The sequence below is a fragment of the Actinomadura sp. NPDC048955 genome (genome assembly GCF_040649435.1).
GTDB lineage: Bacteria > Actinomycetota > Actinomycetes > Streptosporangiales > Streptosporangiaceae > Spirillospora > Spirillospora luteofluorescens.
The window spans coordinates 56,625-171,967 of record NZ_JBEZJI010000009.1 but is presented as its reverse complement, the minus strand read 5'-3'; the positions used below and the strand labels follow the sequence as shown (position 1 = coordinate 171,967).

Below are 115,343 nucleotides of genomic sequence, written 5' to 3'. Positions count from 1 at the left end.
CGTGTACCGGTTCCACGAGCGGGTCGCGGCGGCGTTCGCGTCCGGCCGCGCCTTCCTGGCCGGGGACGCCGCCCACGTCTACGCGCCGTTCGGTGCCCGCGGTCTGAACTCCGGCGTGCAGGACGCGGAGAACCTCGCATGGAAGCTCGCGTTCGTCCGGCACGGCTGGGCCCCGCCCACGCTGCTGCGCAGCTACGACGCCGAGCGCCGGGCGGCCGCCGAGGAGAACCTGCGGGTGACCACGCGGACGATGGAGTTCCTCGTCCCGCGGACCCCGCGGCAGCGGGCCCGGCGGCTGGAGTCGCTGGAGGCGGCCCGGACCCACCCGGACCCCCGCACGATCGTCGACTCGGGCAGGCTCGCCGAGCCGTTCTGGTACCTGGACTCGCCGCTGACGACCCCGGCCGGGCCGGTGGAGGACTTCCCGCGCGGTCCCGGGGCCGTCCGGCCGCCGCTGCCGGGCGTCCTCTGCCCGGACGGGCCGTGCGTCGTGGACGGGGAACCGACCCGCCTGCGCCGCCTGTTCGGCACACGGTTCGTGGTCCTCACCCAGGGCGGGCGAGCCGAGAGGCTGCCGACGGACGTCCCGCACGAGGTCCACGCGCTGGACGACATCGACACCGGCGGGGCACTGCGGGCGGCCCTGCACTCCGGCGCGGACACGGTCCACATCGTCCGCCCGGACGGTCACCTGGCCGCCGTGCTGCCGTCCTACGACCCCGAGGCCGCGGTCGCGGCCCTGCACCGCGCCTGCGGGCGCTAGCCGTGTTTTCTCAGTTCCGGCCCACTTCGCTCGCCTGGCGGCTCGCTACGTGACCGGGCCTGGGCGAACGCGGCATCGCTTCGCGATCTGCCCGGTGCAGCTCGCCTCCGGCTTCGCCGCACCGGGCAGTTCACGCGTTCGCGTGCTCGGCCGAGGCAGGTTCTAGCCGGCGTCCAGGACGGCGCGGGCCGCGTTGTGGCCTGGGATTCCGCTGACGCCTCCGCCCCGCCTGGCGCCCGCCCCGCACAGCAGCACGCGCGGATGCTCGGTCTCGACGCCCCACCGCCCGTGTTCCGCGGCCGCCTCCGCGAACGGCCACGACAGGTCGCGGTGGAAGATGTGTCCGCCAGGGAGGCCGACGCCGTTCTCCAGGTCGACGGGCGTCTTGGCCTCCAGGCACGGCGTGCCGTCGGGGGCGCGCAGGAGGCAGTCCTCGATCGGCTCGGCGAGTACCGCGTCGAAGGACGCCAGCGTCGCGCGCAGCGCCGCGGCGCGCGAGCCCTCGGGGTCGGACCGGAACAGACGCGCGGGCATGTGCAGGCCGAACAGCGTCAGCGTGTGCGCCCCGGCCTCCCGCAGTTCCGGTCCGAGAATGGACGGATCGGTCAGCGAATGGCAGTACACCTCGGCGGGCGGGACCGAGGGGACGCGGCCGTCGCGGGCCTCGCGGTAGGCCCTGTCGATCTGCTCCCGGCTCTCGTTGATGTGGAAGGTGCCCGCGAACGCCTCCTCCGGCCGGACGGACGGGTCGCGCAGCCGCGGCAGCCGCGACAGCACCATGTTCACCTTCAGCTGCGACCCCTCGGCCGTCCCCTCCCGCGGCATGTTGACCAGCACCCACCTGGCCGAGGCGGCGTGCTCGGCGCCGTCCGCGTCCCGGAACGTGACCTCTCCGGCCGGGTCGACGTGCAGGACCTCCATGCCCGAGCGCAGTTCGGCCCCGGCCGCGCGGGCGGCGTCGGCCAGGGCCCCGGTCACCGCGCCCATGCCGCCGACGGGCACGTTCCAGTCGCCGGTCCCGTTCCCGACGACGTGGTAGAGGAAGCACCGGTTGGCCAGCAGCGACGGATCGGAGGTGTCGGCGAACGTGCCGATCAGCGCGTCGGTGAGGACGACGCCGCGGACGGTGTCGTCGGTGAAGCGCTCGTCCACGACGTCTCCGATGGGCCGCTCGAACAGGTCGCGCCAGGCCTCCCCGTCGTCCACCACCTCCCGGAATCCCGCGCGGTCGCGCAGCGGTTCCAGCAGGGTCGGCGCGACGCGTTCGGCGACGTGACCGGCCATCGCGTAGAACCTCCGCCAGGCGTCGGCGTCGCCCTTGAGGGAGGCGGCCGTCCGCGCGGCGTCCCCGTTGTCGATCAGCAGGCCGCCGTCGCCGGCCGGCGTGTACGAGGCGAACCGCCGCCCGCGCAGCTCGATGCGCAGGCGCAGGTCCCGGACGATCCGTGACGGCAGCAGGCTCACCAGGTAGGAGTAGCGCGAGAGCCGCGCGTCCACGCCGGGGAAGACGCGCGCCGAGACCGCCAGCCCGCCGAAGTGCCCGAGCCGTTCCAGCACCAGCACGCGCCTGCCGGCGCCCGCCAGGTAGGCGGCCGCGACCAGGCCGTTGTGCCCGCCGCCCGCGATGATCACGTCGTACATGACCACAGGGAACCACACGGGTCGCCGGATGCGGGGAAATCCGTTGGCCCGTGCGGCCGCCGGGAGGAAGATGGGGCGGGTGAAGATCCGGCTTTCTGGGGGAGTGGTGGCGTCCGGGCGTCATGCCTGGATCGCCCGTCCCTCCGGACCGCACCGGCTGCCGGACGGGGCGGGCGCGCGTCCGGGGACGCCCGTCGCGCTGGGGCCCGAGGAGGCCCCGGCGCAGGACGTGGCCGACGCCGTCCGGGAGCTCTCGCTGCTCGTCGCCGACGGGGGCGCCGTCGCGGCCGGAGCGGGCGTCGACCTCGGCGGCGGGTTCCGTTCCGCGCGGCTGGACGGGGCGCGCGGGGACCAGCGGGACGCGGTCCTGGCCGCGCTCCGGGCGGTCGGCCTGAGCGGTGCGCACCGCCTCGGTGAGCGGGCCGGGGTCCTCGTCGCGCTCTTCGGGCCCTCGGTCACCAAGCGGGTCGGCGCGGCCGCCGGGCGGGCCGCCGAGGAGGGGCGCTGGGCGGCGCTGCATCTGGCGTCGGCCGCCAGCGACGTCCTCGGGCCCGAGCAGCTCGAACGGGTGCTCGCCTTGGAGGCTCCCGAGGGCGTCGACCTCACCCCGGGCGGGCAGCCGTCCGTGCTCGCGGGGTACCTGCGGCAGGTGTTCGGGCCGGTGCCCGCGCCCCGCAGGCTCGCGCTGATCCTGGATCTGTGGGAGCGGGTCGCCGAGCGCCGCGCCGGGCTCGCCCGCCGGGAGGCGCGGCTGGCGACGCAGAGCCGCCGCGACCGGCTCGAAGACCTGCGCGCGCGCCGCCGCCACGACGACGACGAGCACATCATGTGGCAGGTGCGCATCGACCTGGCGGACGAGCAGCCCTCGCTCGCCGACATCGCGCGCTGGACCCCCGGCCGCTGGTACTGGCACGAGCGCCTCCAGCGCGCCTTCGCGGACGCGATCGCCGCCACCGCGCTGGTCCGGACCGCCGCGGCCGTCGCCGACCACGGCCTGGAGGACGGCCTTGGGCGGTCGGCCCCGATGCTGCGGGCCGCCGCGTCCCTGATGCCCGACTGGGCCGCCGGGAAGGCGGTGCGGCGCGTGCCGGGGCTGACCGGCCTCCCCGTGCGTCCCGGCGCCTACGTCCGCGACCTCGCGCACAGGCTCGCCGCCGGCAGGCCGATGGACGCCAAGGCCGCCGGCTATGTCAGGCCGCGCCTGGCCTGCGCCCGCGACTTCGCGCTCGTCGTCGTCGAGGACATCGGGCGCCTGATGGACGACATGGTCGGGACGCACGACGACCTGCTGCGCGAATGGTCGCCCAGCCTGGAGAGCTGGCGCGAGGGGGCCGGGTACGGCCGCCCGCCCGCCGAGTGGGACGGCATCCTTCCGTGGTCCGGGCCGATGCTGGGAGACGCCGAGCCCCTGCGCCGCAGGCTCGCTCCGGGGCAGGACCCGGCGACCGCGGAGACCGCCGCCGACCTCCTCTGGTACGCCGACCTGATCGATGCCCTCGCCCGGCTGTACGGGCACGAGCGGGCGCAGCCCACTCCCGGGACCGGCCGGCCGTGGTTCGACCACGACCCGCCGCCGGCGGGCGAGCCGCTGACCCCGCGCCTCGACTCGCTCATGGGCGCCGTGTCCGGCGCGGCGCAGCTGGTCGCGCTCGGCGGCGTCCCGCCGCGGGCGCCCCGCACGTGGGCCGCCCTCACCGCGGGCCTGATGTCGGCCACCGCGATCGCCGAGGCCTTGACCGGCGACTTCGCCGTCCCGGCGCCGCTCGCCGCCCTGGACGGCGCGACCGTCCCCGGGACCCGCCTCCGGCTCAAGATCGCCCGCAGCGCCCGGGACGTCGCCGAATGGGCGGACCACATGGGCAACTGCATCGCCGGACCGGCCTATGTCGAGGAGGCCAGGGAGGGCCGGAGCGGGCTCGCGGGCCTTTACGACACCGACGGCCTGCTGGTCGTGAACGCCGAACTGATGCCGCTGCGGCCCGCGTCCCGCGGCTGGCGGGTCAGCGAGATCGCGGCGAGGTTCAACGACGCGCCGGACGAGACCCTCGAACAGCGGTTCCGCGACTGGATCGCCGGGATCCCCGGCACCGCCAAGGACGAGGCCGCGCCGGTGCCGGAGGAGCTCCCGCCGGTGCGTCCGGCCCGGCGGCGCGCCGCGCCGCGCCTCGTGGAGGAGGCCGGTCCCGCCCTCGGCGAGCTCGCGCTCGGGTCGTGGGAGCGGGTCGCTCCGGAGGCGCTCGGCGCCTTCGCCGCCGTGGCCGGGACGGGGCCGGACGCCGCGCTCGTCCGGCTGCGGCGCTTCGGCGGCCCGCAGCTCACCGGGGCCGTCGGGCGCGCCCTGGAGGAGGGCGCCGCTGATCTGGGCCGGCTCTGGACGGCCTCCGGCCACCGGCCACTGCGCGGCGCGCTCGACGCCCTCGACCCGGCGCTGCGCGACCGCTTCGACCAGCTCCCGCTCCTGCTCGGCGAGCCGCCGCTGCCGAAGACGCTGCGCAGGCTGGTCAAACTCCCCGCCATCGCCGACGCCTACTCCCTCGACCTCGTGGCGCGCCGCGTCCGCCGCGCGATCGGGGTCCTCGCCCTCCGGGACGATCCGGTCATCGCCCGTGCCTTCGCCAAGCCGACGGCCGAGCCCCTGCTGTGCGCGCTGGCCGTGACCGTTACCTGCGCTGCGCCGGACATCGGCCTCGTCCCCGTGATGCCGCCGCGTACCACCACCGTCCCCGGCTACCCCGCCACGGCGCTGGAGGACGAGGAAGGCCCCTGGCAGCGGGCCCTGCCCGCCGTCCGCGAGCTGGGCGCCGACACCGCCGTCTTCTGGGACGAGATCGCCGAGCGCGGGCTCCGCGTCCCGGCGTCCTGGCTGGCGCACGGCGGCTGGGCGGCCCTCTGGTCCCGCGCCCACTCCCACCGCCGCTGACCCGGCGGCCCGAGGAAGGCGCTACGGGCGCGGCGCGGGCCGGCGGAAGATGGTGACGGAGTACCCGACCTCGTCGATCGGCTCGCTGGTGCGGAGCAGCGGTGTCAGGCGCGGGTCGTTCTTGACGAGCCAGCTGTCGGAGACCACCAGCAGGCCGCGCACCTGGCCGGGCGGCGCGGTGAGCGGGTCGCGCGCGCGGATGCCGTAGGCGGACGGGACGCCGCTGCCCTTGAAGACCAGCCAGACCGGCTCGCCCGGATACCGCTCCCGGAGGCGATCGGCGAGCCGTCCGAGATCCTGGCCCCAGTCGACGTTGGAGTCGTGCAGGCGCAGGTGGGTCTTGGACGGGCCGCCGAACGCCTCGTTGGAGTACGGCAGGTAGTAGGGGAAGGCCCGCAGCGAGCTGACCGCGACGAGCAGCAGCAGCGCGACCGTCGCGCCCCTGGCCCACCGCCATCGGAGGAGGACCGTGCCGCCCGCCGCCACCGCCAGAAAGATCGGGACGAAGATGGCGTAACGGACGCCGAGGTCGCGCGACCCGGTCATCGCCACCGCCAGCAGCACGGCCGTCGGCGCGAGAAGGTACGGGGCGGCCGGACGCAGCCGGGGGAGCGCCACCGTCGCGGCGACTCCCGCCGCCCACAGGACGAGCATGCCCAGCGGCGTCTTCACCAGCAGCGCGGCGGGCAGGTAGTACCAGCGGGAGCCCCGGTAGACGTCGCCGAACAGGAAACCGGTCCACCGCATGTTCTCGAAACCGAACTGCGCGCGCATCCCGTCCTGGAAGGGCCGGGGGAACGGCAGCCAGCCGGCGGCGAGCCCGCGCAGACCGCCGACGGACGGCAGGCTCGCCGGAGCCGCCCAGCGCAGGCGCGGGTCGACGGCGAGATAGCTCGCCCACACCACCGCGACGGCCAGGACGCCGACGCCGGCCGCCGACAGCACGGCGGTCGTCACGGGACGGCGCGGTGGCCGCGACGTCCAGACCGACACCGCCGCCAGGACGAGGAGCACCGGCAGCGCCGGCAGCGCGCTCATCTTGGTCGCCAGGGCCGCGCCGAGCGCCGCCCCGGCGAGCGGCAGGTAGAGCCGCGGTCCGCGCCTCGCGCGCCAGAGCAGCCACACCGACGTCAGCAGGAGACCGGCCGTGGGGACGTCCAGCGTGGCCAGCGACCCGTGCGCGATGACGTCGGGGGAGAAGGAGTAGAGGGCCAGCGCCGTGAGGCCGCCGGCCGGGCCGGCGAGGTCGCGGGCGAACGCGAAGACCACCAGTCCGAACAGCAGGGTCAGCGCGATGACGGGCAGCCGCCCGGCGAGCAGCACCCGCTGCGCGTCGTTGCCCCACCGGTACAGGAACTGCCTTCCGAGCCGGTAGTCGCTGCCGGTGAAGGAGGCGCGCAGGTGCGGGCCGGCGAGCACCGCCCCGGCCCCGATGACCAGCTTGCCGAGCGGCGGGTGCTCGGCGTTGTGGCGCAGGTCGTGCTGGCGGAGGTACACCACGCCCGTGCTGATGTAGACGGGCTCGTCGACGGTCGGGCTCTGCTGCACGGCCGTGGTGACCATCGCGGCGGCCATCTGGGCCAGCAGCGCCGCCACGACCGCCGCGAGCAGCCAGCGCCGGTGCAGCGGGCCGAGCCGGCCCGCGGGCTCGGCCGAAGGCGCCGCGGGCCGGCCGGGCTCCGCAGACAAGGACGTCACGCCGCCACCCTTCCCGGAGACCGTCCCCCCGATCTCCGTTCAGCCTCCGAACGCGGTCAAGAATCGGTCGCGGAACGCGCTCATCGGCCACACCGGGGTGTCCCTGCCGGGCCGCAGGCCGTCCTGCCAGCCCCACCCGGAGATCCTGTCCAGGACGGCGCCGTCCTTCGCCACGACGGTGATCGGGACGTCCCGGCTCGCTCCCGGCCCGGTGATGAGCGGCGCGGGCTGGTGGTCGCCGAGGAAGACCAGCACGGTGTCCTCGCCGCCGTAGGTCTCCAGAAAGGAGACGAGCGTGTTCAGCGTGTACTCGATCGACGCGCGGTACTCGGCGCGGATGCGGCCGGGCGCGGGCCACGGCGCGTCGTAGCCCTTGCCCATCCCGTCGAAGACCGAGCCGTCGCCGACCCGCTCCCACGGGACCGGCCGCGGGATGGACGCCCACGGGGCGTGGCTGGACACCAGCGCCGTCTCCGCCATCACCGGCGCCCGGTCGTCCTTCGCCAGCTCGGTGCGCTGGAGCGTCGACAGGGTGTACTGGTCGGGCATCGTGGCGAAGCTGAAGCGCGGTCCGCGGTAGCCGAGGTTCCGGTCGTCGTAGACCTTGTCGTAGCCGTAGAAGGACGCCTCCGGCCAGGCCCGCGTGATCGCCGGCATGAGCGCGACCGTCCGGGAGTCCGCGCGGTGGAACGCCCCGTTCAGCGTCAGCCGGTCGCTGTTCACCAGCGCGCGGTACCGCTGCTGGTTGTTCACCCACAGGCCCGACAGCAGCGTGGCGTGCGCCAGCCAGCTGCCGCCGCCCGCCGTCGAGGAGGTGAGCCAGCCGCTGCGCGCGGCGAACCCCGCCTTGCGGAGCCGCCGCGTCCCCTGGTCGAGGACGGCGCCGACCTGCGGAGCGTACTGCGGGCTCTCCACGGCCGACCGCCCGTAGCTCTCCACGAACGCCAGGACGACGTCCTTGCCGCGAAGCCCGGTCAGCAGCTTGTCGGGCGGGGTGTCGCGGAACCTGTCCACCGCGGCGGCCTTGGCGAACTCCTTGCGGTCGTTCAGGCTCGTCCGCACCTGCCGCGCGTGGTCGTAGGCGAGGACCGCCGCGCTCCTGGACGCCACCGGCACACCGTGGACGAACTGCGCTCCGAGCACGGCGCAGGCGAGCCAGACAGTCCCCAGCACACCGGCGGCCCAGGACGCCGGTCTCCTGTGCCGGACCGCCACGCCGCTCAGGCGCAGCGTCGACAGCGCCGTCAGCACGACCACGCCGACCGCCAGCACCACCGCCACCACGACGGCCGCGACCGCCCCCGCCCGCCCGGACGACTCCTTGACGAACTCCACGGCCGGTCCCAGCAGCGGCCAGTCCAGGACCAGGTCGAACGGCCGGACGAGCACCGCGTCGAACCCGATGTCCAGCACTTTCAGCACGAGCAGCAGCCCGAGGACGCCCCCCGCGGCCCCCGCCGCCCACCGCCTCGCCCCGGCCGGGAGCACGAGGACCAGCGCGACGCCGACCACGCCCTCGATCGGGACGCGCACGAACGCGCCCGGGGCCAGGCGGGCGAACTCGGCTGGCGCGACCAGCGCGACCAGCACGAGCAGGAACGCCGCGCCGGTCACCGACCGCGCCGCGATCCGCCGCCGCCGTCTCGGCGGCTCACCCGCCTCCGGGGCGTCGGCCGGCACGTCCTCCTCTGTGATCCGCTCCAGGCGGCTGTCGGTCGTCAGGTCGTCCTCCCAGGTTCGGCCCCCCGCCGCGCACGCGACACCCCACAGCACGTCCGGCCCCCGCCCGCGGGTTCAAAGTTTTCCTCTTCGTGAGGTCCGGGATGTCGAGAATGCGAGCACGGCTCCGATCCACTGGTGAAAGGCGCCGCAGGGGCGCCGCCGAGGAGGCACCGCAATGGGCAAGATCACCTGTGACATCGGGGTTTCGGTCGACGGGTTCGCCGCGGGCCCGGACCAGCGCCTGGAGGAGCCGCTCGGGGACGGCGGCGAGCGGCTGCACCGGTGGATGTTCGAGGAGCAGGAGGCCAACGCCGAGGAGATCGCGAAGATCACCTCGGCGGGGGCCTACATCATGGGCCGCCACATGTTCGGCCCCGACCGCGGCCCGTCGTGGACCCCGGACTGGGCGGGCTGGTGGGGCGAGGAGCCGCCCTACCACGCGCCGGTGTTCGTGCTGACGCACCACCCGCGCGAGAGCATCGTGATGAAGGGCGGCACGACGTTCCACTTCGTCAGCGACGGGATCGAGCCGGCGCTGGCCCGGGCCCGGGCCGCAGCGGGGGAGAAGGACGTCGCGATCGCCGGGGGAGCGAGCACCGTGAACCAGTACCTCGCGGCGGGCCTCCTGGAGGAGCTCCGCCTGCACATCGCCCCCGTCGTCCTCGGGGCGGGGGAGCGCCTGTTCGAAGGCGTCGGCGACCTGGCGCTGGAGCCGGTCGAGGTGGCCCGGACTCCCATGGTCACCCACATCACCTACCGCGTCGGCGGCCCGCGCGGATGACGTGCAGCAGGCGGGCGACCTCGTCGGCGACCGCGTCGCGGCCGGCGGAGGCGTAGCGGCGCGGGTCGACGAGGCCGGGGTCGGCGGCCAGCCGGTCCCGGACGGCCGCGGTGAACACCTTGTTGAGCTGCGTCGCCACGTTGATCTTGGTCATGCCGTGCTCGACGGCGGCGGCGAGCCCGTCGTCGGGCACCCCGGAGGACCCGTGCAGGACCAGCGGGACGGGCACCGCCGCGCGCAGCCGGGCGATGAGCGCGAGATCGAGGACGGTGTCGCGGGTGAGCATCGCGTGGGACGTGCCGACCGCGACCGCCAGCGCGTCCACGCCCGTGGCGGCCACGTACCCGGCGGCCTCCTCCGGGTCGGTGCGGGCGTGCGGGGCGTGCACGCCGTCCTTCCCGCCGATCTCGCCGAGCTCCGCCTCGACCCACACGCCCTCGCCCCGGCAGCGGGCGGCGACCTCGGCGGTGCCCGCCACGTTCGCCTCGTGCGGGAGGGCGGACGCGTCGAACATCACCGACCCGAACCCGAGGGCGACCGCCTCGCGGACGAGGTCCGCCGAGGTGGCGTGGTCCAGATGGACGACGACCGGGACGGACGCGGCGCGGCCGAGCGCCAGCACCGCCCGCCCGATCGGGGCGAGCGCGCCGTGGTAGGCGACGCAGTTCTCACTGACCTGGAGCACCACGGGCGCGCCCGCGCGCTCCGCGCCGGCGACGATCGCCTCGGCGTGCTCCAGCTGGATCACGTTGAACGCCCCCAGACCGCGGCCCTGCGCGGCCGGTGCGGCGATGACGTCACTCATGGGGGCGAGCGGCATGGTTCTCCTCGGTCCGGAGGGTGACACGGGGCAGCAGCGCGGGGAGCCCGGCGGGGTCGATCTCGCCGGCGACGGGGGAGCCGACCGCGCAGGCGGCCAGCGCGACGGCGCGGCGGAGGCGTTCCGGCCAGGGCAGGCCGGCGGCCAGCCCCGCCGCCAGGCCCGCCACGAGCGCGTCCCCCGCGCCCGTCGGGTTGCCCGGGACGGGACGGTCGAGCGCGGCGCGCAGGACGCCGTCCGGGGTCTCGGCGAAGACGCCGCCCGCGCCGAGCGAGGCGACCACGGCCTCCGCGCCCGCCTCGCGGAGCGCGCGGGCACCGGCGGCCGCGTCGCCGGTGCCGGTCGCGCGGGCCAGCTCCTCGGCGTTCGGCTTCACGATGCCGGGGCCTCCGGCGAGCCCGAGGCGTAGCGCCTCCCCGTCGGCGTCCAGGATCACCGGGCCTGGCGCGAGGCGGGCGAGCCGCGCGTAGGCGTCCGGGGGGACGCCCGGCGGCAGGCTCCCGGACAGGACGACCACGGCGGCGTCCCGGGCCAGGGACTCGAAGCCGGCGCGGAACGCCGCCCACTCCGCGCCGGTCACCTCCGGACCCGGCTCGCAGAACATCGTCGCCTCGGCGCCGACGACGGTGACCGTCCGCCGCGACTCCGCGGCGACCGGCGTGAACGCGGCGGGCACGCCGAGGGAGGCGAGCCCCTCCTCGATGCGCCGTCCCGCGTGGCCGCCGGCCAGCCCGGCGGCCACGACCTCGTGCCCGAGGGCGTGCAGCACCCGCGCCACGTTGACGCCCTTGCCGCCGGGCCGCGAGTGCACCGCGGCCACCCGGTGGACCGCGCCGAGCCGCGCGTCCGGCACCTCGTAGGTGTCGTCGATCGCGGCGTTCAGGGTGACCGTGAGGATCATGCGGCCGGACCGCCGGGCCCGGCGTCCAGGACGACCGAGCGGGTGAGGTGGCGGGGACGCTCCGGGTCCAGGCCCGCCGCGCTCGCCCGCGCGACCGCGAGCCGCTGCACCCGGACCAGCTCGGCGAGCGGGTCGGCGTCCGCGGCGCGCAGCAGCCCGCCGGTCGCGGCGACCTCCTCGCCGAGGCCGTCCGGGAGGCCGCCGAACATCCACACCGCCCGGCCGGGACCGGTGATGCTGATCGGCCCGTGCCGGTACTCCATCGCCGGGTAGGCCTCGGTCCAGAAGCACGCGGCCTCGCGCATCTTCAGGGCGGCCTCATGCGCGAGGCCGACCGTCCAGCCGCGGCCGAGGAAGGTGATCTGCTCGACGTCCAGCAGCCCGGGCGGGACCGGGTCGGCCACCGCGGCCTCGGCGGCCGCGATCGCGGCCGTCAGGTCCTCTCCGAGGTGCGCGCGCAGCAGCGCCAGCTGCGTGGTGGCGAACCGGGTCTGCACGACCGACTCCTCGTCGGCGAAGTCGAGGACGATCAGCCGGCCGGCCTTGCCGGACACCGGCGTGTCCGGGTCGGCGGTGATCGCGGTCGTCGGGACCGAGCCGGCGAGCCGGTCCAGGACGGCGAGGACCTCGGTCGTCGTCCCGGACCTGGTGAGCGCCAGCACCCGGTCGTAGCGGCGGCCGGGCGGCATCTCCGAGGCGGCGAACGCGTCGGTCTCCCCGTGCCCGGCGCCCTCCCGCAGCGCCGCGTACGCCTGCGCCATGTACAGCGAGGTGCCGCATCCGACGACCGCCACCCGCTCCCCGCGGGCCGGCAGCGCGTCCCGCAGGCCGCCGGCCAGCCCGGCGGCCCGCCGCCAGCACTCCGGCTGCGCGGCGATCTCGGTCATGATGCGGTTTCCGGCCATGGCCCCTCCCGAAGGTCGATCCGTCCTGCGACTCTATGCTCATTCATGCTCGAAAAAGAAGAGTACAGAGCATGAAGAATCATCAACGCGCGGGGGGTCGCAGCCGCACCAGCCGGACGAAGCGCACGTCGAGGTCGTCGCCCGCGCCCGTCGCGATCCGGAAGTCGGTCCCGCCGGCGAGGCCGTTCGCGAACGCGGGCCGGGGGAGCCGGAACGTCGCGGTCTTCCACGCCCCCTTCCACGCCCCGCTGCCCGTGCGGCGCACCGCCGGGGAACGTCCGCCCCGGTACTCGATCCACCAGTCGCCCCCGCCCGCGTCGCGGTACGTCACCTTGATCTGCACCGGTTCGCGCCGCCCGCGCAGGAACCGGTCGTCGAGATCGAAGTACAGGGACGTCTGCCCCCGCGCGCGGTCGGTGCGCAGTCCTTCGTAGGCGGTGCCGTTCTCCGGCCCGAGGACGCCGCTGTGGACGTCGGCGGTGGAGCGGCGGGCCCTGCCGTCCGGGCCGACGTCCCGCTGCACGAGCCAGCGTTCGAGGTTGCGCACCCACGGGCGCCCGGGCCAGCGACGGGCACCGGTGAAGGGCCCCGCCGTGTTCTTCCAGTAGGTGTCCTCGGCGTCGCGCAGCGCGGCCCACGCGTCCGGCGAATCGGAGGCGGTCTTGCCGATGCTCAGCCGCACCCATCTCCAGTGCAGCGGAAACTGCCTCATGTAGGACGGGCCCGGGACCACGTAGAGCCAGTTCGTCCGCAGTTGCAGCGCCTTGAGGTTCGCCTGCCGGACGGCGTAGTAGGGCTCGCTCGTGTGGTAGTCGCAGTCGTTGAAGCACTCGTTCTCGGTGGCGGCGACATGCCGTCCGTCATGGACGGGCAGGGACTCGTCCACCGTCATGTGCCCGTCGGGCTCGATGCGGCTCCCGTAGGAGGGAGCCTCGCTCAGGTGGAAGTTGAACACCTCGGTGATGCCCGTCCGGATGCCGAGCCCCGCCTCGACGGCCTGCTTGGCGAACAGGTCCGTCCTCGAACCCCACGGCCCCCACGGATGGTCCTCGCCGGTGAACACGAGCTTGGAGCTGTAAGGCCCGAAAACGGCGGTCAGGTCCCGCCAGGCGTGCCGGTACCACGACCGGTACTTCTCGAAGGTCAGCCCCTGCTCCGCCGCCTTGCTGACCAGGTCGTAGTCGTACTCCGCCCACGTGAACGCGCCCGGGACGTACACCAGCCGCAGCCGCGGGTCCGCGCGCAGGCCCTCGTCGACGAAGAGCCTCCGGTAGAGCGCGAGCAGCCGCCCCCACACGCACTCGTCCCACAGGGGCAGGTGGTACTGCCCGTCGTAGTCGGGCCCGATCGGCTCCACGCCGCACTCGTCCGCCACCCACGCGGGCGCCCACCGCGACCCGCTGGCGAAGATGCGCGCCCAGAAGGGCCGCCGGTCCGCGAGCTGCCGGCTCAGCGGCGGGAAGCTCATGTCCTGGGCGAAGCCCACGCCGCGGGGGTCCAGCGTCCCGGGCCCGTCCGGTTGGAGCTGGCGCCAGCTCAGGTCGAGGCTGCGCGTGCCGACGCCGAACTCCGGGGCGGCCGTCTCGGAGAACAGGCCCGAGTTCGCCGACGGACGGACCCAGCCCGGCAGCGTCCAGTCGTCTCCCGGCCGCACCCGCACGCTGCCGGCCACGGTGCCCGTCGGCCCGGCGCCCGCCACGGTCGACAGGAGCACCAGCCCGGCGAGAACCGCCACCACCCGTTTCACGCCCGGCCTCCCCAGCCCTCGTTCTCCGCGCCCCCGCGTGCGCGTTTCCGTTCAGAAACCATGCTCATCCTTCGAGTGCGAGCATGAAAGGGCAATCCGTGCCCGGAAGCCACCCGGGCGTCGGCGCAAGCGAAGTCCCGACAGCCGCGGTCCGCCGGGCTGCCGCGCGGACCTGCGCTGCGCGGAGCAGTGGGTCCGGAGGCGCTGCCCGACCTCGTCCACCACCTCTGACATGCACGGTCAGCGGGGGCTCCCGATGCGCAACTCTCATTCCAAAACATAATTTAAGACGAAAATTATGTACCGGTCAGAGGTCCTTTTGCTGCTGGTTTGACCTTCCGTCCTGACAGCCCGCGCGCCCGGCCCGGGCGCTTCGCCCGCACCGCCTATGGAACGTTCCGTGCACTCGACAGCGCTCGCTGACTCCACCGCCGTCCTGACTGCGTCTCCGCACGTCAGAGAAGCGAATGACGGACTTCGAGCAGGTTTCCGCCAGGGTGATGACGGATGTCGAGCAGCGGTGTTACGTTCCACCGCGTGACATCGAGCATGCGACGGGCGCAGATCGTGTCGTCCCTTCGCGCCAAGGGCGCCGCCTCCGTCCGGGAGCTGGCCGAGACCCTCCAGGTCAGCGAGTCGACGATCCGGCGCGATCTCGACGTGCTCGACCGCAACGGCGAGCTGCTGCGCACCTACGGGGGAGCGGCGCTGTCCCCGCGGCCGGCGGCGCCGGAGATCTCCTTCGCGGCGTCGGCCGAGCACGACAGCGCCGAGAAGGCGGCGGTCGCCGAGCGCGCGGCGAAGCTGGTGGAGGACGACATGGTCGTGGTCCTCGACATCGGCACCAGCACGCGGCTCCTCGCCCGGCACCTGCGCGGCCGGCCCGTCACCGTCATCACCGCCAACCTGGCCGTGCTGGACGAGCTGCGCGACGACGAGGCCGTCCGCCTGTGCCTGCTCGGCGGCGTCGTGCGCCGCAACTACCTCTCGCTCGTCGGCTCGCTCACCGAGACCGCGCTCCGCCAGGTCCGCGCCGACCTGGTGTTCCTGAGCTGCACCGGGGTGCGGCCCGACGGCCATGTCATGGACGACATGGAGGTCGAGACGCCGATCAAGCAGGCGATGCTGGAGTCGGCGGACCGGGTGGTGCTGGTCGCCTCCGAGGCCAAGTTCCCCGGCACCGGCTCACTGCGCGTCTGCTCGCTCGACCGCGTCGACGCGCTGGTCACGACGGCCGGGGCCGACCCCCGGACTCTGGAGGTCTGCCGCGAGGCGGGCGGGAAGGTGTACATCGCATGAAGCTGGCCATTCTCGGCGGCGGCGGGTTCCGGGTGCCCTACGTGTACCAGGCTCTGCTGCGCGACCCCGGCTCCCCGCGCATCGAGGAGGTGTGGCTGCAGGACTCCGACGCCGGCCGGCTGGCGGGGATGGCGGAGGTCCTCGCGGCCCTCGCCGGCGGAGCCGAGGACGCGCCGCGCGTGTTCACCAGCACCGGGCTCGACGAGGCCCTGGAGGGCGCCGACTTCGTCTTCGCCGCCGTCCGGGTGGGCGGCCTGCGGGGACGGGTGTGCGACGAGCGCGTGGCGCTGGACCTGAACGTGCTCGGCCAGGAGACCACCGGCCCCGGCGGGATCGCCTACGGGCTGCGCACCATCCCCGTGATGCTCGACATCGCGCATCGCGTGAAGGCCCTCGCGCCGGACGCCTACGTCATCAACTTCACCAACCCCGCCGGAATGATCACCGAGGCGATGCAGGGCGTGCTCGGCGACCGGGTGCTCGGCATCTGCGACACCCCGTCCGGCCTCGGCATGCGGGTGGCGGCCGCGCTCGGCCTGGACCCGGACCGGATCCGGCTCGACTACGTCGGCCTCAACCACCTCGGCTGGATGCGCCGCATCCTGCACGACGGCGTGGACGTCCTGCCCGGGCTGCTCGCCGACGACGACCTGCTCGGGACGCTGGAGGAGGGCGTGGTCTTCGGCCGCGAGTGGCTGCGCGACCTCGGCCTCATCCCCAACGAGTACCTGTACTACTACTACTTCAACCGGGAGGCGGTCCGCGCCACCCTGGACGCGCCGCAGACGCGCGGCGAGTTCCTGCTCAAGCAGCAGGAGGCGTTCTACGAGCGGATCGCGGCGGCGTCCGGCGGCGCGGCCATGGAGATGTGGCGCGAGACGGTCGCCTCCCGCAGCGCGAGCTACATGGCCGAGATGAAGGGCGCGCGGACCGGCGAGGCGCTCGACGACCACTCCGGCGTCGACCCCGCCGAGGAGGGCTACGCCAGGGTCGCGCTGAACGTGATGGCCGCGATCAGCCGCGACGAGCCCGCCACCATGATCCTCAACGTGCGGAACGGGACGACCGTCACCGCGCTGCCCCCGGACGCGGTCGTCGAGGTGCCCGTCACCGTCGACGCCGGCGGCGTCCACCCGCTCCCCCTCGACCAGCCCGACCTGCACCAGGCCGGACTGATGCAGCAGGTCAAGGCCGTCGAACGGCTGACCGTCGGCGCGGCCGTGACCGGCTCGCGGACCGAGGCCGCCAAGGCCTTCGCGCTGCATCCCCTGGTCGACTCGGCGCGGATCGGCCGGCTGCTGCTCGACGGCTACATCGACCGGATCCCCGAGGTCGCCGCCGTCTTCTCCCGTGAGGAGTCGTCATGACAGTGGAAACCCTTGGCGGGAGCCCACCCGTCGACCACCCCGCGCCGGGAGCGGCCGCGGCGCCCGGGCAGCCGCCCGAACCCTCCCTGGCCGACCCGTGCACCGAGCGCGTCCCGGCCGGCGACCTGCTGCGCGGCGGGGACGCCCCCGGCCCGGCGCCCGAGCTGGACGTCTTCCTGAGCGGCCAGGTCTTCATGGACATGATCTTCACCGGGCTGCCGGGGCTGCCGCCGCCCGGGACCGAGATGTTCACCGAGGGGCTCGGCTCGGCGCCCGGCGGCGCCGCCAACATCGCGGTGGCGATGAGCCGGCTCGGCCTGCGGGTCGGGCTCGCGGCCCCGTTCGGCGACGACATGTTCGGCTCCTACCTGTGGCGGACGCTCGCCGAGCAGGAGGGCATCGACCTCGGGCACTCACGCCGGATCAAGGGCTGGCCCACCCCGGTCACGGTGTCGCTGGCCTACGACTCCGACCGCAGCATGGTCACCTACGCCAGGCCCCTGCCGGACCTCGACCCCGGCGAGACGGGCGACGCGGAGGCGGTGCTCGGCTCCCCGCCGCCGGCCGCGCGCGCCTGTTTCGTCGACATCGAGCATCCGGTGCCGGGCTGGGCTAGGGAGATGCGGCGGGCGGGCGCCTCCGTGTTCGCCGACATCGGCTGGGACGCCACCGAGACGTGGTCCAGCGAGGTCCTCGACCGGCTGGAGCACGTGGACGTGTTCCTGCCCAACGCCGTGGAGGCCATGGCCTACACCCGCACGACCACGCCGGAGGACGCGGCCCGCGCCCTGTCCGAGCGTGTCCCGGTCGTCGTCGTCAAGCGCGGCGGCGCGGGCGCCATCGCGATCGACTCGGTGACCGGGGAGGTCGCCGAGACCGACGCGCTGCCGGTGCGGCCGCTCGACGCGACCGGCGCCGGCGACGTCTTCGGCGCCGGGTTCCTGTTCGGGACGCTCGCCGGCCTGCCGCTCCTGGAGCGGCTGCGGTTCGCCAACCTGTGCGCGGGCCTGTCGGTCCGGCACCGCAGCGGCTCGCTCGGCGCACCCTGCTGGGGGGAGATCGCCGCGTTCGGCGAGTCCGGCGAGGTGCCCGAGTCCGTCCTCGAACCGTACGCCTTCGTCGTCGACTTCATCCCCGACTCGGCGACCGACACGGTCGTCCGGGCCGAACCCACCCTCCGGGCCGACCACTAGCGCGCCGTCCCCGACCGACGCGGACGCAGCAGGACAGAAAGCAATAGGGAGCCGTAGCTATGCCGACACTGACGAGGCGAGGAGCGGCCGCGGCGGCCGCGGCCCTCGCGACCCTGCTCGCGGCGGCGTGCGCCCCGGGCTCGTCCGGCGACAAGCCGGAGAGCAAGGCGCCCGCCGCGGTGAGCACCGACGTGGCCAAGGCCGGGAACGTCACGCTCACCGTCTGGGACCAGGAGGTCCAGGGCGGGCAGAAGAAGCAGATCGAGGAGCTGAACAAGCGCTTCGAGGCCAAGTACCCCAACGTGAAGATCAAGCGGGTGTCGCGGTCGTTCAGCGACCTGCAGAAGACGCTCCGGCTCGCGCTGTCGGGCGGCAGCCCGCCCGACGTCGTCGAGGCCAACCAGGGCTACGCGTCCATGGCGCAGTACGTCAAGGCCGGGATGCTCCTCCCGCTCGACTCCTACGACCAGGTCTACGGGTGGCGCAAGCGCTATCCCAAGGGCCTGACGGACCTGAACAGCGTCACCCAGGACGGCAAGCTCATCGGGTCCGGCAACCTGTACGGCGTCTCGCTGAACGGCGAGATCGTCGGGCTCTACTACAACAAGGAGAAGCTCGCCAAGCTCGGCGTCCAGCCGCCGAAGAGCTGGGCGGAATTCGACCAGGCGCTCGCCACGGCCAAGGGCAAGGGCGAGGTCCCGATCGCGTTCGGCAACCTGGAGAAGCTGCCCGCGATGCAGCTGTACGGCGTCCTCCAGGACGGCGCCGCCGACAAGGAGGCCGTCCGCAAGCTGGTGTTCGGCAGCGGCGGCTCCTGGACGGACGCCCCGAACGTCCAGGCGGCGCAGAAGCTCGCCGACTGGTCGAAGAAGGGCTACTTCACCAAGGACGCCAACGCCGTCAAGTGGGACGACACCCCCGTCAACTTCGCCAAGGGTGACGGCGTGTTCATGTTCGGCGGCACCTGGTGGGCGTCCGAGCTCAACGACAAGATGAAGGACAAGGTCGGCTTCATGGTGCCGCCCCCGACGCAGGCCGGGTCGCCTTCGGCGACGATGGGCGGCGAGAGCCTGCCCTGGTCGATCACGTCCAAGAGCAAGAACCCGGACGTCGCCGCCGCCTACATCAACTTCATCACCTCCCCGGAGGCGATGGACGTCTCGATCGAGACCGGCAACCTGCCGGCGCTCGCCGCGCCCTCCAAGCAGCCGACCGGACCGCTGCTGAAGGAGGTGTCGACGGCGTGGGCCGAGCTGAGCAAGAACGACGGCATCACCCCGTACCTCGACTACGCGACGCCGACCTTCGCCGACGCGTTCGGCGGGCCGCTGCAGGAGCTCGTCGCCGGGCGCAAGCCGGCCGACGCGGTCATGAAGGCGGCCCAGGACGACTACTCCGCCTTCCAGAAGAAGAAGTAGGGATCGGCCATGCCCGCCTCCGGCCGGCGCGTCGCCCGCGGCGCGGCCGGGGGCGGGTCGGCGCCGGACGCACGACCAAGGAGCCCGCACATGACGACCGTCGCGCGGCGAAAGACCCCCAAGTCCAGGCACGCGGCCTCGGCCCCGCGCACGGCACGGCGCCAGGGCCGCGCCCTCTCCGGGTCTCCCGGGGAACCCGGCCGGATCGGCTGGCTCTACACCCTGCCGGCCCTGCTGGTGTACGGGACGTTCCTGCTGTGGCCGCTGGCGCGGGGGGCGCAGTTCTCCCTCTACCACTGGGACGGCCTCGGCCAGGCGACGTGGGCGGGGTTCTCCAACTACACCGCCACCTGGTCGGACCCGTCGCTGCGCGGCGCGTTCGGGCACCTGCTCGTCCTCATCCTGTTCTACTCGGTGCTGCCGTGCTGCATCGCGTTCGTGCTGGTCGCCGCCATGTCGCGGACGAAGATCCGCGGCCTGACGTTCTTCCGGACCGTGCTGTTCCTGCCGCAGGTGGTCGCGATGGTCGCGGTGGCCGTGGCGTGGCAGTGGGTGTACTCCGCAGACGGGCCGGTCAACACCGTCTTCGGCTGGCTGCACGCCGTCGGCCTGCCCGACTGGCGCCACGGCTGGTTCGGCGACTTCACCTTCGCGCTTCCCGCGGTCGGGGCCGTCGGGACGTGGGTGGGGATCGGCCTGGCGATGGTGCTGTTCCTCGCCGGGGTGCAGAAGATCCCGCGGGAGCTGTACGAGGCCGCGCGGATCGACGGCGCGGGGCCCTTCCGCGAGTTCTTCGCCGTCACCCTGCCGGGGCTGCGGCGCGAACTGGCGGTGGCGCTCACGCTGACGACCATCATGGCGATCCGCAACTTCGACCTCATCTACATGGCCACCGCCGGCGGGCCGGGCGACGCGACGAAGGTCCCCGCCTACGAGGTCTACAACCGCACATTCAACACCGGTGAGGTCGGCCTCGGCTGCGCGATCGGCGTCACGCTGGCGGTGCTGGCGTTCGCCGTCACGGCCGGCGTCCGGCGGCTCGTGGAAGGGAAGGACGCATGAACGTCCGGGCGGAACGGTTCGTCAACCACGCGATCCTCGTCCTCTTCTCGGTCATCGCTGTGTTCCCGATGATCGGGGTCGTCGCGCAGGCGTTCCAGCTGCCGCACCTGGACCTGTCCACGTTCGGCACGGCCTGGCGCGAGGGCCACTTCGCCATCTACCTGCGCAACAGCGTCATCGTCACCACCGTCACCGTCGTCACCTCCGCGGTGCTGTCGATCATGGCGGGGTACGCGCTCGGCACCATGCGGTTCCGCGGCTCCGGCGCGCTGTTCCTGCTGTTCGTGGCCGGGCTGACGATCCCGACCGAGGCCATCGTCGTGCCGCTGTACTTCGACCTGAGGTCGGCCGGGCTCGACAACAGCTACGCCGGGCTCATCCTGCCGCAGGTGGCCATGTCGGTGGCGTTCGGCACGTTCTGGATGCGCGCCTACTTCCGCAGCATCCCCCGGTCGCTGCTGGAGGCGGCGCGCATCGACGGCGCGTCCGGCTGGACGACGCTGTGGCGCGTGCTCGTGCCGGTCGGCCGCCCGGCCATCCTCACCATGGTGCTGCTGACCACCATGTGGACCTGGAACGAGTTCCTGCTCCCACTGGTGATCGTCAACTCCGACGAGGGGCTGCGCACCGCGCCCCTCGGGCTGTCCTTCTTCCAGGGCACCCACAAGACCGACTACTCACTGCTCATGGCGGGCGCGCTGATCATCGCCGCGCCCATCGTGATCGTCTATGTCTTCCTGCAGCGACAGTTCATCGCAGGAATGCTCTCGGGGGCCGTCAAGGAGTAGGGAAAGAACAGGAGAGTTCATGCGAAGACTCGCCCTACCCGCAGTCCTGTCCGCCGCGCTCGCGGCCATGGCCGTCGCCTTCGCGGGCCCGCCCGCGCAGGCGGCCGGCCCGGCCGGCGCCGGATCCGCCGGCGGCCGGCTCGACGTCCTCTTCGTCGGGGCGCACCCCGACGACGAGGCCGGCGCCCTGTCGACCCTCGGCCAGTGGAACGAGTACGACAAGGCGAAGGTCGGCGTCCTCACCGTCACCCGCGGCGAGGGCGGCGGCAACGCCTCCGGAACCGAGGAGGGCCCGGCGCTCGGGCTGCTCCGCGAGAACGAGGAGCGGCGCGCCGTCGGCAAGGCGGGCGTCACCGACATCCACTACCTGGACAAGGTCGACTTCTACTACACGGTGAGCACGCCGCTCACCGCCGAGACCTGGGACCACGACAAGACCCTGGAGAAGGTCGTCCGCCTCGTCCGCGAGACGCGCCCGAAGGTGATCGTCACCATGGTCCCGGCGCCGCTTCCGGGCCAGCACGGCAACCACCAGATGGCCGCGCGGCTCGCGACCGAGGCCTACTTCGCCTCCGCGGACCCGAAGGCCTACCCCGCGCAACTCGGCGGCGAGGGGCTGAGCACCTGGGCGCCGGGACGCCTGTTCCAGACCGGCGGAGCTTCGGGGCCCGCCGGGTCCGGCTGCGCCGCCAAGGGGACGCCGTCCGCCGCGGCGTCGGTCACCTACGGCGTGTGGGGAGGCCGCGCGTCCGCCCGCAACGGCGGCAAGACGTGGGCGCAGGTGGAGCGCGAGGCCCAGCGCACCTATGTCAGCCAGGGCTGGGGCGGGTTCCCGGACGTCCCGTCCGACCCGGCCCAGATCGGCTGCGACTACTACCGGCAGATCCACAGCCGGGTCCCGTTCACTCTCGGGAACACGGACCCGTCCGCGATGCTCGAAGGCGCGGTGCTGCCGGCCAAGGGCGGCCTCCCGCTCGGGAGCCGGTTCTCGCTGACGGCGGACGCGTTCGGCGTCACCGCGGGCCGTCCCTTCAAGGTGACCGCGCGCGCGAGCTCGCCCGAGCGGCTTCGCGCGGCGAAGGCGACGCTCGCGGTCCCCACGGGTTGGAACGTGACAGGCTCCGGTGAGCTGGGGACGGTCGGCCGGTCCGAGCGCACCGCGACCTTCACCGTCACGCCCCCGGCGGGCGTCAAGGCCGGGCGCGCGCAGCTCTCGGCGACGCTCACGGCCGGCGCCGCCAAGGGCCAGACGGCCACGTCCGTGGAGGTCCGGCCCGCCGTCACCGGTGTCCTGGAGCCGCTGCCCCGCGTCTCGGACTTCGACACCTGGGCGGGCAAGACGGGCGTCCCCGAACTGACCGGGCAGGTGAAGCGGGTGCTCACGCTGGCGTCCGGCGCGTCCCGCCAGGTGCGCGTGGACCTGTCCAACACGACCGCCTCGGCGCAGTCCGGCACGGTCAAGCTGGGCCTGCCCGCGGGCTTCACCGCCGACGCCGCGTCCAAGCCCTACACGCTCGACGCGGGCAAGACCGGCTCGGCGACCTTCACCGTCACCAACACCGACACGTCGCTGCCCACCTCCAACCAGGGCGGGACCGACGGCGACTACGACCTGACCATCACCACGACCTCCTCCACGGGCGACACCGACCTGCAGAACGGCGCCCTGGAACTGGTCCCGGCGGCCGAACTGCCGAAGGCGTCGACCGCGCCCGCGGTCGACGGCAAGGAGTCGCCCGGCGAGTACCCCGGGCCCGAGCTGAACCTGTCCCGCCGCTGGGAGGGGTCGGCGTGCGAGTCCGCCGACGACTGCTCGGCCACCGGCAAGGTCACCTGGACCGGCAAGGCGCTGCACGTGCTGGTCAAGGTCCGCGACGACAAGCAGGGCACGGTGCTCGGCGCCGACGACTGCAAGCGGCACTGGCGCACCGACTCGGTCGAGATCGGCGTCGACCCGCGCGGCGACTCCGAGAACACCTCCACCACGTTCAAGACCGGGATCTTCCCCAAGATGTCGGACGGGAAGCCGTGCTTCGAACGCGACGCGGACGCGCGCCAGGGCCCGGGAGAGGAGACCGCCCCCGGCATGCGGGTCGCCTCGACGGTCGCCGACCCCTACGACGGGTACGTCATCGAGGCGGAGATCCCGTTCACGGCGCTGCCGACCGCGGTGGACCCGCGGCGCATGGGCCTGAACGTCTTCGTCTACGACTCCGACACCCAGGACAAGACCGGCCAGACCCGGATCGGCTGGTCGACCTGGGGCGGCGTGCAGGGCGACCCGTACCGGTGGGGCCTGGTGTCCCTGCCCGGCCACACCCCGCCGGCCGGCATGCCGACCACGCCCCCGCCGCCGGTCATGCCGACCGACGCGACGCGGTCGGTGAACGCGCCTGAGTCGATCATCCAGGCGGTGCGCACGGGCGTCCCGCTGGCCGCCGGACCCGCGGCGCCGCGCTCGGACACCGCGCGGATCGCCGGCCGGCCGTCGGTCTCCGGCGGCTCGGCCACCGTCCGGCTCCTCGCGACCGGACCGGGCACCGCGCACGTCCACGTGTGGGACGGCAAGCTGCTCGGCACCAGGCAGGTCGAGATCCGCAAGGCGGGCGTCACCACCGTGACCGTGCCGGGCGCGACCGGCACCCTCACCGTGGCCTTCGAGGCGGCGAAGGGAGGAACGGCGAGCAGCGCCGTCCGCCTGGGCGGCTGACACGACGCCGCCGGGCCGGGGGAGCGGACACGCCCCCGGCCCGGCGGCCGGCGCGGTGAACTTCGGGGCGCGTTGAACTCCGTCCCGCCGGGGCGCGTATCCCCACGCGTAGATCGACACCCCGGAACCTGGAGGGTTCATGAGGCGCCGGAAGAGCGTGAGGAACAGTCGGCTGCGCACGGCGGTCACGGCGACCGCGGTGGCCGCCGGATCCGCCGGGCTCCTGGCCGGCTCGCTGTACGTCGTGCACGCCGAGGGACGGCCCGGCGGCCAGGAGGCCAGGCTCGCGGGCGACGCCCGCGCCGGCAGGGCGGCCGCCGCGCCGCCGGAGGGGCGGGCCGCCGCGCGGGCCGCCAGGATCGCGGGCGGGCTCGGCGACCGCACGACCGGCGCCTACGTCGACCCGGCCGGACGCCCCGTCGTCACGGTCACCAACGCCGCGGACGCCGCCGCGGTGCGCGCCGCGGGAGCCGTCCCGAAGATGACGGAGCGCAGCCCGGCGACCCTCAGGAAGGTGACCGGCGCCCTGCGCAGCTCGTTCTCGGACATCCCCGGCACCGGATGGGCCGTGGACCCGGCGACGTCCAAGGTCACGGTGTGGACGGACGACACCGTCACCGGGACGCGGATGGCCGCCGTCCAGCGCACGACCCGCCGGATGGGGGCGGCGGTCCGGATGGTCCGCATCCGGGGCGCGCTGCACACCCTCGCCCTCGGCGGCGACGCGATCTTCGGGCAGGGCGCGCGCTGCTCGCTCGGCTTCAACGTCAAGCGCGGCGGGCAGGACTTCTTCGTCACCGCGGGCCACTGCGGCAACGAGGTGCGGAACTGGGCCGCCGACCAGCAGGGCGCCGAACCCCTCGGCACGACGGTGGACAGCGACTTCCCCGGCAACGACTTCGCGCTCGTCCAGACCGAGCAGGGCGGCGCCGGCCAGAGCGCGGTCAACCTCTACAACGGCCAGGCCCAGGAGATCACCGAGGCCGGCGAGGCCGTGGTCGGCCAGCGCGTGTTCCGCAGCGGCAGCACCACCGGCGTCCACGCCGGCAGCGTCACCGCCACCGGCGCCACCGTGAACTTCGCCGAGGGCACGGTCACCGGCATGATCCAGACGACGGTGTGCGCCGAGCCGGGCGACAGCGGCGGCCCCCTCTTCGCCGGGAGCACCGCCCTCGGCCTCACCTCCGGCGGCTCGGGCGACTGCCAGACCGGCGGCGTCACCTTCTTCCAGCCCGTCACCGAGGCCCTCCAAGCCTTCAACGCGGAAATCGGCTGACCCCGCGGAAAGGAAGCCCAGGCCACATCCGGCCTGGGCTTCCTATTGCCGGTGGTATCGCGTGCGACACCTGAGCCGTGAATCGGGTGACAAGGAGCGGATCGGCTGAAAGGCTGTGCGCGCACCGTGTTCGGGGTGCCTTCAGGGGACAGCGAGGAGGCGACGGTCGTGACCGTCTCAATGGTGAAGGGCCAGCGGATATCGCTGGAGAAGCCCGGCGGTGCGCTCAGCATGGTCCGGATGGGCCTCGGGTGGGACGCGGTGAAGAAGAAGGGCTTCTTCGGCTCCCGGGAGCGGGAGATCGACCTCGACGCGTCCTGCGTGCTGTTCGCCGACGGCAACCTCGCCGACGTCGTCTACTTCGGCAAGCTGGTCAGCGACGACGGCTCCGTCCGGCACACCGGCGACAACCTCACCGGGGCGGGCGACGGCGACGACGAGTCCGTCATCGTCGACCTGGGCCGGCTGCCCGTGCACGTCACCTCGCTGGTGTTCACCGTCAGCTCCTTCAACGGGCAGACGTTCAACGAGGTCGAGAACGCCTTCTGCCGCCTCGTCAACGAGATGGACGGCGGCGAGCTGGCCCGCTACACGCTGACCGGGGGCGGCGCCCACACCGCGATGGTGATGGCCCGCCTCTACCGGCACGGCGAGACCTGGAAGATGAACGCGATCGGCGAGCCCTGCCACGGCCGCACCTTCCAGGACATGCTGCCCACGATCGTCGGCCTCGCCTGACCGCCCATGGCCGAACTGTCGCCCGGCGCCAACGCACCGCTGCCCGCCCGGCGCGTGACCGCCACCGCGTCCTGCGCCGTCCCCGTCGACGTCAGCGCCCTGCTCGTGGGCCCCGGCCTGCGGGCGCGCTCCGACGCCGACCTGGTGTTCTACAACGCGCCCGAGGCGCCCGGCGTGCGCTGGTCCGGTGACGGCCGCCAGCGCGTCGAGGTCGACCTCGACGCCGTCCCGGCCGACGCCGCGGCGGTGCTGATCGCGGTCAGCCTGACCGGCGCGACGACGTTCGGCACGATGCCCCCGCCCCGGCTCGGCCTCACCTCCGGCGCCGGCGACCCGCTCGTCGAGTTCACCGTCCCGGGGCTGGGCCCCGAGCGCGCCATCATCGGGCTGGAGCTCTACCGCCGCGACGGCCGCTGGAAGGTGCGGGCCGTCGGCCAGGGCTACGCCGGCGGGCTGGCCGAACTGCTCGAAGCGCACGGCATCGAGGTGGACGACCCGGGCGAACCCGAGCCCGCCCCCGCCGTCGGCCCGCCCCTGGCAGCCCCCTCACCCGCCGTCCCGCAGCCCGCGGGTCCGCAGCCCACCGTCCCGCCGCCCGCGACCCCGCCGCCCGCGGAGTCGCGACCGCCGAGCCCGCCGCCGGCCTCGGAGGTCGGCTACGTCGAGCGGTGCTGGCTCGTCTGGGAGGACGCCAGCCGGTCCCTGGCGGCGTTCCACTCCTCCACCGAGCACGCGCTCGTCCTGCGCAACGAGGAGATCGCCGGGCGCAAGCCGGCCGGCGGCTTCCAGCGGCTCATGGAGGCGGCCGACCAGCGGCTCCGCGCCGACGCGGCGCAGCTCCGCGACGAACTCGCCCGGGTGGAGCCGCAGGTCACCCCGGAGGCCGCGCCCTTCGACGCGCCCGCCTGGCTCACCTGGCAGCCCCGCGCCGACCTGGCCGAGGGCATGCTGCTGGGCCGCCTGTCCACCGCCGAGCTGCCCGGCCTGCAGGTGCCGCTCATCCTCCGGCTCCCGCTGCGGCGCGCCGTGTGGATCTCGCGGGGGACCATGCCGGGCGACTCCGCCGCCTACGCGTGGTCGCTGGTGACCCGCTTCCTGGCGGCCGTCCCGCCCGGGCTCGTCGGCCTGGAGGTGATCGATGCCGCGGGGCTGTCGGGCGCCGGCTGGCTGCACGGGTTCGACCCGTCCACCACCGCCCGCCTGCTCGGCGGCGGCGTGGCGACCGGCCCGGCGGCTGCCGAGCGCCTCCGCCGCCTCCTCGACCTGGTCGACCTGCGCCGCATCGGCGGCGACGACGGGCCGGCCGCGGGGCCGCCGCTGCGCGTGGTCGTCGTCATGGACGCCGGCGCCGCGCTCGACGGCGAGGACTCGCACCACCTCCTGCGCCTGGTCGAGGACGGACCGCTGGTCGGCGTCCCGGTGCTCCTGGTGGAGACCGACACGCCCGCGGCCGATTCCGTGCGCACCATGCGCGTCCGGCAGGTCTGCAACGACCTCCCCTCCAGCGAGGGCTCCATCGGCGACTCGTGGGTGGGCGCGGAATGGACGCTGATCCCCGACGTGCTCCCGGACACGGTGGGCGGCTCCCGTGCCCCTGCCCTGTTCGCCCACGTCCTCGGCATCCACGCCCGCGCCGACACCGCGCCCTAGGCGTTCGGCGCGAGGTCCAGGATCTGCCGGGTGTGGCCCGGCAGTTCCGTCCCCGCGAGACCGCCGAGCAGGTCGCGCAGGGGCACGGGCTGGTCGACCAGAAGCTCGCCGTTGGACACCAGCCGGGTGGGCACCAGGACGTCGAGTTCGGCGTCGCTGAGCATCGACCCCCCGAGCGAGCACACGGCGTCCGCCTGGAGGGCGATGCGGTTCCGGAGCGCCGCGCCCCCGCCGGCCTGCGCGATGACGCGCTCGATGGTCCAGGGCTCCTGGGCCAGGCGGTTGTCGTAGGTCGCGATGGAGCCCGAGGCGACGGCGGAGACGGCGGTGATCGTGACGGCGTTGATGACGACGAGGTGCGCCAGGATCTGCTCGACGTTCCACTCGCCCGGCGGCGGGACGGTATCGGCGTCGGCCATGCTCGCGGCGGCGTCCAGCAGGGCGCGGTAGGCGTCTCGCAGTGGAGCGGTGTCCATGATGTTCTCCCTCCGTCCGAGCTCAGGCGTGCGTACCGGACATCTCCCACGGCACCTGCGGGAGGACGTCGCCGGTCTCCAGCAGCGACTTGAGGTTCGCCACGACGGCAGGCCACCCCTGGGAGATGCTGCTGAGCGCCTCCTCGTCGGGGAGGTTCTCGTGCGTCACGGTGAGGCGGACGATGTCGTGGTGCGGCTCGACGAGGAAGGTGACGACCGACGCCTCCCCGGGCGATCCGCTGCCGGAGGGGTCCTCGAAGGTGATGGCCAGGCGCGTCGGCGGCTCGGCCACCAGCACGCGCCCGACGCCGTCGACCACGCCTGATCCGTCGGATCGCCGGTGCTCCCAGGACGAGCCCGGCTGCCAGTCCGAGATGTTGGCGTGTCCCCAGAAGCGCGCCGTCAGATCCGCGTCGGTCAGCGCGCGCCACACCTGCTCCGCGGTGGCGCGGATGTAGGTGACGTAGACATAGGTCGGGACGGTCGTCGAATCGCTGGTCATGGCGTACTCCTCTGCCTGGGACTTGATGGCGCCGAGCGCTTGCAGGCGGGGCCTGTCGAACTCCGAGATCCAGCGCTGCTCGATCTCGTGGAGCGGCGCCGGGTTGAGGTAGTGGAGCCGTTCGCGTCCCCGCCTGACGACGGTCACGAGGCCGGCGCCCACCAGGACGTCGAGATGCTGCGTCGCCGACTGCCGTGCCATGTCCAGCCGCTCGCAGAGCTCACGCAGCGTCTGCCCGTTCTGCTCCCGCAGCCGGTCGAGCAGAAGTCGCCGCGTGGGATCGGCCAACGCCTTGAAGACCGGATCCATCCCGCCCGCTTCCAAGTTCACCCGCTCATTATGCAGGTAACTACCTGCCTATCGTCAAGCACGCGTCCGGTGGTCGAGCTGGGACGGGACCGTTCAGATGGCCGGGGCGTCTTCGTGGGCGACCGATTCCCCGCGTGGTCGCTGCGCCCATCGGACGGCCAGTGGCGCCGCCAGGCCCGTCAGGGCGAACAGGGCCCCCACGACATACCAGCCGGGACGCCCCCACGTGACGCACAGGAGGATGAGGAGGCCCGGGCCGATGGCCTCGGCGAGCCCGGCGCCCAGGCCGAACACGCCCAGGTACTGGCCCGTGGCGTGGTCCGGCGCGAGGGCGAACGACACTTCGAAGCCTCCGGCGGAATGCCACAGCTCGCCGAGCGTGTGGACCACGACCGCGGCCATGAGCAGCGTCACGGCGGCCCACGGCGGAGTCCCCGCGGCAAGCGAGACGAGCGAGCAGGACAGGAGGAAGGCCGCGCCCGCCCGGCGATAGGCGCCGCCGCCGCTGGTGGGGGAGTCGATGCTGCGGCTGGCCCGCACCTGGAAGACGATGACCATGACCGTGTTGAGGACCATCGTCCCCGAGACGAGCCAGCGGGGAGCGGTCGTCGCTCCGACCAGCCAGAGCGGCAGGGCGACGGTCAGCACCTTGAACTGCACGGCCATGATCCCGTCGATCGCGGTGAGAGCGAGGTAGGGCCGGTCGCGCAAGGCGACCCACCGGGGGCCTTCGGTGACGGGCCTGGGCGGTGCGTGCGGCAGGAGGCACACCACCGCCGCGGACACCGCGAAGGCTGCCGCGTTGCCGACGACCAGGAGCCGGTAGGCGGTGAGCGTGCCCGCCTGCACCGCCCAGCCGGCCAGCACCGCCCCGAGCGAGATGCCGACGTTGGTCACGGCGCGAAGGTAGGCGCGGAACTCCTGCGGCCGGTCCCCGCCGTAGCGGCGTATCAGGGGACTGCGTGCCGCGAGCCCCGCCGCCTTGGCCCCGGTGGCCGTGCACACGGCGACGAGGAACAGCCAGAACCGGTCCGCCAGCACGAATCCCGCCGTCGCCAGCGCTTGGACGACAAGGGTGACCGCGTAGACGCCGCGCGCTCCCCGGGTGTCCGCGAGATGCCCGGCGGCGATGCCCACGGCCAGCGAGACGAGCCCGGCGAGCCCGAGCCCGGCCCCGACCTGGCCCGCCGGAAGGCGCACCGCCTCGGTGAAGTACAGAACGCCGGCGGTCAGATAGAGCCCGCTCCCGACCGTGTAGACGAAGTTCGACGCCGCGATGACGCGCTGCGGCCCGGTAGGGGGCATCAGGTGGGGCATGGGTCGCCGCACTCCAGGAGCTGAGGCATTAATTGCGAATATCTTGCAACAACAACTCTCTTGCGGGAAGACCTGAAGGTCCGGGTTCATGCCGGATTGAGTGATCTTGGTAAGGCGTCGGGGGCGGTGTACTGCGCCCGCAACCACCTGAGCCCGGCCGGTGAGGGCGGGATCCATCAGGCGTACGGCGGGCTGCTGCGCGACCGTCCGGCGCTCCGCGCACCGATCGCCGGGGACTACCAGCTGGAGGGCATGAAGCGGGAGATCCGCGCGGCTGTCGCGGCGGGCCTGGGCGGCTTCACACGCAAGGCGATGAGGCAGACCCCAGCCGCCTAAAAGAGTGGCGTGTACCGAAGCCGCCACGGGCCTCAAGGCACAAACAAAACCCCAGCCCCGCACGCAGGGGGGACGGAGTCCCCGCATCGGGGGTCTGGGGTCGCCCCCCGGGAAAGCATTGCGGGCTGCCGGGGAGGGCGCGAAGCGCCGACCACGACAGCCCGACTCGGGGGTCTGGGGGTCGCCCCCAGGAAAGCATTGCGGGCTGCCGGGGAAGGCGCAAAGCGCCGACCACGACAGCCCGACTCGTGGGCGATACTGGGATTGAACCAGTGGCCTCTACCGTGTCAAGGTAGCGCTCTCCCACTGAGCTAATCGCCCGGGTCCGTCGCCTCCTGGGGGAGGTACGGGTTGAGGTGGAGACGGGATTTGAACCCGTGTACACGGCTTTGCAGGCCGTTGCCTCGCCTCTCGGCCACTCCACCAGAAGGAGACCTTCTGGTCATAGCCTGAGGCCCCTCAGAGCGGAAGACGGGATTTGAACCCGCGACCCTCACCTTGGCAAGGTGATGCTCTACCCCTGAGCCACTTCCGCTTGCGCCCTTCGGCGACGGGGAAAACATTAGCGCGTCCTGGGCGGTGACGCGAACCGGTTTGCGCGGTGGTGCGGGCCGGGGATGCTTCGGCGCTGGTCGAAGGGTGGGTCGCCTAGGCTCGGTGGCATGGGCTCGGAACAGGTCGTGAGTGTGGATTTCGCGCCGGTCGCGGCTCTGCTCGCGGACCGGGCGCGGGCCGCGATGCTGACGGCGCTGCTGGACGGGCGGCCGCTCGCGGCGGGGGAGCTGGCGAGGACGGCCGGGGTGAGCGCCCAGACGGCGAGCGCGCATCTGTCGCGGCTGCTGGACGGCGGGTTCGTGACGGTCGTCAAGCAGGGGCGGCACCGGTACTACCGGCTGCGGGGGAGCGAGGTCGCCCAGGTGATCGAGGCGTTGTCGCGGATCAGCCCGCCGGTGCGGGTGAACAGCCTGCGGCAGTCGCGGGACGCGCGGCGCCTGCACGAGGCGCGGACGTGCTACGACCACCTCGCGGGCATCGCCGGGGTGGCGCTGTTCGCGGCGCTGGTGGACGGCGGCCTGATCGAGGCGGCGGGCGGCGACGCCTACGAGGTGACGGAGAAGGGCGAGGAGCGTCTCGGGGCGCTGGGCCTGGATCTCGAGGCGTTGCGGAGCGCGCGGCGGAGGTTCGCGTGGCAGTGCCTCGACTGGACGGAGCGGCGGCCGCACCTGAACGGGGCTCTCGGGGAGGCGCTCACCAGCCGGATGATCGAGCTCGGCTGGTTCGAGCGCGGCAGTACGCGGCGGGCGCTGGTGGTGACCGAGGCGGGGCTGGCGGGCCTGTCCGATTCGTTCGGGTGCGTGCTGGGGTGAGCTTCGCCTATGCCGGGGGGCTGCTGGCCACCGGGCTCGCGGATGTGACGTCCGACCTGGGTGCGCTGGATTCGCGCGGCTGGTGGGCGGTCGTGGTGACCTACGAGGGGGAGGTCACGTGCGCCCGGTTCGAGACGGTGCGGCCCGCGCCGCATCCGGGGGGCGCGTGGGCCGGGCCGGGGGGTTGGACGAGTTCGCTCGACGAGGCCGCCTACGTCGCGGGGGTCGAGCGCATCCGCGGCGCGATCGCCGACGGTGTCGTCTACCAGGCCAATCTCTGCCGCGTGCTGTCCGCGGAGCTGCCGGTCGGCGCCGACATCGCCGGCCTGGGGGCGAGGCTCGCGGAGCGCCATCCGGCGCCCTACGCGATGACGCTCAAGGTGCCGGGCCTGGAGGTCGCCTCCGCCTCGCCCGAGCTGTACCTGCGGCGGGACGGCCGGGTGGTCGAGTCCCGTCCGATCAAGGGGACCGGGCGGACGGCGGACGACCTGCAGCCCAAGGACCGCGCCGAGAACGTGATGATCGTCGACCTGGTCCGCAACGATCTCGGACGGGTCGCGGAGACCGGTTCGGTGAGCGTGCCCGAGCTGTGCGCGCTGGAGGAGCATCCCGGGCTCGTCCATCTGGTGTCGTCGGTGCGGGCGCGGCTGGCGGGGGGAGGCTGGCCGGAGCTGATCGCCGCGACGTTTCCTCCGGGTTCGGTGACGGGCGCCCCGAAGTCGAGCGCGCTGAGCCTGCTGGAAGAGCTCGAACCCGTCCCCCGGGGGCCGTACTGTGGGGCCATCGGCTGGGTGGACGCGGACTCCCGGCGGGGCGCCCTCGCCGTGGGCATACGGACGTTCTGGGCGCTGGACGGCGTGCTGCGGTTCGGGACCGGCGCCGGCATCACCTGGGGGTCCGATCCACATCGCGAGTGGCGCGAGACCGAGCTGAAGGCGGCTCGGCTATTGGAGGTGGCTTCCGGTGACGGAGCAGGCCAGGATCTGGCTGAACGGGGAACTGCTCGACCCTGAGCGGGCGGTGGTGTCGGTCTTCGACCACGGCATGCTCGTCGGGGACGGGATCTTCGAGACCGTGAAGGCGGCGAACGGGGAGCCGTTCGCGCTGACCCGGCATCTGCGGCGGCTGGCCCGGTCGGCGGCCGGACTCGGGCTGCCCGAGCCCGACCACGACGCTCTCGCGCAGGGCACGCTGGAGGTGCTCGCGGCCGCTCCGAAGTGGCCGCTGGCCCGCATCCGCATCACCTACACGAGCGGCCCGGGGCCGCTCGGCTCCGCGCGCGGCGACGCGGGCCCGACCGTGTCGATCATCGCCGGCCCGCAGGCCCCGTTCCCGGCGACGGCGGACGTGACGGTCGTGCCGTGGCCGCGCAACGAGCGGGGCGCCCTGTCGGGCCTCAAGACCACGTCCTACGCGGAGAACGCGCTGGCGCTGGCCTACGCCGGCGAGCGCGGCGGCGGCGAGGCGATCTTCGCCAACACCGCCGGGAACCTGTGCGAGGGGACGGGGAGCAACATCTTCCTCGTGCTCGGCGGGCGGCTCGTCACGCCGCCGCTGGCGTCCGGCTGCCTGGCCGGGGTGACGCGCGCGCTGACGCTGGAGTGGTGCGGCGGCGAGGAGGAGGACGTCGCGCTGGACGACCTCTACCGGGCGGACGAGGCGTTCCTGACGTCGACGACCCGCGACGTCCAGCCGATCCGGGCCGTGGACGGGACGGTCCTCCCGGCGGCCCCCGGCCCGATCACGGCGAAGGCCATGGAGGCGTTCGCGGCCCGGTCCGCCGAGCTGATGGACCCCTGAACCAGAAAAACGATCTCCGAGTCTTTACGTGATCGAATTCTTCGTTCACGTTATGTGGTGACGCTTGTAGGAGGTCACCCATGGTCTTCTCCAGTAGGGACTTCTCCAGGAGGCGGATCGGCGCGGCGGCCGCGCTCGCACTGGCGGGCGCGGCGCTCGCCGGGTGCGGCGGCGGTTCTCCGGCGGACCCCGACCGGGGCAAGGACGCCAAGAGCTTCTCCCTGACGATCACCCGCAACGCCATCGCGGGCGGCAAGAACACCGAAGAGGCCGAGTGGATCACCAGGACGGTGATCCCGAGGTTCGTCGCCGCGCAGAAGGCCAAGGGCGTGACGGCGAAGGTGTCGTTCCGCGGCCAGGGCGTGGACGACGAGGTGTACAAGACGAAGCTGGCGCTCGACCTGAAGTCGCGCTCCGGTGCCGACATCATGGACATCGACGGCATCTGGGTCGGCGAGTTCGCCCAGGCCGGCTACATCCTGCCGCTCTCGAAGGCGGTCGGCGCCCCCGCCGGCGCCTGGGAGGGCTGGTCGCGGATCCCCGGCTCGGTCCAGCGGCTGGCGACGTTCGAGGGCGAGCGGTACGGCGTCCCGCCCGCGACCGACGGCCGCCTCATCTTCTTCAACCGGAAGCTGTTCGCGCGGGCCGGCCTGCCCGCCGGCTGGCAGCCGAAGAGCTGGCAGGAGATCATCGAGGCGGGCCGCGCCCTGAAGAAGCTCCCCGGCGTGACTCCGATCCAGCTGAACGCGGGCACCGCGATGGGCGAGGCCACCAGCATGCAGGGGGCGCTCCCGCTGCTGGCCGGGGCGGGCGCGGAGATCTGGGCGGACGGCAGGTGGACGGGCGGCGGCCAGGCGCTCAAGCAGGTCCTCGGCCTGTACGCGCAGGTCTACGGCCGTGAGGGCCTGGGCGATCCCAAGCTCCAGCAGGAGGCCAAGGGGCGCGACAAGTCGTTCGAGGAGTTCGCCGCCGGCAAGATCGGCATCCTGTTCGAGGGCGACTACTTCTGGCGGGACGTCCTCAACCCGAAGACGGGCGTCGCGAAGATGGCCACCCGCGACCAGGACGTCGGCTACGCGCTGATCCCCGCCGTCTCCCAGGGCCGGGGCCTGCGCGGGCAGTCTTTCGTGAGCATGTCGGGCGGCTCGGTGACCGTCCTCAACCCGAACACGAAGTTCCCGCAGCAGGCGTTCGAGCTGCTGGCCTTCATGAACTCCCCGGAGATGGTCAAGGCGCGGACGGCCGGCACCCCCGAGATCACGTCCCGGACGGACGTGAACAAGGAGATCCTCGCGAACGACCCGTTCCTGACGTTCGTGTCGGAGAAGGTGCTGCCCGTCACCTCGTACCGGCCGGGGCTCTCGGCCTACCCGCAGGTGTCGACGGCCTTGCAGGAGGCCACGGCTAGCGTGGTGTCGGGCAGGAGCCCGGACCAGGCCGCCGCCGAGTACGCGAAGAAGCTGGAAGGGATCGCCGGTGGCGCCGCCCACGTCGCCCCGCGCTGACGTCGCGCCCGCGGCCGCGCCGTCCTTCGGGGACGACGCGGCCGGGCTGGGCCGGGGGCGCGCCGCGGCGTTCGTCGCGCCGGCGCTGGTCCTGGTCGCGGTGTTCCTGGTGTTCCCCGCGCTCTGGACCCTCTACCTGGGCACGACCGACTACCGGCTCACCGGCGTCGCCGCGAGCCAGCCGCGGTTCGTCGGGACCGGCAACTACCGGGACGTGCTCGGCGACGGGGACTTCCACCGGTCGCTGTGGCTGACGCTCCAGTTCGTCCTGGGGTCGGCGGTGATCGGGCAGACCGTGCTCGGCTTCGCGATCGCGTGGGTGATGCGCGACCGGTCCGGCCCGGTCAGGCGTCTGGTCGAGGGGCTGGTGCTGCTGGCCTGGATCCTGCCGTCCTCGGTCATCGCGTTCCTGTGGATCGCGCTGCTCGACCGCGACGGCGGGACCCTCAACGCCGTGCTCGGCACCCCGGGCACGGCGTGGCTGCTCGACCATCCGATGGCGTGCGTCGTCGTGTTCAACGTCTGGCGCGGGACCGCGTTCTCGATGATGCTCTGCGGCGCGGCCCTCGGGAACGTTCCACCGTCCCATCTGGAGACGGCGCGGCTCGCGGGCGCCTCGACGTGGCAGACGCTCCGCGACGCGGTGTTCCCGCGCGTCAGGGGCCATCTGCTGACGAGCCTGCTGCTGGTCAGCCTGTGGACGTTCAACGACTTCACCCCCTTCCTGATCACCGCGGGCGGCCCGGACGGGCGCTCGGAGATCATGTCGGTGTACGTGTACCGGACGGCGCTCGGCGACGGCCGGCTCGGGTTCGGCGCCGCCATCTCACTGATCATGATCCTGATCAACCTGATGATCGCGCTGGTCTACCTGCGGGCCCTGCGCGACCGCGGCCGCGCCCGCTCGGCGCAGGCCGGTGCGGCGGAGGGGGCGGCCGCGTGAACGCCGCCGTGCGCGAGGCGCTGCGCCGGATCGGGCTGGCCACGTTCGTGTCGGCCGTCCTCGGGTTCTTCGCGCTGCCGCTGCTCTGGCTGGCGTTCGCGCCGTTCGACGCGAACCCGGGCATCGCGGCGTCGCTGCCCGAGTTCACCCTGCACAACTTCCGGGTCCTGCTGGACAACCCCTACGCGCTCGCGTCGCTGCGCAACTCGGTGCTGCTGGCCGCCGGGACGGCCGCGCTCGTGGTCGCGACCGCGTCGCTGGCCGCGTACGCGCTGAGCCGGGTCCGGGTGCCCGGCCGGGACCTGCTGCTCTACGTCCTGCTCCTGCTGTCGTCGATCATCACGGGGACGGCCGCGATGGTGCCGGTGTTCCTGCTGGCCTTCAACCTGCACCTGATCGACTCGCGGATCGGCGTGATCCTGGTGCTGACCGGCGGGCTGCTGCCCGCGGCGATCTTCCTGCTGAAGGACTTCACCGACGCCACGCCCACGTCCTACGAGGAGGCCGCGCGGGTGTTCGGCGCCTCGCCGCTGCAGGTCCTGCGGCACGTCGTCGTCCCGGTCATCCGGCCCGGCCTCGCCACCGTGGCGGTCTGGACGGTCGCGCAGGTGTGGGGCGACTTCCTCATGCCGTTCCTGCTCCTGCGCGACCCGGACAAGGCCCCCGCCTCGGTGATCATGTACACGTTCTACACCGAGGGCGGGCAGCCGGACCTGCCGCTGATCTCCACGTTCTCGCTGCTGTACTCCCTGCCGGTCGTGCTCATGTACCTGTTCGTCAGCCGCCGGTACGGGTTCCGCTTCCACGGAGGGATCAAGCGCTGATGGGGTCCATCACGATCCGGCGGCTGACGAAGGTCTATCCGGGCGGCGTCCGGGCCCTGGACGCGCTCGACCTGGACGTCACCATGGGCGAGTTCTTCGCGCTGCTCGGCCCGTCCGGCTGCGGCAAGACGACGCTGCTCCGCACGATCGCCGGCCTGGAGGCGGCCACGGGCGGGACGATCCGCCTCGGCGACGAGGACGTGACGCGGCTCCAGCCGGGGCGCCGCGACGTCGGCATGGTGTTCCAGGACTACGCGCTGTTCCCGCACATGACCGTCATGGACAACATCGCCTACCCGCTGCGCGTCAGGAGGCAGAGCCGCGCCGTCCGGTACGGGCGGGCCGCCGAGGCCGTCCGGGAGCTCGGCCTCGGGGGGCTGGAGCGGCGGCGCCCGGGGGAGCTGTCGGGCGGCCAGCAGCAGCGGGTCGCGCTGGCGCGCGCCGTGGTGGCCGATCCGCGGGTCCTCCTGCTGGACGAGCCGCTGTCCAACCTGGACGCGCGGCTCCGACTGGAGGCCCGCACGTTCCTGAAGAGGTTCCAGCACCGCCTCGCGTTCACCTCGGTGTTCGTCACGCACGACCAGGCGGAGGCGCTGGCGCTCGCCGACCGGATCGCGGTCATGGAGGCGGGACAGATCCGGCAGATCGGTACGCCCGCGGAGGTGTTCCGGCGTCCGGCGAACCTGTTCGTGGCCTCGTTCATCGGGTCGACGCCGATGAACCTGCTGCCCGGCACGGTCCGCGGTGGTGCCGTCGCGGCCTGCGGGACCGTGCTGCCCGTCCCGGAGGAGGCGCGCGGCCTCGTTCCGGACGGGCAGGAGGTCGTGTGCGGGGTACGTCCCGAGTACATGGAGTTCAGCACCGAACCGGTGGACGGGGCGTTCGGCGGGAGAGTGTCAGTGGTGGAGAACCTCGGCGCGTCCTCCCTGGTGACCCTGGACGTCGACGGCGAGACGGTGCGGGTCGTGGTGGGGGAGGGCGTCGAGGTCCAGCTCTCCGCGGAGGGGTGGGCGTCGCCGCGTCCGGGACGCGTCCTGCTCTACCGCGACGGCGAACTGGTGACCGGAGACGGCGACGAGGCCGGGAGGGCGGCGGCCTCCCTGACCAAGGACGGGAAGAGCGGATGACCGTGCACGGCGGACGGTGGAGCCTGGAGGACCGTCTGGAGCAGGGCCTGCGCGAACTCCCTTTCGAGGTGCCGCAGGGCACGGCGTCCATCACGGTCGAGCTCTCCTTCGACGGCGGTGTGATCGACCTGGGCTGCCACGGGCCGGACGGGTTCCGCGGCTGGTCCGGTGGGGCGCGCCGCCGGTTCACGATAGGCGCGGACTGGGCGACGCCCGGATATCTCCCCGGCGAGCTCGAACCGGGCCTGTGGCACGTCTGGCTCGGGCTGCACCGGATCCCACCGGACGGCGTCCCGTACGAGGTCACCGTCACGACCTCTGGGACGGCCCCAACGCGGCCAGACGAAACGCCGCCTCCACGGCCGGAACGACCGTCCCGCCCTGATCTCCCCGCCCCGGACGGGATGCGCTGGCTCGCCGGTGACCTGCACTCGCACACCGTCCACAGCGACGGCACGCTCACCGTCCACGAACTGGCGTGCCTCGCCGCCTCCCGGGGCCTCGACTACCTCGCGGTCACCGACCACAACACCGTCAGCCACCACCCCGAGCTGCCCGCCGCCGGGGCGCACGCCGGGATCCTTCTGCTGCCCGGCCAGGAGGTCACCACCGACCTCGGCCACGCGAACGTCTTCGGCGACACCGGCTGGATCGACTTCCGCGGCCCGAGCGCCGACTGGGCGGCCTCCGCCGCCGCGCGCGGCGGCCTCATGTCGATCAACCACCCGCTCAGCGGCGACTGCGCCTGGCGCCGCCCGCTGCCCGCCGACCACCGGCCGCGCCACGCCGAGATCTGGCATTCGTCCTGGTGGGACCGCCGCTGGGGCGCACCGCTCGCCTGGGCGCAGGTCTGGCGTCCGCAGGGCGTCGTCCCGCTCGGCGGCAGCGACTTCCACGACCCGGCGCAGGAGAAGAGCCTCGGCGAGCCCGTCACCTGGGTCCTCGCCGAAGGAGACGACGTCCTGGGCGGGCTCGCGGCGGGCCGGACGGCGGTGTCCGCCGGCCTGGACGCGCCGGTGCTGCTGCGCGTCGACGGCGAGCTCGTCGCCCTCGGCGCGGACGGCACCGTGCTGGCCCGGCCGGACGGGCGCCGCACCGCCGTCCGGGGCGACCGCGTCCGGATGCCGGCGGAGGCGGCGGGCATGCATCGACTGGAGACCCACGAGAACGAGGTGATCGCACTGTGCGGGTAGCAGGCCGGGCCGAGGACTCAGAGATCGTCGTCGTGCCGCACACCCACTGGGACCGCGAGTGGTACCTGCCGTTCCAGCGTTTCCGGCTCCGCCTGGTGTCGCTGCTGGACGGCGTCATCGACGGGATGGAGGCCGACCCGCGCTGGCACTTCACCCTGGACGGGCAGATGGCCGCCGTCGACGACTACCTGGAGATCCGCCCCGAGAAGCGCGAGCGGATGGCCGCGCTCGTCCGGGAGGGCCGGCTCGCCGTCGGGCCCTGGCAGATCCTGCACGACGAGTTCCTGTGCTCGGGGGAGAACATCGTCCGGAACCTGGAGCTCGGGCTGCGGCGCGCGGAGGAGCTGGGCGCCGCGATGATGGTCGGCTACCTTCCTGACCAGTTCGGGCACTGCGCGCAGACCCCGCAGATCCTCAGGCTCGCGGGGATCGAGCACGCCTGCGTGTGGCGCGGCGTCCCGGACCGGGTCCGCACCCGCGCGTTCGCCTGGGAGGCGCCCGACGGGACCGCGATCCGCACCCAGTACCTCCCCGAGGGCGGCTACGGCAACGCCGCGTCGATGTTCGAGGAGTTCGAGGACGGCGCGTCCCTGCTGCCCGGCCGCGTCGCCGGGTTCGCGGAGGCGATGGGCCGCTGGTACCCGGGCGGCGGCCCCCTGCTGGCCATGTACGGGGCCGACCACACCGCGCCCGCCGCCGACCTCGCCGACCGGGTCGCCTCCGCCGGGCCCGCGATGAGGCTGGACACGCTCGCCGGCTACTTCGCGGGCGAGACCCCGTCCGTGGACGGGCTGCCGCACGTCCGGGGCGAGCTGCGGTCCCACGCCCGCGCCAACATCCTTCCCGGCGTGCTGTCGGCCCGCGTCCGACTCAAGCAGCTCATGGGGCGCGCCGAGCGGCTCGTCGAACGGTACGCCGAGCCCCTGACGGCCCTCTGGTACACCGGCGACGCGCAGCGGTTCCTCGACCTGGCGTGGCGGCGCCTCATCGAGGTGAGCTGCCACGACTCGGTCACCGGATGCGGCAGCGACGAGACCGCCGAGCAGGTCGCGGCGCGCATGGCGGAGGCCGAGCAGCTCGGCCGCGCGGTCTGCGACCTGGTGACCGCCGAGCGCGCCGGGGCGGCGCCCCTCGGCTCGCACCTGGTGTTCAACCCGACCCCCGCCGCCCGGACCGGCCTCGTCACCCTGGACATTCCGTGCGAAGGGGACCCCGGTCTGGTGACGGGGGACGGACGGCCCGTCCCTGTGCAGACGCTCGACATCGCGCCCACCGTCCTGGACGACGCCGTCCACCCGGCCTCCGAGCTGCCGATACTTCTGGAGCGGGTGTACGGACGGGTGCTGTTCGGGCAGGAGATCCGCGACTGGGCGGTGTCCCAGGCGGATCGCACGCTCACCTTCCACGTCACGTCCCGCGCCGAGGTCCCGTTCGACATCGGCGAGGTGCGGGAGGCGCTCCGCGATGCGGACGGAGAGTGGCGGGTACGGATCGTGGCCGACCCGCGCCGCACGGTCGCCGCCCTGGTCGACGTGCCCGCGCTGGGGCTCACCGCCGTCCAGCCCGCCGCGCCGGCCGGTGCCGCCGAGGGGCCGGTGAAGGCCGAGGGCCACGTCCTGGACAACGGGCTGCTGCGCGCCGAGGTCCGGGAGGACGGCACCCTCCAGCTGCGCACCCCGTCCGGCCACATCGTCGAGGGGGTCGGACGCGTCGTGGACGGCGGCGACCTCGGCGACTCCTACAACTACGCCCCGCCCGCCGAGGACCGCATCGTCGGCGACCCCCTGACGGTCGACGTCCGTCCCGTGTGGGACGGGCCGCTCGTCGCCGCGCTCGACATCGTCCGGACCTACCGGTGGCCCGCCTCCGGGGACGCTTCGCGCGACGCCCGGTCCGAGGCCGAGGAGGACGTGACCGTCAGCACCCGCGCCGAACTGCGCGCCGGGGAGCCCTTCCTCCGGCTGCACGTCACGTTCGACAACCGCTGCGACGACCACCGTGTCCGGCTGCACATGTCGCTGCCGCGCCAGGCCGGCTCGTCCTTCGCCGAGGGGCAGTTCGCGATCGTCGAGCGGGGGCCCGCGGCGGAGGGCGGCTTCGGGGAGCGGCCGGTGCCGACGTTCCCCGCGTCCGGGTTCGTCGCCGCCGGCGGCCTCGCCGTCCTGCTGGAGCACGCCACCGAGTACGAGGTCCTCGGCGGACGGGAGATGGCGCTCACCCTGCTGCGCTCGATCGGCTACCTGTCACGCGACCGCAACGCCTACCGGGACCAGCCTGCCGGGCCGCAGCTGCCCACCCCGGGGGCCCAGTGCCGCGGCGAGCGCGCGGTCGGCCTCGCGATCATGCCGTACTCCGGTGAGGCGCCGGGAACCGACGTCCTGCAGGCCGCCGAGACCTACCGGCATGACCTGCTCACCGCCGTCGGATACGGGCGCGCCGCCCTGCCTCTCCCGGCCCCCCGGGCTGGCCTCTCGATCACCGGCGACGGCGTGGCGATGACCTCGCTCCGCCTCCGCGACGGCTGGACCGAGACCCGGATGGTCGCCCAGTGCGCCCACCCCACCACGGCCGTCCTGCGAGGCGACCTCACCGAGGCGACCCGCGTCGACCTGCGCGGACGCCCCGGCATCCCGCTCGACGTCCACGACGGGACGGCCACGCTGGCACTGCGGCCCTGGGAGATCGCGACCGTCCGCTTCCGGACGTCCTAGCGTGCGGCCCCCGCCGCTTGGCCGTGAGCGGCCTCGGCCGCCCCGTCATGAGCGGCCTCGGCCGCCATGGCCGCTCCCACGATGCCCGCGTTGTTCACCAGCCGCGCCGGGACGATCTCCGCCCGGACGCCCTCGATCAGCGGGAGGAAGTGCTCGGACTTCTTGCTCACCCCGCCGCCCACGATGATCAGCGAGGGGGAGATCAGCGCCTCCAGATGGCCCATGTAGACGCTGAGCCGCTTCGCCCACTTCTTCCAGCTGAGGTCGTGCTCCTCCCGCGCCTTCGCCGCCGCGCGGATCTCGGCGTCCTCACCGTCGATCTGGAGGTGCCCGAACTCGGTGTTCGGGACGAGGACGCCGTCGGTGAACAGCGCGCTGCCGATCCCCGTCCCCAGCGTGAGCACGACGACCGTGCCCCGCCGGCCGCGGCCCGCGCCGAGCCGCATCTCCGCGATCCCCGCGGCGTCCGCGTCGTTGAGCAGCGTGATCTCCCGGCCGGTCGCGTCCGCGATCAGCGACTCCGCCTCCAGCCCGATCCAGTGCCCGGACACGTTCGCCGCCGACATCGTCGTGCCGCCGATCACCACGCCGGGATAGGTGACCCCGACCGGTCCCTCCCACCCGAAGTGCTCCACGACCTGCGCGAGCACCTTCGCGACCGCCTTGGGCTTCGACGGCTGCGGCGTGTCCACCCGGAACCGCTCCCGGGTGAACGACCCGTCCGACAGGTCGACCGGCGCGCCCTTGATCCCCGACCCGCCGATGTCGATCCCCAGCATCTCCCTCGCCATGCCCCCACTCTGCCCGATCTTTACCCCGCTAAGAGCCCTCCAGCATCTGCAGGCCGACCACGCCGACGACGATCAGGCCGAGGAACGCCAACCGGGCCGGCGACGCGCTCTCACCGAACGCGACCATGCCGACCAGCGCGACGCCGAGCGCCCCCAGGCCGACGAAGACCGCGTACGCCGTCCCGACCGGCAGCGTCCGCAGCGACAGCGACAGCACCACCACGCTGAGCAGCGCGACCGACAGGCCGATGACGGTCGGCCAGAGCCGCGTCAGGCCGTCCGACTGCTTCAGCGCCGTCGCCCACACCAGCTCCGTCAACCCCGCGATCAGCAGAAAGATCCAGGCCATCAGGCTGCGTACCCTCCGTCCACGGCGATCGCCGCACCGGTGACATAGTCCCCGCCCGGACCCGCCAGATGCGCGACCATGGCGGCGATCTCCTCGGCGCGCGCGTACCGGCCGAGAGCCGTGAAGCCGCGCTCGAACTCGGCGTCGGGGGAGTCAGCGGGGTTCATCTCGGTGTCGGTGGAGCCCGGCTGCACCACGTTCGCGGTGATCCCGCGCGGCCCGAGATCGCGGGCCAGACCCCGGGTGAGCCCGGTGAGCGCCGACTTGCTCATGGCGTACAGCGTCCAGCCCGCGTAGGGGACGCGCTCGGCGAGGCTGCTGCCGATGTTGATGACGCGCCCGCCCGGCCCGAGATGGCGGGCCGCCGCCTGCGCCGCGACGAACGCCGCCCGGACGTGGATCGCCAGGGTCCGGTCGAGCTCGGCGGCCGTCACGTCCTCCAGAGGCCCGTAGGGCGCGATCCCCGCGTTGTTGACCAGGATGTCGAGCCGGCCCAGTTCGGCCGCCGTCCGGTCGACGGCCGCGACGACGGCCGCGGGGTCGGCGGCGTCGGCGGCGATCGCCAGCCCCCGCACGCCCGCCGCCTCGATCTCACCGACGACGCCGGCGGCCCGTTCCGGGGCCCGCACGTAGGTCACCGCGACGTCGGCGCCGTGCCGCGCCAGCCGCCGCGCGATCGCCGCCCCGATGCCGCGCCCGCCCCCCGTCACCAGCGCCACCCGTCCTGCCAGATCCGCCGTCATCTCAGCTCCCGCCACTAATCGGAGAAGTTTCCGCTTAGCGAGCATAACCGGAGAGTTTTCCGGATACAAACCCGTTACGCTGGGGTGCCGTGCCGAGAGGGGACTGGATGCGGGAGTTGCCCGTGGTCGGGCGGCCGCCCGCCGAGCGCGCGGACGCGGCGCACAACCGCCGCCGCATCCTGCGCGCGGCCGCGGAAGTGATCGCGACCCGCGGCCCCGAGGCCGTCACCATGGACGAGGTCGCGCGGGCCGCCGGGGTCGGGGTCGGCACCGTGTACCGCCGGTTCGGCGACCGGGCCCGCCTCGTCTACGCCGTGATCGACGACCGCGAGCGCGACTTCCAGGCCGCCTTCATCCAGGGCCCGCCGCCGCTCGGCCCGGGCGCCGCCCCCGCCGAGCGCGTCCGCGCCTTCCTGCACGCCCTGGCCGACCGCACCGAGGCCCAGGCGGATCTGCTGCTGATGGCCGAGTCCGACCCGCCCGAGGCCCGCTTCCGCGACGGCTCGTACAGGCTCTACCACCGGCATCTGACGCTGCTGCTCCGCGAGGTCCGCGCGGACGCCGACGCCGCCTACCTGGCCGACGCCCTCCTCGCCCCCCTCGCCGCGAACCTGTTCCTCCACCAGCGACGCGCGCGCGGCATGCCCCTGGACCGCATCAAGGCCGGCCTGGACACGCTCGCCGGCGCCCTCGTCGCACGGCCCGACGCCGCTCCTCAGGAGCGGCCGGGCTGATCGTCCACCGGGACGCGGGACGTCCCAAGGCGGACGCCACTCACAGGCTCGGCGCCAGCAGGGTGAACGCCTGGTCGATGAGGACGGCGCGGTCGGCGGTGCCGTCCGAGCGCAGCCACTCCCGGGCGGCCGCGTCCAGGGCGGCGCCGGCGGCGGCGGTGAGCAGGTCGGCTGTGAAGGCGTCGAGGGAGGCGCCGGGCCGTTCCCTCAGCGCGGCGCTGATCCGATCCCGCAACTCGTCGCGTTTCTGGTGCAGACGGGCTCGGAGCGCCGGGGTCGTCTCGATGAGGCGCATGCCGGTCAGGTCGCGCTGGGCGGCGTGGATGCGCGGCTCCCACTCGCGCAGGACGGCATGCAGACACTCCCAGGCAGTGCCGTCGCAGTGCCGCGAGCGGATGTCGTCGGCGATGCGTCCGGCGAGCTCGTCGACGTCGCCGAACAGCACGTCCTCCTTGGTCGGGAAGTAGCGGAAGAAGCTGCGCTTGGACAGGCCGGCCGCGGCGGCGATGTCCTCGACGGTGGTCCCGTCGTACCCGCGTTCGATGAACAGTCCCAGCGCGAGCTCGGCCAGGTCGGCGCGCACCGCGCGCCGTGTCCGCTCCCGCAGCCCCATCGTCTCCGCACGTTTCATGCACCGAGGATAGGTTATGGCACTCAACGCTAAACATGGCACTCGGTGACATATGCTGTGCCCGTCAGCGATGCGAGGAGAAGGCCATGCATGGCAAGACCGCCCTGGTGACCGGCAGTACTGCCGGGATCGGCCGGGAGACCGCTCGGAGGCTGGCCCTGATGGGCGCCGACGTGATCCTCGTCGGACGGAACCCCGAACGCGCGAGGGCCGCCGCCGGCGAACTGTCACGGGAGGCCGCCGGCAGAGTCGTGGCGCTGACCGCGGACCTGTCCGACATGGCCGGCCTGCGCCGCCTCGCCGAGCAGGTCACCGAGCGGTACGACCGCCTCGACGTGCTGGTCAACAACGCCGGGGGCATGAACGCCGAACGGCGGCTCACCCGTGACGGCGTCGAGGCCACGTTCGCCGTGAACGTCCTCGCGCCGTACGCCCTCACCTGCCTGCTGCTGCCGCTGCTGCGCGCGGCCGGCAAGGCGCGCGTGGTCAACCTGACGGGCGGCATGCCCGACGGGCCGATCGATCCCGGCAACCTCCAGGGCGAGAAGAAGTACCTCGGCTGGACGTTCGCGCACTACAACCAGGCCAAGACAGCGCTGATGGCGATGAGCCACCGGCTCGCCTCCCGGCTGGAGGACGGGGAGGTGACCGTGAACGTGGCCTACCCGGGCCACGCCTACACGCCCGGGAACCAGGCCACACCCATGCGAGCCTTCCCCTACCTCTACCGGCCCGCCGCCCCGCTGATCAGGCTGCTGGGGCCGCTCCTGCTGTCGGACATGGGCAAGGCCTCGCATTCCAGCGTCCACCTGGCGTCGAGCCCAGAGATGGAGGGCGTGACCGGTGTGTACGTCGACGCCCGAGCGCGCCGCGCCACCTGGCCGTCAGGAGCGCTTGACACGCAAGCGCAGCAGGCGGTGTGGTCGGAGTGCGAACGCCTCAGCGGCCTGAACCCAGAACGGGACCGGCCCGTCAGATCATGAATCGTCCCGGAAAGCCCTTATCGGATGGACGGCGGGCGGTCAGACTGGGGGAGTGAGCGACTTCGATCTCCTCGTCCTCGGCTCGGGGCCCGGCGGCCAGCGCGCGGCCATCGCCGCCGCCAAGCTCGGCCGCAGGGTCGGCATCGTCGACCGCCGCGACATGTTGGGCGGCGTCTGCATCAACACCGGCACGATCCCGTCCAAGACGCTCCGCGAGGCCGTCCTCTACCTGACCGGGCTCAACCAGCGCGAGCTGTACGGGCAGAGCTACCGGGTCAAGGAAGAGATCACCGTCGCCGACCTCGGGATGCGCACCCAGCACGTCATCGGCCGCGAGACCGACGTCGTCCGCAGCCAGCTCGCCCGCAACCGCGTCACCGTCCTGCCCGGCACCGGCCGCTTCCTGAAGCCCGACACGGTCGCCGTCAGCGGGACCGGCGACCGCGAGCAGAAGGTCACCGCCGACCGCATCGTGATCGCGACGGGCACCCGCCCCGCGCGGCCCGACACCGTCGACTTCGACGACCGCACGATCATCGATTCCGACGGCATCATCCACATGGACCGCATCCCCGAGACCATGGTCGTCGTCGGCGCCGGCGTGATCGGCATCGAGTACGCCTCGATGTTCGCCGCGCTCGGCACCAAGGTCACCGTCGTCGAGCGGCGCGACCGCATGCTCGACTTCTGCGACCTGGAGATCGTCGAGGCGCTCAAGTACCACCTGCGCGACCTGGCCGTGACCTTCCGGTTCCGCGAGAGCGTCGCGTCCGTCGAACGGATGGCGCACGGCGCGATCACCGTCCTGGAGAGCGGCAAGCGGATCCCCGCCGACACCGTCATGTACTCCGCCGGACGCCACGGCATGACCGGCGACCTGGGCCTGGAGGCCGCGGGCCTCACCGCCGACCACCGCGGCCGGATCAAGGTCGACGGGCACTACCGCACCGAGGTCCCGCACATCTACGCGGTCGGGGACGTGATCGGGTTCCCCTCGCTCGCGGCCACCTCGATGGAACAGGGCCGCCTCGCCGCCCACCACGCCTGCGACGAGCCGGTCTCGCAGATCCACGAGACCCAGCCCATCGGCATCTACACCATCCCCGAGATCAGCTTCGTCGGCCGCACCGAGGACGCCCTGACCGAGGCCAAGGTCCCCTTCGAGGTGGGCGTGTCCCGCTACCGCGAGCTCGCCCGCGGCCAGATCATCGGGGACTCCTACGGGATGCTGAAACTCCTCGTCTCACCCGAGGACCGCAGGCTCCTCGGCGTCCACGTCTTCGGCACCGGCGCCACCGAGCTCGTCCACATCGGCCAGACGGTCATGGGCTGCGGCGGCACCATCGACTACCTGGTCAACGCCGTCTTCAACTACCCCACCCTCGCCGAGTCCTACAAGGTCGCCGCCCTGGACGCGATGAACAAGATGCGCCACATCGCGCGCCTGTCCGGCTAGGACGGCCAGAGCAGGTTCTCCAGCTCGGCGTCGATGTCGATGAACTCGCTCTCCTCACCCGCGGGCACCGCCTGGTACGTCCGGTGGAGGAAGTCGGCGAGAGGCGAGAGCGGCACCTCGAACAGCGCGTCCCCGAACGGGGAGGACAGTGCGATGTTGAGCGTGCCGTCGTCCTCGCCCGGCCAGACCTCGACGTCCCCGTCCCCGACCTTGCGCACGATGCCGACGGTGAGCAGCTCCCGAGCGAAGATCCACTCGACCGGCTCGTCGTCGCCCACGTAGAAGGCCATCCGGATCGCGTACGGGTCGTCGGCCGCGTACTCCAGCCCGGCCAGCAGAGGGACGGTCGTGCGGTCGGGGACGACGAGACGAAGGCCCAGCTCTGCTGAGACGGTGGTACTGCTGTTCATGGCCATTCCCTCTTACGTCGGTCCCGCTGGCTCACGGGGTGCTCCGGTGGCGGTACTCCTTCTCACCGACATCCCCGCGATCTATGACGCCTAACTGCCTGAACTCGGCCGAACATTCCGGCGTCCCCGGCGTTTGTGATCCATCTCACCATAGCAAAACCCGCGTCTGACCTGGGCAAAAGCGGATCATTCGCAACTTTCCTTCGCCCCGCCCGCCCGGCCCCGCAGCCCGATCCGCACGCTCCCCCCGCCCCCCGAGGGCCCATCCGCTGCCTTAGGGTAAAACGGTGGCAATAAATCATGAAAAGGACGCTCCACCACCGGAGCCGCGCCTCTCGCACCGCTTCCGCGCCCGGATCCGGCGCAACCCCCTCCTCAACACCGCCTGGCGCGCCGGCGTCTTCCTCACCGGCGCCGCCGTCCTCACCGGCGGCCTGATCATGATGGTGACCCCCGGCCCCGGCCTCCTCGGCATCGTCATCGGCCTGGCCATCCTCGCCACCGAGTTCGCCTGGGCCCAGCGCGCCCTCCACCGGGCCAGAACCGCCGCCGACCGCGCCAAGGAAAAGGCCCTCGACCCCCGCACCCGCCGCCGCAACACCATCCTCGGCGCCCTCACGGCCGCCGCCCTCGCCGCAGCCCTGACCGCCTACCTGGTCGTCTACGGCACGACGCTGCCCTGGAACATCGAGGACCCCACCTTCTGGACCTGACCAGTCACCAAGCGTAACCAGTCAACTCCCGCCCGTCCCCCAACCCGCCGCGAGCCCGAAACCAGCGCGCGACCACCCCCCGACATGCGCTAAAGTTTCCGACGTCGGAACGCACGTTCCGCAGGGGCGATTAGCTCAGTGGGAGAGCGCTTCGTTCACACCGAAGAGGCCACTGGTTCGAACCCAGTATCGCCCACCCCAAGTTTCCGCAGGTCACAGCGTCTGCCGCGGCGCGATCTCGTGTGTCCCGATGAGCGCTTCGTAGTCTCGGGAGCCAGTTTCGGGAGCCACCGTACGCTTCGCAGATTCCCGAAGCGCTCACGCAGACGATATTTTCGGCAAGTGCAGGGTCAGTCCGTGTCGTGAACGTCGCCGGGGTCGAAGCCGATCTCTTTGCCGTCGTCGGGCGGAGCCTGGCCGAAACCCTGGGCTGGCGAGCCGAGTAACGCGTTGACCAGGCCGGCGAGTCCGCCCAGGCCGATGAAGCCGTAGATCATCCCGTTGAAAACGCGTTTGTAGATGTCGTCCCCGCCGGAGTCGGTGAGGATAAGGATCTCGGCCCAGATGGAGATCACCAAGGCGACGAGCGACACGATCGCGGGGATGGTCCCGTCGAGCAATGTCCCGCCGTTGCGCGGGTTCCGAGTCGCCATCGAACGACCTCGATGATGGTTGGTGACCGGTTCGGTCCAGTGTCCCAGGCCCCGGTGACCGCCTTCAAGGTTCGGCGGACACCCCGTCCGGCACGAAATGGCGGCGCGGGGGCCGGATCGCCCGGTCTGCGGCAACCGGGTGCCGCTACGGACGCGGTCGAGATGCCCTGACCCTTGGCCCGTCGGATCACCATCGGCGCCGAGGAAGCCGGCGGGGGTCCCAGACGCCAGGCTGTGAAATCGGAGGCTGATTGCGGGGTCAGCTGGTGGAACCCTGCAAGCTGATCGAGCGTTCGAGACGCTCGCCCTCGGCGACGTACTTGAGCGTACGCGCCTTGACTTCACCGAGATAGCCCGTCATATCGGCATATCCAAGGCGCGGTCTCGCAGGCCTTTGAAACGGCACTTGCGGAACTCCCGACGGGTCACCCGATGGCGGCCTCGGGCGTCTTCATCGGAGCCTCGGCGGGTGTCGCCCGGCGTTGTCTTCGTACTCGCGGGTTGGGGACGCGGGGCATATACAAAGAACACCAGGTGGGCCAACCGGCGGAACCCGCAGAGCCACCGCGGTACGGGTACAGCGAGCCTTACCCCGGAGCCGGGCTCAGTTGTCGGGCCGACCGGTTACGCCTGCCCGCTCCAGCAACTCGTGCATGACGTGGGCGGGAAGTGCCGGATGACACGCAGCCGCTGCTGCCGGCCGCCTCTCCTCCACCGATCCCAGTAGACGAGGAAGCGGCAGCCTGGGTGGCTGCCGCATCTCGGTGCAGGTTCGGGTTGTCCACTGCCCCCTGAAACCGGTGCCCACGTTTCGGGGGAAGCCCCGAAGACCTTCACCGAGTAGGTTCCCGGGCTGACCGTGCGCTATGGCTGTCATTCGGTGACGGCCGGTGACGGCCGGTGACGGCCGGTGAGGCGCCGCGAGCGGTGGCGCCGGTGGGTCGCCCGGGCGCCCGCCTGCGCGAACGACTGGTAGTGGCGGTGAGCGCGCCGGCCGCCCCGGGCAGGCTGCGCGGGCAAAAGGGGCTCGATCCGCTGCCACGCCGCATCGGTCAACTCATGCCGTCGCACCATGACACAGCATCGACCCACACCCAAAGATCACTCTCAGCCCACACCAAGATTCACCGGACACGGCCTAGCACCCGGCCCGTCACCGAACCGAAACAGAGATCAGCTTCCTACCGCTGATTCCTGCGCTCAGCCTCCTCGTGGGCCAACTTGATCGGCGCTGGCGCTCCTTCTCCGACACCCGAGAGCCGCCGCAGGCCCCACACCCATCCCAGAGTGCGGGTGATCCCCGCAGAGCAGTGATGACTTTCTGTCAATTAATGATTACTCTTAGTTGTGCAAGGGAGTGAAATGACTCCCACCCGTGAACGGAGATGATCATGCGACGCACCTCCACCACCCTTGCCGCTCTCGCCCTCGGCGCGGCAGTCGCTCTGGCCGGCGCCGCTCCCGCGCTGGCGGCCAGCGGCACCCTCACCGTCAGCGGCAAGCAGTACTCCAACCCGGCCAAGGGCTGCTACACCGGCAACTTCTGGCCGCTGATGGTCAACAACCAGACCGACACCCCCGTCTTCGTCTTCGACCAGGCCAACTGCACGGGCCGGGCCCTCGGCGTGGTCGAGGCGGGCCGCTCCGGCACCTTCGAGTTCGGCGACAGCGTCCTCGTCCCCCGGTGACCTGTCCCTGAGGCGTCCCTGCGGCCGGCGACGATGCCGGCCGCAGGGCCGACCGCAGGGCCACCCGGCAGCCGGTGCCGGGCGATTGTCACGAACGCTCGGGGCAGACACGGCCACTGGAATCCGACCCACTACGCGCGGGTGGGCGCCTGGCGGAAGCCACCCCCCTTGGCGGCCAGGCCCGAGAGGGGCCGCGGCGGGGAGACTCGCTGATGCCCTCGGCGCTCAGCAGGTGGCGAGTATGTCCTGCAGGGCGGTCTTCTCGGCGGGGTCGACGTGAGCTGGTAGCGGTGCTTCACGTCGGTCCAGGAGCGGGCGTAGGCGCAGTGGAAGGAGGCCAGCGGCGGCTTCCACAGGGCGGGGCCCTTGTCGCCCTTGGCCTGGTTGACGTTGTCGGTGACCGTCCACAGCTGCGAGCTCTGCAGGTCATTGGCGAACTGCGGCGGCGGGCGGTGGTCCAGGTGTCGGCGCCCGAGCGCCAGGCCTGGGCGAGCGGGGCCATGTGGTCAATGTCCAGGTCGTCGCGCCGGGTCCTGCTCGCCCCGTCATACGGGCTGGTCCAGGGTGCCGGAGACGGCCTGGCGCTGCGCGTCGACCTGGACGTTGTCGCCGTCGCGCTTGAGGGCGGTCTCGCGGGTGTTGCAGGTGCCGGAGATGTTGATCCAGTGCGGGAACTTCGTCCGGCTGTAGCCGTCCATGGACCCCTCCGGGGCCACCGTCAACTCGGCCAATGGGCGCGGGCTTGGTCGGCGCCAGGGATGGCGGTGGCACGACCGGTGTCATGGATGCGGCTAACGCCGCCGAAGCGGTCGCGGCGGCTGCCAGGGCCGCGCAGGTGGCGACTGCCAGGCAGCGGAGGCGGCGGCGAGACCGCCCACCAGCGCGATCGGAGGACGAACCTTCACAACAGTTACTTCTTTGTAGTTAAGTGAATGCGAAAGGCTATGTGTCGGTCGGGGGCGGGGCCGGCAGTCCGAGGGTCAGAGATTGCTCTCCCTTGAGCCGCCACTCCTCGCTATATAACTAAAAGTAGTTGAACTGGCTCAAGGAGTGAATATGGCGAAGTGCTGCACGCCGATCATTCTGGGCAGCCTCGCCGCCGCCCCCATTCTGGCGTTCACCACCACCACAGCCACCACCACTGCTGCCGCCACCCTCGAAGGCACAGGTGCGTGCACCACTGGCTATTTCTGCCTGTGGCCGCAGACCGACTACGACGGGCCGGTCGAGCGGATCCCTCCGGTCCAGGGCCCGGGGTACCGGTTGGTCAGGCTCGCGAGGTCGGGCTACAACGCCTCCACCCAGGGCCAGTACGTCTGGGCCGGCTTCTCAAGCCGCGGTTGCTTCGGCGACGTGTTCTACGTCCCGCCCCCGCCTGCTTTTCCGTGACATCCGGCGCCACCTGCCGGTGATCGTCTGTCTCACGCACTTGTAGCCCCTGACCGCTGAAAGCCGGGACGTGGAGATGTTGCGAGTGCGGCCGGACGTCAGCGCCGGTCCCCTCGACTTGAACACACGACCCTCGGCGGTGTCGCTTCCGGCTTCTGCGATCCTCCTCGCGGCGCCGCCCTTGACGCCCGCCGGCGCAGGTTGCCGCGCCACAGATGCTGTCACATCGTGCGATCCATCACATACAAGTCGTGTTCTCGGAGGCGTGCATGCTGAGCAAGAAGGTTCTGCTGCCCGTTGTCGTGGCGGGTGCCATGACCGTGTCGACCCCTGCCGCGCCCGTCGGCGCCACCACACAGGGCCCCTCGGATTGCCCGGTCGGGAGTGTGTGCTTCTGGCCGGGGCCCAACTACCAGGGCAGGATGTCGGCCTACCGCAACCCCTCGGTGCACCTCTGCGGCGCAATCCCGGGCGGCACGGCCCGATCGGTGACCAATCGAGACGACCAGGACTGGCTGCTCAACAACCGCGCCCGCTGCGCCGGTTCAGAGCTCGTGGTCAAACGCGGCACTTCGATCGCCAACACCGGCTTCATCGCCGTCGCCTGGCGCTGACCGTTTCCTTCGCCTCGCGAGCCAGACGGGTCAGACGACCGTGACCCGACGCGCCAGTCGGATCCAACGGCTGACCCGCCACTGATACCAAAGAGTCGGTCGGGCGCGGAGTGACCCAACCGACCTCACGAAAAATCGAGGCCAGCAGCAACCTGGAAGGGACCTCTGCAGATTATCGGCGAGAACTCTGAAACGCGCATGTACCGCGTCTCCGGCGGCGGCATGGCCTGGTGTCGGTACTCCTACGCGGCGTGGTTGGTCTTGAGGCGAAGGCAAGGTTCGAAGATCCACCCTGTGTAGGGGGAGCGGACCTGGATCCAGGTGTTAACCGGAACAGGGCCGACGCCGCAGGTCTCGCTGCCGGGCTCGGCCCGGGTGGGCCGACAGGAACCAATGATGGTCTGGTGCACGTCGTTGATCGTTTCGAATCCGCGTTCGGTGTCGAAGTTGGGCGTTGGGTGGACTCGGATGATCTCGCCCACGGGTTTGTAGGTGCATTCGACCAGTTCCGGCGAACTGGCGGGCGCCGGCCTGGGAGAGGAGCCGGACGTGGTGATGACGAAGACCGCCGTGGGGGCCGTGAGTGCGAGCGCTACCAGTAGGCCGCTCAACACGTATCCCCGCCGGAACCGGCGTTTCCGTGGCGGCTCGGGCTGTGGCGGCCCGGACTGTGAGGGGGGATCCGGGCTCTCGGTGCTCTGGGGTGGGGGGAGTGGGTTCGTCGCGCTGTCGTTGCCGGGCGGCGTCCGCCGGGCTTCGTCGAGCCGGTCCCATGCATCGCCCCAGAGTCGTAGCTTGGCCCGCTCCACGTCGAGAGCTTGAAGAATGGCGTCGTACACGGTCGGCGGAGGCAGTGTGCGGCCGCTGAGGTAGTTGTCCAGCGTGCTGCGAGGAATCTCGCTGCCATGATGCTGCCGTACCAGTGTGACCAGGTCCTGGAGTGAGAGTCGATGCTTTCCTCGGCGGTGGCCGGCGGTCCGGCGCAGCAGGTCGAACTCGCGTTTCAGATCACTTGGGGTGCCGATTCTGCGCGGATCAGCATCATCCGCCACATTCCTGCAATCACTCTCCGCGCCCATAGGGCTACAGGATAGTTCAGGGGTGTCCAGGAGCGTCCAGATCCGTCCAACTGCAGGCCGTCGCAGGCCGGAGCCGTTGTGGGCTTGGTGGCGTGAGGCACCTGTCCTCGCATCTCCGAACAGATCCATCTTCCGAAAGGACGACCATGACGGCTCGAATCAATCGGCTCGTTCTCTGCGGTTCGCTGGCGCTCGGCGCACTCGCCCCCGCGGTCCCGACCGCGATGAGCGCCTCCGCCCAGGAATCGACGCGGGCGTCGGCGGATGCGCACCGCGACGCGGCCGCCCGCGGTCCGGTACACCACTTCTCCTGCAATGGCGGGACTCTGCGCCTCTACCGCAAGCCTCTCCAGGCTCCGCCGGCCTGTGACACTCCGGCTCCCACCAACTACGGCATCTGCTTCAGCGTCAGCGCCGGCCAGCCCGGTTTCGAGTCCGTCGCCAACCGAAGCGACCGGAACCTGGTCTTCTTCCCATCCATCAACTGCTCGGGCCGCGGCAAGGTGGTCGAGAAGCATCACACCAATCCGGAGTTGCGCATCTTCTCCTTCGCTCGCAGCTAACCCGACGTCTTCGGCGCCGTGGCACTCCGCCGCCAAGGCAAAGCCGTCTCGACGGCAGCGCGGGCCGTGCGAATGAGCGTGCCTGGCGGGCCATGACCGGGAACGGGGCGGCGGCACGCAGCGTCAAGCGTGCCGCCGCCCAGCCCAGGCGACGGCATCGAAGAGGTCGCTTCGGTACCTCCGCGGCGTCCACGGCATGGCCGGCCGAGCACTGGCAGCATCGCGAATCCGCTGGCGCGGTCAGGGCGACCGCGCCTGGTTCCGGGCCATCCGGGCGCGGGCCTTCCACATCCGACAGACAGCCCCCACGACCTGGACGGCGGCCTGAGCGCACGGCCCGGCCAGTGCCAGCAGCAGCGGGTTGTTCATGGCGGATCGGCCCCCCAAGGTCCTGCGCGGCCTCGGGGGAGGCCACCTGCGCCTGTGCGGACGCCCATCGGTCGTGAAGATGACGAGACTTTCTCCGGCCATTTCTCAGGACTTCGACGACGCGGTCCCGGCCGGGCTGCCGGGACCGCGCTGTGCTGCTCGGGCGGGCGCTGTCGGGTGGCGATCGCCGCACGCGACCTGATGGGCGCCATCCCTCCAGCGGACGCGCGCGGCCGCCTGCCTGCTCCCCGGCGCTGCATCACGGCGCCTCGCAAAGCGGCGCTGTCGCGCCGGCCCGGTGGCCTGGCGCTGTTGTGGAGCGCGGACGACTCGATTTGGTGGTGCGGACCCAGCCCGCTTCGGCCACGACCACCTCGTCCATGGTCGATGATGTAGTCGACCGCGTCACCGGCGCTGAGCTCGCCGACGTGCGTGCGATGTGCGGCGCCGCCCCGGACGTGGTCGCGGCCCCGCCCTTGATCCACAACCGATCCGGGGCGCAGACGCCTATAAGGAGGCGACCGCGCAAGTCGGACCACGCGTGAGGAAGGCTCCTCCGTGAGCTTTGGAGACCACACAGAAACGATCGGCTGGATCACCCTCCTTCTCGGCGCGCTGGGGGTGATCGCGCGGCCGTGGCTGGCCCGTCGCGCTGCCACGAGGCAGGCACGACAGCGCCCGGTCGGCCCGCCTTGCGTCGTTGTGATCGTCGTGGTGCCGCCCCGCGATGGAGCTACAGCCGTCCCGCTCGCCGGAGCGCTGCCCGGGACCGGCCGATGATCCCTCCCCCCGGGATGGCCCTGCGATGGATGAGGCTGAGGCCTTCGTCCGGGCCAGTACCCGGTCTGCGCGCCTATCTCAGCGTGCGCGGCTGCCCGCCCGAGGCCGCCGACGAGGTGACCAACGACGCCTGCCTGATCGTCGTCGACCCTTGGGAGCAGCTGCGGTCGGATTTGCGCTACGACCAGGTCGAGCCGCGTTCCTACCTGTTCACGGTTGCGAGGCGGTTGTGGACGCGGCGGTCCGGGCGCGAAACGGCCTGGCGCTCCTTTCTGGAATCGGCCGATGACACCCTTGCGGAGATGGCCACGGCGTCGGCCGCCGACGCCGCCGATCTCGTTGTGGACCAGATCGTGGTCAAAGGGGTGAAGCCGCACCCTGTCGTGTCGGTTCTCACCGTCCGGGATGCTGGCGCCGCGCACCCAGGTTGGGGGCGTGCGGCATGTCGGGAAACGATCCGTTGCGGTCGGTCGGGCAGACCCGCACCCGCCCGTCCCGGTGGTGGTGCACGCGGATGATCCGTGCGACGTGGTCAAGGATGTCCTGAAGACATGCGGGACGCGCCTGGCACCCCCCAAGACGTCTCGAAGGTTTTCCCGGGCGTCCCCAAGCCGTCCTTGGTCGGCGCGTTGGAGACCGAACAGGCGCTGGCACCTTCGTCTGGGAGACGAACCACCGGCTGGTCAGCGGCGTCGGAGTGCTGTGGATTGGATGAGGCGTCTTCGCCGTCGGGGACAGTACGAACTCGCGCGGCCGGTCGTGCGCCGCGGCGGGACGGTACTAGTGGGCCTCGGTCTGGTCGTGCTGGCCGCCGTTTATGCGCTGGCGTTGTGGCGGATGCCTGACTGGATGCATCAGCACGATCCAAAGGACCGGCATAACGCACGGTTGCTCGTGGTGTCCGCCGGCGGCGCGGTGGTGGTGGCGGCGTCGCTTCTGTACACGGCACGCTCTTACCGGCTCAACCATCGCGGGCAGGTCACCGACCGCTTCGCCAAGGCGCTGGAGCGGCTCGGTTCCTCCGATCTCGACGCCCGTCTGGGCGGTCTTCATGCTCTGGGGCACGTAACCGCTGACTCGCGCCGACACCATGACGACGTCGTCGAGGTGCTGGAGGCCTTTATCCGAGGACGAGCCCCCAAGGCTGGCCTGGATCCTGGCGCCCCGACTCTCGGCAGACGCCCGCCACTGCCCGAGCGGCCTGAAGGCGACATCCAGGCCGCGGTGACGGTGCTGGGCCGCCGCCCTTACCGTCCCGAACGCCGCCAGGTCGACCTCAGCGGCCTGCACCTCAGGACCGCCCGCCTGGCCGATCTGAGTTTCAGCGACATCCTCCTGCAGCGCGCGGATCTGACCGGCGCGACCTTGCACGACACGGACCTGCGGCGCGCGGACCTGCGAGAGACGCGGCTGAAGCGAGCTCACCTCAAGCGTGCGGATCTGCGGGGCGCGGACCTGCGGGACGCCGACCTTCGGATCGCCTACATGCATGGTGCGAACCTGGAGAGGGCGGACTTGCGGGGCGCGAACCTGCGGGAGGCGGATCTGCGAAGTGCGGACCTGCGGGGCGCCGATTTGCGTGGCGCGGATCTGTGCGGCGCTGCTGTTAGGGGCGCCGACCTGCGGGCGGCGAACCTGCGGGGCGCCGACCTGGAAGGCGCCGACCTCACCGACACCGACCTGCGGAGCGCCGACCTGGCCGGCGCGAACCTGGAGAGCGCGGACCTGCGGGCCGCGGATCTGCGCGGAGCCACGGGCCAATCCGAGCAGCACCTTCGGTCCATGGCCAGGACGGACGAGCGAACCAGGATCGCAGGTACCCCAGTGAACGGTTGGCTGTGAGCGGCGCTGACATGAAGGCCCCCGTCGGCCGTTACGGGCGGCAGCTGCGTCACCGCGATCACCTGGCCCCGGCTCCTGTCCGCCCTCTCGCCTACACCACCACAGGACGAGCCGCAGAGACCACCCTCTGCGAATCGGTGAGTGCGCAACTTCCCAACGCGATCGGGTACGAGTGCAACACCAACGGATGGGGCCGATCTCAAGGCTCCGAATGCGGCTCACGGGGCGGCGGGTCTCGCCACACGTCCTCGCGCCTGCGCGCGGCCGAGATCCGTCAACACCGTTGCGTCGACGCGCAAAGGACTGGACCGGCAGTTCGTCCGTCGCGATTCTGAGCACGAATCAACAACGGAGAGTCAGCGCGCCGGTCCAGTTCGAGGACCTGCTGTTCGGAGGCGCCGCTGACGCCCGTCGGCGCAGGTTGCCGAACCATGACCGAATGCTGTTGCATAACGCGATCAATTAGCTACAAAGAGTACTCCTCGGAGGTGTGCATGTTGAGTAAGAGGGCTCTGCTGCCCGTTGTCGTGGCGGGTGCCATGACCGTGTCGACCCCTGCCGCGCCCGTCGGCGCCACCACACAGGGCCCCTCGGATTGCCCGGTCGGGAGTGTGTGCTTCTGGCCGGGGCCCAACTACCAGGGCAGGATGTCGGCCTACCGCAACCCCTCGGTGCACCTCTGCGGCGCAATCCCGGGCGGCACGGCCCGATCGGTGACCAATCGAGACGACCAGGACTGGCTGCTCAACAACCGCGCCCGCTGCGCCGGTTCAGAGCTCGTGGTCAAACGCGGCACTTCGATCGCCAACACCGGCTTCATCGCCGTCGCCTGGCGCTGACCGTTTCCTTCGCCTCGCGAGCCAGACGGGTCAGACGACCGTGAGACGAGCCCCCGAGCTCCACTGCCCCAAGCGGAGATTTCTCGATCCCCTCTTCCAGCACAACGCTGGTCGGCCGAGCAAAGCCAAAGGTTCGCACTGGCCTTCCCCGCAAGCGGGCAGGGGGAGCTCGGGTGGTGGTGTGTGGCGGCCTCGGGGGCGCGTCCAGCCGCGCCACGGTGACCAAGCCCGCTTGCCCCGGTAGGAGCGAGTGGGGCGGCGGCCGGCCGCGACGGTCATTCGGTGTCCAGGCCATCGGGTGCCTCTGCGCGGGCAGATTGCTCCGCACAAGGACGAAGCGGACGGCGCGCCGCATGTCTTGTACACATTCGACCGCGGTTGGTTAGGTCAACGCTGATCTCCACGACGACGTCGGGGGCCACATGGGTGTAGCGGATCGATCTCTGCGCACTGGCAGGCCCCCAGCCCAGCTCAGCCCGGCCCAGCCCGCTGGCAGCTCAGCAAGCCGGGGATGCCGCTGGCCCGCCGCGGCGACAGGCCCGCGACCCCGAGAACAGGGGGCCGTGTGGCCTTCCACTTCCAGAGCATGCGCGTGGGGCAGCCGTTGTGGCGGCATTTCTGAGAGCTCCGGGCGCCCTCGCCGCGCTCGTGCGTAGGGCCAGGCGTGCGACCGGCGCCGGTCGAGCCACAGCTCCAGTCGAAGTCGCCAACCTTCGGCGAGGGGCGGTGAGCCAGTGGCTGCCTTCGGCCGATCGAGTTGTTAACTCTCGGTTCAGGGGGCGGGTGGTCCCGGGTCCGGTGGCTGATTCTGGTCACATGGGCTACGCGGAGACCAATGTGAGAGTGGGGGAGACCGTCTCCATGGCCTTCCCAAGATGGGGTATGTCGCGGCGTCGAGCATCCTGGGCGGTATGCCGTACTACGGCAGATCTCGGGATGCCATGCTTCGCATCCAGCGCGCCCACCCGCAGGTGGAGCTCTATGCCGTCTGGAGCGGCCCCGGCGAGCCGATCCCGCCCGCACCTGGTTCGGACGCTGTCGGCGTACCGGGGCCGGAGTCTGGTCGAGGATGCGCTGATCGACGTCCTTGCCTTGGCCGACGCGCTTCACCTGCTGGTGCAACTGACCGTGGAAGCGATTGCTGGAGACACCGATGAGGACCGGCTCACTCTCTGGTACGCCGGCACGGGTTCAGTCTGCTCCGCGGCGGACCGAAGCTGATGCATCGCCCGGCGCGGTGACTCGGGGCTGCGTTCCGTCGAATACCGTCCGGCTCCATCATGCGGTGAGCATCTATCCTGTCCCGCCGATGAGGTCCGACGAGCAGAGAGGAGATGGCGTGACTAGCTTCTGAAGAATGGCAGGGAATGCCGTATCTCTTCGAGAAGCGTCCCGGGAGTGGTGTTGCCCTCCCGGACCTCAACCCGGGACGCCGCTCGGCGCGGGAACGATTAGACGTCGATCCCTCGGTGAATGAGTAGCCGCTCAATTAGAGCCCAGAGTGCTCTGGCGCTCATGGCAATACCCAATCGTTCGGCCAGTTCGCGAACGTGACTCTTGTTGTCACGAACTCGATCTTTCATCACCTCTGCCACCTCGTCTCATCTCGATGGGGCCAACCACGGAGGTGGTTGGGCGACCTGCGGGGAGGCTGGAGGTCGCCAGCTTCACGTGGCGCGCCGCGCCAGTTCGATGAGGCCAGGCAAGCTCAGCTTAGGTAGCGCCGGCTCGTAGTGAGGCGAGAACGGCGCTCTTCGCGGTGTTAGTACATTGTTTTGTCCGGGCAGGGCTACTGGTGAGCGGTATTGTCGGCGTGCGGCGCTGACCCTGCCGGTGGTGGTGATGGCAAGCGCGTCGTCCTGGGCGGCAACGAGCCACTGGTGTGGCGGGCCGGGCATGAGTGGCGCATCAGCACGGCCCGCCCAGTCTCCGGCAGCAGATGAGTCGACCTGGCCGCCTGTATACCAGGTGCCCTGGAATCGGAGCAGGAGTTGGCCGCGGTACGCGTCCAGGTCGACATCCTGGCCAGGGGAGACCGACGTTTATGACCTGGCCGAAACCCGTTAAACCCTCAATTGACAAGGACGCGGCGATCGGCGACCTCACCGGCACCTGGAGTGGGGCCAGCATGAGACCGAAGCGGTCCGCTCCCAGCGCTGCTTGGGGACACGCGAGCGGCCCGGGATGCCGCCGTGCAGGACGTCCGGCGCGCCGATGCGTAACGGCAGGGCGCCGCCGAGGCCGCTGAGCGGATGCGCGTGAACGCGACCAGGCCCGAATCGACCCGATCGCCGCGCAGGCTGCCCACCCGTGAAGAGTTGTAGTGAACGCGAGCGGGACGCAGTCCGGGCCGCGGAGACCGAGCAGCGCGAACGCGCCGTCCGGGCCGAGCAGGCTGCTCTGGTGGCCGAATGCCCCTGCCGGCGGCATCAGGCGTGGGCGGTGCCGGGGATATCAGCGGCTGGCTGGATGCGCCGTCCCGTGGATTTCGGCGTAGCGCCGGAAGGCGAACTGGGTGACCATGATCGGTACTGTGAAGATCAGCAGTGCAGCCATGCACATTGCGGTGGTCGCGAGGGCGATCAGTATGGCGTTGATGCAAGTCGCGGCCCACGGGGCCATGTTTGTGTTGATTTGGTGGTGTAGCGCGCTATAGAACGGCGCGCGCTCCGCTCTCATCTGGATCAGTACGGCGATCAGCATGTCGGCGAAGCAGGCCAGCACGGCGACGAGTCCCATCACGGTGAGCAGCAGTTGCCAGGGCAGGGCGAGCGACAGCATCGGGCGGAAGCACGATGCTGCGGCCGCGATGACGAGAAGCCAGCGCACCATCCCGGCCAGGTCGGGAATGCGACCAGCCACGATGTGCCGTAGCGAACCGACAAGCATCCCGGCTGCCGTGACCGCCACGACCTGGAATGCGGAGTGCTCGGCGGGGACGACGCCGAGCGGTGCGTCCAGCGGGGCACCCTGCGGGCCGATCCCGACCAGTAGCGCGTAGCCCATCGCGCTGGCAGTGGCGATCGGCGCGACCTGGTGGTTGCCCGGCATGACTATCCGGAGCAGCTCGCCGAGCGCGATCAATCCACCGAACGCGAGAGCGACCTTCGGCTGGGATGGACCGCCGGTGACCGTGCTGACTGTGCTTAGGATGACCAGCCCGGCGACCACGATCAGCAGCAGCTCCGACAGGTCAAAGGACCGCCAGAAAGCCGTTCGAAAGCCCCTTCCCGGCCACAGATCCCGAAGTCTGCGGATACAAGGGAACTAGGCGTAGCGATTTCCGTGCGACCCGTTACGCAAGGGATCTTTCCATGGCGGCGCCGACCGAAAGACGCGGATGCCCTCACCGTGGTTGGCAGAAGTCGACGGTGATCTAGATCACAAAAGGCCGAAGATGATCACTCTTCCGGTTCGGGGAACGTCGGTTTAGGTTTAGCGCGACTTTAGGCGGACTTTATCTTGCGAGGTCGTTTTGCGCGTCCGTGTTGGTAATGGTTCGCCGTTTCCGTCATGGGTTGTTGACAGACTGTGTCGGCGCCCCAGGGTTCTCTCCGGATTGATGGCGTCCGTCCTGGTGGCCTCGCTGGTATCCGTGCCACCCGCCCCGGTGCGGGCGGACGAGGCCGGCCCGACGCCGACTCCTATCGACGCCGCGCTGGCAAAAGCCAAGGAGACCGGCGATCCGGTAGAAATCGCAGGTCAGACGTCGGAAACGAGAAAACTTTCCGCGCTGCCTGACGGCCAGTTCTCGTTCGAGACGTCGCCGGTCCCGGTTCGTGTGAAACGAGATGGGGTCTTCCACGACGCTGATCTGACCCTGGAGCGGACCGCCGAGGGCGGGTATGCGTCGCGGATGTCGGTCAACGGGGTCACGTTCGGTGCCGGGGGAGACGACGAACTGGCGACGATGACCAAGGATGGGAAGAGTCTGACGCTCACCTGGCCGGGAGCCAGTCTTCCGGCTCCGGTCCTGGAGGGTGAGAGCGCCACGTACGTGGACGGCGGTGGCGCGGGGGTGGACCTGGTGGTCCGGTCGACGCCCACCGGCTGGTCCCACTACGTGGTCGTGAAGACGCCGGAGGCGGCGCGCGATCCCGAGTTGGAGAAGATCGAGTTCGGGGTGAGGGCCTCCGGAGTGCAGTTGAAGGAGCTTTCCGGCGGTCGGCTCGCGGCCGTGGACGAAGCCGGCAACGAGGTTTTCACCGCGCCAGAGCCGTTGATGTGGGAGGGAACCGAGAGCGGCGCCGTCACGCGGACGTCTCCTGAGGCCGTTGCCGCCGGCCCCTCGCCTGAGGCGTCCTCGCAGCCGCTGGGAATCGAGGTCAGTTCGGGGTCGCTGGCGCTGGTACCGCACCGGGAACTGCTGACCGCACCCGACGCCAAGTTTCCGATCGTCCTCGACCCGTCCTGGCAGACATGGAACGGCGGTCGAGAGTCCGACGATGCCCAGGGAACCAAGGGCGCCGGCTGGGCTTACGTCGATCGGACGTGGCCCGACTCCAAGTACTGGAAGCCCGACCGGCTGCCCACCGGGCGGGAAGTCGAGGACTACACCGACAAGCGCTCCTACATTCGGATGGACACCACCCCCATCCACACATGGTCTGGAAGTGTCCAGGTAAAAATCAACTCCGTCGACATCACCCTCGACACCTTGCATGCGTGGTCGTGCGTCACGCGGGACGTGCGCCTGTTCAACGTCGAGCACATCTACTCGACTACCACGTGGAATACGCGGCCGGGTGCTTACATTCCTGACGGCTCCGGTTGGAGTAACAACTTCTTGGCCAGTGCACCAGTGAATGTCGGTCGCCCTGAATGTGGTGACTCCGGAAGCTCCAACGACGTTCACTTCGCCGGGGGCAACCTGACGAGAGTGGTGCAGTGGGCCACCGACCACAAGTGGGACTTCTTCACCATGGGGTTGTTCCCGGACGCGGACTACGACGACACCCACACCTGGAAGGTCATGGATGTCGACCCGCGCATGGTCGTGAAGTTCTCCCGGTACCCCATGCCCACCAAGGACGTCCACATGAGGAACGGTGGGACGACGAAGTACGCGTGCGTGCGGGGGAGCGGCCGCCCTTGGATGGGGGTGTCCAAGGACCGGACGGCCAACGCGTTGATCACTGACTACGACGGCGACAACTCAGGCGGTTTCGATGGTCAGCTCCTGGCCGCGGAGTACGAGTTGGCGCCTCTGGGCAAGCCCGAAGAGAGCTGGAAGCGCTATGTGCCTCCCGGGGACAAGTTTCAGCATGCCGGCTCCGACGGCTACCTCCATGCCTCGTTGACGGTCGTCAAGGGTGACGATTTTCCTGCCACCCCCGATGGTGGAACGAGCTGGATGTGGCGTGTTCGGGGGATGGACGACACGAACCTGTACGGGCCGTGGTCGGAGTGGTGCGAGTACACGGTGGATGCCCGCAGGCCGAACACACCGGCGGTGTCGTCCCCGGAGTATCCAGCCGGAGTGACGTCGGGATATGACTCGGCCGCACGCAAGTACGTGCCAGGCACCTTCACCTTCACGCCCGCCGGTTCGGCCGACGTGGTGAAGTTCCAATACCGGTTCGCCGACGGGGTCGAAGGGACGAAGACGGTCGCGGCCGGGGCATTGTCCACGGTCACCTGGACGCCGACGCGCTTCGGGCCCCAGTGGGTGGAAGTGACCTCCTACGACCGGGCAGGCAACCCGAGCACGGCCAAGAAGTACGAGTTCGGTGTGGAGCAGCCGCCGCGGGACGCCGCCTGGTCGATGGACGAGCCCACCGGCAACGTGGCCGGCGCGGTGGGACCCAGCGGTGCTGCGAATCCGAACGCCGACCTCGTGTTCAGCGGAGGCGCGGCTTTCGGTGAGGCGGGCAACCTCGGCGCGGGCTCGCCGACCGACCGCGCGGTGCGCCTCAACGGTTCGACGCAGTTCGGTGAAGTGAAGCCCTGGACGGACCCCGGCGGCAATCCGGTCACGTTGGTGGACACCAGTCAGCGGTTCATGTTCTCGACGTGGTTGAAGCTCGCCTCCGTTCAGGTGGACCGGGTGGCGATAAGCCAGGCCGCCTCCGACGGGACCGTCTTCGAGCTCGGCTGGATTGTCGGGAAATGGACGTTCAGGCATCGCAAAGCGGACGGCACCGTTCTGACGGCTGCCACGCGGGATATGGCGCAAGCCGGAGATGGGCAGCCATGGACCGCGCACTGGGTTTCTCTGATGGGCGGCTACGACCCGCTCAAGCAAGAACTCTGGCTGCGCACCCAAGCTGAGGGGAGCCGCGAGGTCTGCGTCCCCGACGAGCCATGGAACTGCTCCACCACCCGGGTCATGGCGCCGGAGGTAAAGACGGCCGCCACGACCTGGACGCCGGCGGCCGGCTCCGGGCCCCTGCTGGTCGGCGCGACTCCGAACGGCGCTGCCAAGAGCGCATTCTGGAACGGCTGGATCGACGATTCCCAACTGTGGCCGCTGGCCCACCCCGATGAGTCGGTCCTGAACGTGATCTACACCGAGTCCGTCCAGGACCACGAATTCTCGGGAAAGACGTTGCGCCTGGTGAGCGTCAACTCCGGACACTGCCTGGACGTGGCGGGAGCCGGAACAGAGAACGGCACGAACGTGCAGCAGTGGAACTGCAACGCCCACCCCGCCCAGGACTGGCAGTTCATCGACGCGGGCGATGGCTACTACAAGCTCATCAGTGCCAACAGCGGCAAGTGCCTGGACGTGGACGGAACCGATGGCTCCGGAACCGCCGACGGGCGCAACGTCTGGCAGTACGAATGCAACGGTAGTACTGGCCAGCAGTGGAAGCCGGAGAAGAAGGCCGGCGGATACCTGATCAAGTCGCGGCGGAGCGACAAGTGCCTCGCCGTCGACTCGGCCTCACCGGCCCCCGGCGCGAACGTGCTGCAGTGGTCGTGCGCTGACCCGGTCACCGACGAGCAACTGTGGAACATCACCACATTGAAGCGCCACCACCTCGACGGGATAACGCACCGGCTGCGTGCCGCTAGCACTCAGAAGTGCATGGACGTCGCAAATGGCTCCACCGCCGACCAGGCCCCCGTGGTGCCTTGGGACTGCAATGGCGCAGATCGGCAGAAATGGAAGTTCTCTGATTACGGTGACGGCTACTACATGCTCGCCAACGTCAGCACTCTCAACGGCGACCCGTCGGCGGTCCGATGTCTCGAGGTGGCCGATGCGCAAACGCAGCCCGGTGCCGCCGTCCGGCAGGCCACCTGCGAACCGGGTGCTGAGCACCAACTCTGGAAGGTGGTCGGGGTCGCCGACGACGGCAACCTCGGGTACCGGCTGATCGCCAAGCACAGCGCCATGGTCGCCGACGCCCATGACGAGGGGGCACCCGAAGACGCACGGGTGCTCCAGGCCGCGCCGGGGGAACCGGTACCACCACACCAGATCTGGAAGTTGCAATACCAGTAGTCAGACCTATCGACGAGGCGCCTCCAGTAGGCGGCCGGGCAGCAAGCGCGCTCAACAATTCGCCACTCAGGCGACCGTGCAGGGAATCGATGGGATTGAGTTCGAGTATGAGGAACGCAGTGCCGGTAGTGATGTGCGGCGGGATGCTCGTGGTGGGGCTGGCCGCCCTTCCCGTGCAGGCCGCAGAGGCGGAGATTCCGCAGCGCATCGTGGTCGATCCGGTGGCGACACAGAACTGGGACGCCGATGTCACGGTGACCGGGCAGGTGCAGCAGAACCGGGGTGCGGGCTGGGTGGCGGCGCCGGCAGGCTTGGTGGTGCATTTCGACAGCCCGGATGGAGAACTTCAGGAAACGGCGACGGTGCAGTCCGGCGGCCGGTTCCGTGCGACCTTCTTCCCTGGGCCGGGCAACATCGTTGCGCGGGTGGCCGGCTATGGGCAGGTGACCGAGACATCGGCACGGGTGCTCGGCTGGATCAGCCGGCTGTACGTCGACACTGCTGGGCGACAGGGAGACCAACCCGGTCTACCCGATTCGCGGAAAGGCCTTCGAAGTCCGGCGGACGCTGAAGGCGGTGCGCGGCGAGGCGCTCTCCGCGCGAAAGGTGACGTTGTGGTGGGCGCCCAAGGGCACCTCCGGCTATCCGAAGACCGGCTGGAAGCAAGTCGGTTCCAGTACGACCGACGCCAAAGGCCGGGTGAAGATCAGGGCGACCGCGTGGACGGCCGGGTGGCTGCGCACGAGTTTCGCCGGGGATGCGACATACACCAAGGTCGAGTCGGGCTACCCGTTCCGGGTCTACTACAAGACCGGTTTCGCAGGGTTCAACGCCTCCCCGGAGCCGGCGCGCAAAGGCCAGTATCTGACGCTGAAGGGCCGGTTGATGCGGTGGTCCTCCTCGGCCGGCTGGCAGCCGGTCAAAGGCAAGTGGGTAGGCGCGAAGTACCGCCTCAAGGAACAGACGACCCTGCGGACGCCGTCCTGCACCAACGGCGGGGACGCGACCGACTCGGCCGGCTGGTTCCAGATGCGGTGCAAGACCCCAGCCGACGCCACCTGGATGGCCTACTACCTCAGCCCCTACGCCTCACCTGACACCGGCAAGACCGACCTTCCCACGCAGGCCACCGACTACGTGGACGTCCGGTAACCGTCCGAGCCCCAGTGTGACCGCCCGGCCGGTGACCGTGCCGTGGCAACCGTGGTGCCTTCCAGAGAAATGAGGCGTCAGTGAAGGGTGTGTTGCGTGCGCTGAGCCGGGCGCATGGGCTGATCGCCGCGGTAGCGGTCGCTCTGGCACTGGCGCTGGTGGCCGGGGTGGCCGGTGAGGCGGCGGCCGCAGTGCGGCCCAAATTGTCAGACGACGGCGCCGCACGCCGCCCCGGCACCCAGAAGACGCCCCGCATCAAGGGCAAGGCGCTCAAAGCCCGGACGGGCAAACCCCCCGGCTCGGCGGGAGCACCGATTTCGGCCAAGGCGCCCGCACCGGTATGGCCGGTGCCCGGCGAGGGCACGGCGGACCTGGCAGTCCTTCGCGCCGGCATCAAAGGCAAGGACGCTCAAACGTCCGGAGCCTGGGTGCGGGCAGGCAAGTTGCCGGTGTGGGCGGCAGCACCCACGGCCCGCAAAGGGGAGAGGGCGGTCGCCTCAGCTGTTCCTCCGCGCGTGCGGGTGCGGATGGCCGACCGCAAGACCGCGAAGGCCACGCGCACAGAAACGGTCATGGCGATGTCGGCGCCGCAGGCCGGAAACGTCAAAGTGGGGTTGAGCTACGCCCAGTTCAAGAACGCCCATGGAGGTGACTGGGCCTCCCGGCTGCGTTTGGTGAAGCTGCCGGCCTGCGCGCTCACGAGCCCAGAGCAGACGCGGTGCCAGCAGCGCACGGTGCTGCCCACCGTCAACGACACCAAGACGGCGACGCTGTCGGCCGACGTGGCCGTGGCCGCCGAGCCCGCGCAGGGGGCCGCGCCCACCGCAGGGACCACGACGGTGCTCGCTGCGGAGGCGGGCGCTTCCGGACCGTCCGGCGACTGGGGCGCCACCAGCCTGTCCCCGGCGTCCAACTGGAGCGCGGGCAGCAATACCGGGGAGTTCTCCTGGAACTATCCGATGCGGCTGCCGCCGGTTCCCGGCGAGCTGATGCCCGAGGTCACCATCGGCTACAGCTCGGGGGCCGTGGACGGCAAGACCGCCGCCGACAACTCCCAGGCGTCCTGGATCGGTGACGGTTTCGACTACTGGCCGGGATACATCGAACGCAAGTACAAGCCGTGCATCGATGCCGGCCACGCCTCCGGCGACCTGTGCTGGGGACGCCAGAACGCCGTCCTTTCCCTGAACGGCCGGTCCACCGAACTGCTGTACGACAGCGCCGCCCAGACCTGGCGCCCTCGCAACGATGACGGCTCCACCATCGAGCGGCTGACGGGTGCCACCAATGGCGACCACGATGGCGAGTACTGGAAGCTGACCGATCTGGACGGTGTGGAGTACTTCTTCGGGATCAATCGTCCTGACAACTGGACGAACGGAGAGAAGGAGACCAACTCGGCGTGGACCGTGCCGGTCTTCGGTGACAAATCCGGCGAACCGTGCTACGACAGCGATTTCAAGGACGCATGGTGTCAGAAGGCCTGGCGATGGAATCTCGATCACGTCGTCGACCCGCACAACAACACCATCACTTACTTCTACGGCAAAGAGACCAACAACTACACTCGCTACCAGCAGACGAGCGGTGGCACTAAATATGACTCCGGCGGCTATCTGAGCCGCATCGACTACGGCCAGCGCAAGGGCTCCACCTACGGCACCCCGGCCACCGGACGAGTCCGCTTTACCCTGTCCGACCGGACGGACCTGCCGGACGACCGCATCTGCGACGACGGCGACACCTGCGGATACGCCAAGACCTCGCCGACCTTCTTCAACCGCAAGCGCCTGACGAAGATCACCACCAAGCTCCGCGACAACCAGGTGGCCAGTACCGAAGACCCCGGGTACGCCACCGTTGACATCTGGGATCTAGGGCAGACCTATCAGAACGGCGCGCTCTGGCTGCACACCATCGACCAGACCGGTCATAACGGCGGCGAGACGAAGGCGCCCCGCATCACCCTGTTCGGTCAGCTCATGACCAACCGCGTGGTCACCGGCCGCTCCGGCACCGGCGTCGACGCCCTCCCCGGATACGACCGGCCCCGCCTGGTCGGCGTCGACAACGGCACCGGTGCGACCACCAGCGTCGGCTATTCCGACCCTTATGCCGACCCGACTCCGGCGGGGGACTGCGTCTATTCGGCCGGCAACATGCCCGATCCCAAGCACAACTCCAAACGGTGCTTTCCCGTGAAGTGGGAACAACCCGACGGCAAGCTGATCAACGACTGGTACCACAAGTACGTCGTCGACTACATCATCGAGGCCGACAACACCGGGCAGTCCAGGTCCCAGATCACCAGCTACGCCTATCTCGGCGACGCCGCGTGGCGGTACGCCGAGGACGACGGCATGACCAAGGACAAATGGCGCACCTGGTCGCAGTGGCGCGGCTACACCAAGCTCCGCACCGTCAGCGGTGACGGCCAGAATGGTGAACAGCAGTCCCGCACCGAGACCACCTACGCCCGCGGAATGGACGGCAACTACCAGGGCAAGGGCAACGCCCGGCAAAGCGTCACCGTCACCGACTCCAAGAACCTGCTCGGCGGAATCAGCGACCTCGACCCACTCGCAGGCGCCGTCCTGGAGACCCGTACCTTCAACGGTGCCTTCACCGACGCCGCCGAGACCGAGGCGAACGTGTCGCGGCCCAAATGGACCAAGACCCTCAGCCGCACTTTCCACGACACCAACTCCGACGACGACATTACCGTTGACGGTGGACGCGTCCAGCCGCAGTGGACCCGGGGGCGTTCTCGCAAGGCCGACGGCACCGACTTCAACACCCAGACCACCTACGACTATGACGGTCTCGGCCGCACAGTCGCCGTCGACAACGAAGGCGACATCACCACCTCCGCCGACGACACGTGCTCACGCACCGTCTTTCCCAGCGGCGCTGCGCCGGGCGGCGCGATTCAGTCCCTGCCGATCCGCACCCTCTCCGTCTCCGTCGACTGCGACAACGACGCCAGCCACGAGCCCAACCTGGTCCCCGCCGACATGATCTCCGACGCAAAGATCATTTATGACGGCAAGGGTTACGGCGCCTACCCAACGGTCGGCAACGCCACCAGCACGGAGAAGGTCACCGGCGTCTCGGGCGGTCGCTCCACCATGACGCCCGCCGGCACCACCACCTACGACGGATACGGCCGCGTCCTGCAGGCCACTCAGGTCGGAGACCCCGCCACCACAGGCGACGACCGCATCACCAAATCGACCTACACCGACTCCGCCGAGGGCTGGCTGAAATCCAGCACCCTCACCACGCCGCCCGTCAGCGTAGGAGGCGCGGCGCCCGCCGGATTCACCACGACCATCGAGTACAACCCCGCCCGCGGCATGCCCACCAAGATCACCGACCCCAACGGGCGCGTCGGCGAGGGCCAGTACGACGGGCTGGGACGCCTCATCCGGGCCTGGCTGCCCAACAACACCCGCAACAGCAACCCCGACCGGCCCTCGACCACCTACGCCTACGCCTTCCCCAGCGACGGCAACCCGGTCTCGGTCACCACCAAGACGCTCACCAAGACCAGCCCCCTCACCTACGAGACGTCCGTCGACCTGCTCGACGGCATGCTGCGCCCCCGCCAGTCGCAGAACGAAGCGGCCGGCGGCGGACGGACGATCACCGACACCAAGTACGACAGCCGCGGCCTGGTCGACAAGACCAACGCCGCCTACGTACTGACCGGCAACCCGTCAGGCGTCCTGACCACCGCCGACGACAACCAGGTCCCCAGCCAGACGCTCAGCACCTACGACGGCGCCGAACGAATCCTCACCACCACGCTCTACAGCTTCTCTACCAAGAAGTGGACGACCGCCAACCAGTACGACGGTGAGCGCACCACGGTCGTCCCACCCTCAGGGGCGATGCCCTCGGCCACACTCACCGATGCTCTGGGCCGGACGGTGGAGACGCGCCAGTACAAGACCACCGACCTGGCCGGCCCTTACCTGGCGTCCACTGTCACCTACGACGGGGCGGGGCGTCCGGCCGAGGCCCGCGACGCTGCGGGCAACCTCTGGAAGACCACCTACGACGTCCAGGGCCGCCCGGTCACCGGCAGCAGTCCTGACAAGGGCACCTCGACCGTCACCTACGACTTCTTCGACCAGGTCAGCACCGCCAAGGATGCTCGCGGCGCCACGCTCGGCTACAGCTACGACAACCTTGGCCGTCCACTGGAGGTCAGGAACGGCACGACGCCGCTGACCTCCATGACCTACGACACCGTCCCCTACGCCAAGGGCCTGCCCGCCACCTCGACCCGCCACATCGGCAGCGACAAGTACGTCACTGCGATCACCGGCTATGACGGGCTTTACAACGCCAAGGGGACGACCGTCACGATTCCGGCGTCCGAGGGCGCGCTCGCCGGGACCTACACCACCGCGCAGTCCTACAACTTCAACGGCTCCCCGCTCACCACGTCCTATCCGGCGGTCGGAGGCAGCACAGGACTGCCCGCCGAGGACGTCACCACCGAGTACAACGACGACGGTCTGCCCGAATGGACACACGGCCTGGCCACCTATGTCGCCGACACGGTCTACGACGGTCATGGCGACATCACCCAGCTGGCCATGGCAGCGGTGTCGGACAAGTTCCTCTGGCAGACGTTCGACCGGGACCCGGCCACCAACCGCCTGACTCGCTCCACCGTCAAGCGCCAGTCTTCGACCGCCACCTTCGACCTGGAAACCAAGTACGACTACACCGATGCCGGCTCGATCAGGTCGATCCTGACCAACGCCGCCGGCAAGGCGCCCGACCGCCAGTGCTACACCTACGACTACGCCCAGCGCCTCTCCGAGGCTTGGTCGACCACGAACTCCGACTGCAACGCCGCGCCGACCTCCACCACCATCGGCGGCCCGGCCCCCTACTGGACCAGTTACCAGTACGACGCCACCGGCAACTACGGCGACAAGGTCGGCAACCGCACCAAGGAAGTTCAGCACGCCTTCACCGGCGGACCCACCGCAGACAAGACCCGCACCTACACCTACCCCGCACCTCTCGGCGACGACGGCGCCAACAGCCCCCACGCGCTGAAGTCGCTCAACGAAACCGACGGGACCACCGAGACCACCGCCCTGTACACCTACGACAAGGTCGGCAACACCGTCACCCGCCCCGGCCAGAAACTGGTCTGGGACGTCGAAGGCAACCTGTCCAAGGTCACCGATGACGCGGGCAAGGAACTGGCCAGCTACATCTATGACGCTGCCGGCAACCGCCTGATCCGCAAGGACACCAACGGCAAGACCCTCTACCTGCCCAGCCAGGAAATGAAGGTGTCCCCGAGCGGAACCGTCACCGCGGTCCGCTATTACAGCCACGCCGGTCAGAACGTCGCCTACCGGACGGGCACCTCCAGCTCCACCGTCCAGTTCCTCGTTCCCGACTACCAGGGCAGCGCCGACACCACCGTCAACGCCGTCGACCAGGACAACTGGAGCGTCCGCCGATTCGCCCCGTTCGGCAACGAGCGCAGCAGTCCTATCGGTCTGTGGCCCACACTGATGGACAAGGGCTACGTCGGCGGCACCAAGGACACCACCACCGGCCTCACCCACCTAGGCGCGCGGGAGTACGACCCGGTCACCGGCCGCTTCCTCAGCGCCGACCCCGTCACCGGCGGCGGCGACCCCCTCACCGCCAACGGCTACTCCTACGCCGGCAACAACCCCATCGACCACTCCGACCCCACCGGCCAGTACCGCGACGGCGGCTTCCGGCCAGGGCCCAGCAGCTACGGCAACGACGGACCACGCGAACGCTGGGACAACGCCAACCAGCACCGCAACTCCTTCAGAAGAGGAGGAGGCGGCGGCGTCTACCTCGCGCCACCGCGCGCACCCAGCGGCGGCGGCTGCTGGGTCGGCTGCAACGGCACCGCGAGCCCTAACCCGGTACCGGTCAAGAAGCCCTGCGGCTGGAGCTGCAAGGTCGGCAAGGTCGGCGGCTTCCTGAAGAAACACCAGGCCACCATCGCCGGAATCGCAGCAGGCGGCCTATGCACCGCAATCAGCGGCGGCAGCGCAGTAGTCGGCTGCGCTGCCATCGGCGGATGGGTCTACGGCGTGGTCTCGTACCACCAGAACACCCCATCCGACCAACAAACCCTGCTAGGCGGCTTCAAAGCCGGCATCACCGGAGCAGCAATAGACGCCGGCCTCGCGGTAAGCGGCCTACTGGCCGCCAAAGCCGCGGCACCCGTCCTCAGAAGAGTCGCCCCAAAAATAGTCCAGAAGATCGCAGGCAAGGCGAAGGGCGGCGCCCCGGGCCGTGCGGGCAGCGCGGCAAAGGCGGTACCCGCCGCCGCAAAGAAGGCCGGAAAAGCAGCAGACGACGCTCCTGCCGGAGGCGGAGCAGGCTGCCCGCGCAACAGCTTCGTAGGGGGGACCGCTGTCCTCATGGCCAACGGATCCGCCAAGCCGATCGAAAAGATCAGGCTCGGAGACAAGGTAATGGCCACCGACCCGACTACCGGCAAGACGTCAGCCCGACCGGTCCTCGCCACGATCACCGGCAACGGGACCAAACACCTGGTCGAGCTCACCGTCGACACCGACGGCAAGCGCGGCCACAAGGCTGGCGTTCTGGTCGCCACCGACGGCCACCCCTTCTGGGTGCCCGCAGCCAGCAAATGGATCGTCGCTGGCAAGCTCAAGCCCGGCATGTGGCTCCGCACCAGCGTAGGCACTTATGTCCAACTCACCGCGATCAGAACCTGGACCCAACGCCAGCGGGTCCACAACCTCACCGTCGGCGCCGACCATACGTTCTACGCACTCGCAGGCGCGACAGCGGTCCTGGTTCACAACACCGACCCCTGCAAGATCTCTGGCCCTTACCACAGGGTGAAATCCAGGTCCCAGACAGTCGAGGGAATTCAGCAGATCGTCGACACCGGTCAAGTTTGGGGCAGGACCGCACGTGGTGGATCGCGTCCAGCGGTTCAGGCATACCCTGGCCCACTACCCGAAGGGGCGGTGGGAGTCGAGTTCTACACTGAAGCGGTTCCCTCGGAGTGGGCCTGGACGCGCGCAGGCAGACTGAAGCCTGGCCTAGCGTACGTTCAGTGGCATGTCGGCAACGAGGGGGTTGTCGAATCGATCGACGGTGAATTCGCCCAGATCGATGTCATCATCTCAAGGTTCGCCCTTGGGGAATGAAGTTTCGGGAATGATTAAATGGGCCTTACTGCAATTCCTAACCGAGAGCTTCCGCAGTACGACTGGAAAATGGTTGCTCTAGTTCCCATTCCTTGGCGCGACTTCTCAGCTCGTTGGGAGGTTGACTTCGAAGAAAATGTAGAGTGGGAGGCTCCGGGGCCAGTCGCGCATGCGAGTGCTCGTGGCGATGATTCAGGGGTATGGTACGCATTGGAGCACCACTATGATTACCCTCGCCCTGGCGTATATGTTTTCGTGCCTTCGGGGACCCATAATCCACTCAAGGTGCTAGCTGAAGACCTCGGCTTGCCTGTCGATTTCCTTGTATCGATGCGCGTATAGGTGATCGGGTTGGCTCGCTGGGCTGAAGCGTCGTGCGGGGCGCCCTCGGGCTGGTACTGCGGCCGCAGCACCGCCACGTGGTCCTGGGGAATCGCAAGGCGATCGCACCGCTAAAAGATCAGCGTGGTCGGAAGTACCTCATCGGCTTGCGGAAGGGACGCGTGTTCCTCTCTCGCAGTCGGGGAGCTGCGGGAGCCAGTTTTGGGAGCCACCGCAGTCAGACTCCGATCGACTCAGGTCGACTTGATCAGGGCGTTTGTGCAGGTGAGAGGCTCCCCGTTCGACTTGGATCGACCTAGATCGACTTGTCTGCTTTGCTTCACACCGAAGAGGCCACTGGTTCGAACCCAGTATCGCCACCCCAAGTTTCCGCAGGTCACAGCGTTGCCCGCGGCGCGATCTCGTGTGTCCCGATGACCGCTTCGTAGTCTCGGGAGCCGGCCGGGGAGCCAATGCGTACGCTTCGCAGATTCCCGAAGCGCTCACTTGAACGGTCGTCGGGGTCGGTCGAGAGACTGGCCGCGCGCGGGCTGGAGAGGTCAAGCCTGCGGCTGTCCCCGGCGGAGTCGTTGCCTACGCGCTTGCCTGAAAAACTCTGAGCGGTTCCGGTCGGCCATCCACGATGATGGACCACGTGTCCTTGGCTCAAACTCTGCTGCACAGCGCCCCTTCCCAGGTGACGATCGAATTAGGTCCGTCGCCTGGTAGCGATGGTTCGGCCCCGAGAGCCCCACGCTTGAGTACAAGGCCGACATGAGCACCAGCATCGCCAAGGCCGTGGCCGCGTGGGCCAACACCTATGGCGGTCTGGTTCTGGTCGGTGTCACCGATGACCGCCGCGTCACCCGGCGTCAAAGAGAAGACGCTCGAACGTGTGTCCGAGCACTGCCACGGCGCCATCGAGCCCCATGGGTGCCCGAGATCGTTCCGGTCCCGATGGACGACGACTCAGGCAAGTAAGTCCTGGTCATTCGCGTCGTCCCCGGCGTCGGGCCGCGGCCGTTGCTAGTCGATGGGGCGGCGCCCGTCCGGCACCACAACACCACTCACCCGGCCAGCTGGCAGCAACTCGCCGCGCTGTTCGCAGAAGGCGACACGCGAGTGCAGTCCGACCCGTGGGCCATCCATCGCCCCGACACACCACGTGATTCATTCGGCGGCGCCGACGAGCATGTGAACCTCATCATCTGCTCCGGTCTCAACATCGTCATCGACCCCCGGGCGGCCTGGCGGCCCCTACGCGAGCAAGACGTCGACCAGTTGGCCGACGCGCTGAACCGTTCGGACTGGTCGGCCAGCCACCGGCTTGATTTCAGATGGTGGCGGCTGCAGCATTCGCAAGTTCCACCGCCGCGGGCACAACCGGTCCCGCACGATCAGGCTGCCAGTGGCAGGGACTACCGCCGGGCTGGATCTCAACCCACCCGGTTCCCGTCGAAGCGCTGCTGTCGGCTGAGATGCCGGGCGGCTACGGGCAGACCGCCACCCACCTGCTGGTGCATCTGGACGTCATCATCCGCATTCCGCCGCTACGAGGAGGTCGGCCTCGCCCTGCCCACGGCGCGGTCCCAGGGCGGGTTCCGCCTCTACACGGATGACGACATCGCGCGCCTGCTGGTCATCAAGCGGATGAAGCCGCTCGACTTCACCCTCGAAGAGATGCGCGGCCTGCTGATCATCCCGGATCAGCTCCAATCCGCCGACACCGACGAGGCCACGCGCACCGATCTCACCAAACGCCTGACCGCCTACCGCTCGCTGGTAGAGGAACGCTGCCGGAAGATCCGCGCCCGGATCTCAGACGCCGAACAATTCACGGCGGAACTGGCAATCGAACTGCGCAGGCACCGTCACTAGTGCCGTGCCAGGCAACGCTCGCCCTGCCTGCCCTTGCGAGTAGTTGCAGGTATGAGCAGGGCTCCGGGCTCGGTAAAGCCACGGTCATGGTCTGCCGCGTACGAGGCCTCGGGCCGATCGGCGCTGCCAGAGACCGAGTGACCCTCGATGTCGTGAAACCACTTTCCCCGCATGATCGAGCTCAGGTCAGCACGATCAGTGAGTCCTCGAGCTGGCGGCGGCATCCCGCGTACAAACTCTCTGTATGTCATCGGCCACTTTCTGCGGCGGCGCAGGCGGTCACGTGGCGGAGATCTCGGCCTGTACGCACCGAGCCCGGTTTCCGTGCCGCCCGGTACCGCCACGTGCCGATTCCTTTCGAACCCGCCGAGCAGTCAGCGCGGAGCAGGCCGCGACCGCGGAGCGATCAGGTTAGGGTGCGAGCGGGCTCTGCAGCCAGGCGCCGAGCCCAGGGTGTGCCTGCGGCCGCGCCCAGCACGAGCCGTTCGTGAGGCGGTTCCGGTCCGACCGGGCGCCAGACGAGGTCCGGATCATCGGCCGAGCTGCTCCGGGTCCGGAGAGCGACCAGGGCGTTCTCGGCGATGAGCCGGTGGCGGAACAGCGTATGGCTGCCGTGATCGTCGGGAACCGTGTCCGGGGTCCAGCCGTGTTCGTGCAGCCGCGTGAGAACGGCGGCCGCGTACCCGGGGGCGCGTTTCGACGGGAACCACAGCAAACGCTGGCCGTACAGGTCGGGCCAGGTCAGTCTCGGCCTGTCGGCGAGGGGGTGGCGGCTGTGCAGGACGATGCCCAGCGGCTCGTCGCCGACCGTTCGCAGCCGGAGCCCCGAGGTGTCCGCGGGCATGCGCAGGATTCCGAAGGCCAGGGAACCCGCGAGGAGCAGGTCGCGTTGCAGGTGGGAGTCGACCCGCTGGTAGGCGGGTCGCAGCCGCCGGTCGGGCGAGATGGCGTGCTCCGCTGCGGCCAGCACGGACTGCGGCACGCCCCGGCACACGCCGACGGTCACCACCGGGGCCTCGGCGCGTGCTGCCGAGATTGACGAACTCAGCTCGCCCAGCGCCCGGTTGACGCCGTCCAGCAAAAGCCGTCCTGCCTCGGTCAGTTCCATCCCCTGGGGCAGGCGCCGGAAGAGTTGCGTGCCGATGCGTCGCTCCAGCCTCCGGATCTGCTGGCTGAGGCTGGGCTGAGCGATGCGCAGACGCCGGGCCGCCTCGGTGACGGTGCCTGCCTCGGCGACAACGACGAAGTAGCGCAGGTGCCGCAGCTCCAAGCCGGAAAGGTCGTCCGCACCCGGTTCACCCACTCTGATCAGTGCCCATAGGTTCCAGCCTATAGAGGGGGCGGCGAATCAGTCCTGGCTCTGCCGGAGCCGCCTGCCGTTGACTTGAGGCATGTACGTGATCGTGCTCAAGTACCACGCACCTCTGGCCGTCATCGACGCGCTCAAGGACGCCCACTACACCAACCCCGCTGGTCTGTTCGCCCTGGGGATGGTGCGTTTCGCGGGCCCGCTGGAGCCCCGCACCGGCGGTTTGATCATCGCGGACGGCGAACCGTCGGCGATCGAGGCGGCCGTCGCGTCCGATCCGTTCATCACCCAGGGCGCCGCCACCGCCGACATCCTCCGGTTCGAACCCACCTGGACGCCGGGAGAGGCCGCTGAGGCGCCAGGCGTCCCGTGACGAACGCGGGCGCGGGGTTCCCGTCGGCGAGGTTCCGGTAGCCGACGGGGGCTGCCGCATCCCGATCGTGCTGGGGCCTGCGTTCAGACCCGCGTCTGCGGAACCGCCGGCGCGGGTGGTCGTGGCCGTATCCCATGCCGGCGTGCAGCGTTGCTGGTGGTCGTCGGTGCGGGCCGCGCCGGGCGCGGATGTGCGGGGTGCCGCGCACGAGCGGCTTCAGGCCGCGGCCCACTTCAGTGCGGAACCGCCCAGGCCATGATGTCGGGCAGCAGGCCACCGCGACGCAGCCAGCGGGGTCGGTCGTCGTCTCGACCTGGCCGCGGGCCACGGCCTCGCGGACGGGCCGCCCGCCGTGGGACACCCAGATGATCGCTTCCCCGCGGCGTCTTACGGGGAGGTCAGGGTGGCCATTACGCGGTCCGGTTCCCAATGGGCGCGGAACGAGGTGATCAGGCCGTCGTCATCGACGGTGTAGACGGTCAGGCAGTCGATCGTCGTGGTGGTCCCGCCGTCCAGCGTCGCGGTGATGGTGACGACGTTGGCGCAGGCGGGGCCGTTGGCGAACGAGTCGCTCACCCGGAAGTGGAACTTGCGCACCCGGGCGATGTTCTCGTCCCAGAACCGCTCGATCCCATCCGGCCCCCGGTGCCCCTTGCCCTCGGGATCGAGCATCGAGGGGCCGACGGGGTCCTCGATGACGGCGTCTGGGCCGAACAGCGCGAGCCACTCCTGCTTGCGCCCGCCCGCGGCCGCGGCCATCGCCGCGCGTACCGCCCGGCGCGCGGGGTGTTCGCTGTCCGGCGCGTCCCAAATGACTGTGCCCATGGAAGAAACTGTAACGTGTTCTCATTTCTGGTCCAACGGTCTCCACCGACCCTTCAGGCAGGTACGCGGCCGCGCCGAGTCTTCCCCTGAGCGTTCCACGGTGTCCGAACCATCTGGCCGCCATTTGCGGCACTGTGCCCCCACGCCGCCCACCCGGCCCAGAGCGGCAGCAATGCCGCGGCGGCGCCCTCGCGGGGACGTTCGGAAGGACCGGGCGGCTTTAGGGCTCCAGCCGATGCGCCCAGAAATCAAGGAGTCCAGCGACCATGACCTGATCGCAAGCTCGTCGTCGCCTGCCGGTGTGAGTCCGGTCCAGGTGACTGCCAGGGAGCCCGGTAGCAGGCTGGCGACTCAGTCTGGGAACGGGGTGGGGTGAAGCCCTGCGTCGGAAAGCGGGTGTGTCAACCTAACGGCCCGGTCTTGGTGGGGTGAGTAGTCAGTGGCTGGTGAGCCGGACCTCGGAGGCGAACTGGAAGGCGTTCAGGGGTGTCTTCCAGCGCCTGGTCCAGCGTTGCTGCCCTTGCCGGTGGGGTCCAGGCTCCCAGCGTCATGTAGACGCACTTGAGGGCTGCGGCCTCGTTGGGAAGTGTCGACGGACCCGAGGATGTGCTCGCGCTCACACCCGGGCCGGATGCGGATGAGCGGGCTGCCACGCACGAGTGATTTCAGGCCGAGACCCGCCTCAGTCGGAACCGCCTGGGGCATGTTGTCGGGCGGTAGGTCGCCGCGACGCAGCCAGCGGGTCGTCACCCGCTGCCCTCACCCGCGAGGCCACACCCACCTGGCGCGGGACCTGACCTGGAACTCGGGCCAGAGACGGCAAGGTGCGGACGGGGGTGAACTGAACAGGTGTCACTTGGAGGGAGCTGCCGGTTCTGTGGCGAGTTCGGAGTCTTGAGTGTGTGGGGTAGGAGGCCGTTGAAGCTCGGTGCCTTCGATGTCGAGGTCGGGCAGGAGGCGGTTCAGCCATTTGGGCAGCCACCAGGCGGCGTGGCCGGTGAGGGCGAGGATGGCGGGGACGAGGGTCATCCGGACCAGGAAGGCGTCGGTCAGGATGCCGGCGGCCAGGCCCAGGGCGATGGGTTTGAGGGTGAGGTCGTCGGTGGTGACGAACCCGGCGAAGACGGCGAACATGATGAGCGCGGCGGCGGTGATGACACGGGTGGCGTGCTTGGATCCGGCCAGCACGGCCTCGCGCGGACGGCCGGTGTGGACGTACTCCTCGCGAATTCGCGAGACCAGGAAGACCTGGTAGTCCATGGCCAGGCCGAACAGCACGGCGATCACCACGATCGGCATGAAGCTGAAGACCGGTCCGGTGGTGGCGACGCCGAACTTCTCGGCGAGCCAGCCCCATTGGAAGACCGCGACGACCGACCCGAACGCGGCACCAGCCGACAGCAGGAACCCGGCCGCAGCCTTGACCGGGACGAGGAGCGAGCGGAAGACCAGCAGCAACAGCAGCAGTGAGAGCCCGACCACGACGGCGGTGAAGGGCGCCAGCGAGTCGCGCAGCCGGTCGGAGACGTCGATGGCGGCGGGGGTGGAGCCGGTGACCAGGACCTCCGCCCCCGCCACGGTGCCGAGTGCGGGCGTGCGGGCGCGGATGTCGCGGACGAGCCGCTGGGTGGCCTGGGTGCGCGGGCCTTGGGCGGGGACGAGGTTGAGGACCGCAGTGCGCCCATCGGTGCCGGGCTCGGCATCGCTGACCGAGATCACGCCGGGCAGGTCGAGCTCTTCGGCGATCTGGGCGGCGGCCCGTACCGGGTCGCCGCCGCGGCGGGTGTGGACCAGGACCAGCAGCCGGCCGTTGTTGCCGGGGCCGAAGGCGGTGGAGATCAGGTCGTAGGCCTTGCGCTGGGTGGAGGCGGGGTCGGCGGTGCCGTTGTCGGGCATCGCCAGCTCCAGCTTGAGCGCCGGGAGCGCCATCGCCCCCAGGACCAGAAGCACGGCCGGGATGGTGAGCAGCGGACGGCGGGTGACCAGGCGGGCCCAGCGCAGCCCGCCCGCCCCGGCGCGTTCGGACCGGGCGGCGCGTGATCCGGGGCGCGGGCGCAGGCGGTCGCCTGCCAGGCCGAGCAGGGCGGGCAGCAGGGTGATGGCGGCTGCCACCGCCATCAGTACGGTCAGCGCGGCGGCCAGGCCCATGACGGTCAGGAACGGGATGCCGACCACGCTCAGCCCGGCCAGCGCGATGATCACCGTCAGGCCGGCGAAGACGACGGCGCCGCCCGCGGTGGCCACGGCACGCGCCGCCGATTCTTCGGCGGCCATCCCGTCGGCGAGTTGGGCGCGGTGCCGGGAGCCGATGAACAGCGCGTAGTCGATGCCGACGGCCAGGCCGACCATCAGCGCCAGGCTGGGGGCGGTGTCGGAGATGGTGGCGAGATTGGAGGCCAGCATCAGCCCCAGCAGCCCGATCACCAGCCCGGTGATCGCGGTGACCAGGGTCAGCCCGGCGGCCAGCAACGACCCGAAGGTGACCACCAGCACGATCACGGCGACCGCGACGCCGATGACCTCGCCGATGCCCGCGTGCATGCCCGCGGTGCTGTAGACCGACCCGCCGACCTCGGCGCGCATACCGTTCGCGCGGGCCGCGGCGGCGATGTCCTCCAGCGCGGTGACGCTGGCGTCATCCAGGACGTCCCGCTTGATCGGGTACAGCACCTGGGCGAGCGCGGTGCGGCGGTCGGCCGAGATGGTCCCGGTCTCGAACGGGTCGGTGGCCTCGGCGACCTGCGGCGCCGTACCCGCCTGCCGGACCGCGTTGCCGATGCGGGCCCGGTGGGCCGGGTCGTCGACGGTGGTGCCGGGCGGGACGGCGAACACCATCTGCGCGGTGACGCCGGTCGCCTCGGGCAGGGAACGTTCCAGCAGGTCGATGCCCTGTTGGGATTGCGAGCCGGGGATGGTGGCCTCGCTGTCCAGATGCGAGCCGAACGCGGCGAAACCGCCCCCGGCCAGCACCAGCAGGACCAGCCAGCCTGCCAGAAACCGCAGGCGGTGGCGAAACGCGGTCCGCCCGAGCCGGTAGAGCAGGGTCGCCAACGAAGGTCCTCTCAGAGATGTGCACCAGTGCGTCAGGTGCGGCTGGTCGGGAGAAGCAGCGCGGTCAGCACGGCGTTGAACGCCTGCTCGATGACATCGGCGGTGACGGCCTCGGGGTCGGCGAGGTGCTCGTTGACCAGACCGTTGGTGAGGCAGTGCAGGATCAGCCCGGCCAGCTCCGGCGGGACGGCCGGGCCGGTGCCGGTGCGATCGGACACCTCGGCGACGGCCCGGGCGGCGGTGTCGCGCTGCGCGCGGCGCATCGGGGCCAGCACGGCCCGGGTCTTCTCGTCGCGGGCGGCGCGGGCGGCGAACTCCAGACCGAGCTGGCCGTGCCCGGTGTCGGTGACGATTCGGGCGGTGATCAGTGCGGCGACCCGCTCGATCAACGCGCCCGTCTCGCCGCCGCCGTCGATCTCGGCGGTCACCGTGGCCCGCTCGTCCTCGGCGCCCTGGCTGAGGACGGCGCCGAACAGTTCCTGCTTTCCGCCGAAGTTGGAGTAGACGGCGCCCTTGGTGAAGCCGGCGGCGTGGGCGATGTCCTCGATCCGGGCGTCGTCGTAGCCGCGTTCGGTGAACACTCGCACCGCTTCGGCCAGCAGCCGCCGCCGGACCTCCTCGCGTGGGACCCGCCTCGCGGGCCCTCGGTTGTCGGTCATGGCCGGACCGTAGCATACTTTAGGTATTCAATACTTTTGGTATCGACTGTGGAGATCCCTTGACCACCTCATTCCGTCGCGTCCTCCCACCGGCCGCGGGAGCGCTGCTCCTGCTCGCGGCCCTCACCGGCTGCGGCGCCTCGGCCGACGACGCCCGACCGGAAAGGCGCTCCTTCGGCCCGGTCGGCGACCGCCTCACGATCGTCAAGGACTCGGGCGACCTGGACATCCGGCCCGCCGACGTGGACGAGGTCCAGATCACCCGCCGGTTCGACCGATGGGCGCTCATCGGCGGCGTCCCGACCGCGACCTGGAAGTTCACCGGCGACCGGCTCACCCTGGCCACCGACTGCGGCACCCTGATCGGCGGCTGCGCGGTGCGCTACAAGGCCCTCGTCCCCCGCGGCCTCGCCCTGAACATCGAGGGCGACAACGGAACGATCTCGGCCACCGGCCTCAGCACCGCGCTCGGCGTCCGCACCACCAACGGCGCGATCGCGGTCACCGCCGCCACCGGCCCGCTCGTCCTGCGCACCGAAAGCGGCGAAGTGCGCTCCTCCTCCGCCCGATCAGAGCACGTCTCCGCCTTCTCACAGAACGGAAACGTCACCCTTTCCTTCGCCGCCGCGCCACGGCAGGTGGCGGTGAAGACCGAGAACGGCGAGGTGGACATCACGGTCCCGCGCACCTCCTACAAGGTCACGACCTCCACAGACAGCGGCGACGTCCACACCGCCCTCCCCAACGACGCCGTCGCTCCACGCTCGATCACCGCCCGCACCGACAGCGGAGCGATCACTCTGAAAACGACAGCAACCCGTTGACCCTCGTCCTGGACACCGTGCGTGGGGGACGGGGTCCGGCTCTGTTGAACCATTCGTCAACGGGGCCAGCGTCGCAGGTCGTTCGACACCCGGGCGTTGGGGACCATCGCGGTGACGGTCAGTACGCCCAAGCCCGCGACGATAACCGTCCGATGTGATCACAATCCGGGCGTCTTCGATGAGTGGCGGGGAGAAATGGCTGCCTGCTCCGGTATGGCGCATGGGTGCTGAGAGGTACCGATCTGGGCACGACCGCAGGGGAGCGCTGTGTTCGTGAAGGCTGGCCGGCACCTGGTCGGTGCCATAGTCGCCTGCGCGGCGTTCGTCGTGCAGGATGTCGTCATCTACGCCGGTCTGCTCGCGTGCGCAGTCGTTGCTGATGCGGACACCGGCGGCCCACTGGCGGGGCCTTTGCTGGTGCTCTTCGCCGGCCTGGTAGGCGCACTCCTGATGCCGCTGCTGTTCTTGCCGGCCAGCGTCATCGGAGAGGCCGCCGCGAAGAGCGGGCGTCTGCTCACCAAGTGGCTCGTCACCTCGGCCATCGCCGGAGTGTTGGCTATGGGCTATGTGTTTCTTGCCGCCGTGGCCACCGGCGTTGGCATCGCGCACTCCCTGCTGGCAAGCATCCAGGCTTTGCGCTCGATCACCACGGCTGGGGCTCCGCGGACGCTCCATCGACGACAGCCATCGGGATCGCCAGCCCGATCAGCGCGCGCCGCAGGCCCACGCCTTTGGAGGACGCGATCGAGTCGACCATGTTCTGGGCGCTGACCTTGCCCATCCGCTCGTAGCCGAGCAGCTGCCCGGTGGTCAGGTCGTGGAAGTCGCTGCGGCGCTTGAGCACGCAGTCCTCGGCGAGCTTCTCGATCCAGACGTCGCCGACGCCCTCCATGTCGGCTGGCCAACGCTCTCACGCGAGACTGCGTTACGGATGCCACAACGTCGACTTTGCCCTCTCGTGCCGGGCTCTTGCCCGGGCTCAGGCTCTGCCTCACCGAACAATGCGTAGCGTGAAACCGTGTCGGATGAGATCACGCGCTCACAAATCCTTGAGGTCGCCACCCGCCTGTTCGGGCAACTCGGCTATGACGGGACCTCATTGCAGCTGATCAGTGACGCCCTCGGCGTCGGCACCGCAGTTGTCGCCGAGGTGGCTGGAGACAAACGCGCTCTCTACCAGGAGGTCATGCGGCGGGCATTCGAGGCGGAACGGGAAATGCTGGAAGCAGCCGTGTCCCGGTCGGACTCCGCGCGGTCAGCGGTGCACGAGGTCGTCGACGCCTATCTCGATTTTCACGTGGCGAACCCGGAGAACCGCGCGCTGTGGGCACATCGTTGGGTGGCCGACGCCGCCGACTTCTCCACCATGGAGGATCAGTACGCCCGGCCGCTGATGCAACTCGCCGCCCGCAGCATAAAAGACGCGGTTCCCCCGGACGTCAACACCTACTACCTTCTCGGCACCATGGTCTGGTGCGTGCACGGCTTCCTGGGCTCGGGAATCCTCAACCGATATCAGGGGATGAAGGACGCGGCTCAGCCAGAGGTCGTCGAGTCATTCCGCGCGCACCTTCACGTACTTATGGACCGGTTGCTCGCCCCGTGGCACCCGGCCCCCGACGACCCGGGTCCACCGACCAGGCTGTCCGCCCCTCCTTCGGAGTAGCCGACCGGGTCGGCGCGCACTCACCGGCTCATCGGGCTGGAGCGTTCGCAGCGCATCCTCATGGCCCCGAACGGGTCGATCGATCTGGTCCAAGCGCGCCGAACATGGACGACCCACGACACCGGCGGGCTACGTGGGTGATCGTGGCCGAACGTCGCCACTGCCACGTCGGACCGTCCGCCCCCGGGAAGGCCCGCCGGGAGGCCAGGGGCCTGGGCCGGGCGATCCTCCTGCTGCAGCAGAACCTCACCGGCAGCGAGCGCGTGCTGAGTGGCGAGTCGTTTGCAGACCAGGAAGGTGACCGGGGCGATCAGCAGCACCGTGGTGACGTTGTCCAGCAGTGCCGAGGTGAGCGCGGTGATCACGGTGAGCATCACCATCAGCCGGTAGGGCTTTCCGCGGGCGCGTTTGGCGGCCCAGATCGCCACGAACTCGAACACCCCGGTCTGCCGCAGCACCGAGGCGATCACCATCATGCCCAGCAGCAGGAAGATGACGTTCCAGTCGACGCCCGACTCGGTGGAGAAGAACGCCGTCTCCGCATCGGTGATGTGGAACAGCAGCATCAGCCCCGCGCCGCCGAGGGCGACGGCGGTGCGGTGGATCTTCTCAGATGCGATCAGGACGTAGGCGACGACGAAAACGACGATGACGACGGCTGCCAAGAAGGCTCCTGGTCATTGCGGGCGGTCACGGGAATGATCTTCGGATCGCGCTGATGGGGAGGTTCGTCCTGCGCCTTGCCGGCGGCTCCCGGACGCCGGATGCGGGTGCGGGTGCGGGTGCGCTCGAACCAGGCCGGTACTTCGCGTTCGTCGTCGAAGCCGCGGGCGACGACGATGTCGGTGGAGGAGTGCGCGAGGATCGACAGGGTGATGGTGACGCCGACGAGGTGGAAGATCTTCTCGCCCGCCAGGATGCCCGACTCCAGGACCAGCAGCCCGTAGACGACCGAGGCGAAGCCCTTCGGGCCCGAACCACATCACCGCGGCCTGCTCCCGCGCGGTCAGCCCGGACCGCAGGAATGACACCCAGATCGCCAACGGGCGGGCGACCACGAGCGCGAGGACGGCGAAGGCCCAGCTGGTCCAGCCGACGTCGCCGAGGAACGCTGGCGACAGCAGCGCGCCGAACACCAGCAGGGCGGCGAGTTTGAGCAGTTCGGCGACCAGTTCACCGAACTGCTCGAACGCCTTCCAGTGCCGGTGCCCGACGGTCGCGACGGTGACCCCGGCGGCGAACGCCGCCAGGAACAGGTTGCCGTGCGTGGCCTGTGCGGCGGCGAGTACCAGCAGTCCGATCGCGACGGCGTTCAGCGGCTCGTACTTGGGCGAGATCGCGAGCCACCGGGTGCGCACCAGCATGATCGCGGCCCAGGGGATCGCGACGCCGATGGCCAGACCGCCGGCCAGTTCGGCGCCCAGTTCGCCCAGGTGCAGGTTCTCCTCGCCCTGGGCGATCGCCAGGAACAGCACCACGAACGGCAGGACGAGCCCGTCGTTGACGCCCGACTCGACGTTCAGCAGGTGACGCAGCCGGGGCGGCACCTTGTCGTTGCCGACGAGTGCGGCGGCGAACAGGGGGTCGGTGGGGGTGAGGATGGCCGCGATCAGCAGCGACTGCACCCAGCCGAGGCCGACGACGTAGTGCGCGAGCACGGCGGTGACCAGCAGGGTCAGCGGCAGGCCCCAGCCCAGCGCGCGTCCGGGCAGCCGCCAAGCGCTGCGCAGGTCCTGCCAGCCCGCGTGCATGCCGTCGGTGAACAGGACCGCGAACAGCGCCAGCTCCGCCAGCTCGGACACCAGCGTGTCCCCGAGCCGCAGAGTGATCACTCCCGCGACGCCGTCACCGAGGAGCGCGCACCTCCTCCAGCGAGACCGTGCGGGCATTCCTGCCCGAATCCGTGTGATCAAGGCGTTCAACCACACGGGCTACCACGACCTCGAGAACGGAGCCCGTCCAGCCGCGACGCCTGGTCGCAAAGCTCTCGCCATCGCGGGCGGCGATCCCGCCGACGTCAACGCCGTCGCCCACCTCGTCGACGCCTTCGGCTTCGCGCCCGGTCCTGTCGGCCCCGCACCCCAGCGAGGCCGCGCTGCCGACCTACCGCCGCAAGATCCCGGCGGTCGTGCAGGCCGCCGACGGCCCCGTTCAGGTAGGGGTGGAGGTGGGCGGTTCGAGCATGCGAGGAGGGCAAAGCTGGTTGGCGCCGCACGAGGCCAGGGGTGGGGGAGTGGTCACCGGGTGCTCAGCATGACGCTCTTGGTCTCGGTGTAGAGGTCGATGGCCGCCGCCCCCATCTCGCGTCCCCAGCCGGAGGACTTGAAGCCGCCCCAGGGGGCCGCGGCGTCGGGCGGATTGGGCATGTTGATCCACACCGTGCCGGCGTCCAGCGCCGCAGTCGTCCGGTGGGCCCGGCCGACGTCGCGGGTCCACACCGAGGCGGACAGGCCGTAGCGGGAGTCGTTCGCGCGAGCGGTGACCTCGTCGGCGTCGTCGAATGGTAGGACGGCCACGACCGGTCCGAATACTTCTTCACGCGCGATCCGCATGGTGTCGGTGACGTCGGTGAAGACCGCAGGGGTCAGGAAATGGCCGTCGGAGAGATGGTCAGGGCGCTGCCCACCGGCCACCAGGGTCGCCCCGTCCTCGAGGCCGCTGCGGACATACCCCTCGACCCGGGCGAGGTGGTCCGCGGACACCAGAGGCCCGAGGTCGGTCTCGGGCGACATGCCGTCGCCCAGCCGCATGGCCGAGACGGCCGCAGCCAGGCCATCGGCGAACTCGTCGACGATCCTGCGCTGGACGTAGATGCGGGAATATGCCGCGCAGACCTGGCCGGAGTTCAAGAAGGCGCCCTGCACGATTCCGGCCACGGCATCGGTCACCGGCGTGTCGTCGAAGACGATTACCGGTGTCTTGCCGCCCAGCTCGAGCGAGACGCGCTTGAAGTGGTCGGCGCTCGCGCGGACGATCTCGCGGCCGACGTCGGTCGAGCCGGTGAACGAGATCTTGGCGATGCCGGGGTGACTCACCATCGCCTTGCCCACCTCCGGGCCTCCGGAGACGACGGTGACGACGCCGTTCGGTACGCCGGCCTCGGCCATCAGGCCCACCAGCCGCATCGTGGTGAGCGGGGTCTGCTCCGCCGCCTTGATGACGCAGGTGTTGCCACAGGCCAGTGCCGGTGCCAGTTTCCACGCCGCGATCATCAGCGGGAAGTTCCACGGGGTGATGAGGCCGCAGACTCCGACCGGTTCGCGCGTCGTGTAGTTGAGCACGCCGGGAATGGAAACCGGATTGGTCTCGCCGGTGATCTTGGTAACCCAACCCGCGAAGTAGCGGAAGTGCTCGGCGGTCGCGGCGACGGAGACATGTCGAGCGATGCCGAGGGGCTGTCCCTGGTCACGGGTCTCGAGCTCGGCGAGCTCGTCGGCGTGGGTCTCGATGAGCTCGGCGATCCGCCAGAGCACCCGGGCCCGAGCGGCGGGTGTCATGGTGCGCCATCCGCTGCCGCGCTCCAGCGCCCCGGTCGCGGCGTCCACCGCGTTGTCCAGGTCGTTCGCGGAGGTGAGGGCCACGTCTGCTAGGTGCTCGCCGGTGGCGGGGTTGAAGGTCGCGAACGTGGAGTTCATGCCACACCGCCCGGGGCGTCGGCGCCGAGGAGGGTGGAGACGCAATCGGCTTCGAACCCGGTCACCCGACTCCGCCACCCGGGGTCGTCCGGGCTGTGCAGCGCGGTCATCTCGATCCCGATGACGTCCGAGGTGGCGGAGATTGCCCGGAGCACCGTGAGGACCTGCTCGTAGTCGAAGCCCCGGTCGCGGCCGTACCAGACGGGGTTGACGCTCACGTCGAGCACGTCCGGGTCGATGTGCACGTAGACGGGAGCACCGCCGATCGCGGCCACGACCCGTTCGGCCGTGTCCTCGGCGACCGGGACCATGGTGAGCGCGCTCGCCTCCGCTTGGCGCTGGCCCGCGATGTCGAAGTCGTCGTCGAGCGAGCGAGCACCGACGAGGATGGCCTGCTCGAGCGGGAACTCCCCGTGCCCGGTGTCCCACACGCCGCAGGCACCGGAGAGGCTCATACAGCCCAGGAAGCCGCCGTTGGTGGTGACCGGCGTGTCGAAGTCGGAGTGGGAGTCGAACCACACGACCTTGGCCTCGGGGCGGGCCGCATGAACGGCGGGGAAGGTGCCTATCGCGATGGAGCAGTCGGTCGACAGGACGACCGAGCGCCGGCCGCTGGTCAGCGCGGTCCGGACGTGGTCGGCCGCCTGTTCGAAGACGGCTGCGGAGTCGCGCAGGTCGTCCTCCCAGTTGGTCTTGCGGTACGGGCCGTCGCGGCCCTCCACACGTTCGGCGACGATCCCGCGCTCCGCGAGCGCGTCGCTCAGCAGGTGAACCCCCCGCCGGTCGCGCGGGGTCTCCTCGGAGATGCGGACGGCGAAGGCGCGAGCGCTGATCTCATCCTGCGGCACTGTCATGGTGGTCTCCCGGGGTGATGGAGCGGGTGTCGGGTTCGAGTGGGGGGAGCAGTTCGCGGGAGAAGACGTCCGCGGCCTCCTCGCGACGACGGGCGAGCACCGCGTTCGGTCCGCGGACGAGAACCGTTGCGGGTCGGGGGATCGCGTTGAACTGGGTCGAGGCCGTCTCGCAGTAGGCGCCCTGGTTGAGCACCAGCAGGAGATCCCCCGGCATCACGTCGGGAAGCTCGATGTCCTCGGCGATGGAGTCGTACGAGCACGTGGGGCCGACGACTTCGACCGGGGCCGGACGCGGGGCCGACGACGTGGCCCCGACAACGACGATGCCGTGGCCGGACCGGGTCAGCGACCGAGTCATGAACATGGTGGCCGCGGAGTCGACGGTGACGAAGCGGCGGCTGCTGAACCAGTCGACGTCCTTGACGTCCTGGACCCGCGTGAGCAGGGTGACCGCGTCACCGACGTGGAAGCCGCCGGACTCCAGTTGTACGACGACCTCGGGCCAGCCGCCCTCGTGGAGTCCCGCGGACAGGGCCTGCGCATGCTCGCGCACGTCCGGCAGGTCGCGCAGCTCGACGTCGGTTGCGTTGCCCGGGGTGCTGAGCAGGATACGTCTGCCCGGGCGCAGGCCGCCGCCCAGGTTGATGCGCCGGGTTGTGATACCCCGCGTCGTCTCGAGGTGCGCCGCGAACGCGGCGAGTTCGCGGGCGCATTCCCGGACGTGCATGACCTGGCGCTTCGCATCGAAGTCGGCGCGGTAGCCGGCGAACCCGGCGTGGTGGGAGAGCCCGACGTAGTCGAGCCACTGGTCTGCCGCAATCCGGGAGGCCAGGGCCTCGGCCGCTCCGGTCGGGATGCTCGACCCGAACTTGGCTTCCGCCACCCGCAGCGTGCGCTCGTACGCGGGGTCCTGGGCCAGCAGGCGGCCGTACTGCAACTTGGCGCGCACCACGCATGGCACGACGCGACCGTGGCGTCGCGCGGCTTCGGAGAGCCGCGCGGCCTCAGCGAGGGAGTCGACGTTGACCTGGTGCACGCCGATCCTGGCGACGAGGTCGAGGTATGTCGCCGACTTGCCGTTGCCGTTGACGATGATGTTCGCGGCCGGGACGCCGGCGTCGAGCGCCGCCATCACTTCGAACTCCGAGCTCGCGTCGATGAGGGCACCGCTGCGGCACAGGGTGGTGATGACGGCCCGGTTGTTGTTGGCCTTCATCGAGAAAGCGATCTCGACCTGCTGGTCGATGGTGTCGTACGCCGCACGCAGGGCGCCGTGGTTGTGCTCGAGCTGGCGCTCGGAGACGACCCAGGTCGGTGTGCCGAACTCCGCGGCGATGTCGACCAGCGGGGTCTCCTCAATGTGCGTGACGCCGTTGCCCGACCGGGGAACGGAGGCCGGAAGGAGGCCCAGGGCGGAGTCGTAAGCGAGGCGCGTCATCAGACCCCCAGGTGGCGCATCTTGTCGAAGGGAGGCAGGGCGTCGACCGGGACGACGACGTCGACGAGCGTCGGGCCATCGGTCGAGATTGCGGCAACGAGCGCAGGTCGTAGGTCCTCTGCCGCCTCGACGCGGTACCCGGACACGCCCACGGCCTCGGCCAGCAGGTCGTGACGGACGTCCACGAAGTCCAGGTCGTGGGAGGTGCCCTCGTTGAGGTCGTGCCAGAGCCGCTGGTAGGCGAAGGCCCGGTTGTTCAGCACGATGCAGGTGACGTTGCAGTCGTGGCGCCGGGCCGTCTCGAGCTCGCCCCAGCCGAAGCCGAACCCGCCATCGCCGACCAGGGCGACCACCCGGCGGCCCGGGTGGGCCTTGGCGACCCCGATCGCGCCGGGGAAGCCGAAGCCCAGTGTCCCGGCGGCGCGCCCGTAGACGATCTGGTCGAAGTGCTCGCCCTGGGTGAGATAGCTCAATGCCCAGACGCTGCTGTACGCCGCGTCGCACACGACCAGGTCCTCGGGCTGGAGCTGGGCGCCGAGCTCACGGAACAGCCGGGCCGGGTGGAGGCCGACGTTCACGGACTCCGCGGCCACGGCCTGCTGGCGGGCACGCACCTGGTCCCAGCGTGCCGACACGTCCAGCCAGGGGGCGCGCGGGGTCGTCGGGAGCCGCTCGAGGAACTGGGGCAGCGCCTTCTCGACGAGGTCGCGCACCAGGGTCACGTCCTGCGCGGCGAATCGTGAGCCGACGTCCTCGACGTCGACCCGGACCACCCTGCACGCGGGGCCGGGCAGCCGGCCGAGGTCGGTCGTGGCCCCGTCCATGGCCGAGCCGAGGACCACGACCACGTCGGCGGAACGCAGGGCCTCGTTGGCCACCCAGCCGGACCCGTCCTCGCGGTACGACATGAAGCCGGCGACCCCGGCGTACAGCGGGTGCCGCTCGGGGAAGCAGCCACGACCCATCGCGGTCGTGCAGACCGGGGCCCCGAGCCGCTCGGCGAGCTCGGTGACACCGGCACCGGCACCGGCCTGGCGCGCGCCGTTGCCGACGAGGAGGACGGGCCGCGCAGCTGCTTCGATGAGGGTGACCGCCCGGCCGGCGGTGGACGCCGCGGCCACGGGTGAGGGTGCCGCGGCCGGCTCATCGATCGGGTGTGCCGGATGTGCAGCGGCTCTCATCACGTCGTTGGGAAGCTCGACCAGGACCGGGCCTCGAGGGGCGGTCATGGCGACGTCGATGGCCTGCTGGAGCGTCGGCTCGACGTCCTCCGGCCGGTCGGCTCGTGCCGCGAACTTCACCAACGGTGTGACGATGCCGATCTGGTCGGTCTCCTGGAAGGCGCCCGTCCCGTGGAGGTGCGTCTCCACGCCGCTGACGAGCGCGATGACCGGGCTCTGCGCGGCCTTCGCCTCGAGCAGGGCGATCGGCAGGTTCATCGCGCCGGGCCCGTGGATGCCGGTGGCGACGGTCGGCCGCCCGGTGGCGCGCGCGACGGCGTCCGCCGCGAAGCCGGCGCTGCGTTCGTCGCGCATGACCGTCGCCGTGACCGGGCTGTCCCCGAGGGCCTCGAACAGCCACTCCGGGGAGTCCTGGCCGAACACGTGGGTCACGCCGTTGCGCTCGAGGATCTCGGCCGCGAGGTGCCCGCCGTGACGAGTGGGCGCGGGGGGCGGGGCTGCGGGTTCGGCTGGTCGCGTCTCGGAACTCATGGCCACAGACACTAGCCCAAGCTTCCTCGAAATGGATACATTGACCCCGGATTGGACAACAAGGACTGCCATAGTGCGGGATGGGACGCCCAGAATGTATCCAACTCACCGAAGGAGATCATCGTGATCGCCCACGACGCGGCGCAGCCCCATCCGCTCGACCCGTTGACGGGGGACGAACTACGTGAGGTCACCCGGACGCTGCGCGAGACGGGCCTGCTGACCGCCACGGTGCGTGTGGCCTACGCCGGGCTCGACGAGCCGACGCGCAGCGAGCTCGAGGCCGAGATGCTTCCCGAGCGCCGGGCACGGGTCGTGCTGCACGAGACCACGCGGGTGGAGGACCGCGACGTGGTGGTTTCGATCACCGACGCGAGAGTGCTCAGCGAGCACGTCCTCGACGCGGCGACGGAGGGGCAGTCGCCGGTGCTCGACGAGGAGTACGAGCTCGCGGAGCGGGTCCTGGCCGAGGACCACCGGTGGGTGGCGGCACTGGCCCGCCGGGGTCTGCGTCCCGACCAGGTGCGCGCGGCGGCCCTGTCTGCAGGCGTCTTCGAGGATCCTGAGGAGGAAGGGCGACGCATCCTGCGTGCGCTGGCGTTCCAGCAGCGGCATCCCGACGACCACGCCTGGGCACATCCGGTGGACGGCCTGGTCGCCTTCATCGACATCGTCGCGCGCCGGGTCACCGAGGTGCTGGACGAGGGCGTCGTCGACGTCCCCGACGGCGACGATGGGAACTACCATCTCCGCGAGGAGCCGCCGCGCAGTTCACAGCGTCCGTTGCTGATCACTCAGCCCGAAGGGCCGAGCTTCACCCTGGCCGGCCGGCGCCTGCAGTGGGAGAACTGGGACCTGCGGCTCGGGTTCGACGCCCGCGAGGGGCTGATCCTGCACCAGGTCGGGTTCCGCGACGAGGGCCGGCTGCGACCCGTGCTGCACCGCGCGTCCATCAGCGAGATGGTCGTCCCCTACGGCGACCCCTCACCGGTCCGGTCCTGGCAGAACTACTTCGACACCGGCGAGTACCTGGTGGGCCGCTACGCGAACTCCCTCGAGCTGGGCTGCGATTGCCTCGGGGAGATCACCTACCTCGACGCGGTCGTGGCGGACGCGCAGGGCGAGCCGCACGTCATCAAGAACGCGATCTGTCTCCACGAGGAGGATGACGGGGTGCTGTGGAAGCACAGCGACCCGTGGGCCCTGTCGAACGAGACACGCAGGAACCGTCGGATGGTCGTCTCCTTCTTCACCACCGTCGGGAACTACGACTACGGCTTCTACTTCTACCTCTACCTGGACGGGACGTTCGCCTTCGAGGCCAAGGCGACGGGCATCGTGTTCACGTCGGCCGTGCGGGACCCGGACTGCCGCCACACGGCACAGATCGCCCCGGGCCTGGGCGCGCCGTTCCACCAGCACCTGTTCTGCGCGCGTCTCCACATGGCGGTCGACGGGCCGACCAACCGGGTCGAGGAGGTCGAGGCCGTGCGGATGCCGGCCGGCCCTGACAACCCTCGCGGCAACGCCTTCACCCGGTCCCGCACTCCGCTGACGCGGGAGTCCGAGGCGCAGCGGTTCGCCGACACCTCCACCGGCAGGACCTGGCACGTGGTGAACCCGAACTCCCTCAACCGGGTGGGCGAGCCGGTGGCCTACGCTCTGCACCCCGAAGGCCAGCCCACGCTCCTCGCCGACCCGTCGTCGTCCATCGCCCGGCGAGCGGCCTTCGCGACGAGGCACCTGTGGGTGACCCGCGCGGCGCCCGGCGAGAAGTACGCGGCCGGGGACTTCGTCAACAGGCACCCGGGCGGCGCCGGGCTCCCGGCGTACGTCGCGGCCGACCGCGACATCGACGGCCAGGACATCGTGGTGTGGCACACCTTCGGACTGACGCACTTCCCGCGCACCGAGGACTGGCCGGTGATGCCGGTGGACCACACCGGGTTCACGCTCAGGCCCGCCGGGTTCTTCGACAGCAACCCCACCTTGGACGTGCCGTCGGGACGCGGTCACGCCGCCGAGGGTCAGTCGTCCGAAGAGGGCTCCTGCGGTTGCCCGGTGGCGGAGAGATGACGGGTCAGCGCGACCCGGGTGTAACGGATGTGCTGGCGCAGCAGGGTGCCGGCCCGCTCACCGTCGCGGTGGCGCAGGGCGTCGATCAACAGGCTGTGTTCGGCGATCACGACCTCACGGTCGATGGGCGTCGCCACCCTTATGTAGGCGCGCCGGAAGTGCTGTGAAGAGTTCCAGAAGTCCTGGACCAGGCGCTGCAGGCGCGGCATGCCGGCGGCCTTGATGCTGGCGAGGTGGAAGGCCCGATCGCTCGACAGGGCACGCTCCAGATCGCGGCTGCCGTGCTGCGGCATCACGGCTTGCTCGAACTCGCGGCAGTGCTCCTCGAGTTCGGCGATGTCGGCATCGCTCAGGTTGACCGCGCTGTGCTCGATCGCGAGCGGCTCGAGGCGTTCGCGCATGAGGTAGACCTCGACGAATTCCTGGAGGTCCATGTCGGCCACGCGTGCCGAGACGTTGGGGGAGAGCCGGACCAGTCCCTCGCTCTCCAGATTCCTCAGCGCGTCCCGGACCGGGATGCGGCTGACGCCGAGCGCCTCGGCGACCCATTCCTGGCCGATCCTCGCGCCCGCGGGTAGACGGCCCTCGAGGATGGCTGTGCGGAGAGCCCGCGTGGCGTAGGTGGCCATCGTCTCGCCCGACTCGCGGGGAGCGAACTCGTTCGACTCACTCACGAGGACTCATCGGGCGGCTCGCTGACGAAAGTCGTCCAAAACGTTCCGGGTGATCCGGGCGATCCCGTTGTCGTAACCCTGGTGGGAGAGACTGGCGATCCAGTTGACGGAGCCGGTGCTGAAGACTCCGCCACCTGCCGCCGTTTCGAAGTAGACGACATCTGAGCGCACCTCGGCGGACTCGGCCCCGCCTTGACCGGGCTTCATGGCCGGGACCTCTTCGATCGCACGCTGCATCATGTCACTATGTCGGCCCCGCGAGGTGGCCAGCACGAACGTGCCGGGCGGGGTCCCGAGCGACACGTCGGTCCGGTCGATCTCCGCCCCGGCCGCGCCGGACATGTTCTGGCCGTAGTCGCCCAGCGGAGCCTCGAGGTCCACTCCGGCGACGATGAACCCCACGCGCGGGTCCCGGGCGTCGGGTCCGAACCGATATGACGCCGAGTCGCCGCCCTGAGCAGCGAAGCCGACGCCCACCAGCCGCTGGGGCGCGCGCCCGCGATGACGCCACAGGCCACCGCGCTCACCGTTGGTGTGGTGCTCCTCTCCGGGCTCGTTGCTCCAGGCACGCGTACCGGCCAGGCCGCGCCGCAGCTCGATCGCATCGGGCCGGTCGGACAGCACGGTCGTCACCCAGTAGAAGCCGTTGCCTCCGAGGTACATCAGCGACCCGCCGTCGTCGAGATAGCCCGACAGGGCGTCGAGCATCTGCTCGGTCACATACTCGGGGTGGGAGCCGGTGAGCACCGTGGAGTAGCCGTTCAGAAGGTCGGCGCCTTCGCGGTGCAGGTCCTCGTCGGTCACGACGTCCACGTCGATGCCGGCCACGGTCAGCCAGTCCACCAGGTAGAGGTCGGCGCTGAGGCACCAGCCTCCTCCGCCGCTCAGGGACCACGGATACCTCGGTTCCATGGACAGCACCGGACGCAGCCGCGACACGTGGGCGGTCCCGCTGCCGTCGCTGTGGCGGTTGTAGAGCGAGAGACCGAGATCGTCACGCTCGGTGAGGATCGCGTCGACCTCGTGCAGCTCCCCGACGGGTCTGCCGGTCAGCTCCACTGCCCGGGCCAGGTCGAGGCGGTAGTTGGAGTAGGCGAGATAGGTGTAGGTGGGCATCAGCAGAACGGTATCGCTCGTGGGCCTGCCCGGCGCGGGGCGGACGAAGAACAGCACATGCCTTTCGGCCGTCCCCGACCGCAACCGGGCGGCGTAGACGCCACTCGGTGTGTCCGCCGGTACCTGCCAGGAGAAGTCCACCTCCCAGCCGCAGTCGGCCAGGTCGTCGTCGTGGAAGTGCGCCGCGGCATAGTGGCTCGGCTCCTCGGCCGGGGACATCGCAGTGCCGTCCCAGAGGTGGCCGGTGACGGCCCGCAGCGGTGTGTTGACCAGGCGTCCGTGCGCCTCATGGCCGGAGGCGTCGACGACGCGCGCACTGTCCGGGTCGCGCCCCAGATCCCACGAGCCGATCAAGGTCAGGCCCGCGGCGGAGGCCGGATCGCTCGACAGGGAATCGAAGTCGTCGAGCGCTGCGGCGCCTACCCACAGCCGGGGAGCCTCCAGCTTTCCGTTGAAGCTGCCGACGGCACGGCCTGACGCGTCGACGCCCAGACGGCCGACCAGCAGGTCGCCCTCGACCTGCCAGGCCGGCCCAGTGGCTCCCTCGGTGGTCGCGCACGCGACGTCGTCGACGCCCGCGTAGGTCCTGAGCCGACGGCAGACGACGGCCGCGGTGCCACTGCCGCGGTCGACGCTTGCCGTCAGCAGGTGCCAGTGGTGCGGCAGCAGGGGAGCGCCGGTGCTCACGACCAGGTCGCCGCAGCGGACGGTGGCCGCCCCGGTGGCGTCGAGCAGCAGTGCCGGGCCTCCCGGGAGCGCGACGACGCCCTGGTCCTGACCGGTCGACAGCGTGGGGCAGACCCAGCACTGGAGCGTCACGGCGGCGGTCGTGACGGCGATGGGCGCCGTCATCGCCGAGCCGGGGCGGGTCGGCTGCACCCGGCCAGCGTACTCGCCGTCGACGTCGGCCCCGACCGGCCGGCAGTCGAGAACGTCGGGCGTGCCGTCCGTGCGGGGGCCGCCACGCGTGATGCGGACGATCTCCGCGTGGTAGCTGGAAGCGCAGCTGACGTGGAACGCGACGGTCCCTCTTGGTGTGACCGACCATACCGACGGGTAGCCGAGGATCTCCTGGGCGGGTTCAGCCATGGGCCCCGTCCCGCCCCTCTTCCAGGTCGGTGAACAAGACGTCGTCACCGACTCGCCAGGTCAGCCGTACGCGGTCGCCGACCACGAGATCCCGGCGCGTGGCTGCGGCCGAGCGCACGTGGCGGTGCTCGCCGGAGCTCAGCTGGACGTAGTACTTGACGCTCGCGCCCAGGTACATCACGTTGGTGAGCAGCCCGGAGATCGCGTTGTGCCCGGGTGCGGATGCCTGTCCCTGGTCGGGCTCCACCCGCATCCGCTCGGGCCGGACCATGAGCGCGACCTGGCCACCGGGCAGAGGGGGGTGACCGGTGCCGTCCGGCGACGTCGAAATGAGGCCGGTGATGCCGTACGGGGACACGGTCACGCGTCCGTCCCGGTGCTCGGAGACCGAACCGCGGAACACGTTGGACTCACCCATGAACTCGGCGACGTAGAGGGAACTCGGGGACTCGTAGAGCTCCTCCGCGGTGCCGAGCTGGCTGATCTCCCCGGCCCGGTAGACGGCGATGCTGTCGCTCATCGCCAGGGCCTCCTCCTGGTCGTGGGTCACGTACACGATGGTGACGCCCAGCTCGCGATGAAGGCGCACGATCTCGATCTGGAGTGCCTCACGCAAGTTCTTGTCCAGGGCGCCCATGGGCTCGTCCATCAGCAGCAGGCGAGGTTCGAAGGCGATGGCCCGTGCGAGCGCGACGCGCTGCTGCTGGCCGCCGGACAGCTCGTGCGGCCGGCGCGATCCGTAACCGTCCAGGTGCACCCGCTCGAGTACCTCGGCCGCCCGCCGTCGTCGCTCGGCCTTGGGCACGCCGCGCACCTCCAGTGGGAACGCCACGTTGTCGGTGACGTTCATGTGAGGGAACAACGCGTAGTTCTGAAACACCATGCCGATCTCTCGCCGGTGCGGCGGGACCGAGGTGATGTCGCGTCCGTCGAGGGTCACGCTGCCGCGATCGGGTGGGACGAATCCGGTGATCGCGTTGAGCGTGGTGCTCTTCCCGGAGCCCGACGCCCCCAGCAGGGTGAGGAAGGTCCCCGGTGCGACGTCGAGGTCGATGTTCCGCAGGGCCGTGACGTTCCCGAAGGTCGTCCCGACTCCCGTCAGTTGCAGGTGGCCGCCGCTGGTTGAGACTACGGCCGGACCGGTGCGTCTCTGCATGGACGTCACGTTCGTCTCCTCGTACGCAGGAATGAGCCGATGCCCAGCGCGAGAAGCGCCACCGTGGTGACGAGCATCAGGAGGGTCGCAGCGGCGGCCACCGTGGGGTCGAGGCCGGTCCGCAACTGGTTGAAGATGACGACGGGCAGCGTGCGCACGGTCGGGCTGGTGATGAAGCCGGCCACCACCACGTCGTCCCATGAGGTGATGAAGGCGAAGATCGCGCTCGCCGCCAGGCCGGAGGCCAGCTGGGGGAGCGTGATCCGCCGGAAGACCGTGACGGGGCGCGCGCCGAGTCCCGCCGCCGCCCGCTCCAGGTCGGGGTCGATCGTGCGGAGGCTCGTCGAGATCGACACGACCGAAAGCGGCAGTGCGAGGGCTGTGTGAGCCGCGACCAGGCCCAGGGTCGTGCCGGCGATGCCGAGCCGGACGTAGGCGAAGTAGCAGCCCACGCCCACGATGACGACGGGCACGATCATCGGGCTCATCATCAGCACGTTCAGGGTGCTCCGGCCGGCGAACGAGCCCCGTACGAGCGTGAGCGAGAGCAGCGCGCCCAGCAGGGTGGCCGTCAGCGCGGTCCACAGCGCGACCGAGACGCTGGTGGCGGTGGCGGCACGCCACTCGGGGTCGGTCAGCAGCACCTGGAACCAACCCGTCTGGAAGCCCCTGGGCGGCCAGCTGAGCCGGGAGCTTTCGGTGAACGCCATCGGAACGATGACCAGGGTCGGGATCACCATGAACGCGGCGACCAGGACGGTCCACGTGCGCAGGGCGACGGTGCCGGCCGAGATCCTCATGACTTGCTCCGTCCGGTCGGGTCGAGCGAGACCACCCGGCTGCCGAGGGCCAGCACCACGAGCGTGGCGCCGAGCAGGACCATGCCCAGAGCGCTGCCGACGCCGAAGTTCAGCAGCCTCGTGGTCTGCTCCACGATGAGCTGGCTGACCATCACGTCGGCGGGGTCGCCCAGGATGGCGGGGGTCAGGTAGAACCCGAGCGATATGACGAAGACCAGCACACAGCCCGAGAAGACGGCGGGCACGGTCAGCGGCAGGAACACCTTCCGGAAGGCGGCGAACGGCCGGGCCCCGAGGATGTGGGCGGCCGGCACGAGTGTCGCGTCGACGCGCCGCATCCCGGCGTACAGGGTCAGCACCATGATCGGGAGCAGCACGTGCACCATGCCGATGACGGTGCCGACGTCGTTGCGCATCATTTGGACGGGCTCGGTGGTGAGGCCTGCGGACCGCAGTGTCGAGTTGACGACACCGGTGTCCTGCAGCCACACGGTCCAGGCATAGGTGCGGACCAGGATGCTCGACCAGAAGGGCAGCAGGACGAAGAACGTCAGGACCATGGCGGTGTGACCCTTCGCGCGGTTCATGACGTACGCGTACGGATAGCCGATCACCAAGCACAGGACCGTGACGACGACCGCGATCCGGAACGTCGTCAGGTACGAGCGCAGGAAGACCGGGGACTTGCCGAAGAACTTGTAGTTCTCCGGCCCCGGGTCGGTGAGGCTGATGTGGAGCATGTCGAGCAGCGGCCAGAAGAAGGCGACCCCGAGGAAGGCGACCGCAGGGACGGCCAGCCAGTTCCAGCCGACCCTGCGTGCGGACCGTCTGGTCACTTCTGGAGCCACTCGACGAACTGGTGGGACACGGTCTCGTACTGCTTCGCGTTGAACGCGTCGTCGAAGCGGTAGGACGTGCCGCCCTTGCCGGCGGGCAGGTAGCCGTAGGTCGGCGCTTTCGGGTCCGGGGCCGCACCGGTGGTGGCCGGCGCGACCGGGTAGATCTTCGAGAGGTCCGCGTTGTGCTCGACCGAGGTGATGTAGGCGGCCAGCTTCATCGCCTGCGCCGCGCTGGGAGCGCCCTTGAGGACGACGAGGTAGTCACCGCCGAGGCCGTAGCCGTCCCAGACGACGTGGAGTGGCGAGCCGTTCTTCACGGCGGCGTACACCTGGCTCGCGAAGGTGAGGCCCATGCTGGCCTCACCACTGCTGAGTGCCTCGATGGTCTCGGTGGGGCTCGCCGACCAGATGATGCTGTCCTTGATGGTTTTGAGCTTGGCGAGCGCCCGGTTGACGTCGATCGGATACAGGTCCTTGGGCGCCACCCCGTCGGCCAGGAGCGCGCCCTCGAGCAACCCGGTGCCCACTGGCTCCTTCCAGACCACCCGCTTGCCCGGAAAAGTCTTGATGTCGAAGAAGTCCTTCCAGGACTTGGGGGTGCCCTTGAAGGACTTGTCGTTGAAGGCCAGCACCGCGGCCCAGGTGTGCAGCGGCACACGGTACTTGTCGCCGTCGGCGCATGTGATGACCGCGCAGTCGAGCGGCTGCAGCAGGGCCTGGGTCTTGGCGTCGGCTCCGAAATCGCCCGCCACGTCGAGGAGGTCCCAGGTGACGCGGCCGGAGTCGACCATCGCCTTGATCTTCGCGTAGTCGGTGGATCCGACGTCCTGGACGACCGAGACGCCCGTCTCCTTGGCATAGGGCTTGAGCCAGGCGGCCTCCTGCGCGTCCTGGAGGTTGCCGCCGTTGGAGACGAAGGTGACGGCGGACTCACCGGCCGACCGGGGGCCTGCGCTCCCGCAGCCGGACAAGGCGACGGAGGCGGCGGCGATGGAGGCGAGGGTGATGAGGCGCCGAGCGCGGAGGGGCCAGGTGAGCATGGGCGGTCCTTCCCGAGAAATGTATCCAAAAGATAGGAGTCGCCTGAGCTGGGTGTCAATGACCCGGGACAATTCGCCTCGCTCTATGTAACTTGTATCCAAGAATGCTCTTGAGTCGTGGACTGACAGGTTGGAGCGGGAACCATGGACAGCAATCCGATGGACACGGCCGACGCTCGGGGAGTGGCCCTGGTGAGTGGTGCCGCCCGGGGCATCGGGGCTGCGACCGCGCGGCTGCTGGGCGCCCGGGGGCACCGCCTCCTGCTCGTGGACCGGGCGGACTGCACTGCGGTCGTCGAGGAGCTCCGCGAGGCCGGCTGCAGCGCGAGCGGGCATCGGGTCGACGTCCGGGACCACGAGGCGGTCGAGGACCTCGTCGCGCTCGCGGCGGGGTCTCCGGCCGGCCTCGGCGTCGTGGTGGCCGGCCACGGTGTCCCCGGCCCGGACGCCACTCTCGATCAGACCTCGCCGGACGAGGCGGCCGAGGTCCTCGGGGTGAACCTCGCCGGCTGCCTCAACCTGTCCCGCGCGGCCGCGCGGCAGATGGCGAGCCAGCGGTGGGGACGGATCGTCCTCGTGGCCTCGGTGGCGGGCAAGGAGGGCAACCCGCGCAGCGTCGCCTACAGCGCGTCGAAGGCCGGTGTGATCGGGCTGGCGAAGGCATTGGCGCGGGAGCTGGGACCGATGGGCGTGCTCGTCAACTGCGTGACCCCTGGCGTGATCGAGACCGAGATGACGAAGGGAGCCGAGGGGCTCATGGACTACGTCCTGCAACGGACACCGCTCGGACGCTTGGGACAGCCGGCGGAGGTCGCCGAGGCGATCGCCTGGTTGTGCTCCCCTGCCTGCACGTTCACGTCGGGAGCCGTGCTCGACGTGTCGGGTGGACGGGCGTCCTACTGATGGCCGGGAGCAGCGAGCCGGCTGCCGAGACGAGAGGCCTGGACGAACGAACCGCGGTCGTGACCGGTGGTGCGCGGGGCATGGGGCTGGCCTTCGTCAGGCGACTCCGGGCGCTCGGCGCCCGCGTGGTCTCGATCGACCGGACGCACGACCCTGTCCAGCCCGCTGGCGGCGTCGGGGAAGCCGGCGTGTGGAGGATCGACTGCGACCTGACGGTCGCCGACGAGGTCGAGGCCGTCCTCGAACGCGTCACGGAGGCATGGGGGCCCGTCGACGTCTGCGTCTGCAACGCCGGGGGCGGCACCGGCGAGATGTGGGAGAACTCGCCGACGCGGACCGGATGGCCGGCGTTCTCCAGCGCCTACCAGACCAAGATGGCCACCGTCGTGAACATCTGCGGGCCGCTCGCCGCGGGGATGGCGGCGCGCGGTCGCGGCAAGATCGTGACGGTCTCGTCGGTCGCGGCGCTGCGGCCCCGGGCCGACGGCGGCTACGCCCACTACGCGGCCGCGAAGGCGGCGGTGATCGCGTACACCAGGTCGCTCGCACGTGAGGTCGCGCCGTACGGCGTCAACGCCAACGTGATGGTGCCCGGGGCGGTCGGCACCGAACGCGTGCTCGCCAAGATCCGTGCAGTCGGGATGGAAGAGGCGCTGTCGACCATCCCCCTTGGACGGTTGTGCAGCCCCGAGGAGTGCGCGGACGTGCTGGAGTTCCTGGTGACCGGCCCGTCGGACTACCTGACCGGGGTCGTCCTGCCGGTGGACGGTGGGATGAGCCTGTGAGATCGAAACTGGTCTGGTCGGGCAGCGTGAGAGTGGTCTGTGCTCCGAACCAGTCGCGTTCCTAGCATCCTCATATGCCCAGCGAGATCCCTGCCGAGACCCTGGTCCGGGCAACCGTACGGACGATGAGCCCCGCGCACCCGGAGGGCTCCGCGCTGTTGTGCCGGGACGGTCGCGTGGCCGCCGTGGGGGAGTGGGACCAGGTGCGCGGGCTCGCCTCGGCCCGGGCCGAGGTCCTGGACCTCCGCGGGGCCACGGTGCTCCCGGGATTCACCGACGGCCACAACCACATGCTCTGGACCGGGATGCGGTACCGAGCCCTGGACCTGTCCGGGAGCCGGAGCATCGCCGAGATCGGCGACCGCCTGAGAAAGTACGCCGCGGAACATCCGGAGCTGCCCTGGATCACCTCGAGCGAGGGCTGGTTCGTCGAGGACCTGGCCGAGCACCGGATGCCCGATCGCGAGGAGCTCGACGCGTACTGCCCCGACGTGCCCGTCTACCTGCCCCGCCTGGGACACGCAGCCTCGGTCAACTCGCGGGCGTTGCAGGCCGCCGGGCTCCACGCGGGCAGTCCGGACGTGGCCGGTGGCCACATCGTCCGTCGTCCCGGCGGCGAGCCGTCCGGTGAGCTCCAGGAGGCGCCTGCGATGCGCCTCGTCTCACGACTGGTGCCCGAACCCTCGCGACGCGAGGTGCTGCGGGCGCTCACGGACGTGCAACAGGAGTACCACCGGCGAGGTGTCACCGCTGTGATCGACCCGGCCCTGACCGGTCCGGAGCGGGCGGCGTACGCCGCGGCGCGCGACCGTGGTGCGCTCACCGTCCGTACGACGATGATGCCGGTCCTGGAGCCGGATCTGCCCGACGACGATGTGGCCGGCTGGCTGGCCGGGCTCGGGGGCCCCAGCGGCAGTGGCGACTCCTGGCTGAGGTACGGCGCGATCAAGGTCTTCCTCGACGGCATCGTCTCGATGGGCACCGCCTGGGTGCGCGACCCTTATCCCGGCACCTGTGACCACGGCACCCGCATCGTGGCGGCCGACCGGCTGGCGCTGGTCGCACGGGAGTGTGTCCGGTCCGGCTGGTCGCTCGGCATCCACGCGATCGGTGGACTGGCCGTCGACGCGGCACTGGCCGCGCTGGCCGCCGCCCCGCGCACCCGGGTGGCCGGGCTGCGCTGCTCCCTGATCCATGCCTACCTCGGTCCCACCGCCGCCAACATGCGTACCGCTGCCGCCCTCGGGATGGGGCTGGCCGCCCAGCCGCAGATGCACACCTGGATCGCCCCGCGTCTCGCCGAGATGTGGGGGCGTGAGGTGGCGGACGCCGCATCCCCGCTGCGCTCCTGGCTCGACGCTGGAGTGGTGGTCGCCGGTGGCTCAGACTCGCCGCTGACGCCGACAGACCCGATCGCGGGCATTCACGACGCCGTCACCCGACTGGTGGCCGGAAGGGGAGTGGCCGGAGCGGAGCAGTGCGTCGACGTGGCCACCGCCCTCGCGATGTACACCACCTCGGCCGCATGGCTCGCCTTCGCGGACCACGAGCGCGGCGCCCTCGTGCCCGGGCGGCTGGCCGACTGGATCGCGCTCGACAAGGATCCGCTGGCCACCCGTCCCGAGGACCTTCGCTCGATCCGGGTCCTCCAGACCCGCGTCGGCGACCACACCGTCTACGACAACCGCTGACGCCCGAAGAGAGGAACCTCCGTGGGCTACGAGAAAGAGTACGACGGCATCATCATCGGTGCCGGGCACAACGGACTCATCACCCAGGCCTACCTGGCCCGGACCGGCCTGAGCACGCTGTCGATCGACAAGGGCCAGCATGCCGGTGGGGGCCTGCAGACCCCCGAGGACAACGCCCTGCCGGGCTTCTTCCACGGCACCCATGCGGTGTCGCTCAAGGGTGTGACGTCATCGGCCTGGTTCAAGGACCTCCGGCTCGCCGACTGGGGGGTGCGGTTCGTCGCCCCGGACCCCTCGATCACGAGCATCCAGCGCGACGGGCGCGCCATCGTCTGGTACGCCTCCCCGGAGCGGACCGCCGAGTCGATCGCCCAGTTCTCCGAGCGCGACGCCCGCACCTGGCGCACCATCGCCGCGGAGCACCAGGACGTGGTGCGCGAGATCGTGGGCCCTGAGATGTCTGCTCCCGCGGTCGGCTCCGAGGAGCGGGACCGGATCCTCCGGGGCTCCGAGATGGGCCGGCGGTATCTGAAGTACGCGCCGCTGTCGCCGCGCCAGTTCATCGAGGACACCTTCGAGAGCGACGCGGTCAAGGCGATGCTCCTGTACTACTGCATCATCCGCGAGGTCGACGTCAACGTCCCCGACCAGGGCAACGTGGTCCCGACCTTCCTGGCCTCCCAGGTCCCCGGCGAGATCGCGGTCGGCGGCTCGTACTCGCTGGCGCGGGCGCTCAAGCACGACGTCTACGCGCACGGTGGCCACATCATGGAGCAGACCACCCCGCGCCGCATCGTCGTCGAGGGCGGGCGTGCGGTCGGTGTCGAGTTGGAGGACGGGTCGCTCGTCCGCGCCCGCCAGTTCGTGGCCAGCAGCCTCAACCCACACCAGACGTTCCTCCAGTTGCTCGGTGACGACTCGCCTGACGAGCTCACCCAGAAGACCCAGGACTTCAAGTATCAGAAGGTGGGGCAGATCTTCGGGGTCAACGTCGCCCTCAAGGACGCCCCCGACTACACCGCCGCCGCCGCCAACCCGGACGTCAACAAGGCACGCCTGACGTTCCTCGGCCTGGACGACCCGGCCGACGTGCTGCGGCTGTACGACAACGCCGACCGGGGCATCGTGTCCGACCAGGTGATGCTGATCGGCGGCTGTCCCACCGTGCACGACCCCTCGCAGGCGCCACCGGGACACCACGCGGCGTACATGTGGCAGAAGACGCCGTACGCGCTCGGAGGTGACCCCGCCAACTGGGACACGCACAAGGAACGACAGTTGGAGACAGTCCTGGACTTCTGGCGCGGGTACGCGCCCAACCTGGGTGGGGCGAACCTGCTCGGCGCGTTCGCCGGCACGCCGCTGGACACCGAGCGCCGGTTCCCCAGCATGCAGCATGGTGACCTGTTCCACGGCTGGTTCGGTCCCGGTCAGCGCGGTGTCGACCGTCCGTTCCCCGGCATGAGGGGGCACGCCGTGCCCGGCGTCGAGAGGCTCTACCTGGCCGGCTCCAGCGCGCACCCCGGCGGGAACATCACCGGCTTCCCGGGCTACCTCGCCGCCTCGCAGATCGCCGACGAGGTGGGGGTCTCGCGCTGGTGGGACGTGCGTGACATCTGGGCCGAGCTGGCCGGGGGCGAGCGGTGAGCGGCCCGGCACCGGTCGCCATCACGACGCCGGCGCTGCCGGCGGGTCCGACCGAGCGGTTCGCCTACTCGTACGCCGTCCGGCAGGGGCGTGACCTGTTCGTCTCCGGTCTCGTCCCGTTCGACCCGGAGGGCCGGATCGTCGGGCTGAACGACCCGGAGGCCCAGGCCGAGCAGGTCTTCGCAAACCTGGCCGCGATCATGGCGGCGGCCCAGGGCAGCGTGGACGACGTGGTCGAGACGACCACGTACTGCATCGACCGGAACCACCTGCTCGCCATCAACGAGGCCCGGGTGCGCTGCTTCACCGGGTCGGTGAAGCCGACGAGCACACTCCTGGTCGTCGCCGGCCTGGCCCGCCCGGAGTTCCTCGTGGAGATCTCCGCACGGGCCGTGCTCCCGTCGTGACGGCGTCGCTGAGGACCGACGTCCTCATCGTCGGCAGGGGGCCGGTCGGGATGACGCTCGCGCTGCTCCTCGCCCGGTACGGCGTGGCCAGCACGGTGGCCGACCCGGCCGACCGTGAGATCAGGCTCAGCTCCAAGGCAGTGCTCATGCACGGGGAGTCGCTCGAGATCCTGGCCAAGGTGGGCGTCGGTGACGCGATCGGGCGGACCGGTGTCAGGCTGAGTGGATCCCGGGTCTTCGTCGGCACGAAGGAGCTCCGCCACGACCGGTTCCCCGCCCCCGACCCGGCCGGCTACGCGATGGCGGTCAACTTCCCGCAGAGCGAGACCGAGCGTCTGCTGCTCGACGCGGTGGACGAGGACCCGCTGGTCGACCTGCGTCTCGGACTCACCTTCCGGGGCCTCGTGCAGCACGAGACCCACGTGGCGGCGGAGCTCGTGGACGAACACGGCGACACGGTGCACGTCGACGCCGGCTACGTCGCCGGCTGCGACGGGGCCAGGTCCACCGTGCGCAAGCAACTGGACGTCCGGTTCGAGGGCCATGCCCACGACGACCACTACCTGATCGTCGACGTGCGGGCCGACCTGCCGTTCCCCGACGAGCGCCGATTCATCTTCCATCCCCCGGGCGGGGCCGGCCGGACGGCACTGATCCACCCCCAGCCGTTCTCGCTGTGGCACCTCGACTTCCAGGTCGGACGCCCGCCCGACCTCGAGGCCGAGGCCCGAGATGGGACGCTCGACCGCCGCATCCGAGCCGTCATCGGGGACCACGACTACGAGGTGACATGGTCCACGTCCTACGTCTTCAAGCAACTGATGGCGTCACGGTTCTCGGCCGGGCGCTGCTTCCTCGTGGGTGATGCGGCGCACCTCTACGCGCCGTATGGCGCCCGTGGCCTCAACTCCGGTCTGGCCGACGCCGACAACCTCGCCTGGAAACTCGGCATGGTCGTCACCGGGCAGGCCGCGCCGGCCCTGCTGGCGACCTATGACGAAGAGCGGCACGCCGTCGCCCGGCACCACTTCTCCGTCACCTCCGACACGGCCGCGTTCATGGCACCCACGACCAGGCGCGGACGCTGGCGGCGCGACCTCACGCTCGCACTCGCCACTCGGGTGCCGGCGGCCCGACGCTGGGTCGACGCAGGTCACTTCTACCGGCCCGAACCGGTCGCGATGTCCTCGCTCACCGTCCCGGACCCGATCGAGTCCCGGGCAGCCGTCAGGTCCGGAGAGCTGATGCCGGACCTGCCCGCCGGCCTCGCGCGCGAAGGCCGCCCGCTACGGCTGCGGGCGGCGTACGGGCTGCACCCGATGGTCGTCGACGTCCCGCAGCCGGCCGGCGACCACGACGACGTGGAGGTGACCGTTCACCACCTCGGCGGCGGGTTGGCGCCGACCAGGGTGCCCGTGAGCGGGCGCGTGGCCCGCGAACGCGTCCTCGGTGGCTGCCAGGGCGGAGCCGCCTTCCTGGTTAGACCCGACGGCTTCGTTTCGCGACGTCTGGACCATGCGTCCTCGGGAGCCGACGGTGACGCCGTCGCCGAACTCGCCGATACCGCCCGCATCCTCTACGGAAAGGAAGCCTGACATGCCCCAGAAGCCTTTCGCCTCCAGCGCGGACACGACCGCGAAAACCGAGACGCTCGAGATCGTGGCCGACGGCGTCTACGCCTTCACCGCCGAGGGCGACCCGAACGTCGGCGCCATCGAGGGAGAGGACTTTCTGGTGTGCTTCGACGCGCGAGCCACGCCCAGCGCCGCCGCCGACTGGCTCGAGCAGCTGCGGCACCACACCGACAAGCCGGTGCGCTACCTGGTCCTCTCGCACTACCACGCCGTCCGCACCCTCGGTGCCGCCGCGTTCAAGGCCGACGTCATCGTCGCGCACGACCGGACCCGCCATCTCGTCGCGGAACGCGGCCGCGAGGACTGGGCCAGCGAGTTCACCCGGATGCCGCGGCTGGCCAAGGACCCCGAGACCGTACCCGGACTCACATGGCCCGACCTGACCTTCTCCGAGCGGCTCACCATCCCGCTCGGCGGAGAGCGCGGCGACCTGATCCTCTGCCACCTGGGTCGGGGGCACACCGAGGGCGACATCGTGGCGTGGCTGCCCGGGCAGCGCGTGCTGTTCTCGGGCGACCTCGTCGAGTCACGCGCCGCCCTCTACACCGGGGACGCATTCCACCGCGACTGGGTGAGCACGTTGGACGAGGTGGCCTCGCTGGAAGCCGCGGTGCTCGTCGGTGGACGGGGCGCCGTCAGCCGCGGCCGAGTCGCCGTCGGCGAAGCGGTCGAGCAGACCCGCCATTTCCTCCAGGTGATGCTGCGTGAGGTGGGCGGCGTGCACCGGGCGGCGGGCTCGCTGCGGGACGCCTTCGCTGCCGCCCACGGCGCCCTGATCGAGGACTACGGCCGCTGGCCCATCTTCGAGCACTGCATGCCGTTCAACGTCGCGCGCCTGTGGGAGGAGCTCGACGGGGTCGAGCGCCCCACCGTGTGGACTGTGGAGCGAGACCGGCAGGTCTGGGATCTGCTCCAGGGCGCATGACACCTCCCGACCGGAAGGACACACGTGACCATCAGCTTCGAGGCGTCGAGCCTCAACGCGGAGGATCTGCAGGAGTCCCCGCTTGCACCACCGATCGCCCAGCCGCTCGCGGGCCCCATCACGACCCGCAGCCAGATCATGTTCTCCGCCGAGCGGCAGGGGATCCTGGCGGGTGTCTGGGAGTGCGAGCGCGGCACGTCGCGATGGGAGTTCCACGAGCGGGGGGAGTTCATCCACGTTCTGTCCGGACGGATGACGGTGCGGCAGGACCACGGCGAAGCCCTGGAGATCACGGCCGGCCACACGGCGTTGTTCCCGGTCGGCTGGACCGGCATCTGGGAGGTGCACGAGACGTTGCGCAAGGTGTACGTCGTCTTCCGGGCCGAGTGACGGCCGGCGGATCGGGGCCGACCCGTCATTCGAGGCCGGCGCAGCACTCGGCAAGAATCCGCACACCGTCCTCGATCGACGTCGCAGTCGCGCGGGCGTAACCGAGAACCAGGCCGCGCCGCTCGCTTGTGCCGTGGTCGTAGCGACCCAGTCCGTAAACCTTCACGCCCCGTCGACCCGCTTCACTCACCAGGCGATCCTCGTCGATTCCTTCGGGCAACCGCACCAGGAGGTGCAGCCCAGCGGCGATTCCGGCAGTTTCCAGTGCAGGCAGGTACTTGTCGAGTGCCTCGAGCATCCGTGCCCGCCTGGCGCGGTAGAGGCGACGGGACCGGTTGAGGTGCCGCTCCAGTTGCCCGTTGTCGACGAGCTCGGCGAAGGTGAGTTGGACCAACGCGGAGACACCGAGGTCGATCCCCTCCCGTGCCTCGACGACGAGCCGATTCCAGAGTCCCGGCAGGACGAGCCAGCCCAGCCGGACCCCCGGCGCGAGGAGTTTGGTCGACGAGCCCACGAAGGCGACCCGGCCAGGCGCCATGCCCTGCAGGCAGCCGACCGGCCGCTTGTCGTAGCGGAACTCGGCATCGTAGGCATCTTCGAGCACCAGCCCGTCGACGGCGTCGGCCCAGTGCACCAATGCTTGCCGTCGCTCTGCTGACAGCACCACCCCGGTCGGGAACTGGTGTGCGGGGGTGACCAAGACCATGCGCACGTCGGGGTGTCGTTCGAGCACCTCGACTTTGATTCCGTCCTCGTCGACCGGGATCGACACCAACTCGAGCCCGGCGGCCGATGCGAAGTCGCGCAGGGGTGGCCAGCCAGGCTCCTCGACAGCGAGCTTGGTATGGCCGGCGCGTGCGGCCGCCCTGCAGACCAGCCCGATCGCGTGGGTGGCCCCCGCGGTCGCATGGACGTGTTCGGGTTCGGCCACGACCCCCCGAGTGCGACCGAGAAGCTCGCAGACGCTGATCTTGAAGGCCTGGATACCTGACGGGTCGATGTAGTGGAGGTTGTCCCACTCCGTGCTGGCGAGGACGGTCTGCGTCGCTCGTGCCCACGCACTCGCGGGGAAGGCGGAGATGTCCGGCTGCCCGGCGGTGAGGTCGATCCGGTAGCGCGTGACCGGCTGCTCGATCACCGGGTCTTGCGGCGCAGCCCGCCACGACAGTTCACACACCCGCGTCGCACCGCCCTGCGTGGCCTGCAGGTATCCCTCGGCGATCAGCTGTTCGTAGGCCTGTACCACTACCCATCGCGAGCATCCGAGTTCCGACGCCAGATGCCGGGAGGACGGCAGCGCAACGCCTTCACGCAGGCGTCGGCTTCGAATCGCGTCGCGTAGCGACCCCTCGAGCCGGGCGGTCAGCGTGCGCTCAGGCCTCCGCTCGATGTCGACCAGGGCAAGATCGGCCGAGAACTTGGACTGACGGATCGCCATGCCCGTACTCTCCTCACAACTGGTCTGGCTGAAGGAGCGAATACTGGACTATACGACCGATCCGGCCGTCCATACAGGCCAGCGGGAACCGAGTCGAGGAACCGGCTGGCCGGCCGTGAGCGCAAAGATCTGGTAGCAGAGGGCGGCGGCCTGTCATGCGAGGGCGTGATCAGGCTGGGTGGGCTTGTCAGTGTGGTGTTCTCGGACCCGTCTCCGGTGTTCCTCGACGGTTGCGTGCGGGGAGAGGGGAGATCGGCATTCCCAGGACCGAGAGCACAGGGGCACCGGCCCGGCCTGCTCACTTTCGTGCCACCGTCTCGACTCGCACGGCGACGACCTTGATCAGCTGGGTGCAGTCGTTGATGTCGTCGGCGGTCCCGGTGGAGGTCAGCGGCACCACCGCCCACCAGGAACCGAAGCGACCGGCGGCAACGGCTCGATCCGCGCTTGGGCCGCATCTGTGTGGATCGAGCCTGGTTCCGCCGCCTGCGCATCCGCCGGGAGACGCTCGACGACATCCACCAGGCCATCCTGACACTGGCCGCAGCCATCATCTGCTGGCGACGTCTCATCCGCTGATTCTGTTACGACCTCTAAGGCGCCGGTACCGCTTGTCCGCGCCCGCGGGCCGGGAGGCGATCCCCGTCCCGGTCGGACACCCGGTCTTGCACTAGATCTAGGTAGCGATACCCGTACTTCACCCCCCGCCGCGACCTCTGCCCTGAAGGCACGCTGGACCGGTAACCAGATGAGCTTTACGGAAGGCCGAACCATGAGCCAGCACCAGACGTAAAGCGCGCCCCTTGCATCCGGAAGCCAGGTGGTCGAGAGCCGCGACGTTGCGACGACCAAGGCCCCTCTCGATTGCCTTGGTGCAGACGACCTGGCCCGGCGAACTCCCCGCGACCTGAGCCACGACCTGCGCACACCGCTGACCGCGCTTCGACTTCACCTGGAAGAGGCGCTGATGTATCCCGAGGATCTTGATCCTTCTGTCACCCGCTACGACAAACTCGCCACGCACTACCGCGCCGTCGTCACCATCGCCAGCCTCATCCTCAATCACAATCCGCAAAACACGCCCTAACAGACAGTCCGTTGACCGGGCCATCCCCTGACCGACCCGCCATGCCGGTGCCGATGGCGGTAGCACTCGCCCGCCGCTGCAGCCTAAGGGCGCTCCGAAGCGTCCCTTTGGAGCGACCAGAGCAGGGCGATGACCGTGTTCTCCAAGCGCTCGACGCTCTGCAACGCTTCCTTCAAGGCCGCGAAGGGGTCGGCGACATCCCTGTTGGTCAGGGCCTCTTCCAACTCCAGTCGTAGCGCGGCAAGCGGTGTGCGCATCTCGTGCGAGGCCTGGACGACGAATCGGCGCTGCCTCTCGGCCGACGCCACGCCGTTGAACCGGGCGCGCCGGTCGGCGTCGAAGCTCTTGCGTATCTCGATCGTCCCGGCCGAGATGAACTCGATGTCCTGGCACATTGGGCGGGTCCTTTCGCTGGTGCGGCGGGTGTACGCCGCTGCCTTATGGAGGGCCGGGGGAGTCGGCGGGGGTGAAGGCGCCGCTGAGGGCGGCGGCGTACGCGGCCGCGGCGGCTCTCTCGGCGACCTCGTCGTCCAACGGCCCGCGAGCGACGAGCAGGCGGTAGTAGACGGGGGCGCCGACGGCGCTGATGATCGCGATGCCGTCGGCTCCCGGCGGCAGTTCGCCGCGTCCCACGGCCCGCTCGACGATCCGGGACGCGAGGCGGTTGCGCTCGGCGATCACCGTCGCCCAGGCGGTGGACGCCTGGGGGGACCGGACGGCGGCGGCCACGACGCCCTCGACGAGCGCCCGGGCCCTGGGCTGCCGGTAGAGGGCGGTGATGGCCAGCGCGAGCGCCCGCAGGTCGTCCTTCAACGAGCCGGTGTCGGGTATCGGGATCTCGGTCTTGCCCAGTTCGCCCAGCAGGTCGACGACGAGTCCCTCGACCGTCCGCCATCGCCGGTACAGCGTCGCCAGATGCACGCCCGAACGCTCGGCCACCTTCTCCAGGGTGAGCCCGGCGTAGCCGCCGGCCTCCAGTTCGTCCCGGGTCGCGGCCAGCACCGCCGCGCGAGTGCGCGCCGTCCGGCCGCCGGGGCGCACGGCCCCCGTCGCGGGCGGTTTCGCGTCCATGCGGCGCCCCTTCCTGTGGGTTGCGTCACAAGGGTAACGCGAAATCGTTCGCATTTACAGGCGGGCGTCAGGTGAGCTGGAGGTGCGCCCGCCTGGTGGCCCTGCTCGGCCGAGGGCCGGGCAGAATCGCCTCGGCGCAAGACGCCGACCCGCCGCGCAGTCAACCGGCCCGCCTACTAGGCGCCGCCGACACGGCAGCGCGGATGGTGGCGATCGACGAGGCGGCCCGCGAGGTCGGCGACCGGACCACCACCCTGGCCAGTGAGTTCCTGGACGAGACCCCGCCCCCCCGGCGGGGCCTGCTGGCAGCCCTCGCGGCAGGGTTCAGATGCTAGGCCGAGCGGCTGGCGGCGCGGTCGGGGGAGGGCAGGCGGAGGGCGGACCGGACACGGGCGCCCTCCACCGTTGACTCATGAGCGGCCGCTGCTGGCGGCGCTGTACTGCAGCTGCCCGCACCCATGAAGCGTTTGGTTGGGTGGGGCTGCGGGCACGTGTCAGCCCAGTGCTTTGCGCAGCAGCGCCGTCAACTGACCCTGTTCGTCGGGTGAGAGTCGTCCGACCGTCGTGCGGGCGAAGGTGAAGGCTGTTGCGAACCGGTGGTTGATCTCGTCTCCTCGGGAAGTTCGCGCGACGAGTCGTGCGCGGCGGTCCCGGGGATTCGGTTCACGGGTCACGAGGCCGAGCGCTTCGAGACGCGCGACGATCTGGGTGAATGTTGGAGGCATCGCAGCCGAGCTCCTCGGCCAAGGCGCCCATGGCGCGTCGCTCATCGAGTCGCCCGAGCACACATGCCTGCGTGGCCAGCCGTGACGACGGACCAGAGAGGAGATGCCGCCGTTGGGCGGCCACGGCCTCAGGAGCAATCTCCAGATGGGCCCGCGGTCGTTGATGTCGGGCGGCCCAATCCAGTGGCGGTGCCGGGTGCAGACGTAACGGTGATGCTGCAGCACCCGAAACACCGGCCCGCCCGGGTGGCGGGCGTCGCAGCGCAGTCCGCCGATCTGCGGGGTGTGGCGGAAGCCTTCCCAGGTCGGGGGCGGGTCGCGGAGCTCAAGGAGCGCGCCTGCCAGGTGGCCGGGCGGGCGACCGGTGAGCGCGGACAATCGAAGGCCGGAGAGGCTTCTCAGAGAGTCCGGACCGGCAGGGCATCTCCGGTTACGTGGGTTAGTGAGGTCGTGGTGGCGGGGGTGTTGACCATGGGAGATCGCAACGTCCTTGATCTTCGCTGAAGTGCGCTGTGTGGAGCGAAGGATGCTGTCTGACCTGCGGATTTGTCGAGAGGCGGCTTTCTTCGATGCTCGTAACCGGACAGTCAAAGCTGCCGTTCGAGGTGCTCAGCGACAACGGCAAGCAGTTCACCGGCGGCACATCCGGCCACAGCCGGTTGAGGTTCTGTTCGAGCGCGTCTGCCTGCCGTCAGAACGGCGTCAATCAGCGGCTCACCAGGCCCCGCTCCCCTACCACGACCGGGAAGATCGAGCGTTCCCACAAGACGCTGCGCCAGGAGTTGCTGCACCATGCGGTGCGGTTCGAGTCCCTGGCCGCCGCGCAGGACGCCATCGCTGCTTGGGTGCACGCCTACAACCACCAGCGGCCCCACCAAGCGCTGAACATGGCCACCCCGGCCAGCGTGTTCCGCCCGCACGCTCCCGCCCCGACGAGCCCGAGCCCGAGCCCGCGAGCCAGGATGAGGCCGAGGCACCGTTGCGGGTCGAGGTGATCGAGCCACCGGCCGACCGGCCACAGGAGTCGGCGGTGCGGTTCGAGGTCCGCGTCCCACCCAGCGGT

Annotated in this window: 95 protein-coding genes, 4 tRNA genes and 3 pseudogenes (1 of these 102 only partly in view); 57 read left to right on the top strand and 45 right to left on the bottom strand. The window is 70.6% G+C overall.

Going from position 1 to position 115,343, the window contains the following annotated elements:
- A protein-coding gene (locus AB0C84_RS12525; protein ID WP_361064682.1) for an FAD-dependent monooxygenase crosses the window boundary here: on the top strand, positions 1 to 763 show its end. It extends 782 nt beyond the left edge of the window; 763 of the gene's 1,545 nt are visible here — the last part of the coding sequence; its start codon lies beyond the left edge, outside the window; the stop codon is at positions 761 to 763.
- Positions 764 to 925: 162 nt separating this feature from the next.
- On the opposite strand, the gene AB0C84_RS12520 is transcribed toward AB0C84_RS12525, so the two are convergent.
- On the bottom strand, positions 926 to 2,404 hold the full coding sequence (locus AB0C84_RS12520; protein ID WP_361064679.1) for an NAD(P)/FAD-dependent oxidoreductase: 1,479 nt from the start codon (positions 2,402 to 2,404) through the stop codon (positions 926 to 928).
- 79 nt (positions 2,405 to 2,483) lie between these two features.
- On the opposite strand from AB0C84_RS12520, the gene AB0C84_RS12515 reads away from it, so the two are divergent.
- Positions 2,484 to 5,324, top strand: a complete 2,841-nt coding sequence (locus tag AB0C84_RS12515) for a hypothetical protein (protein WP_361064676.1) — start codon at positions 2,484 to 2,486, stop codon at positions 5,322 to 5,324.
- Between the two features lie 21 nt (positions 5,325 to 5,345).
- Here AB0C84_RS12515 and AB0C84_RS12510 read toward each other — a convergent pair whose 3' ends face one another.
- Positions 5,346 to 7,022, bottom strand: coding sequence for a phospholipid carrier-dependent glycosyltransferase (locus tag AB0C84_RS12510; protein ID WP_361064673.1), 1,677 nt, complete (start codon positions 7,020 to 7,022; stop codon positions 5,346 to 5,348).
- Between the two features lie 39 nt (positions 7,023 to 7,061).
- Entirely contained in the window at positions 7,062 to 8,795 is a 1,734-nt protein-coding gene (locus AB0C84_RS12505) for a sulfatase (RefSeq protein WP_361064670.1), read from the bottom strand.
- 124 nt (positions 8,796 to 8,919) lie between these two features.
- On the opposite strand from AB0C84_RS12505, the gene AB0C84_RS12500 reads away from it, so the two are divergent.
- Positions 8,920 to 9,525, top strand: a complete 606-nt coding sequence (locus AB0C84_RS12500) for a dihydrofolate reductase family protein (RefSeq protein WP_361064667.1) — start codon at positions 8,920 to 8,922, stop codon at positions 9,523 to 9,525.
- Here the strand turns inward: AB0C84_RS12500 and AB0C84_RS12495 are convergent.
- The 4 genes from AB0C84_RS12495 to AB0C84_RS12480 form a co-directional block, all read right to left on the bottom strand.
- The gene (locus AB0C84_RS12495; RefSeq protein WP_179847947.1) at positions 9,494 to 10,345 is read right to left on the bottom strand and encodes a class II fructose-bisphosphate aldolase; all 852 of its coding nucleotides are present in this window, start codon (positions 10,343 to 10,345) and stop codon (positions 9,494 to 9,496) included. The two genes, AB0C84_RS12500 and AB0C84_RS12495, sit on opposite strands and share 32 nt — an antisense overlap.
- Complete coding sequence (locus tag AB0C84_RS12490; protein WP_361064663.1) at positions 10,323 to 11,246, bottom strand: 1-phosphofructokinase family hexose kinase; 924 nt, start codon at positions 11,244 to 11,246, stop codon at positions 10,323 to 10,325. Before AB0C84_RS12490 ends, AB0C84_RS12495 begins: the two co-directional genes overlap by 23 nt.
- Positions 11,243 to 12,151, bottom strand: a complete 909-nt coding sequence (locus AB0C84_RS12485; RefSeq protein WP_361064660.1) for a sugar isomerase — start codon at positions 12,149 to 12,151, stop codon at positions 11,243 to 11,245. The genes AB0C84_RS12490 and AB0C84_RS12485 overlap by 4 nt, the downstream gene beginning before the upstream one ends.
- An 82-nt stretch (positions 12,152 to 12,233) precedes the next feature.
- Complete coding sequence (locus AB0C84_RS12480; RefSeq protein WP_361064657.1) at positions 12,234 to 13,898, bottom strand: hypothetical protein; 1,665 nt, start codon at positions 13,896 to 13,898, stop codon at positions 12,234 to 12,236.
- A gap of 537 nt (positions 13,899 to 14,435) precedes the next feature.
- On the opposite strand from AB0C84_RS12480, the gene AB0C84_RS12475 reads away from it, so the two are divergent.
- The 10 genes from AB0C84_RS12475 (at position 14,436) to AB0C84_RS12430 (ending at position 27,399) form a co-directional block, all read left to right on the top strand.
- Positions 14,436 to 15,197, top strand: coding sequence for a DeoR/GlpR family DNA-binding transcription regulator (locus AB0C84_RS12475; protein WP_258943242.1), 762 nt, complete (start codon positions 14,436 to 14,438; stop codon positions 15,195 to 15,197).
- Positions 15,194 to 16,564 carry a 6-phospho-beta-glucosidase gene (locus AB0C84_RS12470; protein ID WP_361064653.1) on the top strand — a complete coding sequence of 457 codons (1,371 nt, stop codon included), beginning with the start codon at positions 15,194 to 15,196 and terminating at the stop codon, positions 16,562 to 16,564. Before AB0C84_RS12475 ends, AB0C84_RS12470 begins: the two co-directional genes overlap by 4 nt.
- Complete coding sequence (locus AB0C84_RS12465; RefSeq protein WP_361064650.1) at positions 16,561 to 17,757, top strand: carbohydrate kinase family protein; 1,197 nt, start codon at positions 16,561 to 16,563, stop codon at positions 17,755 to 17,757. Before AB0C84_RS12470 ends, AB0C84_RS12465 begins: the two co-directional genes overlap by 4 nt.
- Before the next feature lie 59 nt (positions 17,758 to 17,816).
- Complete coding sequence (locus tag AB0C84_RS12460) at positions 17,817 to 19,175, top strand: extracellular solute-binding protein (RefSeq protein WP_258943245.1); 1,359 nt, start codon at positions 17,817 to 17,819, stop codon at positions 19,173 to 19,175.
- Positions 19,176 to 19,265: 90 nt separating this feature from the next.
- Positions 19,266 to 20,237 carry a sugar ABC transporter permease gene (locus AB0C84_RS12455; RefSeq protein ID WP_361064646.1) on the top strand — a complete coding sequence of 324 codons (972 nt, stop codon included), beginning with the start codon at positions 19,266 to 19,268 and terminating at the stop codon, positions 20,235 to 20,237.
- A complete protein-coding gene (locus AB0C84_RS12450; RefSeq protein WP_361064643.1) occupies positions 20,234 to 21,025 on the top strand; it encodes a carbohydrate ABC transporter permease in 792 nt (263 codons plus the stop codon). Before AB0C84_RS12455 ends, AB0C84_RS12450 begins: the two co-directional genes overlap by 4 nt.
- 19 nt (positions 21,026 to 21,044) lie before the next feature.
- On the top strand, positions 21,045 to 23,735 hold the full coding sequence (locus AB0C84_RS12445; protein ID WP_361064640.1) for a sugar-binding protein: 2,691 nt from the start codon (positions 21,045 to 21,047) through the stop codon (positions 23,733 to 23,735).
- A 157-nt stretch (positions 23,736 to 23,892) separates the two neighbouring features.
- Entirely contained in the window at positions 23,893 to 25,011 is a 1,119-nt protein-coding gene (locus tag AB0C84_RS12440; protein ID WP_361064637.1) for a S1 family peptidase, read from the top strand.
- 168 nt (positions 25,012 to 25,179) lie between these two features.
- Complete coding sequence (locus tag AB0C84_RS12435; RefSeq protein ID WP_179847957.1) at positions 25,180 to 25,749, top strand: TerD family protein; 570 nt, start codon at positions 25,180 to 25,182, stop codon at positions 25,747 to 25,749.
- Positions 25,750 to 25,755: 6 nt separating this feature from the next.
- Complete coding sequence (locus tag AB0C84_RS12430; RefSeq protein ID WP_361064634.1) at positions 25,756 to 27,399, top strand: TerD family protein; 1,644 nt, start codon at positions 25,756 to 25,758, stop codon at positions 27,397 to 27,399.
- On the opposite strand, the gene AB0C84_RS12425 is transcribed toward AB0C84_RS12430, so the two are convergent.
- From AB0C84_RS12425 to AB0C84_RS12415, 3 genes are all read right to left on the bottom strand, one after another.
- Positions 27,396 to 27,875 carry a DinB family protein gene (locus tag AB0C84_RS12425; RefSeq protein WP_361064631.1) on the bottom strand — a complete coding sequence of 160 codons (480 nt, stop codon included), beginning with the start codon at positions 27,873 to 27,875 and terminating at the stop codon, positions 27,396 to 27,398. The genes AB0C84_RS12430 and AB0C84_RS12425 overlap by 4 nt on opposite strands.
- 22 nt (positions 27,876 to 27,897) lie before the next feature.
- Positions 27,898 to 28,707 carry a metalloregulator ArsR/SmtB family transcription factor gene (locus AB0C84_RS12420; RefSeq protein WP_361064628.1) on the bottom strand — a complete coding sequence of 270 codons (810 nt, stop codon included), beginning with the start codon at positions 28,705 to 28,707 and terminating at the stop codon, positions 27,898 to 27,900.
- 72 nt (positions 28,708 to 28,779) lie between these two features.
- Positions 28,780 to 30,003 (bottom strand): MFS transporter, encoded by a 1,224-nt coding sequence (locus AB0C84_RS12415; protein WP_361064625.1) that lies wholly within the window; start codon positions 30,001 to 30,003, stop codon positions 28,780 to 28,782.
- Between the two features lie 96 nt (positions 30,004 to 30,099).
- Here AB0C84_RS12415 and AB0C84_RS12410 point away from each other — a divergent pair, with 96 nt between their 5' ends.
- A complete protein-coding gene (locus AB0C84_RS12410; RefSeq protein WP_361064622.1) occupies positions 30,100 to 30,339 on the top strand; it encodes a hypothetical protein in 240 nt (79 codons plus the stop codon).
- Positions 30,340 to 30,588: 249 nt separating this feature from the next.
- Here AB0C84_RS12410 and AB0C84_RS12405 read toward each other — a convergent pair.
- From AB0C84_RS12405 to AB0C84_RS12395, 3 genes are all read right to left on the bottom strand, one after another.
- Positions 30,589 to 30,660, bottom strand: a tRNA-Val gene (locus AB0C84_RS12405).
- Between the two features lie 33 nt (positions 30,661 to 30,693).
- Positions 30,694 to 30,764: transfer RNA gene (locus tag AB0C84_RS12400), tRNA-Cys, on the bottom strand.
- A 38-nt stretch (positions 30,765 to 30,802) separates the two neighbouring features.
- Positions 30,803 to 30,874 (bottom strand) — tRNA-Gly (locus AB0C84_RS12395).
- 127 nt (positions 30,875 to 31,001) lie between these two features.
- Between AB0C84_RS12395 and AB0C84_RS12390 the strand changes: the two genes are divergently transcribed.
- The 9 genes from AB0C84_RS12390 (at position 31,002) to AB0C84_RS12350 (ending at position 41,809) form a co-directional block, all read left to right on the top strand.
- Positions 31,002 to 31,706, top strand: a complete 705-nt coding sequence (locus AB0C84_RS12390; protein ID WP_361064619.1) for a helix-turn-helix domain-containing protein — start codon at positions 31,002 to 31,004, stop codon at positions 31,704 to 31,706.
- Entirely contained in the window at positions 31,703 to 32,719 is a 1,017-nt protein-coding gene (locus AB0C84_RS12385) for a chorismate-binding protein (protein ID WP_361064616.1), read from the top strand. The genes AB0C84_RS12390 and AB0C84_RS12385 overlap by 4 nt, the downstream gene beginning before the upstream one ends.
- The gene (locus AB0C84_RS12380) at positions 32,670 to 33,506 is read left to right on the top strand and encodes an aminodeoxychorismate lyase (protein ID WP_339153775.1); all 837 of its coding nucleotides are present in this window, start codon (positions 32,670 to 32,672) and stop codon (positions 33,504 to 33,506) included. Before AB0C84_RS12385 ends, AB0C84_RS12380 begins: the two co-directional genes overlap by 50 nt.
- A gap of 80 nt (positions 33,507 to 33,586) precedes the next feature.
- Entirely contained in the window at positions 33,587 to 35,011 is a 1,425-nt protein-coding gene (locus AB0C84_RS12375) for an extracellular solute-binding protein (RefSeq protein ID WP_361064613.1), read from the top strand.
- Positions 34,983 to 35,954, top strand: a complete 972-nt coding sequence (locus AB0C84_RS12370) for a sugar ABC transporter permease (protein WP_361064610.1) — start codon at positions 34,983 to 34,985, stop codon at positions 35,952 to 35,954. The genes AB0C84_RS12375 and AB0C84_RS12370 overlap by 29 nt, the downstream gene beginning before the upstream one ends.
- On the top strand, positions 35,951 to 36,778 hold the full coding sequence (locus AB0C84_RS12365; RefSeq protein WP_179847964.1) for a carbohydrate ABC transporter permease: 828 nt from the start codon (positions 35,951 to 35,953) through the stop codon (positions 36,776 to 36,778). Before AB0C84_RS12370 ends, AB0C84_RS12365 begins: the two co-directional genes overlap by 4 nt.
- Positions 36,778 to 37,905 carry an ABC transporter ATP-binding protein gene (locus tag AB0C84_RS12360; protein ID WP_361064606.1) on the top strand — a complete coding sequence of 376 codons (1,128 nt, stop codon included), beginning with the start codon at positions 36,778 to 36,780 and terminating at the stop codon, positions 37,903 to 37,905. Before AB0C84_RS12365 ends, AB0C84_RS12360 begins: the two co-directional genes overlap by 1 nt.
- Entirely contained in the window at positions 37,902 to 39,098 is a 1,197-nt protein-coding gene (locus AB0C84_RS12355; protein WP_361064603.1) for a CehA/McbA family metallohydrolase, read from the top strand. The genes AB0C84_RS12360 and AB0C84_RS12355 overlap by 4 nt, the downstream gene beginning before the upstream one ends.
- Complete coding sequence (locus tag AB0C84_RS12350) at positions 39,089 to 41,809, top strand: alpha-mannosidase (RefSeq protein WP_361064600.1); 2,721 nt, start codon at positions 39,089 to 39,091, stop codon at positions 41,807 to 41,809. Before AB0C84_RS12355 ends, AB0C84_RS12350 begins: the two co-directional genes overlap by 10 nt.
- Here AB0C84_RS12350 and ppgK read toward each other — a convergent pair.
- The 3 genes from ppgK to AB0C84_RS12335 are packed head-to-tail and all read right to left on the bottom strand — an operon-like array spanning position 41,806 to position 43,692.
- Entirely contained in the window at positions 41,806 to 42,600 is a 795-nt protein-coding gene (gene ppgK / locus AB0C84_RS12345; protein WP_361064597.1) for a polyphosphate--glucose phosphotransferase, read from the bottom strand. The two genes, AB0C84_RS12350 and ppgK, sit on opposite strands and share 4 nt — an antisense overlap.
- Before the next feature lie 28 nt (positions 42,601 to 42,628).
- Entirely contained in the window at positions 42,629 to 42,949 is a 321-nt protein-coding gene (locus tag AB0C84_RS12340) for a multidrug efflux SMR transporter (protein WP_361064594.1), read from the bottom strand.
- Positions 42,949 to 43,692 (bottom strand): SDR family oxidoreductase, encoded by a 744-nt coding sequence (locus AB0C84_RS12335; RefSeq protein ID WP_361064591.1) that lies wholly within the window; start codon positions 43,690 to 43,692, stop codon positions 42,949 to 42,951. Before AB0C84_RS12335 ends, AB0C84_RS12340 begins: the two co-directional genes overlap by 1 nt.
- Before the next feature lie 107 nt (positions 43,693 to 43,799).
- On the opposite strand from AB0C84_RS12335, the gene AB0C84_RS12330 reads away from it, so the two are divergent.
- Positions 43,800 to 44,426 carry a helix-turn-helix domain-containing protein gene (locus AB0C84_RS12330; protein ID WP_361064588.1) on the top strand — a complete coding sequence of 209 codons (627 nt, stop codon included), beginning with the start codon at positions 43,800 to 43,802 and terminating at the stop codon, positions 44,424 to 44,426.
- 40 nt (positions 44,427 to 44,466) lie between these two features.
- Here the strand turns inward: AB0C84_RS12330 and AB0C84_RS12325 are convergent, their stop codons facing one another.
- Positions 44,467 to 45,057, bottom strand: a complete 591-nt coding sequence (locus AB0C84_RS12325) for a TetR family transcriptional regulator (protein ID WP_361064585.1) — start codon at positions 45,055 to 45,057, stop codon at positions 44,467 to 44,469.
- A gap of 86 nt (positions 45,058 to 45,143) precedes the next feature.
- Between AB0C84_RS12325 and AB0C84_RS12320 the strand changes: the two genes are divergently transcribed.
- Both AB0C84_RS12320 and sthA read left to right on the top strand, forming a co-directional pair.
- Positions 45,144 to 46,040: an SDR family NAD(P)-dependent oxidoreductase gene (locus AB0C84_RS12320; protein WP_361064582.1), complete on the top strand. Its 897-nt coding sequence runs from the start codon at positions 45,144 to 45,146 to the stop codon at positions 46,038 to 46,040.
- A 52-nt stretch (positions 46,041 to 46,092) separates the two neighbouring features.
- Positions 46,093 to 47,496 carry a Si-specific NAD(P)(+) transhydrogenase gene (gene sthA / locus AB0C84_RS12315; protein WP_361064579.1) on the top strand — a complete coding sequence of 468 codons (1,404 nt, stop codon included), beginning with the start codon at positions 46,093 to 46,095 and terminating at the stop codon, positions 47,494 to 47,496.
- Here the strand turns inward: sthA and AB0C84_RS12310 are convergent.
- Positions 47,493 to 47,906 carry an SsgA family sporulation/cell division regulator gene (locus AB0C84_RS12310; RefSeq protein WP_089312133.1) on the bottom strand — a complete coding sequence of 138 codons (414 nt, stop codon included), beginning with the start codon at positions 47,904 to 47,906 and terminating at the stop codon, positions 47,493 to 47,495. The genes sthA and AB0C84_RS12310 overlap by 4 nt on opposite strands.
- Before the next feature lie 287 nt (positions 47,907 to 48,193).
- On the opposite strand from AB0C84_RS12310, the gene AB0C84_RS12305 reads away from it, so the two are divergent.
- Together AB0C84_RS12305 and AB0C84_RS12300 are read left to right on the top strand one after the other, a co-directional pair.
- A complete protein-coding gene (locus tag AB0C84_RS12305; protein ID WP_179847974.1) occupies positions 48,194 to 48,619 on the top strand; it encodes a TIGR02611 family protein in 426 nt (141 codons plus the stop codon).
- Positions 48,620 to 48,743: 124 nt separating this feature from the next.
- Positions 48,744 to 48,815, top strand: a tRNA-Val gene (locus AB0C84_RS12300).
- A gap of 154 nt (positions 48,816 to 48,969) precedes the next feature.
- On the opposite strand, the gene AB0C84_RS12295 is transcribed toward AB0C84_RS12300, so the two are convergent.
- A complete protein-coding gene (locus AB0C84_RS12295; RefSeq protein ID WP_361064575.1) occupies positions 48,970 to 49,272 on the bottom strand; it encodes a hypothetical protein in 303 nt (100 codons plus the stop codon).
- Between the two features lie 1,391 nt (positions 49,273 to 50,663).
- Between AB0C84_RS12295 and AB0C84_RS12290 the strand changes: the two genes are divergently transcribed.
- The gene (locus AB0C84_RS12290) at positions 50,664 to 50,960 is read left to right on the top strand and encodes a hypothetical protein (protein WP_361064572.1); all 297 of its coding nucleotides are present in this window, start codon (positions 50,664 to 50,666) and stop codon (positions 50,958 to 50,960) included.
- Between the two features lie 545 nt (positions 50,961 to 51,505).
- Here AB0C84_RS12290 and AB0C84_RS12285 read toward each other — a convergent pair.
- Positions 51,506 to 51,658: a hypothetical protein gene (locus tag AB0C84_RS12285; protein ID WP_361064569.1), complete on the bottom strand. Its 153-nt coding sequence runs from the start codon at positions 51,656 to 51,658 to the stop codon at positions 51,506 to 51,508.
- Between the two features lie 358 nt (positions 51,659 to 52,016).
- Here AB0C84_RS12285 and AB0C84_RS12280 point away from each other — a divergent pair, with 358 nt between their 5' ends.
- Positions 52,017 to 52,349 (top strand): peptidase inhibitor family I36 protein, encoded by a 333-nt coding sequence (locus tag AB0C84_RS12280; protein ID WP_361064566.1) that lies wholly within the window; start codon positions 52,017 to 52,019, stop codon positions 52,347 to 52,349.
- Positions 52,350 to 52,618: 269 nt separating this feature from the next.
- On the top strand, positions 52,619 to 52,963 hold the full coding sequence (locus AB0C84_RS12275; protein ID WP_361064563.1) for a peptidase inhibitor family I36 protein: 345 nt from the start codon (positions 52,619 to 52,621) through the stop codon (positions 52,961 to 52,963).
- 242 nt (positions 52,964 to 53,205) lie between these two features.
- On the opposite strand, the gene AB0C84_RS12270 is transcribed toward AB0C84_RS12275, so the two are convergent.
- Positions 53,206 to 54,042: a hypothetical protein gene (locus AB0C84_RS12270; protein WP_361064560.1), complete on the bottom strand. Its 837-nt coding sequence runs from the start codon at positions 54,040 to 54,042 to the stop codon at positions 53,206 to 53,208.
- Positions 54,043 to 54,188: 146 nt separating this feature from the next.
- Here AB0C84_RS12270 and AB0C84_RS12265 point away from each other — a divergent pair, with 146 nt between their 5' ends.
- Positions 54,189 to 54,605, top strand: coding sequence for a hypothetical protein (locus tag AB0C84_RS12265; protein ID WP_361064558.1), 417 nt, complete (start codon positions 54,189 to 54,191; stop codon positions 54,603 to 54,605).
- Positions 54,606 to 54,845: 240 nt separating this feature from the next.
- Here the strand turns inward: AB0C84_RS12265 and AB0C84_RS12260 are convergent, their stop codons facing one another.
- Entirely contained in the window at positions 54,846 to 54,974 is a 129-nt protein-coding gene (locus AB0C84_RS12260) for a hypothetical protein (RefSeq protein WP_361064555.1), read from the bottom strand.
- Between the two features lie 896 nt (positions 54,975 to 55,870).
- Between AB0C84_RS12260 and AB0C84_RS12255 the strand changes: the two genes are divergently transcribed.
- The 4 genes from AB0C84_RS12255 to AB0C84_RS12240 all read left to right on the top strand — a co-directional run bounded on the left by AB0C84_RS12255 (position 55,871) and on the right by AB0C84_RS12240 (position 59,656).
- Positions 55,871 to 56,272 (top strand): hypothetical protein, encoded by a 402-nt coding sequence (locus tag AB0C84_RS12255; RefSeq protein WP_361064552.1) that lies wholly within the window; start codon positions 55,871 to 55,873, stop codon positions 56,270 to 56,272.
- 265 nt (positions 56,273 to 56,537) lie between these two features.
- Complete coding sequence (locus AB0C84_RS12250; protein ID WP_361064549.1) at positions 56,538 to 57,596, top strand: pentapeptide repeat-containing protein; 1,059 nt, start codon at positions 56,538 to 56,540, stop codon at positions 57,594 to 57,596.
- 431 nt (positions 57,597 to 58,027) lie between these two features.
- Positions 58,028 to 58,435, top strand: coding sequence for a peptidase inhibitor family I36 protein (locus AB0C84_RS12245; RefSeq protein ID WP_361064546.1), 408 nt, complete (start codon positions 58,028 to 58,030; stop codon positions 58,433 to 58,435).
- Positions 58,436 to 59,416: 981 nt separating this feature from the next.
- Positions 59,417 to 59,656 carry a hypothetical protein gene (locus AB0C84_RS12240; protein WP_361064543.1) on the top strand — a complete coding sequence of 80 codons (240 nt, stop codon included), beginning with the start codon at positions 59,417 to 59,419 and terminating at the stop codon, positions 59,654 to 59,656.
- 1,233 nt (positions 59,657 to 60,889) lie between these two features.
- On the opposite strand, the gene AB0C84_RS12235 is transcribed toward AB0C84_RS12240, so the two are convergent.
- On the bottom strand, positions 60,890 to 61,606 hold the full coding sequence (locus AB0C84_RS12235) for a hypothetical protein (protein WP_361064540.1): 717 nt from the start codon (positions 61,604 to 61,606) through the stop codon (positions 60,890 to 60,892).
- Between the two features lie 391 nt (positions 61,607 to 61,997).
- Here AB0C84_RS12235 and AB0C84_RS12230 point away from each other — a divergent pair, with 391 nt between their 5' ends.
- The 5 genes and pseudogenes from AB0C84_RS12230 to AB0C84_RS12210 all read left to right on the top strand — a co-directional run bounded on the left by AB0C84_RS12230 (position 61,998) and on the right by AB0C84_RS12210 (position 76,441).
- Entirely contained in the window at positions 61,998 to 65,885 is a 3,888-nt protein-coding gene (locus tag AB0C84_RS12230) for an RICIN domain-containing protein (protein WP_361064537.1), read from the top strand.
- A 576-nt stretch (positions 65,886 to 66,461) separates the two neighbouring features.
- A complete protein-coding gene (locus tag AB0C84_RS12225) occupies positions 66,462 to 67,037 on the top strand; it encodes a hypothetical protein (RefSeq protein ID WP_361064534.1) in 576 nt (191 codons plus the stop codon).
- Between the two features lie 80 nt (positions 67,038 to 67,117).
- Positions 67,118 to 74,242 (top strand): RHS repeat-associated core domain-containing protein, encoded by a 7,125-nt coding sequence (locus tag AB0C84_RS12220; protein WP_361064531.1) that lies wholly within the window; start codon positions 67,118 to 67,120, stop codon positions 74,240 to 74,242.
- 1,077 nt (positions 74,243 to 75,319) lie between these two features.
- Positions 75,320 to 75,544 (top strand): annotated as a pseudogene (locus AB0C84_RS12215) (ATP-binding protein); the annotation flags it as partial.
- 141 nt (positions 75,545 to 75,685) lie between these two features.
- Positions 75,686 to 76,441, top strand: coding sequence for a MerR family transcriptional regulator (locus tag AB0C84_RS12210; RefSeq protein WP_361064528.1), 756 nt, complete (start codon positions 75,686 to 75,688; stop codon positions 76,439 to 76,441).
- A 406-nt stretch (positions 76,442 to 76,847) separates the two neighbouring features.
- On the opposite strand, the gene AB0C84_RS12205 is transcribed toward AB0C84_RS12210, so the two are convergent.
- The gene (locus AB0C84_RS12205; protein ID WP_361064525.1) at positions 76,848 to 77,711 is read right to left on the bottom strand and encodes a LysR family transcriptional regulator; all 864 of its coding nucleotides are present in this window, start codon (positions 77,709 to 77,711) and stop codon (positions 76,848 to 76,850) included.
- A 121-nt stretch (positions 77,712 to 77,832) separates the two neighbouring features.
- Here AB0C84_RS12205 and AB0C84_RS12200 point away from each other — a divergent pair, with 121 nt between their 5' ends.
- Positions 77,833 to 78,123, top strand: coding sequence for a hypothetical protein (locus AB0C84_RS12200; protein ID WP_361064522.1), 291 nt, complete (start codon positions 77,833 to 77,835; stop codon positions 78,121 to 78,123).
- A 106-nt stretch (positions 78,124 to 78,229) separates the two neighbouring features.
- On the opposite strand, the pseudogene AB0C84_RS12195 reads toward AB0C84_RS12200, so the two are convergent.
- From AB0C84_RS12195 to AB0C84_RS12180, 4 genes and pseudogenes are all read right to left on the bottom strand, one after another.
- Positions 78,230 to 78,337, bottom strand: a pseudogene (locus tag AB0C84_RS12195) (IS5/IS1182 family transposase); the annotation flags it as partial.
- Between the two features lie 173 nt (positions 78,338 to 78,510).
- On the bottom strand, positions 78,511 to 78,948 hold the full coding sequence (locus tag AB0C84_RS12190) for a nuclear transport factor 2 family protein (protein WP_361064519.1): 438 nt from the start codon (positions 78,946 to 78,948) through the stop codon (positions 78,511 to 78,513).
- An 852-nt stretch (positions 78,949 to 79,800) separates the two neighbouring features.
- Entirely contained in the window at positions 79,801 to 81,999 is a 2,199-nt protein-coding gene (locus tag AB0C84_RS12185) for an MMPL family transporter (protein ID WP_361064516.1), read from the bottom strand.
- Between the two features lie 32 nt (positions 82,000 to 82,031).
- Positions 82,032 to 82,658, bottom strand: a complete 627-nt coding sequence (locus AB0C84_RS12180) for a TetR/AcrR family transcriptional regulator (protein ID WP_361064514.1) — start codon at positions 82,656 to 82,658, stop codon at positions 82,032 to 82,034.
- A 59-nt stretch (positions 82,659 to 82,717) separates the two neighbouring features.
- Here AB0C84_RS12180 and AB0C84_RS12175 point away from each other — a divergent pair, with 59 nt between their 5' ends.
- Positions 82,718 to 83,482, top strand: a complete 765-nt coding sequence (locus tag AB0C84_RS12175; protein ID WP_361064511.1) for a DUF4097 family beta strand repeat-containing protein — start codon at positions 82,718 to 82,720, stop codon at positions 83,480 to 83,482.
- A 643-nt stretch (positions 83,483 to 84,125) separates the two neighbouring features.
- Here AB0C84_RS12175 and AB0C84_RS12170 read toward each other — a convergent pair.
- On the bottom strand, positions 84,126 to 84,374 hold the full coding sequence (locus AB0C84_RS12170; RefSeq protein WP_361064508.1) for a hypothetical protein: 249 nt from the start codon (positions 84,372 to 84,374) through the stop codon (positions 84,126 to 84,128).
- A gap of 126 nt (positions 84,375 to 84,500) precedes the next feature.
- Here AB0C84_RS12170 and AB0C84_RS12165 point away from each other — a divergent pair, with 126 nt between their 5' ends.
- Positions 84,501 to 85,148 carry a TetR/AcrR family transcriptional regulator gene (locus AB0C84_RS12165; RefSeq protein WP_361064505.1) on the top strand — a complete coding sequence of 216 codons (648 nt, stop codon included), beginning with the start codon at positions 84,501 to 84,503 and terminating at the stop codon, positions 85,146 to 85,148.
- Positions 85,149 to 85,168: 20 nt separating this feature from the next.
- Here the strand turns inward: AB0C84_RS12165 and AB0C84_RS12160 are convergent, their stop codons facing one another.
- The 6 genes from AB0C84_RS12160 to AB0C84_RS12135 all read right to left on the bottom strand — a co-directional run bounded on the left by AB0C84_RS12160 (position 85,169) and on the right by AB0C84_RS12135 (position 92,787).
- Complete coding sequence (locus AB0C84_RS12160; protein ID WP_361064502.1) at positions 85,169 to 85,813, bottom strand: SLC13 family permease; 645 nt, start codon at positions 85,811 to 85,813, stop codon at positions 85,169 to 85,171.
- A gap of 12 nt (positions 85,814 to 85,825) precedes the next feature.
- Positions 85,826 to 87,037 carry a cation:proton antiporter gene (locus AB0C84_RS12155; protein ID WP_361064499.1) on the bottom strand — a complete coding sequence of 404 codons (1,212 nt, stop codon included), beginning with the start codon at positions 87,035 to 87,037 and terminating at the stop codon, positions 85,826 to 85,828.
- A gap of 348 nt (positions 87,038 to 87,385) precedes the next feature.
- Positions 87,386 to 88,783, bottom strand: coding sequence for an aldehyde dehydrogenase family protein (locus AB0C84_RS12150; RefSeq protein WP_361064759.1), 1,398 nt, complete (start codon positions 88,781 to 88,783; stop codon positions 87,386 to 87,388).
- Positions 88,780 to 89,637, bottom strand: coding sequence for an arginase family protein (locus AB0C84_RS12145; RefSeq protein ID WP_361064496.1), 858 nt, complete (start codon positions 89,635 to 89,637; stop codon positions 88,780 to 88,782). Before AB0C84_RS12145 ends, AB0C84_RS12150 begins: the two co-directional genes overlap by 4 nt.
- Positions 89,618 to 91,075, bottom strand: a complete 1,458-nt coding sequence (locus AB0C84_RS12140; protein ID WP_361064494.1) for a hypothetical protein — start codon at positions 91,073 to 91,075, stop codon at positions 89,618 to 89,620. The genes AB0C84_RS12145 and AB0C84_RS12140 overlap by 20 nt, the downstream gene beginning before the upstream one ends.
- A complete protein-coding gene (locus AB0C84_RS12135; protein WP_361064491.1) occupies positions 91,075 to 92,787 on the bottom strand; it encodes a thiamine pyrophosphate-binding protein in 1,713 nt (570 codons plus the stop codon). The genes AB0C84_RS12140 and AB0C84_RS12135 overlap by 1 nt, the downstream gene beginning before the upstream one ends.
- 123 nt (positions 92,788 to 92,910) lie before the next feature.
- Here AB0C84_RS12135 and AB0C84_RS12130 point away from each other — a divergent pair, with 123 nt between their 5' ends.
- The gene (locus tag AB0C84_RS12130; RefSeq protein WP_361064488.1) at positions 92,911 to 94,863 is read left to right on the top strand and encodes a primary-amine oxidase; all 1,953 of its coding nucleotides are present in this window, start codon (positions 92,911 to 92,913) and stop codon (positions 94,861 to 94,863) included.
- Here the strand turns inward: AB0C84_RS12130 and AB0C84_RS12125 are convergent.
- The 6 genes from AB0C84_RS12125 to AB0C84_RS12100 are packed head-to-tail and all read right to left on the bottom strand — an operon-like array spanning position 94,815 to position 101,577.
- Positions 94,815 to 95,537: a GntR family transcriptional regulator gene (locus AB0C84_RS12125; RefSeq protein ID WP_361064485.1), complete on the bottom strand. Its 723-nt coding sequence runs from the start codon at positions 95,535 to 95,537 to the stop codon at positions 94,815 to 94,817. The two genes, AB0C84_RS12130 and AB0C84_RS12125, sit on opposite strands and share 49 nt — an antisense overlap.
- Positions 95,538 to 95,543: 6 nt before the next feature.
- Complete coding sequence (locus AB0C84_RS12120; protein WP_361064482.1) at positions 95,544 to 97,742, bottom strand: N,N-dimethylformamidase beta subunit family domain-containing protein; 2,199 nt, start codon at positions 97,740 to 97,742, stop codon at positions 95,544 to 95,546.
- The gene (locus tag AB0C84_RS12115; RefSeq protein WP_361064756.1) at positions 97,735 to 98,898 is read right to left on the bottom strand and encodes an ABC transporter ATP-binding protein; all 1,164 of its coding nucleotides are present in this window, start codon (positions 98,896 to 98,898) and stop codon (positions 97,735 to 97,737) included. Before AB0C84_RS12115 ends, AB0C84_RS12120 begins: the two co-directional genes overlap by 8 nt.
- Positions 98,899 to 98,903: 5 nt before the next feature.
- Complete coding sequence (locus tag AB0C84_RS12110; protein ID WP_361064479.1) at positions 98,904 to 99,698, bottom strand: ABC transporter permease; 795 nt, start codon at positions 99,696 to 99,698, stop codon at positions 98,904 to 98,906.
- A complete protein-coding gene (locus AB0C84_RS12105; protein ID WP_361064476.1) occupies positions 99,695 to 100,534 on the bottom strand; it encodes an ABC transporter permease in 840 nt (279 codons plus the stop codon). Before AB0C84_RS12105 ends, AB0C84_RS12110 begins: the two co-directional genes overlap by 4 nt.
- On the bottom strand, positions 100,531 to 101,577 hold the full coding sequence (locus AB0C84_RS12100; protein WP_361064473.1) for an extracellular solute-binding protein: 1,047 nt from the start codon (positions 101,575 to 101,577) through the stop codon (positions 100,531 to 100,533). The genes AB0C84_RS12105 and AB0C84_RS12100 overlap by 4 nt, the downstream gene beginning before the upstream one ends.
- A 144-nt stretch (positions 101,578 to 101,721) precedes the next feature.
- On the opposite strand from AB0C84_RS12100, the gene AB0C84_RS12095 reads away from it, so the two are divergent.
- The 8 genes from AB0C84_RS12095 to AB0C84_RS12060 all read left to right on the top strand — a co-directional run bounded on the left by AB0C84_RS12095 (position 101,722) and on the right by AB0C84_RS12060 (position 109,959).
- Positions 101,722 to 102,480 (top strand): SDR family NAD(P)-dependent oxidoreductase, encoded by a 759-nt coding sequence (locus AB0C84_RS12095; RefSeq protein WP_361064470.1) that lies wholly within the window; start codon positions 101,722 to 101,724, stop codon positions 102,478 to 102,480.
- Positions 102,480 to 103,265: an SDR family oxidoreductase gene (locus AB0C84_RS12090; protein WP_361064467.1), complete on the top strand. Its 786-nt coding sequence runs from the start codon at positions 102,480 to 102,482 to the stop codon at positions 103,263 to 103,265. Before AB0C84_RS12095 ends, AB0C84_RS12090 begins: the two co-directional genes overlap by 1 nt.
- Positions 103,266 to 103,339: 74 nt before the next feature.
- On the top strand, positions 103,340 to 104,956 hold the full coding sequence (locus AB0C84_RS12085; RefSeq protein WP_361064464.1) for an amidohydrolase: 1,617 nt from the start codon (positions 103,340 to 103,342) through the stop codon (positions 104,954 to 104,956).
- Between the two features lie 21 nt (positions 104,957 to 104,977).
- Positions 104,978 to 106,603, top strand: a complete 1,626-nt coding sequence (locus AB0C84_RS12080; RefSeq protein WP_361064461.1) for an NAD(P)/FAD-dependent oxidoreductase — start codon at positions 104,978 to 104,980, stop codon at positions 106,601 to 106,603.
- Positions 106,600 to 107,010 (top strand): Rid family hydrolase, encoded by a 411-nt coding sequence (locus AB0C84_RS12075; RefSeq protein ID WP_361064458.1) that lies wholly within the window; start codon positions 106,600 to 106,602, stop codon positions 107,008 to 107,010. Before AB0C84_RS12080 ends, AB0C84_RS12075 begins: the two co-directional genes overlap by 4 nt.
- On the top strand, positions 107,007 to 108,605 hold the full coding sequence (locus AB0C84_RS12070; RefSeq protein WP_361064455.1) for an FAD-dependent monooxygenase: 1,599 nt from the start codon (positions 107,007 to 107,009) through the stop codon (positions 108,603 to 108,605). The genes AB0C84_RS12075 and AB0C84_RS12070 overlap by 4 nt, the downstream gene beginning before the upstream one ends.
- A 1-nt stretch (position 108,606) precedes the next feature.
- Positions 108,607 to 109,569, top strand: coding sequence for an MBL fold metallo-hydrolase (locus AB0C84_RS12065; RefSeq protein WP_361064452.1), 963 nt, complete (start codon positions 108,607 to 108,609; stop codon positions 109,567 to 109,569).
- A gap of 24 nt (positions 109,570 to 109,593) precedes the next feature.
- Positions 109,594 to 109,959, top strand: a complete 366-nt coding sequence (locus AB0C84_RS12060; protein WP_361064449.1) for a cupin domain-containing protein — start codon at positions 109,594 to 109,596, stop codon at positions 109,957 to 109,959.
- A gap of 25 nt (positions 109,960 to 109,984) precedes the next feature.
- On the opposite strand, the gene AB0C84_RS12055 is transcribed toward AB0C84_RS12060, so the two are convergent.
- The gene (locus AB0C84_RS12055; RefSeq protein WP_361064446.1) at positions 109,985 to 111,397 is read right to left on the bottom strand and encodes a PLP-dependent aminotransferase family protein; all 1,413 of its coding nucleotides are present in this window, start codon (positions 111,395 to 111,397) and stop codon (positions 109,985 to 109,987) included.
- Positions 111,398 to 111,859: 462 nt separating this feature from the next.
- Between AB0C84_RS12055 and AB0C84_RS12050 the strand changes: the two are divergent.
- Positions 111,860 to 111,976, top strand: a pseudogene (locus tag AB0C84_RS12050) (IS5/IS1182 family transposase); the annotation flags it as partial.
- A gap of 241 nt (positions 111,977 to 112,217) precedes the next feature.
- Entirely contained in the window at positions 112,218 to 112,484 is a 267-nt protein-coding gene (locus AB0C84_RS12045; protein WP_361064443.1) for a histidine kinase dimerization/phospho-acceptor domain-containing protein, read from the top strand.
- Between the two features lie 83 nt (positions 112,485 to 112,567).
- Here AB0C84_RS12045 and AB0C84_RS12040 read toward each other — a convergent pair whose 3' ends face one another.
- Positions 112,568 to 112,879, bottom strand: coding sequence for a histidine kinase dimerization/phospho-acceptor domain-containing protein (locus AB0C84_RS12040; protein ID WP_361064440.1), 312 nt, complete (start codon positions 112,877 to 112,879; stop codon positions 112,568 to 112,570).
- Between the two features lie 43 nt (positions 112,880 to 112,922).
- On the bottom strand, positions 112,923 to 113,555 hold the full coding sequence (locus AB0C84_RS12035; protein WP_361064437.1) for a TetR/AcrR family transcriptional regulator: 633 nt from the start codon (positions 113,553 to 113,555) through the stop codon (positions 112,923 to 112,925).
- Positions 113,556 to 113,626: 71 nt separating this feature from the next.
- Between AB0C84_RS12035 and AB0C84_RS12030 the strand changes: the two genes are divergently transcribed.
- The gene (locus AB0C84_RS12030) at positions 113,627 to 113,890 is read left to right on the top strand and encodes a hypothetical protein (protein WP_361064434.1); all 264 of its coding nucleotides are present in this window, start codon (positions 113,627 to 113,629) and stop codon (positions 113,888 to 113,890) included.
- Positions 113,891 to 114,049: 159 nt separating this feature from the next.
- Here the strand turns inward: AB0C84_RS12030 and AB0C84_RS12025 are convergent, their stop codons facing one another.
- The gene (locus AB0C84_RS12025) at positions 114,050 to 114,280 is read right to left on the bottom strand and encodes a MarR family transcriptional regulator (protein WP_361064431.1); all 231 of its coding nucleotides are present in this window, start codon (positions 114,278 to 114,280) and stop codon (positions 114,050 to 114,052) included.
- Positions 114,281 to 114,849: 569 nt separating this feature from the next.
- Between AB0C84_RS12025 and AB0C84_RS12020 the strand changes: the two genes are divergently transcribed.
- Positions 114,850 to 115,275, top strand: coding sequence for an integrase core domain-containing protein (locus tag AB0C84_RS12020; RefSeq protein WP_361064428.1), 426 nt, complete (start codon positions 114,850 to 114,852; stop codon positions 115,273 to 115,275).
- Positions 115,276 to 115,343: the final 68 nt, after the last annotated feature.

Coding starts and splice junctions, on each gene's coding strand:
- AB0C84_RS12490 (WP_361064663.1), bottom strand. CDS start 11,246: ATGATCCTCACGGTCACCCTGAACGCCGCGATCGACGACACCTACGAG.
- AB0C84_RS12340 (WP_361064594.1), bottom strand. CDS start 42,949: ATGGCCTGGATCTTTCTGCTGATCGCGGGGTTGACGGAGCTGGTGTGG.
- AB0C84_RS12290 (WP_361064572.1), top strand. CDS start 50,664: ATGCGACGCACCTCCACCACCCTTGCCGCTCTCGCCCTCGGCGCGGCA.
- AB0C84_RS12470 (WP_361064653.1), top strand. CDS start 15,194: ATGAAGCTGGCCATTCTCGGCGGCGGCGGGTTCCGGGTGCCCTACGTG.
- AB0C84_RS12285 (WP_361064569.1), bottom strand. CDS start 51,658: ATGGACGGCTACAGCCGGACGAAGTTCCCGCACTGGATCAACATCTCC.
- AB0C84_RS12120 (WP_361064482.1), bottom strand. CDS start 97,742: ATGGCTGAACCCGCCCAGGAGATCCTCGGCTACCCGTCGGTATGGTCG.
- AB0C84_RS12035 (WP_361064437.1), bottom strand. CDS start 113,555: ATGGACGCGAAACCGCCCGCGACGGGGGCCGTGCGCCCCGGCGGCCGG.
- AB0C84_RS12280 (WP_361064566.1), top strand. CDS start 52,017: ATGGCGAAGTGCTGCACGCCGATCATTCTGGGCAGCCTCGCCGCCGCC.
- AB0C84_RS12145 (WP_361064496.1), bottom strand. CDS start 89,637: ATGACAGTGCCGCAGGATGAGATCAGCGCTCGCGCCTTCGCCGTCCGC.
- AB0C84_RS12170 (WP_361064508.1), bottom strand. CDS start 84,374: ATGGAGGGCGTCGGCGACGTCTGGATCGAGAAGCTCGCCGAGGACTGC.
- AB0C84_RS12270 (WP_361064560.1), bottom strand. CDS start 54,042: ATGGGCGCGGAGAGTGATTGCAGGAATGTGGCGGATGATGCTGATCCG.
- AB0C84_RS12520 (WP_361064679.1), bottom strand. CDS start 2,404: ATGTACGACGTGATCATCGCGGGCGGCGGGCACAACGGCCTGGTCGCG.
- AB0C84_RS12140 (WP_361064494.1), bottom strand. CDS start 91,075: ATGACGCGCCTCGCTTACGACTCCGCCCTGGGCCTCCTTCCGGCCTCC.
- AB0C84_RS12390 (WP_361064619.1), top strand. CDS start 31,002: ATGGGCTCGGAACAGGTCGTGAGTGTGGATTTCGCGCCGGTCGCGGCT.
- AB0C84_RS12485 (WP_361064660.1), bottom strand. CDS start 12,151: ATGGCCGGAAACCGCATCATGACCGAGATCGCCGCGCAGCCGGAGTGC.
- AB0C84_RS12495 (WP_179847947.1), bottom strand. CDS start 10,345: ATGCCGCTCGCCCCCATGAGTGACGTCATCGCCGCACCGGCCGCGCAG.
- AB0C84_RS12085 (WP_361064464.1), top strand. CDS start 103,340: ATGCCCAGCGAGATCCCTGCCGAGACCCTGGTCCGGGCAACCGTACGG.
- AB0C84_RS12230 (WP_361064537.1), top strand. CDS start 61,998: ATGGCGTCCGTCCTGGTGGCCTCGCTGGTATCCGTGCCACCCGCCCCG.
- AB0C84_RS12425 (WP_361064631.1), bottom strand. CDS start 27,875: ATGGACACCGCTCCACTGCGAGACGCCTACCGCGCCCTGCTGGACGCC.
- AB0C84_RS12335 (WP_361064591.1), bottom strand. CDS start 43,692: ATGACGGCGGATCTGGCAGGACGGGTGGCGCTGGTGACGGGGGGCGGG.
- AB0C84_RS12180 (WP_361064514.1), bottom strand. CDS start 82,658: ATGACCGACAACCGAGGGCCCGCGAGGCGGGTCCCACGCGAGGAGGTC.
- AB0C84_RS12445 (WP_361064640.1), top strand. CDS start 21,045: ATGCGAAGACTCGCCCTACCCGCAGTCCTGTCCGCCGCGCTCGCGGCC.
- AB0C84_RS12245 (WP_361064546.1), top strand. CDS start 58,028: ATGACCGAATGCTGTTGCATAACGCGATCAATTAGCTACAAAGAGTAC.
- AB0C84_RS12320 (WP_361064582.1), top strand. CDS start 45,144: ATGCATGGCAAGACCGCCCTGGTGACCGGCAGTACTGCCGGGATCGGC.
- AB0C84_RS12100 (WP_361064473.1), bottom strand. CDS start 101,577: ATGCTCACCTGGCCCCTCCGCGCTCGGCGCCTCATCACCCTCGCCTCC.
- AB0C84_RS12155 (WP_361064499.1), bottom strand. CDS start 87,037: ATGCCCGCACGGTCTCGCTGGAGGAGGTGCGCGCTCCTCGGTGACGGC.
- AB0C84_RS12355 (WP_361064603.1), top strand. CDS start 37,902: ATGACCGTGCACGGCGGACGGTGGAGCCTGGAGGACCGTCTGGAGCAG.
- AB0C84_RS12465 (WP_361064650.1), top strand. CDS start 16,561: ATGACAGTGGAAACCCTTGGCGGGAGCCCACCCGTCGACCACCCCGCG.
- AB0C84_RS12150 (WP_361064759.1), bottom strand. CDS start 88,783: ATGAACTCCACGTTCGCGACCTTCAACCCCGCCACCGGCGAGCACCTA.
- AB0C84_RS12415 (WP_361064625.1), bottom strand. CDS start 30,003: ATGCCCCACCTGATGCCCCCTACCGGGCCGCAGCGCGTCATCGCGGCG.
- AB0C84_RS12275 (WP_361064563.1), top strand. CDS start 52,619: ATGCTGAGCAAGAAGGTTCTGCTGCCCGTTGTCGTGGCGGGTGCCATG.
- AB0C84_RS12310 (WP_089312133.1), bottom strand. CDS start 47,906: ATGAACAGCAGTACCACCGTCTCAGCAGAGCTGGGCCTTCGTCTCGTC.
- AB0C84_RS12450 (WP_361064643.1), top strand. CDS start 20,234: ATGAACGTCCGGGCGGAACGGTTCGTCAACCACGCGATCCTCGTCCTC.
- AB0C84_RS12190 (WP_361064519.1), bottom strand. CDS start 78,948: ATGGGCACAGTCATTTGGGACGCGCCGGACAGCGAACACCCCGCGCGC.
- AB0C84_RS12090 (WP_361064467.1), top strand. CDS start 102,480: ATGGCCGGGAGCAGCGAGCCGGCTGCCGAGACGAGAGGCCTGGACGAA.
- AB0C84_RS12025 (WP_361064431.1), bottom strand. CDS start 114,280: ATGCCTCCAACATTCACCCAGATCGTCGCGCGTCTCGAAGCGCTCGGC.
- AB0C84_RS12110 (WP_361064479.1), bottom strand. CDS start 99,698: ATGAGGATCTCGGCCGGCACCGTCGCCCTGCGCACGTGGACCGTCCTG.
- AB0C84_RS12460 (WP_258943245.1), top strand. CDS start 17,817: ATGCCGACACTGACGAGGCGAGGAGCGGCCGCGGCGGCCGCGGCCCTC.
- AB0C84_RS12115 (WP_361064756.1), bottom strand. CDS start 98,898: ATGCAGAGACGCACCGGTCCGGCCGTAGTCTCAACCAGCGGCGGCCAC.
- AB0C84_RS12065 (WP_361064452.1), top strand. CDS start 108,607: ATGCCCCAGAAGCCTTTCGCCTCCAGCGCGGACACGACCGCGAAAACC.
- AB0C84_RS12455 (WP_361064646.1), top strand. CDS start 19,266: ATGACGACCGTCGCGCGGCGAAAGACCCCCAAGTCCAGGCACGCGGCC.
- AB0C84_RS12325 (WP_361064585.1), bottom strand. CDS start 45,057: ATGAAACGTGCGGAGACGATGGGGCTGCGGGAGCGGACACGGCGCGCG.
- AB0C84_RS12040 (WP_361064440.1), bottom strand. CDS start 112,879: ATGTGCCAGGACATCGAGTTCATCTCGGCCGGGACGATCGAGATACGC.
- AB0C84_RS12295 (WP_361064575.1), bottom strand. CDS start 49,272: ATGGCGACTCGGAACCCGCGCAACGGCGGGACATTGCTCGACGGGACC.
- AB0C84_RS12330 (WP_361064588.1), top strand. CDS start 43,800: ATGCGGGAGTTGCCCGTGGTCGGGCGGCCGCCCGCCGAGCGCGCGGAC.
- AB0C84_RS12200 (WP_361064522.1), top strand. CDS start 77,833: ATGTACGTGATCGTGCTCAAGTACCACGCACCTCTGGCCGTCATCGAC.
- AB0C84_RS12500 (WP_361064667.1), top strand. CDS start 8,920: ATGGGCAAGATCACCTGTGACATCGGGGTTTCGGTCGACGGGTTCGCC.
- AB0C84_RS12135 (WP_361064491.1), bottom strand. CDS start 92,787: ATGAGTTCCGAGACGCGACCAGCCGAACCCGCAGCCCCGCCCCCCGCG.
- AB0C84_RS12095 (WP_361064470.1), top strand. CDS start 101,722: ATGGACAGCAATCCGATGGACACGGCCGACGCTCGGGGAGTGGCCCTG.
- AB0C84_RS12430 (WP_361064634.1), top strand. CDS start 25,756: ATGGCCGAACTGTCGCCCGGCGCCAACGCACCGCTGCCCGCCCGGCGC.
- AB0C84_RS12240 (WP_361064543.1), top strand. CDS start 59,417: ATGCCGTCTGGAGCGGCCCCGGCGAGCCGATCCCGCCCGCACCTGGTT.
- AB0C84_RS12020 (WP_361064428.1), top strand. CDS start 114,850: ATGCTCGTAACCGGACAGTCAAAGCTGCCGTTCGAGGTGCTCAGCGAC.
- AB0C84_RS12260 (WP_361064555.1), bottom strand. CDS start 54,974: ATGAACAACCCGCTGCTGCTGGCACTGGCCGGGCCGTGCGCTCAGGCC.
- ppgK (WP_361064597.1), bottom strand. CDS start 42,600: ATGGCGAGGGAGATGCTGGGGATCGACATCGGCGGGTCGGGGATCAAG.
- AB0C84_RS12055 (WP_361064446.1), bottom strand. CDS start 111,397: ATGGCGATCCGTCAGTCCAAGTTCTCGGCCGATCTTGCCCTGGTCGAC.
- AB0C84_RS12375 (WP_361064613.1), top strand. CDS start 33,587: ATGGTCTTCTCCAGTAGGGACTTCTCCAGGAGGCGGATCGGCGCGGCG.
- AB0C84_RS12265 (WP_361064558.1), top strand. CDS start 54,189: ATGACGGCTCGAATCAATCGGCTCGTTCTCTGCGGTTCGCTGGCGCTC.
- AB0C84_RS12360 (WP_361064606.1), top strand. CDS start 36,778: ATGGGGTCCATCACGATCCGGCGGCTGACGAAGGTCTATCCGGGCGGC.